At 57.7% G+C, this 81,458-nt stretch carries 75 protein-coding genes (1 of these 75 only partly in view); 49 read left to right on the top strand and 26 right to left on the bottom strand.

Annotated features, from left to right (window positions below):
* Positions 1 to 331: 331 nt before the first annotated feature.
* Positions 332 to 1,045: a CatB-related O-acetyltransferase gene (locus KGB06_RS27605; protein ID WP_223521382.1), complete on the top strand. Its 714-nt coding sequence runs from the start codon at positions 332 to 334 to the stop codon at positions 1,043 to 1,045.
* A 91-nt stretch (positions 1,046 to 1,136) separates the two neighbouring features.
* On the opposite strand, the gene gyrB is transcribed toward KGB06_RS27605, so the two are convergent.
* The 4 genes from gyrB to dnaA are packed head-to-tail and all read right to left on the bottom strand — an operon-like array spanning position 1,137 to position 7,350.
* Positions 1,137 to 3,554 carry a DNA topoisomerase (ATP-hydrolyzing) subunit B gene (gyrB, locus tag KGB06_RS27600; protein ID WP_223521381.1) on the bottom strand — a complete coding sequence of 806 codons (2,418 nt, stop codon included), beginning with the start codon at positions 3,552 to 3,554 and terminating at the stop codon, positions 1,137 to 1,139.
* Between the two features lie 5 nt (positions 3,555 to 3,559).
* Positions 3,560 to 4,663 (bottom strand): DNA replication/repair protein RecF, encoded by a 1,104-nt coding sequence (gene recF / locus KGB06_RS27595; protein ID WP_008007898.1) that lies wholly within the window; start codon positions 4,661 to 4,663, stop codon positions 3,560 to 3,562.
* Between the two features lie 20 nt (positions 4,664 to 4,683).
* A complete protein-coding gene (gene dnaN, locus KGB06_RS27590) occupies positions 4,684 to 5,787 on the bottom strand; it encodes a DNA polymerase III subunit beta (protein ID WP_017341709.1) in 1,104 nt (367 codons plus the stop codon).
* A gap of 39 nt (positions 5,788 to 5,826) precedes the next feature.
* Positions 5,827 to 7,350: a chromosomal replication initiator protein DnaA gene (dnaA, locus tag KGB06_RS27585; protein ID WP_007948104.1), complete on the bottom strand. Its 1,524-nt coding sequence runs from the start codon at positions 7,348 to 7,350 to the stop codon at positions 5,827 to 5,829.
* A gap of 566 nt (positions 7,351 to 7,916) precedes the next feature.
* Between dnaA and rpmH the strand changes: the two genes are divergently transcribed.
* The 22 genes from rpmH to KGB06_RS27475 all read left to right on the top strand — a co-directional run bounded on the left by rpmH (position 7,917) and on the right by KGB06_RS27475 (position 29,160).
* Positions 7,917 to 8,051: a 50S ribosomal protein L34 gene (gene rpmH / locus KGB06_RS27580; RefSeq protein WP_003213577.1), complete on the top strand. Its 135-nt coding sequence runs from the start codon at positions 7,917 to 7,919 to the stop codon at positions 8,049 to 8,051.
* Positions 8,052 to 8,067: 16 nt separating this feature from the next.
* Positions 8,068 to 8,469, top strand: a complete 402-nt coding sequence (gene rnpA, locus KGB06_RS27575; protein ID WP_027926203.1) for a ribonuclease P protein component — start codon at positions 8,068 to 8,070, stop codon at positions 8,467 to 8,469.
* Positions 8,462 to 8,707 carry a membrane protein insertion efficiency factor YidD gene (gene yidD, locus KGB06_RS27570; RefSeq protein ID WP_052966011.1) on the top strand — a complete coding sequence of 82 codons (246 nt, stop codon included), beginning with the start codon at positions 8,462 to 8,464 and terminating at the stop codon, positions 8,705 to 8,707. Before rnpA ends, yidD begins: the two co-directional genes overlap by 8 nt.
* Before the next feature lie 2 nt (positions 8,708 to 8,709).
* Positions 8,710 to 10,395, top strand: coding sequence for a membrane protein insertase YidC (gene yidC / locus KGB06_RS27565; RefSeq protein WP_223521380.1), 1,686 nt, complete (start codon positions 8,710 to 8,712; stop codon positions 10,393 to 10,395).
* Between the two features lie 79 nt (positions 10,396 to 10,474).
* A complete protein-coding gene (gene mnmE, locus KGB06_RS27560; protein WP_223521379.1) occupies positions 10,475 to 11,845 on the top strand; it encodes a tRNA uridine-5-carboxymethylaminomethyl(34) synthesis GTPase MnmE in 1,371 nt (456 codons plus the stop codon).
* A gap of 551 nt (positions 11,846 to 12,396) precedes the next feature.
* Positions 12,397 to 14,289 carry a tRNA uridine-5-carboxymethylaminomethyl(34) synthesis enzyme MnmG gene (gene mnmG / locus KGB06_RS27555; protein ID WP_223521378.1) on the top strand — a complete coding sequence of 631 codons (1,893 nt, stop codon included), beginning with the start codon at positions 12,397 to 12,399 and terminating at the stop codon, positions 14,287 to 14,289.
* Positions 14,286 to 14,930 (top strand): 16S rRNA (guanine(527)-N(7))-methyltransferase RsmG, encoded by a 645-nt coding sequence (gene rsmG / locus KGB06_RS27550; RefSeq protein WP_223521377.1) that lies wholly within the window; start codon positions 14,286 to 14,288, stop codon positions 14,928 to 14,930. The genes mnmG and rsmG overlap by 4 nt, the downstream gene beginning before the upstream one ends.
* Before the next feature lie 18 nt (positions 14,931 to 14,948).
* Positions 14,949 to 15,746: a ParA family protein gene (locus KGB06_RS27545; RefSeq protein WP_007948095.1), complete on the top strand. Its 798-nt coding sequence runs from the start codon at positions 14,949 to 14,951 to the stop codon at positions 15,744 to 15,746.
* 9 nt (positions 15,747 to 15,755) lie between these two features.
* Positions 15,756 to 16,628: a ParB/RepB/Spo0J family partition protein gene (locus KGB06_RS27540; RefSeq protein WP_090177598.1), complete on the top strand. Its 873-nt coding sequence runs from the start codon at positions 15,756 to 15,758 to the stop codon at positions 16,626 to 16,628.
* Between the two features lie 148 nt (positions 16,629 to 16,776).
* A complete protein-coding gene (locus KGB06_RS27535; RefSeq protein WP_007948092.1) occupies positions 16,777 to 17,184 on the top strand; it encodes a F0F1 ATP synthase subunit I in 408 nt (135 codons plus the stop codon).
* A 16-nt stretch (positions 17,185 to 17,200) separates the two neighbouring features.
* Entirely contained in the window at positions 17,201 to 18,070 is an 870-nt protein-coding gene (atpB, locus tag KGB06_RS27530) for a F0F1 ATP synthase subunit A (protein ID WP_223521376.1), read from the top strand.
* Between the two features lie 133 nt (positions 18,071 to 18,203).
* The gene (atpE, locus tag KGB06_RS27525; protein WP_002555987.1) at positions 18,204 to 18,461 is read left to right on the top strand and encodes a F0F1 ATP synthase subunit C; all 258 of its coding nucleotides are present in this window, start codon (positions 18,204 to 18,206) and stop codon (positions 18,459 to 18,461) included.
* A 56-nt stretch (positions 18,462 to 18,517) separates the two neighbouring features.
* Entirely contained in the window at positions 18,518 to 18,988 is a 471-nt protein-coding gene (locus KGB06_RS27520) for a F0F1 ATP synthase subunit B (protein WP_223521375.1), read from the top strand.
* A gap of 12 nt (positions 18,989 to 19,000) precedes the next feature.
* Positions 19,001 to 19,537 (top strand): F0F1 ATP synthase subunit delta, encoded by a 537-nt coding sequence (locus tag KGB06_RS27515; RefSeq protein ID WP_054594854.1) that lies wholly within the window; start codon positions 19,001 to 19,003, stop codon positions 19,535 to 19,537.
* A 21-nt stretch (positions 19,538 to 19,558) separates the two neighbouring features.
* Positions 19,559 to 21,103: a F0F1 ATP synthase subunit alpha gene (gene atpA / locus KGB06_RS27510; RefSeq protein ID WP_007948088.1), complete on the top strand. Its 1,545-nt coding sequence runs from the start codon at positions 19,559 to 19,561 to the stop codon at positions 21,101 to 21,103.
* Between the two features lie 50 nt (positions 21,104 to 21,153).
* A complete protein-coding gene (atpG, locus tag KGB06_RS27505; RefSeq protein WP_046030892.1) occupies positions 21,154 to 22,014 on the top strand; it encodes a F0F1 ATP synthase subunit gamma in 861 nt (286 codons plus the stop codon).
* A gap of 27 nt (positions 22,015 to 22,041) precedes the next feature.
* Entirely contained in the window at positions 22,042 to 23,421 is a 1,380-nt protein-coding gene (gene atpD / locus KGB06_RS27500; RefSeq protein WP_007948086.1) for a F0F1 ATP synthase subunit beta, read from the top strand.
* A gap of 45 nt (positions 23,422 to 23,466) precedes the next feature.
* Positions 23,467 to 23,892, top strand: coding sequence for a F0F1 ATP synthase subunit epsilon (locus tag KGB06_RS27495; protein WP_223521370.1), 426 nt, complete (start codon positions 23,467 to 23,469; stop codon positions 23,890 to 23,892).
* Positions 23,893 to 24,009: 117 nt separating this feature from the next.
* Positions 24,010 to 25,377: a bifunctional UDP-N-acetylglucosamine diphosphorylase/glucosamine-1-phosphate N-acetyltransferase GlmU gene (gene glmU, locus KGB06_RS27490; RefSeq protein ID WP_223521368.1), complete on the top strand. Its 1,368-nt coding sequence runs from the start codon at positions 24,010 to 24,012 to the stop codon at positions 25,375 to 25,377.
* Positions 25,378 to 25,555: 178 nt separating this feature from the next.
* On the top strand, positions 25,556 to 26,332 hold the full coding sequence (locus tag KGB06_RS27485; RefSeq protein WP_223521366.1) for a DeoR family transcriptional regulator: 777 nt from the start codon (positions 25,556 to 25,558) through the stop codon (positions 26,330 to 26,332).
* A 1-nt stretch (position 26,333) separates the two neighbouring features.
* Positions 26,334 to 28,181: a glutamine--fructose-6-phosphate transaminase (isomerizing) gene (gene glmS, locus KGB06_RS27480; protein WP_223521364.1), complete on the top strand. Its 1,848-nt coding sequence runs from the start codon at positions 26,334 to 26,336 to the stop codon at positions 28,179 to 28,181.
* A 418-nt stretch (positions 28,182 to 28,599) separates the two neighbouring features.
* Complete coding sequence (locus KGB06_RS27475) at positions 28,600 to 29,160, top strand: magnesium transporter (protein ID WP_223521362.1); 561 nt, start codon at positions 28,600 to 28,602, stop codon at positions 29,158 to 29,160.
* Positions 29,161 to 29,192: 32 nt separating this feature from the next.
* On the opposite strand, the gene KGB06_RS27470 is transcribed toward KGB06_RS27475, so the two are convergent.
* From KGB06_RS27470 to KGB06_RS27450, 5 genes are read right to left on the bottom strand one after another with little or no spacing between them, the layout of a single operon-like run.
* Positions 29,193 to 29,510: a cytochrome C oxidase subunit IV family protein gene (locus tag KGB06_RS27470; protein ID WP_223521360.1), complete on the bottom strand. Its 318-nt coding sequence runs from the start codon at positions 29,508 to 29,510 to the stop codon at positions 29,193 to 29,195.
* A 13-nt stretch (positions 29,511 to 29,523) separates the two neighbouring features.
* Complete coding sequence (locus KGB06_RS27465) at positions 29,524 to 30,237, bottom strand: heme-copper oxidase subunit III family protein (protein WP_223521358.1); 714 nt, start codon at positions 30,235 to 30,237, stop codon at positions 29,524 to 29,526.
* Between the two features lie 6 nt (positions 30,238 to 30,243).
* Complete coding sequence (locus KGB06_RS27460; protein WP_223521356.1) at positions 30,244 to 30,936, bottom strand: cytochrome c oxidase subunit 3; 693 nt, start codon at positions 30,934 to 30,936, stop codon at positions 30,244 to 30,246.
* Positions 30,933 to 32,708: a cytochrome c oxidase subunit I gene (ctaD, locus tag KGB06_RS27455; RefSeq protein ID WP_223521385.1), complete on the bottom strand. Its 1,776-nt coding sequence runs from the start codon at positions 32,706 to 32,708 to the stop codon at positions 30,933 to 30,935. The genes KGB06_RS27460 and ctaD overlap by 4 nt, the downstream gene beginning before the upstream one ends.
* A gap of 49 nt (positions 32,709 to 32,757) precedes the next feature.
* On the bottom strand, positions 32,758 to 34,230 hold the full coding sequence (locus KGB06_RS27450; protein ID WP_223521354.1) for a c-type cytochrome: 1,473 nt from the start codon (positions 34,228 to 34,230) through the stop codon (positions 32,758 to 32,760).
* 473 nt (positions 34,231 to 34,703) lie between these two features.
* Between KGB06_RS27450 and KGB06_RS27445 the strand changes: the two genes are divergently transcribed.
* The 4 genes from KGB06_RS27445 (at position 34,704) to KGB06_RS27430 (ending at position 38,863) form a co-directional block, all read left to right on the top strand.
* Positions 34,704 to 35,039 carry a hypothetical protein gene (locus KGB06_RS27445; protein WP_223521353.1) on the top strand — a complete coding sequence of 112 codons (336 nt, stop codon included), beginning with the start codon at positions 34,704 to 34,706 and terminating at the stop codon, positions 35,037 to 35,039.
* Between the two features lie 71 nt (positions 35,040 to 35,110).
* Positions 35,111 to 36,013: a LysR family transcriptional regulator gene (locus KGB06_RS27440; protein WP_223521351.1), complete on the top strand. Its 903-nt coding sequence runs from the start codon at positions 35,111 to 35,113 to the stop codon at positions 36,011 to 36,013.
* Between the two features lie 130 nt (positions 36,014 to 36,143).
* Complete coding sequence (locus KGB06_RS27435; RefSeq protein WP_223521349.1) at positions 36,144 to 36,770, top strand: glutathione S-transferase family protein; 627 nt, start codon at positions 36,144 to 36,146, stop codon at positions 36,768 to 36,770.
* Positions 36,771 to 36,832: 62 nt separating this feature from the next.
* Entirely contained in the window at positions 36,833 to 38,863 is a 2,031-nt protein-coding gene (locus tag KGB06_RS27430) for a pyridoxamine 5'-phosphate oxidase family protein (RefSeq protein WP_223521348.1), read from the top strand.
* 122 nt (positions 38,864 to 38,985) lie between these two features.
* Here the strand turns inward: KGB06_RS27430 and KGB06_RS27425 are convergent, their stop codons facing one another.
* The 8 genes from KGB06_RS27425 to KGB06_RS27390 are packed head-to-tail and all read right to left on the bottom strand — an operon-like array spanning position 38,986 to position 47,974.
* Entirely contained in the window at positions 38,986 to 40,116 is a 1,131-nt protein-coding gene (locus tag KGB06_RS27425) for a glycosyltransferase family 4 protein (RefSeq protein ID WP_223521346.1), read from the bottom strand.
* Positions 40,117 to 41,247 carry a glycosyltransferase family 4 protein gene (locus KGB06_RS27420; protein WP_223521344.1) on the bottom strand — a complete coding sequence of 377 codons (1,131 nt, stop codon included), beginning with the start codon at positions 41,245 to 41,247 and terminating at the stop codon, positions 40,117 to 40,119.
* Positions 41,231 to 42,598, bottom strand: a complete 1,368-nt coding sequence (locus KGB06_RS27415; protein ID WP_223521342.1) for a glycosyltransferase family 4 protein — start codon at positions 42,596 to 42,598, stop codon at positions 41,231 to 41,233. Before KGB06_RS27415 ends, KGB06_RS27420 begins: the two co-directional genes overlap by 17 nt.
* Positions 42,595 to 43,848 carry an ABC transporter ATP-binding protein gene (locus KGB06_RS27410; RefSeq protein WP_223521340.1) on the bottom strand — a complete coding sequence of 418 codons (1,254 nt, stop codon included), beginning with the start codon at positions 43,846 to 43,848 and terminating at the stop codon, positions 42,595 to 42,597. Before KGB06_RS27410 ends, KGB06_RS27415 begins: the two co-directional genes overlap by 4 nt.
* Entirely contained in the window at positions 43,848 to 44,645 is a 798-nt protein-coding gene (locus tag KGB06_RS27405; protein ID WP_223521339.1) for an ABC transporter permease, read from the bottom strand. The genes KGB06_RS27410 and KGB06_RS27405 overlap by 1 nt, the downstream gene beginning before the upstream one ends.
* On the bottom strand, positions 44,646 to 46,088 hold the full coding sequence (locus tag KGB06_RS27400; RefSeq protein WP_223521338.1) for a mannose-1-phosphate guanylyltransferase/mannose-6-phosphate isomerase: 1,443 nt from the start codon (positions 46,086 to 46,088) through the stop codon (positions 44,646 to 44,648).
* A gap of 3 nt (positions 46,089 to 46,091) precedes the next feature.
* The gene (gmd, locus tag KGB06_RS27395) at positions 46,092 to 47,063 is read right to left on the bottom strand and encodes a GDP-mannose 4,6-dehydratase (RefSeq protein WP_223521337.1); all 972 of its coding nucleotides are present in this window, start codon (positions 47,061 to 47,063) and stop codon (positions 46,092 to 46,094) included.
* Positions 47,060 to 47,974 carry a GDP-mannose 4,6-dehydratase gene (locus tag KGB06_RS27390; protein WP_223521336.1) on the bottom strand — a complete coding sequence of 305 codons (915 nt, stop codon included), beginning with the start codon at positions 47,972 to 47,974 and terminating at the stop codon, positions 47,060 to 47,062. The genes gmd and KGB06_RS27390 overlap by 4 nt, the downstream gene beginning before the upstream one ends.
* Before the next feature lie 429 nt (positions 47,975 to 48,403).
* On the opposite strand from KGB06_RS27390, the gene KGB06_RS27385 reads away from it, so the two are divergent.
* The 7 genes from KGB06_RS27385 (at position 48,404) to KGB06_RS27355 (ending at position 57,607) form a co-directional block, all read left to right on the top strand.
* Positions 48,404 to 49,981 (top strand): glycosyltransferase, encoded by a 1,578-nt coding sequence (locus KGB06_RS27385; protein WP_223521335.1) that lies wholly within the window; start codon positions 48,404 to 48,406, stop codon positions 49,979 to 49,981.
* A complete protein-coding gene (locus KGB06_RS27380) occupies positions 49,975 to 51,270 on the top strand; it encodes a glycosyltransferase (RefSeq protein ID WP_223521334.1) in 1,296 nt (431 codons plus the stop codon). Before KGB06_RS27385 ends, KGB06_RS27380 begins: the two co-directional genes overlap by 7 nt.
* The gene (locus KGB06_RS27375) at positions 51,267 to 52,160 is read left to right on the top strand and encodes a class I SAM-dependent methyltransferase (protein ID WP_223521333.1); all 894 of its coding nucleotides are present in this window, start codon (positions 51,267 to 51,269) and stop codon (positions 52,158 to 52,160) included. The genes KGB06_RS27380 and KGB06_RS27375 overlap by 4 nt, the downstream gene beginning before the upstream one ends.
* Positions 52,157 to 53,314: an acyltransferase family protein gene (locus tag KGB06_RS27370; protein WP_223521332.1), complete on the top strand. Its 1,158-nt coding sequence runs from the start codon at positions 52,157 to 52,159 to the stop codon at positions 53,312 to 53,314. The genes KGB06_RS27375 and KGB06_RS27370 overlap by 4 nt, the downstream gene beginning before the upstream one ends.
* Positions 53,308 to 54,135, top strand: a complete 828-nt coding sequence (locus KGB06_RS27365; protein WP_223521330.1) for a class I SAM-dependent methyltransferase — start codon at positions 53,308 to 53,310, stop codon at positions 54,133 to 54,135. Before KGB06_RS27370 ends, KGB06_RS27365 begins: the two co-directional genes overlap by 7 nt.
* Before the next feature lie 168 nt (positions 54,136 to 54,303).
* The gene (locus tag KGB06_RS27360; protein WP_223521328.1) at positions 54,304 to 55,500 is read left to right on the top strand and encodes a DUF3142 domain-containing protein; all 1,197 of its coding nucleotides are present in this window, start codon (positions 54,304 to 54,306) and stop codon (positions 55,498 to 55,500) included.
* Positions 55,487 to 57,607 (top strand): hypothetical protein, encoded by a 2,121-nt coding sequence (locus KGB06_RS27355; protein WP_223521327.1) that lies wholly within the window; start codon positions 55,487 to 55,489, stop codon positions 57,605 to 57,607. The genes KGB06_RS27360 and KGB06_RS27355 overlap by 14 nt, the downstream gene beginning before the upstream one ends.
* 3 nt (positions 57,608 to 57,610) lie before the next feature.
* On the opposite strand, the gene KGB06_RS27350 is transcribed toward KGB06_RS27355, so the two are convergent.
* Positions 57,611 to 58,240 carry a LysE family translocator gene (locus tag KGB06_RS27350; protein ID WP_223521326.1) on the bottom strand — a complete coding sequence of 210 codons (630 nt, stop codon included), beginning with the start codon at positions 58,238 to 58,240 and terminating at the stop codon, positions 57,611 to 57,613.
* A 145-nt stretch (positions 58,241 to 58,385) separates the two neighbouring features.
* On the opposite strand from KGB06_RS27350, the gene KGB06_RS27345 reads away from it, so the two are divergent.
* Positions 58,386 to 58,859, top strand: coding sequence for an Lrp/AsnC family transcriptional regulator (locus tag KGB06_RS27345; RefSeq protein ID WP_027926238.1), 474 nt, complete (start codon positions 58,386 to 58,388; stop codon positions 58,857 to 58,859).
* A gap of 124 nt (positions 58,860 to 58,983) precedes the next feature.
* On the opposite strand, the gene lpdA is transcribed toward KGB06_RS27345, so the two are convergent.
* On the bottom strand, positions 58,984 to 60,384 hold the full coding sequence (gene lpdA, locus KGB06_RS27340; RefSeq protein WP_223521325.1) for a dihydrolipoyl dehydrogenase: 1,401 nt from the start codon (positions 60,382 to 60,384) through the stop codon (positions 58,984 to 58,986).
* 216 nt (positions 60,385 to 60,600) lie between these two features.
* On the opposite strand from lpdA, the gene hflK (KGB06_RS27335) reads away from it, so the two are divergent.
* The 8 genes from hflK (KGB06_RS27335) (at position 60,601) to cfaB (ending at position 69,895) form a co-directional block, all read left to right on the top strand.
* Positions 60,601 to 62,559, top strand: coding sequence for a protease modulator HflK (gene hflK / locus KGB06_RS27335; RefSeq protein WP_223521324.1), 1,959 nt, complete (start codon positions 60,601 to 60,603; stop codon positions 62,557 to 62,559).
* Complete coding sequence (gene hflC / locus KGB06_RS27330; RefSeq protein ID WP_223521323.1) at positions 62,556 to 63,596, top strand: protease modulator HflC; 1,041 nt, start codon at positions 62,556 to 62,558, stop codon at positions 63,594 to 63,596. Before hflK (KGB06_RS27335) ends, hflC begins: the two co-directional genes overlap by 4 nt.
* A complete protein-coding gene (gene hflK, locus KGB06_RS27325; RefSeq protein WP_223521322.1) occupies positions 63,593 to 64,651 on the top strand; it encodes a protease modulator HflK in 1,059 nt (352 codons plus the stop codon). Before hflC ends, hflK (KGB06_RS27325) begins: the two co-directional genes overlap by 4 nt.
* Positions 64,648 to 66,558 (top strand): cation-translocating P-type ATPase, encoded by a 1,911-nt coding sequence (locus KGB06_RS27320; protein ID WP_223521321.1) that lies wholly within the window; start codon positions 64,648 to 64,650, stop codon positions 66,556 to 66,558. Before hflK (KGB06_RS27325) ends, KGB06_RS27320 begins: the two co-directional genes overlap by 4 nt.
* Positions 66,559 to 66,676: 118 nt before the next feature.
* Positions 66,677 to 66,931 (top strand): hypothetical protein, encoded by a 255-nt coding sequence (locus KGB06_RS27315; protein ID WP_223521320.1) that lies wholly within the window; start codon positions 66,677 to 66,679, stop codon positions 66,929 to 66,931.
* A 68-nt stretch (positions 66,932 to 66,999) separates the two neighbouring features.
* On the top strand, positions 67,000 to 67,845 hold the full coding sequence (locus KGB06_RS27310; protein WP_223521318.1) for a DUF692 domain-containing protein: 846 nt from the start codon (positions 67,000 to 67,002) through the stop codon (positions 67,843 to 67,845).
* Positions 67,836 to 68,618 (top strand): DNA-binding domain-containing protein, encoded by a 783-nt coding sequence (locus KGB06_RS27305; RefSeq protein WP_223521316.1) that lies wholly within the window; start codon positions 67,836 to 67,838, stop codon positions 68,616 to 68,618. The genes KGB06_RS27310 and KGB06_RS27305 overlap by 10 nt, the downstream gene beginning before the upstream one ends.
* 89 nt (positions 68,619 to 68,707) lie before the next feature.
* Entirely contained in the window at positions 68,708 to 69,895 is a 1,188-nt protein-coding gene (cfaB, locus tag KGB06_RS27300) for a C17 cyclopropane fatty acid synthase CfaB (RefSeq protein ID WP_223521315.1), read from the top strand.
* Here cfaB and cls read toward each other — a convergent pair.
* Positions 69,892 to 71,331 carry a cardiolipin synthase gene (cls, locus tag KGB06_RS27295; protein WP_223521313.1) on the bottom strand — a complete coding sequence of 480 codons (1,440 nt, stop codon included), beginning with the start codon at positions 71,329 to 71,331 and terminating at the stop codon, positions 69,892 to 69,894. The genes cfaB and cls overlap by 4 nt on opposite strands.
* A gap of 132 nt (positions 71,332 to 71,463) precedes the next feature.
* Between cls and KGB06_RS27290 the strand changes: the two genes are divergently transcribed.
* On the top strand, positions 71,464 to 71,985 hold the full coding sequence (locus KGB06_RS27290) for a DUF3617 domain-containing protein (protein ID WP_223521311.1): 522 nt from the start codon (positions 71,464 to 71,466) through the stop codon (positions 71,983 to 71,985).
* Positions 71,986 to 72,045: 60 nt separating this feature from the next.
* On the opposite strand, the gene folE2 is transcribed toward KGB06_RS27290, so the two are convergent.
* The gene (gene folE2 / locus KGB06_RS27285) at positions 72,046 to 72,948 is read right to left on the bottom strand and encodes a GTP cyclohydrolase FolE2 (protein ID WP_223521309.1); all 903 of its coding nucleotides are present in this window, start codon (positions 72,946 to 72,948) and stop codon (positions 72,046 to 72,048) included.
* 100 nt (positions 72,949 to 73,048) lie between these two features.
* Here folE2 and zigA point away from each other — a divergent pair, with 100 nt between their 5' ends.
* Positions 73,049 to 74,257 carry a zinc metallochaperone GTPase ZigA gene (gene zigA, locus KGB06_RS27280; RefSeq protein ID WP_223521307.1) on the top strand — a complete coding sequence of 403 codons (1,209 nt, stop codon included), beginning with the start codon at positions 73,049 to 73,051 and terminating at the stop codon, positions 74,255 to 74,257.
* Positions 74,257 to 74,907, top strand: coding sequence for a DUF1826 domain-containing protein (locus KGB06_RS27275; protein ID WP_223521305.1), 651 nt, complete (start codon positions 74,257 to 74,259; stop codon positions 74,905 to 74,907). Before zigA ends, KGB06_RS27275 begins: the two co-directional genes overlap by 1 nt.
* Positions 74,908 to 74,911: 4 nt before the next feature.
* On the opposite strand, the gene KGB06_RS27270 is transcribed toward KGB06_RS27275, so the two are convergent.
* Positions 74,912 to 75,268, bottom strand: a complete 357-nt coding sequence (locus KGB06_RS27270; RefSeq protein ID WP_223521303.1) for an NADH:ubiquinone oxidoreductase — start codon at positions 75,266 to 75,268, stop codon at positions 74,912 to 74,914.
* Positions 75,269 to 75,295: 27 nt separating this feature from the next.
* Here KGB06_RS27270 and KGB06_RS27265 point away from each other — a divergent pair, with 27 nt between their 5' ends.
* Positions 75,296 to 76,261, top strand: coding sequence for a CobW family GTP-binding protein (locus KGB06_RS27265; protein ID WP_223521301.1), 966 nt, complete (start codon positions 75,296 to 75,298; stop codon positions 76,259 to 76,261).
* Here the strand turns inward: KGB06_RS27265 and KGB06_RS27260 are convergent.
* Positions 76,258 to 76,671 (bottom strand): DUF3301 domain-containing protein, encoded by a 414-nt coding sequence (locus tag KGB06_RS27260; RefSeq protein WP_046030812.1) that lies wholly within the window; start codon positions 76,669 to 76,671, stop codon positions 76,258 to 76,260. The genes KGB06_RS27265 and KGB06_RS27260 overlap by 4 nt on opposite strands.
* Before the next feature lie 120 nt (positions 76,672 to 76,791).
* On the opposite strand from KGB06_RS27260, the gene pdxY reads away from it, so the two are divergent.
* Positions 76,792 to 77,664, top strand: a complete 873-nt coding sequence (pdxY, locus tag KGB06_RS27255; protein WP_223521299.1) for a pyridoxal kinase PdxY — start codon at positions 76,792 to 76,794, stop codon at positions 77,662 to 77,664.
* A 115-nt stretch (positions 77,665 to 77,779) separates the two neighbouring features.
* Here the strand turns inward: pdxY and KGB06_RS27250 are convergent, their stop codons facing one another.
* Complete coding sequence (locus tag KGB06_RS27250; RefSeq protein ID WP_027926265.1) at positions 77,780 to 78,262, bottom strand: acyl-CoA thioesterase; 483 nt, start codon at positions 78,260 to 78,262, stop codon at positions 77,780 to 77,782.
* A 200-nt stretch (positions 78,263 to 78,462) separates the two neighbouring features.
* On the opposite strand from KGB06_RS27250, the gene KGB06_RS27245 reads away from it, so the two are divergent.
* Complete coding sequence (locus tag KGB06_RS27245; protein ID WP_223521297.1) at positions 78,463 to 80,226, top strand: cation:proton antiporter; 1,764 nt, start codon at positions 78,463 to 78,465, stop codon at positions 80,224 to 80,226.
* 21 nt (positions 80,227 to 80,247) lie between these two features.
* Here KGB06_RS27245 and KGB06_RS27240 read toward each other — a convergent pair whose 3' ends face one another.
* Positions 80,248 to 80,655, bottom strand: coding sequence for an SMI1/KNR4 family protein (locus KGB06_RS27240; protein WP_008073570.1), 408 nt, complete (start codon positions 80,653 to 80,655; stop codon positions 80,248 to 80,250).
* 139 nt (positions 80,656 to 80,794) lie between these two features.
* A protein-coding gene (locus KGB06_RS27235; RefSeq protein WP_223521295.1) for a Tim44 domain-containing protein crosses the window boundary here: on the bottom strand, positions 80,795 to 81,458 show its 3' portion. Its footprint extends 212 nt past the window's final position; only the last 664 of its 876 coding nucleotides appear in the window; its start codon lies beyond the right edge, outside the window; the stop codon is at positions 80,795 to 80,797.

Here is an 81,458-nt window from a genome sequence, read left to right as displayed (position 1 = left end):
GTGCGTCAGATGATGGCGCTGATGGGCTGAAAAGCCTTTTTTCGTCTGCTGTGAGCACAAAAGCAAACGCCCCGAACAAGTCGGGGCGTTTGCTGGAACCACCATCAGTGTGTTTTCACACAGTCTGGATATAGCCGGTTTTTTTATGCCCGTCGTTTGCGGTTTTCCTCACTATGGTCTACAGCGGGAGGCGGTAATACCGGACAACCTTCAATCGACTTGGTTGGTCAGAGTTGTAACATTTCATCTCCTCAGCCGATTCCTTTAGACTCCAGCCATTGGCTCATAGGGCGCTGCTTTTGCTCTATAACGGATGTCTAAATAAATTCTTATGAAAAAAATAATCGATACCCTTCGAAATCATTATTGGAAGAAATGGATTCGTAGGCATAAATGCAAAGTGGCGGGCGGTGTGTTGTCGTTGTACAAGAGATCGACGCTGACACTGGAAGAGGGGGTATCTCTCGGGTATGTGGTCATAGAATCAAAAAAACTGGGAATCGGTGCTCATACCTATATCAGAAGTGACTGTGTCCTTTCGGCAGTGTCCTCTATCGGGAGATTCTGCTCTATTGGCAGTGGATGTTTTATCGGACAGCAAAAGAGTTCACATCCGTCAGACTGGCTCAGTTCACATCCTTTTCAGTACACCGGTACAGGTCTGATTTTCGATCCCGAAGTTGCTGATGTAACGATTGGGCATGATGTCTGGATTGGGCACAGTGCGATGATCCTGGAAGGGGTCACCGTCGGCACGGGGGCTATTATCGCAACCCGCGCCTTGGTTGCCCATGATGTACCGCCCTACGCTATCGTTGCCGGGATCCCTGCAAAAGTCGTCAAGTATCGGCATGCACCTGAGCTAATTGAAGAATTGATCAGTAGTCAGTGGTGGAATCATGATGTCGAGTTGCTCAAGACGTTACCGTTGAATGATCCTCAGACCACGTTAGCGCTATTGGCAGATAGACCTGAAGAAAGTCGTGCTAACTACCAGCAGATTCAAATTACACGCAAAAAATGCAGCGTTCTGCCCTCGCTGTAAATCTATAGGGATAACGTTCCCGTCTTAAACACAGACAACAAAAAAGGCCAACGTTAAACGTTGGCCTTTTTTGTTTGGCAGGTTCTCTGGATCAGAAGTCCAGGTTCGAAACCGCCAGGGCATTGCTTTCGATGAAGTCACGGCGAGGTTCGACCGCATCACCCATCAGGGTGTTGAAGATCTGGTCTGCGCCAATGGCGTCTTCGATTGTCACTTTGAGCATCCGGCGCTGGCTTGGGTCCATGGTGGTTTCCCACAGCTGATCCGGGTTCATTTCGCCCAGACCTTTGTATCGCTGGATGGTGTGACGCTTGGTGCTTTCAGCCATCAGCCATTCAAGGGCTTCCTTGAACTCGGTGACCGGCTTCTTGCGCTCGCCACGCTGGATGTACGCGCCGTCGTCGAGCAGGGTGCTCAATTGAGCGCCCAGGGAAACGACCGTTTTATAGTCGTTGCTGCCGAAGAAGTCGCGGTTGAAGGTGACGTAGTTCGACAGGCCGTGGGAGATCAGCTCGACCTCTGGCAGCCAGACGTTACGTTCACGGTCTTCACGCAGGCTGGCTTTGTAGACCAGGCCGGATTTCTCGACGGTGCGCAGGCGAACTTCGTATTGAGCCAGCCAATCCTGCATCGCTGCATGATCGGACAGTTGATCCATGCTCACCGCTGGCAGGTAGATGAAGTGCTCGGTCAACTCCTGAGGGTACAGGCGCGACAGACGCTTGAGGGTCTTCATTACCAGGCGGAAGTCATTCACCAGGCGCTCTAGCGCTTCACCGGAGATGCCCGGTGCTTCTTCGTTCAGGTGCAGGCTTGCATCTTCCAGGGCCGACTGCGTCATGTACTCTTCCATGGCGTCGTCGTCTTTGATGTATTGCTCTTGCTTGCCTTTCTTGACCTTGTACAGCGGTGGCTGAGCGATGTAGATGTAGCCACGCTCAATCAGCTCCGGCAACTGACGGAAGAAGAAGGTCAGCAGCAGGGTACGGATGTGCGAACCGTCGACGTCAGCATCGGTCATGATGATGATGTTGTGATAGCGCAGCTTGTCGATGTTGTACTCATCACGGCCGATGCCACAACCCAGCGCGGTGATCAAGGTGCCCACTTCTTGCGAAGAGATCATCTTGTCGAAACGCGCCTTCTCGACGTTCAGGATCTTGCCCTTCAGCGGCAGGATGGCCTGGGTGCGGCGGTTACGTCCCTGCTTGGCGGAACCGCCAGCAGAGTCACCTTCCACGAGGTACAGTTCGGAAAGGGCAGGGTCTTTTTCCTGGCAGTCAGCCAGTTTTCCCGGCAGGCCAGCGATATCCAGCGCGCCTTTACGACGGGTCATCTCACGGGCTTTACGCGCAGCTTCACGCGCACGTGCCGCATCGATCATTTTGCCGACGACCAGTTTGGCTTCGTTCGGGTTTTCAAGCAGGAAGTCGGAGAAGTACTTGCCCATTTCCTGTTCGACCGCTGTCTTCACTTCGGAAGACACCAGCTTGTCTTTGGTCTGGGAGCTGAACTTCGGATCCGGTACTTTCACCGAAATGATCGCGGTCAGGCCTTCGCGGGCATCGTCACCGGTGGTCGCGACTTTGTGTTTCTTCGCCAGACCTTCAGCTTCGATGTAGGTGTTCAGGTTACGCGTCAGCGCGGAACGGAAACCCACCAGGTGAGTACCGCCATCGCGCTGTGGAATGTTGTTGGTGAAGCACAACAGGTTCTCGTTGAAGCTGTCGTTCCACTGCAGGGCGATTTCTACGCCGATGCCGTCTTCGCGCTGAATGTTGAAATGGAACACCTGGTTGACCGCAGTCTTGTTGGTGTTCAGGTATTCAACGAACGCACGCAGGCCGCCTTCGTACTTGAACAGCTCTTCCTTGCCGCTGCGCTCATCCTTGAGGACGATGCCGACACCGGAGTTGAGGAAGGACAGTTCACGAATCCGCTTGGCCAGGATGTCCCAGCTGAAGTGGATGTTCTTGAAGGTGTCTTCTGAAGGCTTGAAGTGAATCTGGGTGCCTGTGGTTTCGCTTTCGCCAACGATCTTCATCGGCTCTTTCGGAACACCGTGGATGTAAGTCTGTTCCCAGATTTTGCCACTGCGGCGAACGGTCAGGACCAGTTCTTTGGACAGAGCGTTCACCACCGACACACCTACACCGTGCAGACCGCCGGATACTTTGTAGGAGTTGTCGTCGAACTTACCGCCGGCGTGCAGCACGGTCATGATGACCTCGGCTGCCGAAACGCCTTCTTCTTTGTGCACGTCTACCGGGATGCCACGACCGTTGTCACGAACGGTGATGGACTCATCCGGGTGAATGATGATGCTGATGTCGTCGCAGTGGCCGGCGAGAGCTTCGTCGATCGAGTTATCGACCACTTCGAACACCATGTGGTGCAGACCGCTGCCATCGTCGGTGTCACCAATGTACATACCGGGACGTTTGCGTACGGCATCCAGGCCTTTCAGCACTTTAATGCTCGTTGAGTCGTACGTATTTTCTTCGCTCAATGCCTTCACTCCCGATGGTCGTGGGTCTGGGTGATACGGCCCTGTTCCACGTGGAACAGAGCGACTGGCGTTTCCGTCTGCCAGCCTTCCCTCAATAATTCGTGATCTACACAGGTGATAAAGACCTGGCAGCGTAAGTCTTCCAGCAAGCGGCAAAGCGCGCGGCGGTGATGCTCGTCAAGCTCGGACGGCAGGTCATCCACCAGATAAATACACTGGCCGCGTCGGGCCTGGCTAACCAAGTGCCCTTGGGCAATCCGCAATGCACAGACCACCAACTTCTGCTGACCCCGGGACAAAATGTCCGCGGCATTATGTGCGCCCAGTCTGAGGCGCAAATCAGCGCGTTGTGGTCCGGCCTGGGTGTGACCCATTTGCTGGTCCCGTTGAAGAGACCCAGCGAGTACGGCACTCAGTTCGCGGTCTTTGTCCCAGCCTCGGTAATAGCTGAGGGTCAAACCTTCAAGCTCAACCAATTCGCTCAAGGTCTGTTCAAAGACTGGTTTCAAGGCTTTGATGTAAGCGCGGCGGTATTCATCAATTTCTGCGCTGGCCTGGCACAGTTCCCTGTCCCAAACCGCTTGCGAAACGGCGTCAAGTGTACCATGCCGCAGCCAAGAGTTTCTCTGGCGCAGGGCCTTCTGCAAGCGCTGCCAGGTGGACATGAAACGCGGTTCCACGTGGAACACGCCCCAGTCGAGAAACTGCCGTCGAATCTTCGGCGCGCCTTCCAGCAAACGAAAACTGTCAGGGTTGATCAACTGAAGAGGCAGGATCTCAGCCAATTGCGCCGCACTACGAGCATTCTGACCGTCGATGCGGATCTGAAATTCACCCTGACGGTCGCGCGAGATACCCAGCGCGCTGTGCCCCCCCTCAGCCAGTTCGACCTGGCCAAACACGGTGCAGGCCAATTGCTCGTACTGAATCACCGGCAACAAACGGCTGCTACGAAACGACCGGGCAAGCCCCAGCAGATGGATGGCTTCCAGAACACTGGTTTTGCCGCTGCCGTTGGCGCCGTAAAGAATGTTGATTCGGGGGGAGGGGGAGAAGGTCACCGGGTGCAAATTGCGCACCGCGGTGACCGAGACGCGACTGAGCGACATCTAGCTTCTGCTGAACATGATTACAGGCGCATCGGCATGACAACGTAAGCCGAGTCGTCGTTGTCGGACTCTTGCACCAGCGCACTGCTGTTGGAGTCTGACAGGATCAGGCGAACTTGCTCAGTGGTCATCACGCCCAGCACGTCGAGCAGATAGCTCACGTTGAAGCCGATTTCCAGATTGCCACCGTTGTACTCAACGCCCACTTCTTCTTCCGCTTCTTCCTGCTCCGGGTTGTTCGCCTGGATTTTCAGCTGACCGTTGGCCAGTTGCAGACGGATACCACGGTACTTCTCGTTGGACAGAATTGCGGTACGGCTGAAGGCTTCACGCAGCGCCTGACGGTCGCCAAGTACCAGCTTGTCGCCACCTTTAGGCAGAACGCGCTCGTAATCCGGGAATTTACCGTCAACCAGTTTCGAGGTGAAGGTGAACTCGCCAGTGGTAGCACGGATGTGGTGCTGACCCAGGACGATGCTGACGATGCCGTCCGGCTCGGTCAGCAGACGTGCCAGTTCAAGGATGCCCTTGCGTGGAACGATGACCTGATGGCGATCCGGCTGACCGATATCGGCCTGCATCGAGCACATGGCCAGACGGTGACCGTCGGTGGCCACGGCACGAATGATTCCGGCCGAAACTTCCAGCAGCATACCGTTCAGATAGTAACGAACGTCCTGCTGCGCCATGGCGAAGCTGGTACGCTCGATCAGACGACGCAGTTTGCTTTGCTCCAGGCTGCAAGTCAGCGAGCCCGGACCTTCTTCCACGGTCGGGAAATCGTTGGCCGGCAGGGTCGACAGGGTGAAGCGGCTACGGCCAGCTTTCACTACCAGCTTCTGTTCGTCGACCTTGATGTCGATCAGCGCGTCGTTTGGCAGGCTCTTGCAGATGTCCATCAGCTTGCGCGCTGGCACAGTGATGGAACCTGGATCTGCCGGCTCTTCAAGTTGCACACGACCGACCAGCTCGACTTCCAGGTCGGTACCGGTCAGCGACAATTGCTGGCCTTCGACAACCAGCAGCACGTTGGAGAGCACCGGCAAGGTCTGTCGGCGTTCGACGACGCCTGCGACCAGTTGCAGGGGTTTCAACAGGGCTTCGCGTTGAATGGTGAAATGCATGGTCTAGTCCCTTGCCTTAATAAGCTGCGCTGGTGTGCATCAAGTGGTCAGTGTACGCAGCAGGTTCTTGTAGTCCTCGCGGATGTCCGCGTCGGATTCCTTAAGCTCGTTGATCTTGCGGCAGGCGTGCAAAACAGTGGTGTGGTCGCGGCCGCCAAACACATCGCCGATTTCCGGCAGGCTGTGGTTAGTCAACTCTTTGGACAACGCCATTGCAACCTGACGCGGACGTGCGACCGAGCGTGAGCGACGCTTGGACAGCAGGTCGGAGATCTTGATCTTGTAGTACTCGGCGACAGTGCGCTGAATGTTATCCACAGAGACCAATTTATCTTGCAGCGCCAACAAGTCTTTCAGGGATTCGCGAATCAGCTCTATGGTGATGTCGCGGCCCATGAAGTGCGAGTGGGCGATCACGCGTTTCAGTGCGCCTTCCAGCTCACGGACGTTGGAGCGAATGCGTTGGGCAATGAAGAACGCGGCATCATGAGGCAGATCGACTTTGGCCTGGTCGGCCTTTTTCATCAAGATCGCAACGCGGGTTTCCAGTTCCGGCGGCTCGACGGCAACCGTCAGGCCCCAGCCGAAGCGTGACTTGAGACGCTCTTCAAGGCCTTCGATTTCTTTCGGGTAGCGGTCACTGGTGAGAATGACCTGCTGGCCACCTTCAAGCAGGGCGTTGAAGGTGTGGAAAAACTCTTCCTGGGACCGTTCCTTGCGAGCGAAGAATTGAATGTCATCGATCAGCAACGCATCCACCGAACGGTAGAAACGCTTGAACTCGTTGATAGCATTCAGTTGCAGAGCCTTGACCATGTCGGCCACGAAGCGCTCGGAATGCAGGTACACGACCTTGGCATTCGGGTTCTTCTTTAATAGGTGGTTACCCACAGCGTGCATCAAGTGGGTCTTACCCAAACCAACGCCTCCATAAAGGAAGAGTGGGTTGTAGCCGTGCTTCGGATTGTCCGCCACCTGCCAGGCCGCCGCCCGGGCCAGTTGGTTGGACTTACCTTCGACAAAATTTTCAAAGGTAAAGGTGCGGTTCAGGTAACTGGTGTGCTTGAGCGCGCCTTCGACTTGCACGGTGCGCTGCTCGGAGCGCACCGGAGCTTGCTGCGAGCTGGCGCCGGCCATCGGGTCGAAGCTGTCGCGGGACGGCTCTTCATTGATCTCGGCCACTTTTTGCGTTGCACGTTTGGTCGGTGCGCTGGCAGTCGGCGCTGGCGCCGGAGCGCTAACGGGTGCTTGAGCAGCCTGTGCCTGAGACGCAGCGGCAGCCAACGGCGCATTCGGTGCAGCGCGCGGTGCCGAACTGCGTTTGCTGCCTATTAATAAGGACAGCACCGGCGCCATGCCGTTGCCGTGCTCATCCAGCAGTTCAAGAACGCGGCCCAGATACTTTTCGTTGACCCAGTCGAGAACAAAGCGATTCGGTGCGTAGACACGCAACTCGTCGCCTTCGGCTTCGACCTGTAGTGGACGGATCCAAGTGTTGAATTGTTGGGCAGGCAGCTCTTCGCGCAAAAGCTCTACGCACTGCTGCCAAAGTTCCACTGACACGGATATCCCCTAAGTTGAAAGCCGGTGAGGCAAAAACAAGCGGCCATTGTAGCGACCAGACGCCGACTTATCCACACGTAGGTGGATCACTGACCAAGAACAATCAACGCTTTATACGCAAAAAACACGACGAGCGGTCTGTGCATAAGCTCTGTGGATAACCGGGTCTAAGGTCGTTGCACAAGTAGGGGGGAAACTCGGTGGATAACCACCCTGTGGATAACAAGCCCTTTCACCCACAGGTTATCCGACAGCGCAGCACAGGCTGCCCCCTGTTTTCCACCGTAGTTGTCATTCTCTGTACAGCGCGGAATAGAAGGCTTGAAGTGAGTTATCCACAGATGATCGCCTGCCTAGCTTTTATAAGCTTTACAGAAAAGCTTTAAATAATTCCTTTCTTATTTCTATTTCTAACGACGGGTTATTCACGAGCAAAACCTCTGGAGATCTATTTATAAGGAAACGTTGGTTGGAAATTGACCTAGAGGCTTGCTTTCTCTAGAATCCCCGGTCTCTTAAAACGGGGGCCATTCCGGCCCGTTGTGGACGAACCAGGTAACACGACAATGAAACGTACTTTCCAACCAAGCACTATCAAACGCGCTCGTACCCACGGTTTCCGTGCTCGCATGGCTACCAAGAACGGTCGTGCCGTTCTGTCGCGTCGTCGCGCCAAAGGTCGTGCGCGTCTGGCAGTTTGATAAGCCGGCACTGGAGGTGAGTCAGGACTTCAGTCGGGAAAAGCGCCTGCTTACTCCCCGGCATTTCAAGGCAGTCTTTGACTCCCCTACCGGCAAGGTTCCGGGGAAAAATCTCCTGCTCCTTGCGCGCAACAACGATCTTGATCACCCCCGTCTCGGGTTGGTTATCGGGAAAAAGAGCGTAAAGCTCTCCGTCGAGCGCAATCGCCTCAAACGTCTGATGCGCGAATCGTTCCGTCTGCACCAGGATTCACTGGTCGGCTGGGACATTGTTATCGTCGCGCGCAAAGGTTTGGGTGACGTAGAAAACCCCGAATTGATTCAGCATTTCGGCAAACTCTGGAAGCGTCTGGCACGCAGTACGCCGGTACCAGCAGTCAAAACCGAAACTGTAGGGGTAGACAGTCCCGATGCGTAAACTGGCGCTCGTTCCGATCCAGTTTTATCGCTATGCCATTAGTCCTCTGATGGCCAGTCACTGTCGCTTCTACCCCAGTTGTTCCTGCTACGCGTATGAAGCCATAGAAAATCATGGCCTTCTGCGCGGTGGCTGGCTGACCTTTCGTCGTTTAGGTCGCTGTCATCCGTGGAATCCCGGTGGTTATGACCCGGTTCCATCTATCCCTACCTCCCGTTCTTCTTCGATGGCCGAGTAATCATGGATATCAAACGCACGATCCTGATCGTCGCCCTGGCAATCGTGTCCTACGTTATGGTTCTTAAATGGAACCAGGACTATGGTCAGGCTGCCCTGCCGACTCAGAATGTTGCTTCCAGTACTACCGCACCGGGCTTACCGGATACGGCTACTGGCAATAATGCTTCTGTCAGTGACGACATTCCACGCGCCGCAAGCGATACCAGTGCCACTGCACCTGCTGAAACACCAGTAGCTGCAAGCAAAGACCTCATCCAGATCAAAACGGATGTGCTCAACCTGGCCGTCGATCCACAGGGTGGTGATGTTGCCCAGCTGACGCTGCCGCTGTATCCACGTCGCCAGGACCATCCGGATATCCCGTTCCAGTTGTTCGATAACGGCAACGAGCGGACTTATCTGGCTCAAAGCGGTTTGATTGGCACTGATGGTCCGGATGCAAGTCCTGCCGGTCGTCCGGTTTGGTCCTCGGAGAAGAAGGTTTATCAACTGGCTGACGGTCAGGACCAATTGGTCGTAGACCTGAAGTTCAGCAAGGACGGCGTCAACTACATCAAGCGTTTCACTCTGAAACGTGGCCAGTACGATGTAGAAGTTTCTTACTTGATCGACAACGAAAGCGCCAAGCCTTGGTCGGGTGCGATGTTCGCCCAACTGAAGCGTGATGCCAGCTCCGATCCTTCTTCCAGCACTGCCACCGGCACCGCGACTTATCTGGGCGCAGCCCTGTGGACAAGTAACGAGCCGTACAAGAAAGTGTCGATGAAGGACATGGACAAGGCTCAGCTGAAAGAAACCGTAAACGGTGGTTGGGTTGCCTGGTTGCAACACTACTTCGTGACTGCGTGGATTCCGGCGAAGGGCGAAAACAATGTCGTCCAGACCCGTAAAGACAGCAAAGGCAACTACATCATTGGCTACACCGCCCCGGCAATCACTGTTGCGCCAGGTGCGAAAGCTGAAGTCAGCGCTGTTCTGTACGCCGGCCCGAAAAGCCAGGCAGTACTGAAAGAGTTGTCCCCAGGTCTGGAATTGACCGTCGACTACGGCATTCTGTGGTTCATTGCCCAGCCAATCTTCTGGCTGTTGCAACACATCCACGCGCTGGTCGGTAACTGGGGCTGGTCGATCATCTTCCTGACCATGCTGATCAAAGGGATTTTCTTCCCTCTGTCCGCCGCCAGCTACAAATCCATGGCGCGCATGCGTGCAGTGGCACCGAAACTGGCCGCGCTGAAAGAGCAACATGGCGATGACCGGCAGAAAATGTCGCAAGCCATGATGGAGCTGTACAAGAAAGAGAAGATCAATCCGCTGGGTGGTTGCTTGCCAATCCTCGTGCAGATGCCGGTATTCCTTTCGCTGTACTGGGTTCTGCTGGAAAGCGTTGAAATGCGCCAAGCGCCGTTCATGCTGTGGATCACCGACCTGTCGATCAAGGATCCGTTCTTCATTCTGCCGATCATCATGGGTGCAACCATGTTTATCCAGCAGCAGTTGAACCCGACACCTCCGGACCCGATGCAGGCCAAGGTGATGAAGCTGATGCCAATCATCTTCACCTTCTTCTTCCTGTGGTTCCCGGCTGGTCTGGTGCTGTACTGGGTAGTGAACAACTGCCTGTCCATCGCCCAACAGTGGTACATCACACGTAAAATCGAAGCGGCTGCCAAAGCAGCTGCCTGATTTACACTGTAGATAACCACTCAAAACGCCCCCTAGTGGGGCGTTTTGCTATCTGTCACTTTTGTCTGGATTCCGGTTTATGAGCGCTCCTCGTGAAACCATCGCAGCCGTTGCAACCGCTCAAGGTCGCGGCGGCGTGGGCATCGTTCGAATTTCCGGGCCGTTGGCGAGCCTTGCGGCCAAGGCCATCAGCGGTCGGGACCTGAAACCCCGGTTTGCCCATTACGGCCCGTTCCTCAGTGAAAACGATGAGGTGCTGGACGAAGGCATCGCGTTGTATTTCCCAGGACCGAACTCCTTCACCGGCGAAGACGTGCTTGAGCTGCAAGGTCATGGCGGGCCGATCGTTCTGGATATGTTGCTCAAACGTTGCCTGGAACTGGGCTGCCGTCTTGCCCGTCCTGGCGAATTCAGTGAGCGTGCCTTCCTCAACGATAAACTCGACCTGGCTCAGGCTGAAGCCATCGCCGACTTGATCGAAGCAAGTTCTGCACAAGCTGCGCGAAATGCACTGCGTTCTTTGCAAGGCGCCTTTTCCCAGCGTGTGCATAACCTCACCGAGCAACTGATAGGCCTGCGCATCTACGTCGAGGCGGCCATCGACTTTCCAGAGGAAGAAATCGACTTCCTTGCCGATGGTCATGTATTGGCCATGCTCGACAAAGTGCGCGATGAACTGTCCACAGTGCTTCGCGAAGCCGGGCAAGGCGCCTTGCTGCGTGACGGTATGACAGTGGTGATTGCCGGCCGGCCGAATGCCGGTAAATCCAGCCTGTTGAATGCCTTGGCTGGTCGAGAAGCCGCGATCGTGACCGAAATTGCCGGTACAACCCGGGACATTCTTCGCGAACATATCCACATTGATGGCATGCCGCTGCACGTGGTTGATACCGCTGGTCTGCGAGATACCGACGATCACGTGGAAAAAATCGGTGTAGAACGGGCGTTGAAAGCCATCGGCGAAGCAGATCGCGTGTTGCTGGTTGTCGACGCTACGGCTCCTGAAGCGTTGGACCCCTTCGCATTGTGGCCGGAATTCCTCGAAATCCGCCCCGATCCGGCGAAAGTTACGCTGATTCGTAACAAGGCTGATCTGACGGGCGAAGCCATTGCCCTGGAAGTCAGTGAGGATGGCCACGTCACCATCAGCCTGAGTGCCAAGTCTGCTGGCGAAGGCCTCGAGTTACTGCGCGACCACCTCAAGGCCTGCATGGGTTACGAGCAAACGTCAGAAAGCAGCTTCAGCGCACGCAGGCGCCACCTTGAGGCGCTGCGTCATGCCAGCGCATCCCTTGAGCATGGCCGCGCGCAATTGACCCTGGCAGGTGCCGGTGAGTTATTGGCCGAGGATTTGCGTCAGGCTCAGCACTCGCTAGGTGAAATCACCGGTGCATTCAGCTCGGATGACCTGTTGGGACGCATCTTTTCCAGCTTCTGTATCGGTAAATAACCCTTCAGTTGTCCACAGACAGGCCATTCGCGCCTGTCTGTTTCCTCTTTTTTGATAAATCTTCCCTCAGTGCCGAGCAGATAATTTCTGGTTGAGCGGTTTTCCTTCGACCAAAATTTACCCGATGAGCGCTTTTCTGTGGATTAAGCCCTGTGAATAACTGCCACTAAGGGCGGTTGATAACAGGGCCTCAAAACTGAAGATAACCGCCTCTGTGGATAACCACCCCTTTCATCCACAGGCTTAAACCGGTTATCCAAGGGCCTCGTTGGCACATGACCACAGGGTTTTGAATCTCTGTACATATTGATAATAAAGGGCTGTAGCAATCTATCCACAGAAAGGTGCCTCAGTAGAAATAAACATAAAAACAAAGATTTAATAAATTTCTCTCTTTTTAATTTCTATAACCCCGACTTCTCCACAGCTGGTTAAATTTTGTGCAAAGGGTTCTTTAGGAAGGACGAAGTCCCTATACTTGCCGACCAGGTCCAGAAACCTGAGCTCAAACTATTCCTGATTACCTAACTGAAGCAGGCACGAGGTGCGTGGTGGATTTCCCTTCCCGTTTTGAAGTGATCGTCATCGGCGGCGGTCATGCCGGTACCGAGGCAGCACTGGCCTCAGCACGTATGGGTGCAAAAACCCTGTTGCTGACGCATAACGTGGAAACCCTCGGAGCAATGAGTTGCAACCCCGCCATTGGTGGGATCGGTAAAAGTCATCTGGTAAAAGAAATCGACGCCCTTGGTGGCGCGATGGCCATGGCTACCGACAAAGGTGGTATTCAATTTCGCGTGTTGAACAGCCGCAAAGGTCCGGCCGTGCGTGCAACTCGCGCTCAGGCGGACCGGGTTCTCTACAAAGCCGCTGTCCGAGAAGCATTGGAAAACCAGCCGAACCTGTGGATATTTCAGCAGGCCGCTGACGACTTGATCGTCGAGCAGGAACAAGTGCGTGGTGTTGTCACCCAAATGGGCCTGCGTTTCTTCGCGGACTCCGTGGTGTTGACCACTGGCACCTTCCTCGGCGGACTTATCCACATCGGAATGCAGAATTACTCCGGCGGTCGTGCCGGTGATCCTCCTTCGATTGCCCTGGCTCACCGTCTGCGTGAATTGCCACTGCGTGTAGGTCGTCTGAAAACCGGTACGCCACCACGGATCGACGGTCGTTCTGTGGATTTCTCGGTCATGACCGAGCAAGCCGGCGATACACCGATCCCGGTGATGTCGTTCATGGGGTCCAAAGAGCAGCATCCGAAACAGGTGAGCTGCTGGATTACCCACACGAACGCCCGGACTCACGAAATTATTGCCTCCAACCTTGATCGTTCGCCGATGTATTCCGGCGTGATCGAAGGCATCGGCCCGCGTTATTGCCCGTCGATCGAAGACAAGATCCACCGCTTTGCCGACAAGGAAAGCCATCAGGTCTTTATCGAGCCGGAAGGTCTGACCACTCACGAGCTGTATCCGAACGGGATATCCACCTCCTTGCCGTTCGACGTGCAATTGCAGATCGTGCAATCGATCCGTGGCATGGAAAACGCGCACATCGTTCGTCCTGGTTATGCCATCGAGTATGACTACTTCGATCCGCGTGACCTGAAGTACAGCCTGGAAACCAAAGTCATCGGCGGCCTGTTTTTCGCCGGGCAAATCAATGGCACCACCGGTTACGAAGAAGCTGGCGCCCAAGGTTTGCTGGCCGGCGCCAACGCTGCACTGCGCGCACAAGGCAAAGATGCCTGGTGCCCGCGTCGCGACGAGGCGTACATCGGCGTGTTGGTCGACGACCTGATTACGCTAGGTACTCAAGAGCCGTACCGGATGTTTACCTCCCGTGCCGAGTACCGCCTGATCCTGCGCGAAGACAACGCGGACCTGCGCTTGACCGAAAAAGGTCGCGAACTGGGTCTGGTCGATGACGCGCGTTGGGCGGCGTTCTGCACGAAACGCGAAAGCATCGAACTGGAAGAACAGCGTCTGAAAAGTACCTGGGTGCGCCCTGGTACCGAGCAGGGCGATGCAATTTCCGAAAAGTTCGGCACACCGCTGACCCATGAATACAATTTGCTCAACCTCTTGAGCCGTCCGGAAATCGACTACGCTGGCCTGATCGCCGTGACTGGCGGGGGCGCAGAAGATCCACAGGTCGCCGAACAGGTTGAAATCAAGACCAAGTACGCCGGTTACATCGACCGTCAACAGGATGAAATCGCACGCCTGCGGGCCAGCGAAGATACAAAACTGCCTGTGGATATCGATTACACGAACATTTCCGGCCTCTCCAAAGAGATCCAGAGCAAGCTCGGCGCGACCCGTCCAGAAACTTTGGGCCAGGCGTCACGTATCCCGGGCGTAACCCCGGCAGCCATTTCGCTGTTGATGATTCATTTGAAAAAACGCGGCGCGGGCCGTCAGTTGGAGCAAAGCGCTTGAGTTCGTTGGTTACCTCGCAACACGCCGAAGAGTTATCCACAGGTGCTCGCCAGCTCGGTGTCACACTGACAGAAACCCAGCACGCGCAGCTGCTGGGTTATCTGGCTCTGTTGATCAAATGGAACAAGGCCTACAACCTGACCGCCGTGCGCGATCCGGACGAAATGGTCTCTCGCCACCTGCTCGATAGTTTGAGCGTCATGTCGTTCATCGAAAACGGTCGCTGGCTGGACGTTGGCAGCGGTGGCGGCATGCCGGGCATTCCGATGGCCATCCTGTTTCCAGAGTCCCAAGTGACTTGCCTGGACAGCAACGGCAAGAAAACCCGCTTCCTGACCCAGGTCAAACTCGAACTCAAACTGGATAACCTGCAAGTTATCCACAGTCGCGTCGAAGCCTTCCAGCCTGCACAGCCATTCAACGGGATCATTTCCCGGGCGTTCAGCAGTATGGAGAACTTCAGCAACTGGACTCGCCATCTCGGCGACGCCGATACACGCTGGCTGGCAATGAAGGGCGTTCATCCGGCCGATGAGCTGGTAGCATTGCCGGCAGACTTCCACCTCGATAGCGAACACGCCCTGGCCGTACCTGGTTGCCAAGGCCAACGCCATCTGCTGATACTGCGCCGCACGGCATGATTGGGAACACAAGCAAGAATGGCTAAGGTATTCGCGATTGCGAACCAAAAGGGTGGTGTGGGTAAAACCACCACCTGCATCAACCTCGCAGCTTCCCTGGTCGCTACCAAGCGTCGGGTACTGCTGATCGATCTCGATCCACAGGGCAACGCCACCATGGGTAGCGGTGTGGATAAACACGGTCTGGAAAACTCGGTCTACGACTTGCTGATCGGTGAATGCGACTTGGCCCAGGCCATGCATTTCTCCGAACACGGTGGTTACCAGTTGTTGCCGGCTAACCGTGACCTGACGGCGGCTGAAGTGGTTCTGCTGGAAATGCAGATGAAGGAAAGTCGCCTGCGCAGTGCATTGGCGCCGATCCGTGAAAACTACGATTACATTTTGATCGACTGCCCGCCGTCGTTGTCGATGCTGACGCTGAACGCACTGGTTGCCGCCGATGGGGTAATTATCCCCATGCAGTGCGAGTACTTTGCGTTGGAAGGTCTGAGCGACCTTGTGGATAACATCAAGCGCATCGCCGAACTGCTGAACCCGAACCTGAAAGTCGAAGGCCTGTTGCGGACCATGTACGACCCGCGTCTGAGCCTGATGAACGATGTGTCTGCACAGCTCAAGGAACACTTCGGCGAGCAGCTCTACGACACCGTGATTCCGCGCAACATTCGCCTGGCCGAAGCGCCTAGTTATGGGATGCCGGCATTGGCGTACGACAAGTCATCTCGGGGCGCCATTGCCTATCTGGCTTTGGCGGGCGAGATGGTTCGTCGTCAACGCAAAAACTCACGCACCGCCGCTGCTCAGGCAACTTAAGGAATCCCCATGGCCGTCAAGAAACGAGGTCTCGGACGTGGACTGGATGCACTGCTGAGTGGTCCGACTGTCAGCTCGCTGGAAGAACAAGCGGTGCAAGCCGACCAGCGTGAGCTGCAGCACCTTCCCCTGGACCTGATCCAGCGGGGCAAGTATCAACCCCGTCGGGATATGGATCCTCAAGCGCTGGAAGAATTGGCGCAGTCGATCAAGGCCCAGGGTGTGATGCAGCCGATCGTGGTCCGCCCGATCGGTAGCGGTCGCTTCGAGATCATCGCCGGTGAACGCCGCTGGCGTGCAAGCCAGCAGGCAGGCAAGGAAACCATCCCGGCGATGGTTCGCGATGTACCGGATGAAACGGCCATCGCTATGGCGCTGATCGAGAATATCCAGCGTGAAGACCTCAATCCGATCGAAGAAGCGGTGGCGTTGCAGCGTTTGCAGCAGGAATTCCAGCTCACTCAACAGCAAGTTGCCGAGGCCGTGGGCAAATCCCGCGTGACCGTGGCCAACCTGCTACGCTTGATCGCGTTGCCGGAAGTTATCAAAACCATGCTGTCGCACGGTGACCTGGAAATGGGTCATGCGCGAGCTTTGCTCGGTTTACCGGAGAATCAACAGGTAGAAGGGGCGCGACACGTTGTCGCACGGGGGCTGACTGTGCGCCAGACTGAAGCACTGGTTCGCCAGTGGTTGAGTGGCAAACAGGAACCTGCCGAACCGGTAAAACCGGACCCGGATATAGCCCGACTTGAGCAGCGCCTGGCCGAACGCCTAGGCTCTGCGGTGCAGATTCGCCACGGTAAGAAGGGGAAGGGGCAGTTGGTTATTGGTTACAACTCCCTCGACGAATTGCAGGGTGTGCTTGCACACATTCGTTGAAACATTTCCTCATGTAGCGTGAAGTCGGAAATCACTACCTGACAGTTGAATAGGGGCGGAACCGCCCCTATACTCTGCGCGCATTTTGTCGGCACAAATTATGCCAAGTTATTGAATTCTGGCAGCCGATCATTGGGGAGCAAAAACGATGGAGAGCCGCACGCCAAACCGCTTGCCGTTCCATCGCCTGGCAGTTTTTCCGGTCTTACTGGCTCAATTTGTCGTTTTGGTACTGGCCGCCTTGGCGCTCTGGTACTGGCATGGAGTCGTAGCCGGGTACTCAGGACTTTGCGGAGGCCTGATAGCCTTGCTTCCCAATGTTTATTTCGCTCACAGGGCATTTCGGTTTTCCGGCGCCCGAGCAGCTCAAGCCATCGTCCGGTCTTTTTATGCCGGCGAGGCGGGCAAACTGATTTTGACGGCAGTGCTCTTTGCATTGACGTTTGCAGGTGTGAAGCCATTGGCGCCGCTAGCTGTATTCGGCGTCTTCGTGTTGACCCAACTGGTCAGCTGGTTCGCGCCCCTGCTGATGAGAACAAGACTTTCGAGACCTTAGGGCGTTTGAGGCAACCATGGCAGAGACAACCGCTTCGGGCTATATCCAGCACCACTTGCAGAACCTGACCTTCGGTCAGCACCCAACTGGCGGGTGGGGTTTTGCCCACACCGCAGCAGAAGCCAAAGAAATGGGCTTCTGGGCTTTCCACGTCGATACTCTCGGCTGGTCGGTCGCGTTGGGTCTGATCTTCGTTCTTCTTTTCCGCATGGCGGCAAAGAAGGCGACTTCCGGTCAGCCTGGCGGCTTGCAGAACTTCGTTGAGGTTCTGATCGAGTTCGTCGACAGCAGCGTGAAAGATACCTTTCACGGCCGTAATCCATTGATCGCACCATTGGCGCTGACCATTTTTGTCTGGGTGTTCCTGATGAACGCCGTCGACCTGGTACCGGTTGACTGGATTCCAAAAGTGGCAGCCATCATTACTGGCGACCCGCATCTGGTCTTCCGTGCTGTTCCGACCACTGACCCGAACGCGACCCTGGGCATGTCCCTGTCGGTGTTCGCGTTGATCATTTTCTACAGCATCAAGGTCAAGGGCATCGGCGGCTTCATCGGCGAACTGACCCTGCACCCTTTCGGCAGCAAGAACGTCTTCGTTCAAGCCCTGCTGATCCCGGTGAACTTCCTGCTGGAGTTCGTGACGCTGGTTGCCAAGCCTATTTCCCTGGCACTGCGTCTGTTCGGCAACATGTACGCCGGCGAACTGGTCTTCATTCTGATCGCTGTGATGTTCGGCAGCGGTCTGCTCTGGCTTAGCGGCCTGGGCGTAGTTCTGCAGTGGGCGTGGGCTGTGTTCCACATCCTGATCATCACCCTGCAGGCGTTTATCTTCATGATGCTGACCATCGTTTACCTGTCGATGGCGCACGAAGAGAACCATTAAGACCAGTCTCGACTAGTCTGATGTCCCACTCGGTCAAACGGGTGGGTGCCCTAACAGGGCTATGAAACGATTTGTTTTACCGCTTTAAAATCTAAAAAACCTAAACCATACGACGTAAAAGTCGGGAGGAAAGATGGAAACTGTAGTTGGTCTAACCGCTATCGCTGTTGCACTGTTGATCGGCCTGGGCGCACTGGGTACCGCAATTGGTTTCGGCCTGTTGGGCGGCAAGTTCCTGGAAGGCGCAGCGCGTCAGCCAGAAATGGTTCCAATGCTGCAAGTTAAAATGTTCATCGTTGCCGGTCTGCTCGACGCCGTAACCATGATCGGTGTTGGTATCGCTCTGTTCTTCACCTTCGCGAACCCATTCGTTGGTCAACTCGCTGGCTAATTACTCGAACCTTCGAGTAGTTGGTGTGATGTGTAACGAACGAGCGAGGTGTTGGCGTGAACATTAATGCAACCCTGATTGGCCAGTCCGTTGCGTTCTTCATTTTTGTACTGTTTTGCATGAAGTTCGTGTGGCCTCCGGTCATCGCGGCTTTGCACGAACGTCAGAAGAAGATTGCGGATGGACTGGACGCTGCCGCCCGAGCAGCTCGCGACCTGGAATTGGCCCAAGATAAAGCGGGTCAACAACTGCGCGAAGCTAAAACTCAGGCAGCCGAAATCATTGAGCAAGCCAAGAAACGCGGTAACCAGATCGTTGAAGAGGCTGTTGAAAAAGCCCGTATCGACGCTGACCGTGTGAAGGTTCAGGCTCAGGCCGAGATCGAACAGGAACTGAACAGTGTCAAAGACGCGCTGCGTGCCCAACTGGGTAGCCTGGCAGTCTCCGGCGCCGAGAAGATCCTGGGTTCCACAATCGATCAAAACGCGCACGCGGAGCTGGTAAACAAACTGGCTGCTGAAATTTAAGCGAGGGCGATCATGGCAGAATTGACCACGTTGGCCCGACCTTACGCTAAGGCAGCCTTCGAGCACGCCCAGGCCCACCAGCAACTGGCCTCTTGGTCAGCCATGCTCGGCCTGGCTGCAGCAGTGTCGCAAGACGACACCATGCAGCGCGTGCTCAAGGCCCCGCGACTGACGAGCGCAGACAAGGCCGCCACGTTTATTGACGTGTGCGGCGACAAGTTTGATGCCAAGGCACAGAACTTCATCAACGTCGTTGCCGAAAACGACCGTCTCCCGCTGTTGCCGGAGATATCCGCTCTGTTCGACCTGTACAAGGCCGAACAAGAGAAGTCGGTAGACGTTGAAGTGACCAGTGCTTTTGCATTGAACCAAGAACAGCAAGACAAACTCGCCAAGGTTCTCAGTGCACGACTCAACCGGGAAGTGCGCCTGCAAGTCGAGGAAGACAAATCCCTTATTGGGGGCATTGTCATCCGCGCCGGCGACCTGGTTATCGATGGCTCGGTTCGCGGCAAACTCGCGAACCTTGCCGAAGCATTGAAATCTTGAGTTTGAAGGGGCAGCAGAGCAATGCAGCAACTCAATCCTTCCGAAATAAGTGAAATTATCAAGGGCCGCATCGACAAGCTCGATGTGACCTCCCAAGCCCGTAACGAAGGCACTGTCGTCAGCGTATCTGACGGTATCGTGCGGATTCACGGTCTGGCCGACGTAATGTACGGCGAGATGATCGAGTTTCCGGGCGGCGTCTTCGGTATGGCTCTCAACCTGGAGCAAGACTCTGTAGGTGCCGTTGTATTGGGCGCATACCAGTCTCTGGCTGAAGGCATGAGCGCCAAGTGCACTGGCCGCATCCTCGAAGTTCCGGTTGGTAAGGAACTGCTGGGTCGCGTAGTCGACGCACTGGGTAACCCGATTGATGGCAAAGGTCCGCTGAACAACACCTTGACCGATGCGGTCGAGAAAGTTGCTCCAGGCGTGATCTGGCGTAAGTCGGTAGACCAGCCTGTACAGACTGGCTACAAGGCTGTCGATGCCATGATCCCTGTCGGCCGTGGCCAGCGTGAGCTGATCATCGGTGACCGTCAGATCGGTAAAACCGCTCTGGCGATCGACGCGATCATCAACCAGAAAAACAGCGGAATCTTCTGCGTCTATGTAGCTATCGGTCAGAAACAATCGACCATCGCTAACATTGTTCGCAAGCTGGAAGAAAACGGCGCACTGGCTAACACGATCATCGTGGCAGCGAGCGCTTCGGAATCTGCAGCACTGCAATACCTGGCACCTTACGCCGGTTGCACCATGGGTGAATTCTTCCGCGACCGCGGTGAAGACGCGCTGATCGTTTATGACGATCTGTCCAAGCAAGCAGTGGCTTATCGCCAGATTTCCCTGCTGCTGCGCCGTCCACCAGGCCGTGAAGCTTACCCAGGCGACGTGTTCTATCTCCACTCCCGTCTGCTGGAGCGCGCATCCCGCGTTTCGGAAGAGTATGTAGAGAAGTTCACCAACGGCGCAGTGACCGGCAAAACCGGTTCCCTGACCGCGCTGCCGATCATCGAAACCCAGGCTGGCGACGTTTCCGCGTTCGTTCCGACCAACGTGATTTCCATCACTGACGGTCAGATCTTCCTGGAGTCGGCCATTTTCAACTCCGGGATCCGTCCTGCAGTGAACGCCGGTGTTTCGGTATCCCGTGTGGGTGGTGCCGCTCAGACCAAGATCATCAAGAAGCTCTCCGGTGGTATCCGTACCGCTCTGGCTCAGTACCGTGAACTGGCGGCATTCGCCCAGTTTGCATCTGACCTGGACGAAGCGACCCGTAAGCAACTTGACCATGGTCAGCGCGTTACCGAGCTGATGAAGCAGAAGCAATACGCACCAATGTCGATTGCTGACATGGCGCTGTCGCTGTATGCCGCTGAGCGTGGGTTCCTGACTGACGTCGCAATCGCCAAGATCGGTAGCTTTGAACAAGCGCTGATTTCCTTCTTCAACCGCGATCACGCCGATTTGATGGCGAAGATCAACGTGAAGGGTGACTTCAATGACGAAATCGATGCTGGCATGAAAGCCGGTATTGAGAAGTTCAAGGCCACCCAAACCTGGTAAGCCGCAGCGGGAGCCGCAAGGCTCCCGCTTGCTAACCTGATAGGTGTTACATGGCAGGCGCAAAAGAGATTCGCAGTAAGATTGCGAGCATCAAAAGCACGCAAAAGATTACCAGCGCCATGGAAAAAGTGGCGGTCAGTAAAATGCGCAGGGCACAAATGCGCATGGCTGCTAGCCGTCCTTACGCGGAGCGCATCCGCCAGGTTATTGGTCATTTGGCCAACGCCAACCCGGAATATCGCCACCCGTTCATGATCGAGCGTGAAGTAAAGCGCGTCGGTTACGTTGTGGTGAGCTCTGACCGTGGTTTGTGTGGTGGTTTGAACACCAACCTGTTCAAGGCCCTGGTCAAGGACATGGCGGTAAACCGCGAAAACGGCGTCGAGATTGATCTGTGTGTAGTGGGTAGCAAGGGTGCGGCTTTCTTCCGCAACTTCGGCGGCAACGTCGTAGCAGCTATTAGCCACCTGGGTGAAGAGCCGTCGATCAATGATCTGATCGGCAGCGTCAAGGTGATGCTGGATGCCTACCTGGACGGCCGTATTGACCGCCTGTCCGTGGTGTCCAACAAGTTCATCAACACCATGACGCAATCGCCTACCGTGGAGCAGTTGATTCCACTGGTGGCAACCCCGGATCAAGGACTCAAGCACCACTGGGACTATCTCTACGAACCGGACGCCAAAGAGCTGCTTGACGGCTTGATGGTTCGTTACGTGGAGTCGCAGGTCTACCAGTCGGTGGTCGAGAACAACGCGGCTGAACAAGCTGCGCGGATGATCGCGATGAAGAACGCTACCGACAACGCCGGTGATTTGATCAGTGATTTGCAGCTGATCTACAACAAGGCGCGTCAGGCTGCGATCACCCAAGAGATCTCGGAAATCGTCGGCGGCGCTGCCGCGGTTTAACGGTTCAAATATTCAGAGGATCCAGCTATGAGTAGCGGACGTATCGTTCAAATCATCGGCGCCGTTATCGACGTGGAATTCCCACGCGACAGCGTACCGAGCATCTACAACGCGCTGACTGTACAAAGCGCGGCCGCAACCACTCTGGAAGTTCAGCAACAGCTGGGCGACGGCGTGGTTCGTACCATTGCGATGGGCTCTACCGAGGGCTTGAAGCGTGGTCTGGACGTCATCGACTCCGGTTCCGCCATCTCCGTACCGGTCGGTAAAGCGACGCTGGGCCGGATCATGGACGTACTGGGCAACCCGATCGACGAAGCTGGCCCGATCGACACCGAAGAGCGCTGGGGCATTCACCGTCCTGCGCCAACCTTCGCTGAACAAGCGGGCGGCAACGACCTGCTGGAAACCGGCATCAAGGCTATTGACCTGGTTTGCCCGTTCACCAAGGGTGGTAAAGTCGGTCTGTTCGGTGGCGCCGGTGTAGGCAAAACCGTAAACATGATGGAACTGATCCGTAACATCGCCATCGAGCACAGCGGTTATTCCGTGTTCGCCGGTGTGGGTGAGCGTACTCGTGAGGGTAACGACTTCTACCACGAGATGAAGGATTCCAACGTTCTGGACAAAGTGGCACTGGTTTACGGTCAGATGAACGAGCCGCCGGGTAACCGTCTGCGCGTAGCACTGACCGGCCTGACCATGGCCGAGAAGTTCCGTGACGAAGGTAACGACGTTCTGCTGTTCGTCGACAACATCTATCGTTACACCCTGGCCGGTACAGAAGTATCCGCACTGCTGGGCCGTATGCCTTCCGCAGTAGGTTACCAGCCGACCCTGGCCGAAGAGATGGGTACTCTGCAAGAGCGTATCACTTCGACCAAGAATGGTTCGATCACCTCGATCCAAGCGGTATACGTACCTGCGGATGACTTGACCGACCCGTCGCCAGCGACCACTTTCGCCCACTTGGACGCCACCGTCGTTCTGTCCCGTGACATCGCTTCCCTGGGTATCTACCCGGCAATCGATCCACTCGACTCGACTTCGCGCCAGTTGGACCCGAACGTAATCGGCCAGGACCACTACGACACTGCTCGCGGTGTACAGTATGTTCTGCAGCGTTACAAAGAACTGAAGGACATCATTGCGATCCTCGGTATGGACGAGCTGTCGGAAGAAGACAAGCAGTTGGTAAACCGTGCTCGTAAGATCCAGCGTTTCTTGTCGCAGCCGTTCTTCGTGGCTGAAGTCTTCACCGGTTCTTCGGGTAAATACGTTTCCCTGAAAGACACCATTGCTGGCTTCAAAGGCATCCTCAACGGTGACTACGACCACCTGCCAGAACAAGCGTTCTACATGGTCGGCGGCATCGAAGAAGCGATCGAGAAAGCCAAGAAACTGTAATCCCGGCGCCCGGAAACGGGCGCTAATTTAGGTTGAGGCAATCAGATGGCTATGACAGTCCATTGCGATATCGTCAGCGCGGAAGGAGAAATCTTTTCCGGTCTGGTCGAGATGGTGATTGCGCACGGTGCACTGGGTGATCTTGGTATCGCACTGGGTCACGCGCCGTTGATCACTAATCTAAAGCCGGGCCCGATCCGCCTGGTCAAGCAGGGCGGGGAAGAGGAGGTGTATTACATCTCCGGTGGTTTCCTCGAAGTTCAGCCGAACATGGTCAAGGTTCTTGCCGACACCGTGCAACGTGCTGCCGACCTGGATGAAGCCTCCGCTCAGGAAGCCGTTAAGGCTGCCGAGAAGGCCTTGCATGAACGCGGCGCAGAATTCGATTACGGTTCTGCTGCCGCACGTCTGGCCGAGGCGTCAGCTCAGCTGCGCACCGTCCAGCAGATCCGCAAAAAGTTCGGCGGTTAATCCGTCATCGACTTGTTGTGCGATTGATTAAAAAGGGTAGCCTCGGCTACCCTTTTTTCTTTTCCAACTTTCATAACCTGGTCGCAGCCGCTGACCACCCAGGATTGGTAGCCAGTCATGTCTCTTGAAATCGTTATCCTCGCTGCTGGCCAAGGCACCCGCATGCGCTCGGCGTTGCCAAAAGTTCTGCACCCGATCGCCGGCAACTCGATGCTTGGCCATGTTATCCACAGCGCCCGACAACTTGATCCACAGCGCATCCATGTGGTGATTGGCCATGGCGCCGAAGCAGTACGTGAGCGTCTGGCGGCGGATGATCTGAATTTCGTCCTGCAGGACAAACAACTGGGTACCGGTCATGCGGTGGCTCAGGCCGTGCCGTTCATTGAGGCCGATACCGTACTGATTCTCTACGGTGACGTGCCGCTTATTGAAGTCGAAACCCTGCAACGCCTGCTCAAGAAAGTGGCACCGCAGCAACTGGGCTTGCTGACCGTTGAACTGGACGACCCGACCGGTTACGGCCGCATCGTTCGCGATGCCGCTGGCAAGGTCACGGCCATCGTTGAGCAAAAAGACGCCAACGAAGGCGAGCGTGCGATAACTGAAGGCAACACCGGCATTCTCGCCCTGCCTTTCGCACAACTGGGTGGCTGGATGAGCCGTCTCTCCAACAACAATGCCCAGGGCGAGTACTACCTGACCGACGTGATCGCCATGGCGGTCAGTGATGGGCTGGTGGTGGCCACCGAGCAACCTCATGACGCCATGGAAGTGCAGGGCGCCAACGACCGCAAGCAACTTTCCGAACTTGAGCGTCACTATCAATTGCGCGCCGGCCGCCGGTTGATGGCTCAAGGCGTGACCCTGCGTGACCCGGCTCGTTTCGATGTGCGTGGTGAAGTCACTGTCGGCCGCGACGTGCTGATTGATATCAACGTGATCCTCGAAGGCAAAGTAGTCATCGAAGACGACGTGGTGATCGGCCCGAACTGTGTGATCAAGGACAGCACCCTGCGCAAAGGCGTAGTGATCAAGGCCAACAGCCATATCGAAGGTGCAATTCTGGGCGAGGGCAGCGATGCCGGTCCGTTCGCGCGTCTGCGTCCGGGCACCGTACTTGAGGCTCGCGCACATGTGGGTAACTTTGTTGAATTGAAGAACGCTCACTTGGGCGAAGGCGCGAAGGCCGGTCATCTGTCATACCTTGGGGACGCCGAGATCGGTGCGCGCACCAACATTGGCGCGGGCACCATCACCTGCAACTACGACGGCGTTAACAAGTGGAAAACCGTGTTGGGTGAAGATGTGTTCATCGGTTCCAACAACTCGTTGGTGGCGCCTGTGGATATCTCTGCCGGTGCAACCACGGCGGCCGGTTCGACCATTACCCAGAATGTGGATAACTCACAGTTGGCGATAGGCCGGGCGCGGCAGAAGAATATCGACGGCTGGAAGCGGCCGGAAAAGGTCAAGAAGAGCTGAGTTATCCACAGCGCTTCAAAATCAAAAAATCGCAGTTTGCGGCAGGTACTGAACGACCCGCCGTAAGCTACGATTTTTTTAGTTATGCACAGGCCTTTTTATCGCATCACGCTTGACGAAATTTCGGCGATAGGTTTTGATTGCTTCCGTTATCTTTCGAATCGAAACTTACCAACCCATGTCGAAGCGCAATACACCCCAACGCCGGCACAATATCCTCACCTTGCTCAATGAGCAGGGCGAAGTCAGTGTGGATGAGCTGGCAAAGCGTTTCGAAACTTCGGAAGTTACGATTCGAAAAGATCTGGCGGCTCTCGAGAGTAACGGCCTGCTGCTGCGCCGTTACGGCGGAGCGATCACCATGCCTCAGGAACTGGTCGCTGACATCGGCCAACCCGTCTCCAAGTACAAACAAGCCATTGCCCGCGCCGCCGTCGCACGTATTCGTGAGCATGCGCGGATCATCATCGACAGCGGCAGCACCACGGCCGCGATGATTCCGGAACTCGGTCAGCAGCCAGGGCTGGTGGTGATGACCAACTCGCTGCACGTTGCCAATGCGTTGAGTGAGCTGGAACACGAGCCGGTGCTGTTGATGACCGGCGGTACCTGGGACCCGCATTCCGAGTCCTTTCAGGGGCAGGTCGCCGAGCAGGTTCTACGCTCTTACGACTTTGACCAACTTTTTATCGGTGCCGATGGCATCGATCTGGTCCGCGGTACTACCACTTTCAACGAATTGCTGGGGCTGAGCCGGGTCATGGCAGAAGTCGCCCGCGAAGTAGTCGTGATGGTGGAGGCCGACAAGATCGGCCGAAAAATCCCCAACCTGGAGCTGCCATGGAGCAGTGTCCATACCCTTATTACCGATGATCGCCTTTCGCTTGCGGCACGCGATCAGATTCAGGCCCGCGGAATCAATTTGATTTGCGCGGCTGTCAGTCAGGAGAAATAGTATGTGTGGAATTGTCGGCGCAGTTGCAGAACGTAACATCACCGCCATCCTGCTCGAAGGCCTCAAACGCCTGGAATACCGTGGCTATGACAGCGCCGGTGTGGCGGTTTTCACCAACGATGAAAAGCTCGAACGTATGCGTCGTCCGGGCAAGGTCAGCGAGCTGGAACTGGCACTTGAAGCCGAACCACTGGTCGGTCGTCTCGGCATCGCCCATACCCGCTGGGCGACACACGGCGCACCGTGTGAGCGCAACGCCCACCCGCATTTCTCCGGCGACCTGGCCGTGGTGCACAACGGCATCATTGAAAACCACGAAGCCTTGCGTGAGCAGCTGAAAGCCTTGGGTTATGTGTTCACCTCGGACACCGACACCGAAGTCATCGCTCACTTGCTGAACCACAAACTCAAGGATTTGCCCGACCTGACCGCGGCCCTCAAAGCGACTGTTAAAGAACTGCACGGCGCTTATGGCCTGGCGGTGATCAGTGCACAGCAACCGGATCGCCTGGTCGCGGCTCGCAGCGGCAGCCCGCTGGTGATTGGTCTGGGCCTGGGTGAAAACTTCCTCGCTTCCGACCAACTGGCCCTGCGCCAGGTCACTGACCGTTTTATGTATCTGGAAGAAGGCGATATCGCTGAAATTCGCCGTGACAGCGTGCATATCTGGGACGTTGATGGTAACGCCGTCGAGCGCGAAACCGTGCAGTATCGCGACGGTGCCGAAGCGGCGGACAAGGGCGAGTTCCGCCACTTCATGCTGAAAGAAATCCACGAGCAACCGTCTGTTGTTCAGCGCACCCTTGAAGGTCGCCTGAGCCCGAACGGCGTGCTGGTACAAGCGTTCGGTCCACAGGCTGCCGAGCTGTTCGCCAAAGTGCGCAACGTGCAGATCGTTGCCTGCGGTACCAGCTATCACGCCGGTATGGTTGCCCGTTACTGGCTCGAAGAGCTGGCCGGCATCCCGTGCCAGGTCGAAGTCGCCAGCGAATTCCGCTACCGCAAAGTCGTGGTGCAGCCAGACACCCTGTTCGTGACCATCTCCCAGTCCGGTGAAACCGCCGACACCTTGGCCGCACTGCGCAACGCCAAGGAGCTTTCAAGAGAAGAAGGGGGCTACCTCGCCAGCCTGGCGATCTGCAACGTCGGCATCAGTTCGCTGGTGCGTGAGTCCGATCTGACCCTGCTGACCCAGGCCGGTCGCGAAATTGGCGTGGCGTCGACCAAAGCCTTCACCACTCAACTGGTGGGCCTGCTGCTACTGACCCTGTCCCTGGGTCAAGTTCGAGGCACATTAGCCAAAGGCGTCGAAGCGACTCTGGTTGAAGAACTGCGTCGTCTGCCAACTCGCTTGGGCGAAGCCTTGGCCATGGACAGCACCGTCGAGAAAATCGCCGAACTGTTCGCCGAGAAGAACCACACGCTGTTCCTCGGCCGTGGTGCGCAATTCCCGGTAGCAATGGAAGGGGCCCTGAAACTCAAGGAAATCTCCTACATCCACGCTGAAGCCTACCCGGCTGGCGAGCTGAAACACGGCCCGTTGGCGCTTGTGGATAACGACATGCCCGTGGTGACCGTGGCACCGAACAACGAGTTGCTGGAGAAGCTGAAATCCAACCTCCAGGAAGTCCGCGCCCGTGGCGGCCAATTGATCGTCTTCGCAGACGAGCAGGCAGGCATGACCAATGGTGAAGGCACGCACGTTGTGCACATGCCGCATATCCACGACATCCTGTCGCCGATCCTCTACACCATCCCGCTGCAGTTGCTGTCGTACTACGTTGCTGTATTGAAAGGCACGGACGTTGACCAGCCGCGTAACCTGGCGAAGTCGGTGACGGTGGAATAAGTTATCCACAGGTGATCGAAATATTGTCTGCAATAAACAAAGGTTGTCCCAAGCGAATAAGCCTTGTCACAACGAAATAAAGATTGTCACGGTTGCTTCCCTACGTCGGGGAAGCAACCGCAATCATTATTGAGGTCCACAATCTGTAGTCAGGTTGTGACACTACTCCGATGCAACCTACGCTGCGACGCAACAGCATGGGGTTCCCCTCTCTTCCAGCGTTTCCCTCCCATGGCACCTGATACAGAATTCGTCGGAGCCCCTGAGCCCCTGATGCAACCTTTGGATCTTGGCGCTTCCTTTTGCGCATGCTAGCGGCTGCTATACTTCTTTCGGGTTGCATGAAGTGACTGCAAATCTCAGTTAAAGGCTGCAGGACAGAGGAGGTCTACGGCAAACGCGAAATGGGAGGTGTGGCATGAATCGACACTATTACATCAGTGACAATCTTGACGATCTCGAAGCCGTTGAAAATGAATTGGAGGCCAGTGGCATCAATTCCGAACAGATTCATGTGCTTAGTGAAAAAATTGCTGATGTTGAACAACATCACCTCCACGAGGTGAACTCGTTAATGGAACAAGATGCTGTTCACTCTGGTGAGATTGGTGCGGTGGTCGGTGTGCCACTCGCAGCGCTGGTCTTGGGTGTCGCCTATTGGCTGGGCTGGACCGAATCCGCCGCAGGCTGGATGCCTTTTATCTTCCTTGCCATTGTTATTTTGGGCTTCTGCATCTGGGAAGGCGGTTTTTTTGGGTTCCAGGTGCCGAACACTCACTTCCGCAGTTTTAAACAGGTGGTAGAGGAAGGAAAACATATCTTCTTCGTGGATGTTGATCCGAATCAAGAATCGGTATTGGACCGGGTAATCGAACATCATCCAACGCTGAAGATCGCCGGCACGGGAACGGCAGCCCCTCACTGGACAGTAGCCTGGCAGCACAAATGGCATCAGTTCAAGCGAGTAATATCGGGTTAGCCCCTGGAGACTCAAGGCCATCCGGAAGCTGTTTATTGGCCGAAGAAAATGACTCGGCTGAGGAAAACATAGTCCGCCTCGGTGGCCATCAGTCCCACGAGTACCAGCAAACACAAAGGTGGCACCAATATGGCGTAGACCATGGCCAACCGCTCCCAGGCCATATGCATGAAGATGGAGACAATTAAACCTGCCTTCAACAACATGAAAGTAATAATCAGGGACCACCGAAGGTAACCATGGAAGTGGAAATAGTCGACAAGGTACGACAGCGTGCTGAGGACGAATAACAGCCCCCAGATTTTAAGGTACAAACTGATTGGATGTTGCTGACCCTGAGCATGTGCCATCACCGGTGCTCCTCTACCATAAATAGAAGAAAGCAAAAATAAACACCCACACCAAATCCACGAAGTGCCAATAAAGCCCGGCTATCTCGACGTTCTGATAGTTTCCGGAGCGCTCATAATCTCCCCGCGATACTTTCAGAGCCACAATGCTCAGGTAGATGGCGCCGATTGACACATGCAGTCCGTGGAAACCGGTAATCATGAAAAAGCTGGCACCAAATTGCGCCGCCCCCATGGGGTTCCCCCAGGGACGCACTCCTTCTGCGATGAGTTTGCTCCATTCAAATGCCTGCATGCTGACGAAGGTCACACCCAAGGCGGCGGTCGCCAGCATCAGGGCAGTGGTTTTCGCGCGATCACGGCGATAGGCGAAATTAACGGCCATGGCCATGGTGCCGCTGCTACTGATCAGCACAAAGGTCATGATGGCGATCAGAATAAGTGGGATTTCTCTACCGCCGATCGTCAATGCGAACACTTCACTGGGGTTCGGCCAGGCCGTGGTGATGGTCATGCGTACCGACATGTAGCCGGTTAAAAAACAGCTGAATATAAAAGTATCGCTGAGCAGGAATATCCACATCATCGCCTTGCCCCAGGGGACCTGCTTGAAGGCCTCTTTATCCGAGGACCAGTCGCTGGCGATGCCCTGCCATCCTGGTGCAGGCGTTGAGTCTGGTGGATTGGATGAACTGGATTCGACTGGGGCTTGTGGGTGCGATGCCATGGCTTTTCACCTCAGGCCGCAGAATCTGGCGATGGCTTCATAGGTTTGTGGCGTGCTGGCCAGTAAAGCGAATAGCACGAACCAAAGACCGAGTAAGTAGTGCCAATAGGTGGCACAGAGCTCTACGCTGACGCTGAGTTGCGGCAACGGCACGCGATGCAGAAATTTAGCAACGATTATGCCCCAGGCTATCAACCCGCCCAGCAGGTGGAGCCCATGCAGCCCGGTCAACAGGTAGAAGAAACTGTTGGCCGGATTGCTGGCGACAAAATAGCCCCAGGCGACAAACTGCTGCCAGACCCAGAGTTGTCCCGTCAGAAAGGCAATGGCAAACACGCCCCCCAACGCAAAACCAATGACCGTTGCGCCCAGTTGCGCCTGTCGGGCGGCCATACGCGACCACTGCAGTGCAATGCAACTGAACACCAAAAAAGCCGAATTCAGCCATAACTGCCAGAGATTGGCTAACGGCGCCAAGGGCTCTGTCAGGGGCAGCCAGTCGGCCATTTGTGAGCGGGCAATAAAGGCGATCAGGAAGAGAAAGAATAACGAACTCACCACGACCAGAAATAAGCGCAGGCCCACTCTTGCGGTTTGATTTCTATCGGCCCCCTCAGCGGACTGAACATCCCCAGGATCGCGACTCCAGCTGCCGCCGGGGTCAGCGCCATCGGCGTTTCTCAATAGCAACCTGCTCATGTTTTAACGTCCGCTATCTTGGTTCCGGCACTCAGTTGCCGCATGTGCTCCAGCTCCTCGGCGGAGACCGTTTGCGGAACGAAATCCTGTTCTATCCCCGGCACACTGTAGTCATAGGCCCAGCGATGCACGACCGGCAGCTTTGCTCCCCAGTTACCGTGGATCGGCGGGGTATTCGGCGTTTGCCATTCCAGACTGGCCGCGCCCCAGGGATTACTGCCTGCGGGCTTGCCCTTAAATGCACTCCAGGCCAGGTTGAACACAAACAGCAGCTGGGAAACGCCAACGGTCAATGCGACCACCGTAATGAAGGCATTCAAATCTTGCGCCGACTGCGGGATGAACGCGTAGTTTTCATAGGCGTAGTAACGGCGTGGCATGCCCTGGAATCCCAGGTAGTGCATGGGGAAGAAGATGGCGTAGGTGCCCAGAAAGGTAATCCAGAAATGCAGCTTGCCCAGGGTGTCGTTAAACATGCGCCCGGTTACTTTCGGGAACCAGTGATAAATGCCGCCGAACACCACCAGTACCGGTGCAACCCCCATGACCATATGAAAATGGGCTACGACGAAATAGGTGTCCGAGAGTGGAATATCCACGATCACATTGCCGAGAAACAACCCGGTCAGACCGCCGACCAGGAAGGTGACAATAAAGGCCAGGGCAAACAGCATCGGCACGGTCAGATGGATATCGCCCCGCCACAGGGTCAGCACCCAGTTGTAGACTTTCAGTGCGGTTGGCACCGCGATGATCAAGGTGGTGACGGCGAAGAAAAAGCCAAAGTACGGGTTCATTCCGCTGACATACATATGGTGCGCCCAGACTACAAAGCTGAGTACACCGATCGCAATAATGGCCCACACCATCATTCGGTAGCCGAAGATATTTTTACGCGCATGCGTGCTGATCAAGTCGGAGACCAAACCAAACGCAGGGAGAGCAACGATGTAGACCTCCGGGTGGCCGAAGAACCAGAACAGGTGCTGGAATAATATTGGGCTGCCACCCTGGTGATCGAGCTGCTGCCCCAGCGAGATCATCGCCGGCATAAAGAAGCTGGTGCCCAACAGCTTGTCAAACAGCATCATGACCGCACTGACAAATAACGCCGGGAAAGCCAACAAGGCCATAATCGAGGCCATGAAAATTCCCCATACGGAGAGCGGCATGCGAAACAATGTCATGCCGTGCGTGCGCGCCTGCAACACCGTGGTTACGTAGTTCAACCCGCCCATGGTGGCTGCGACAATAAAAATCGCCAGTGAGACGAGCATCAGGACGATGCCCCACTCGACCCCTGGTGTTCCCTGAGAAATGGACTGTGGCGGATAGAGCGTCCAGCCCGCCCCGGTGGGGCCGCCCGGGACAAAGAAACTGGAGAGCAACACCACTACCGCTAGCAGGTAGAACCAGTAACTCAGCATGTTGACATAGGGGAAGACCATGTCGCGGGCGCCCACCATCAGCGGGATCAGATAGTTGCCGAAGCCACCCAGAAACAAGGCCGTCAGCAAGTAAATGACCATGATCATGCCGTGCATGGTCATCGCCTGATAGTAAGCACTGGCATCCATGAACGCCAAACTACCGGGAAAGCCTATCTGCATGCGCATCAAGTCGGACAACACCACGGCGATAAGACCCACGAACAGAGCCGTCAAGGAATATTGAACAGCTATGACCTTGTGGTCCTGACTCCAGATATATTTGGTCAGGAAGCTTTTAGGCTCGTGCAGTGCTTCTGTTTCGGCTTGCTCCGCATAGGCCATCACGTCATCCTCCTGTCGAAGTTTCGGTGCATTCCTGGCTGCTTTACGGCTACTTCCCTGGCTCCGCCTTGCTCGCATCGGCGTCGGTATTCGCTTTGGATTTGATAAAAGCGATCAGTGCGTTCAACTCCTGATCACTCGGAGCAAAGGCCGGCATGACGGGTGCATAGCCTTTGACGATTTTGGCGCTGGGATTAAGAATCGAATCCTTTATATAGCCCTCATCGACCTTGATACTCGTACCGTCGGCTAGGGTTTCTGTCTTGCCATACACGCCCTGCCAGCTGGGGCCGACACCCTTGCTGCCATCGACACTGTGGCAGGCCAGACAGCCGAGCGACCCGGCCAGCCGCTGCCCCTGCGTCGCCAAGTCGTCACCTGGGCCCGACGCGTCGCTGGCAGAAGGTTCATTGTCTTGCCGCGCAGCACCCAGCGATTTGATCAGGGCGACGAGAGCACCCAGTTCATCGTCATTGAGAGTATAGGCCACCATTATCGGCGGGTAGCCCTGTACCAGTCGGGCCTTCGGATCGAGGATCGACTCTTTCAGGTAGGCCTCATCGACCAGCACACTGGTGCCATCGGCAAGCTGTTCAGTGCGGCCGTACAATCCCTTCCATCCCGGGCCGAGACTGTTATTGCCATCCTGACTATGGCAGGCACCGCAGCCGTATTTTTCGACCAACAGGCGACCTTTTTCCAGCATGCTGTCCCGACTGGGTTTGGCAGCTGTCGTTAATGTCTGGGCAAAAGTCGGTTGGCTGTTCAGCCATTGATCGAAGGCGCCTTGCTCTTCCACGATCATATGGCCGCGCATGTTGTAATGACCTACGCCACAATATTCAGCGCAAAGGGTTTCATATTTTCCGGTTTTAGTCGGCGTAAACCAAAAGTACGACACCATCCCTGGCACCATGTCCATCTTGCTGCGAATTTGCGGTACATAAAAATCGTGCAGAACATCTTTAGAGCGCAATAAAACTTTCACCGGCCGATTGAGCGGAAGGCGAACTTCATTATTTAATACAAGCACATCGTCTTGCCCTACAGGATCCTTGGGATCAAGGCCGAGGGGATTGGCAGGAGCAATAAACTTAATATCCGATCTGCCCAGCTTTCCGTCTTGACCGGGAAAACGAAAGGCCCACTGCCACTGCTGGGCGACCACTTCAAGTTCGTAAGCATTTTTCGGCACCCGGATGAAATCGTTGTAAACAACCAGACCTGGCGCCAACATCCCGGCAATACCCACTGAGGTAACGATAATTAACCATACTTCCAACTTTTTATTTTCTGGCTGGTAAGCCGCCCTGGAACCCTCCTTGTGACGATACCGCATCACGGCTACCGCCATAAATACCGTGATGGCGATGAAAAATATTCCGCTAATGATCAGGGTGATGAAGAGGGTGGTGTCTATTGACCCCCAGTTGGAAGCTGCCGGTGTCGCCTGCCACGGCGCTAGTATATGAAACAGCACTGATGCAATAACGATTAGTATCAAGACAATTGCTATTGCCATTTTCTCTTCATCCTATTCCTGTTGCTCAGTGGTGATGCAAAAGCATCGCCACTGACGTCCAAGCAGGGCAGACAAGTACCATCCATTGCGACGGTAAAATCAGCCAGAAGTATAGTGCATGGACGGAACAGGCGCTTTTTCTGAGAAACGGCTGACCAATATTCCAATTCGAACATTACGTTAATTGTTTAAAGCTATTCGCTACATGCAACTATAGATATTCAGCATCACGTCTCTCGGGACTAGATGGGCATAGATCAGTCAACATGATTGGAAAAACGCTGAAAAACATCCCATCACATGAGTTTTTCCGATGAAGCAGATGACCTTCTGCCGACGCGGTTACAGCAAGCGAGGCCCGGTCGCCAGCTATACTCACTTCCGATGACGGATGGCAGAACTGGCCAGAAGCGGATGTCATTGAGAAGAGAACAGAACTACAGAGTCCAGCAGTCCACAATGGAGGTTTCGTCATGAGTGCCCTGACGATCGACGGGTGGTGCAAAACCAGCCGCGACCAAAAATCCACCCCCGTGGGTGAAATCCATTTTTACGTCGATGTCCCCCTCCGTCAGCGCCTGGAGCAAGCTGAAGAACGCCTGCAGAAGTCACATGAGCGTGAAGTCATGGTCGATGTCGACATGGCTACATTGGATTTGATCGTGCCAGAGGGATATGGCCCCTTGTCCGACTGCCAAATGCGCGTCTACTTGCACCTCGAGCGCGGTCAGTACCATTTGGTCGGGCATCGAGCGAGCGATGGAAGCTTGATCTATACCAACGCGGTTTTGATTGATCAGCAGCTTTAGAAACCACTTCGTGATATTAAAAATCGCAGCCTACAGCTGCGATTTTTTTATCTGAATAAAGGACATGCCCCATGGACCGATTCCAGGAAATGCAGGTCTTCGCCGCCGTGGCCCAGGAACAAGGTTTCTCGGCGGCGGCGCGGCGTTTGGGGATGTCGGCGGCCAGTGTCACCCGGGCGGTGGCAGCGCTGGAGAAACGCATTGGCACTCTGTTGCTGACGCGTACTACCCGCAGCGTGCATTTGAGCGAGGCGGGGCAGCGTTATTTGGAGGATTGTCGGAGGATTCTTGCCGAACTGCAGGAAGCGGAGGATTCGGCCGCCGGCAGTCATGCCCAGCCCCGCGGGCAACTGACGATCACCGCGCCGGTGTTGTTCGGTGAGTTGTTTGTCACACCGGTGATGGTCGGTTATCTCTCTCAATTTCCTGAAGTCAGCATCAATGCCTTACTGGTTGACCGGGTTGTGAGCATGGTCGAGGAGGGCATTGATGTGGCGGTGCGCATCGGTGAGTTGCCTGACAGCAATCAACATGCGATTCGAGTGGGTGAGGTGCGGCGGGTGGTTTGTGCTTCCCCGACGTTTTTGGCGGCCCGTGGCAGGCCACGGCACCCAAACGAGCTCACTGCTGCCCCGATCGTTGCAACGTCGTCCATTGGGCAGCAAAGAACCTGGCCATTCCTTGAAGGGGGCGAGCCGCTGAATGTACGTCCGGAACCGCGTCTGGTGGTCACCGCCAATCAGGCGGCCATCATGGCGGCATGCATGGGTTTGGGATTCACTCGGGTCCTGTCTTATCAAGTGGCCAGCAACGTTGCCGCCGGTGAATTGGAAATCGTGCTGGCTGACTTCGAGCTACCTGCGTTACCCATTCATGTGGTCTACCAGGGTGGCCGCAAGGCGCCGGTGCGAGTCCGCAGTTTTGTCGATTTCGCCGTGACAACATTAAGAGAACATCCGTCGCTGCGCGGTTAATGGGTTATTGCGCTGAATGAAATAATGGATTGCGTTTACTGGTTATTCTGTTGTTTTGGTTGTGGGTGGAAGATGGCGTCCATCGGTGCTGATCCTTCCTGAACGGCGCCACCACCCAGCGGAGTCGACCATGCAAGCGATCAAACTCTACAACTTCCCTCGTTCCGGCCATGCTCACCGTGTGGAGCTGATGCTGTCGCTGCTGCAACTGCCGACCGAGCTGATCTTTGTCGATTTGGCTAAGGGCGAGCACAAGCAACCGGACTTTCTGGCACTCAATTCGTTCGGTCAGGTGCCCGTCATTGATGATCAAGGCGTGGTGCTGGCCGACTCCAATGCGATCCTGGTTTATCTGGCTCAGAAATATGGAAACGGTCGCTGGCTGCCGGCTGATCCAGTCGGAGCAGCCAAGGTTCAGCGGTGGTTGTCCGTTGCCGCCGGGCCAATTGCCTTTGGCCCGGCCAGGGCGCGGGTGATCACGGTGTTTGGTGGGCCTTACAACGCTGAAGAGGTCATCGCTTATTCCCATACCGTGCTCAAAGTGATCAATCAAGAACTGGCTGCAACGCCGTACCTGGCGGGCGCCGAGCCAACCATCGCCGATGTGGCCGCCTACAGCTACATCGCCCATGCGCCGGAAGGCAATGTCTCGTTGGACGACTACGCCAACATCCGCGCCTGGCTGGCGCGGGTTGAAGCCTTGCCTGGTTTTGTCGGCATGCCGCGTACCGTGGCCGGTTTGCAAAAAACTGCCTGATGCTCACGGCCCGACCTGCTCGGGCTGTTCACTGTGCGCAATAGGCGTAGGGGAAAACCGTTATGGAACATTCACCTTGGCACACCGGCGAGAAACAGCTGCAAGCTCATGTGGGTGTTGCCGAGCGAATGGAGGCGTTCGGTCGCAGGGTGATTCGCAGTCAGATGCCGGATCAGCACCGCACGTTCTATCAACAACTGCCGTTCATGCTGTACGGCGCCGTAGATGCCGATGGCAACCCTTGGGCCAGCATTCTTGAAGGGCCGCCGGGCTTCGCTCATTCTCCCGACCCTTCACTGTTGCAGTTCGACTGTTTGCCGAGTGCCGATGACCCCGCGCAACTGCAAGACGGTGCCGCCATCGGTCTGCTCGGTATCGAACTGCACACCCGACGTCGCAACCGCCTCAATGGTCGAGTCGACGCGGTGACGGCCGGCGGATTCGGCGTGACGGTGGAGCAATCATTCGGCAACTGCCCCCAATACATTCAATTGCGCCAGTTTCGCTCGGTGCCATTGGCGGACCCCGCGAGCCGCGTTGCACAGCACCTGAATGAACTGGATGACGCGGCCAGAGCCATGATCGTCGAGACGGATACGTTCTTTGTCGCCAGCTACGTGGACGTCGATGGTCAGCGTTCGGTGGATGTTTCTCACCGGGGCGGGCAGGCCGGTTTCGTACAGGTAGAGGGCAATCGCCTGACCATTCCGGACTTCGCCGGCAACCTGCATTTCAACACGCTGGGCAATCTGCTGATCAATCCTCGCGCTGGTTTGTTGTTCATCGATTTCAATTCAGGTGACCTGCTGCACCTCTGTGGGCGCACCGAGATCATCCTCGACGGCCCGCAAATCGAAGCCTTTCAAGGCGCCGAGCGGCTGTGGACCTTCGAGGTCGAGCGCGTGGTGCGTCGGCCTGCGGCGCTGGCCTTGCGCTGGCGCTTCGACGGCATGTCGCCCACCAGCCTGCTGACCGGCACTTGGACGCAGGCCTCCGCGCGTTTGCAAGCCAAGGCCTTGGGTGATTGCTGGCGGCCGCTGCGGGTAGTGCGTATCGAATCGGAAAGCCAAAACATCCGTTCGATTTATCTGGAGCCCACCGATGGCGCCGGGTTGCCGGTGTTTCAGGCCGGGCAGCATTTGCCCCTGCGATTCAACATTGCCGGTGATGTGCATATCCGCACGTATAGCCTGTCGAGCGCGCCGTCTGATGATTTTTTCCGTATCAGCGTGAAGCGTGACGGGTTGGTGTCATCGCATCTGCATGAGCGGATTCGTGTCGGTGATGTTCTGGAGGCCCGTGCGCCTCAAGGGCATTTCACGGTGGCACCTCATGAGCGGCGCCCGCTGGTGTTGCTGGCCGCGGGCGTGGGCATTACGCCGCTGCTGTCGATGGTGCGCGAAGTGGTTTATCAAGGCCTGCGCACGCGAAGCATCCGCCCGACCTGGTTCTTCCAGAGTTCGCGAGCCTTGGCCGATCAACCGTTTCGCTCGGAACTGAACCGCTTGCTCGACGGGCTCGGCGACGCGGTGCGCGTCCTGCGTTTGCTCAGTCAGCCGGAGCCCGATGCGCGTGAAGGCGAAGAGTTTGACCTGACCGGGCGGATCGACGCCGACCTGCTCAAGACCATGCTCGAGGTGGAAGACTACGATCAGCTGGATTTTGTCCTCTGCGGTCCAGGCAGTTTTACCCAGGCGATGTACGACAGCCTGCGTGAGATGGACATCCGTGATTCGAGGATTCACGCCGAGACCTTTGGCCCGTCAACGTTGCGCCGGATACCCGACCCGGATGCCGTGGTCATCGAGCAACCACCGGCCGCCACGACATCGGTGGCGGTCGTGTTCGAGCGCTCGGCCAAAGAAGCGCGCTGGAAGCCCGATAGCGGGAGTTTGCTGGAGTTGGCCGAAAGCCGTGGTTTGCGCCCGGAGTTCAGTTGCCGCGGCGGATCCTGCGGGACCTGCAAAACCCGTCTGATCAGCGGTGCGGTGAGTTATCCACAGGTACCGGCAGAAGTGCCCGGCGCAGGAGAAGTGCTGATTTGTTGTGCGGTGCCGGCGCAGGGTTCGCAGCCGTTGGTGCTGGATCTGTGACGCAGGACTTGTGGGTGAACCCATGTGGGAGCGAGCCTGCTCGCGAAGGCTTTCTGACATTCAACTTTTATGTCGACTGACACACCGCTTTCGCGAGCAGGCTCGCTCCCACAAAGAAGCAGTTATGCGTAGGACAGGTATTTTTCTTCCAGCAGTTCTTCGTACAACTCTGTCCACTTGCGGCCCATTTCGTCCGCCGTGAATAATTTCCGATAACGCGCCTCAGCCTTCACGCCCATTTGCGCCGCGCGCGTCGGGTTTTCCCACAGCGTGCGCATTGCTTCACGGAAGGCCTGTGGATTACTTGGAGGAACCACCAGCCCGGTTTCGTTGTGAATGTTGATGTAACTGGTGCCGGTGCCGATCTCGCTGGAGATCATCGGTTTGCCATACATCGCGCCTTCCAGCAGCGAAATACCGAACGCTTCTGAGCGCAGGTGCGACGGGAACACGATGGCGTAGCTCAGTTGCAGCAGCGCCACTTTGTCTTCGTCGCCCAGGCGTCCGAGGAAGTGAATATTGCGCAAACCCAAAGCTGCCGCCTGGGCGTGAAGTTCCGCTTCCAGTGGGCCGGCACCGACAATCACCGTGGGGTAATCCAGGTCCTTCAAGGCGTCGAGCAGGATGTGCAAACCTTTGTAGTAACGCATCACCCCTACAAACAGAAAAAACTTATCCCCAAGCTTCTGCCGCCAGTGGGCCATGCGCTCGCTGTCGGGCTGTGGATAACCTGCCTTGTTCAGGCCGTAGGGAATCACGCGGGTCTTGTCCTGAAACTGCTGAAGCACATCGCTGGTGTGCAAGTAGTTGGGGGATGCTGCGACGATCCGGTCGGCGCTGGCCAGAAAGCGGTTCATCAGCGGCCGGTAGAGTTTGAGCAGGTGTTTCTGGCGAATGATGTCCGAGTGGTAGGTCACCACGCTCGGTTTATTCACGCCGCTGGCGAAATGCACCAGGTCCATGAAGGGCCATGGAAAGTGATAATTGACCACGTCGGCTTCGGCCGCCAACTCGCGAAACTGTTTGAAGACGCTCCAGGAGAACCCCGTGGAGGCGAACTGAATGTCGAGTCTGGCCCGATGAACTTCGTGATGGCCAAGCTGAACCACCGGCGGGGCAGGATCGGCACTGAGTGTCAGCACCTGGCCTTCAACGCCGTGCTGGGCTCCGCTTTCGCACAACTGGAAAATAACTTGCTCGATCCCGCCGACCGAGTCAGGCAGGTACGTCTTGAAAAAATGAAGAACTCGCATTCAACCTCCCATAGCCTGGCGGTAGGCGCGGGCCGTAACCTGCGCACAGCGTTCCCAGGTAAAAAGCCTTGCTTGATGTAATCCGGCTTCTCGGCATACCTGCCAATGCGCTTGATCATCGATCAGACGGCTCATTGCATCGCGTAAGCCGTCGGGTTCGTCCGTTTCAACATAGTTGCCCGCAACGCCTGCCACTTCGGGCATGGCCGAACGTCGAGTCAGAATGACCGGCGTGCCGCTGGCCATGGCCTCCAGCACCGGCAGGCCAAAGCCTTCATAGAGCGACGGAAAAATCAGCGCCCGAGCGCCGGCCAACAGTTGTGCCACTTGTTCGTCGGGCAGATAGCCCAGCAAACAGACGTGACCGCAGGCCAAAGCCTGATGCAGTTCTTCACTGAACTGCTCGCGCTGCCAGCCGGCCATGCCGACGATCAGTAGTGGAAAACGCTGACGGACCGATTCAGGCAGTCGGGCGTGGGCGCGCAGGGCCAAGGTCAGATTCTTGCGCGGCTCCAGGGTGCCGACGCAGAGGAAGTATTCCCGCGGCTCGACGCCATGGGCCTTGAGGACGGCGTCGATGGCCTCAGGAGCCCGTGGGTGGAAACGCGCGGCTACGCCCAGTGGAGCAACGACAAAGCGTTCGGCCGGTAGCCCGAAATGCGCCTGAGCTTCATCAGCAATGTACTGCGAGTCGGTGAGAATCAGGCTCGCCTGGCGCACGCCGTCGGCCAGCCGCCGTTCGATTTCTCGCAAGCGCGCGGGCGGCTGTGTGTCGGGGTAGTGCAGATGTGTCAGGTCATGCAGGGTGATGACCGTCGGGCCGTCGAACGACAGCGGCCACAAGCTCGGTTCGTGGTAGAGGTCGATGGATTGCGCGCGACCTTGATCGAAGCGTTTCTGCTCCAGCCAGCGCCGGGCCTGATAGGCCCCCGGAATTTGCCGCAGCAGCGGCGTCAGTCGGGAATAACCGGGCATGGCCGCTTCAGGCAGCACGGAGCTCCAACCCCAGCCATGAAACAGCGCCAGTTCAACATCGGGCTCACTCGCAAGAGCGTTCGCCAGTTCGGCGACGTAGTGGCCGATGCCGGTACGCGGCGCCTGGAGGATCCGGGCATTAAGGGCAATTCGCATATTGCCTCTCTGGCATGACCGGCGCTTGTTCAAGATTGCGCAGGGTTCGTTCGGCCAATTGCGCACTGGCTTCACGCCAGACGATCCAGCGCCAGTCGGCTACGTCGCGGGTCGCCGGGAACTGACCGCTACGCTCGAAACGGACGACCAGGTCAGCCAGGCTTTGTGGCTCGGCCAGATCGAAGTACGCCATGAACTCGCCGCCGATTTCGCGAAAGACCGGAATATCGCTACCCATGGCCGGCAATCCACGCTGCATGGCTTCCACCAGTGGCAGGCCGAAGCCTTCGACATAGGACGGAAACACCAGTGAGCTGGCGTGGCTATAGGCATGTTCGAGGCTGGTATCGCTCAGGTCGTTGAACATGAACAGACGCTGGTTCAGTTGCGGGTGATTGCGTACCCGGGCGAGCAGTGCGTCGCACTTCCAGCCGATTCGACCGGCAATGCACAGCCGGGCGTTGGAGCCCGCCGCCCAAGCGAGCTCAAAGGCGTCCAGCAGGTAGTCGTGGTTCTTGCGCGGCTCGATGGTACTGACCATCAAAAACACCGGTTCCGGCGTCTGAAACAGTCGTGCAAGGCTCGGTTCCACAGCAGCGGTGGCTTCGCTCAGGTCGAGCTCGGAACCGAGGTGGAAATAATCGAACCACAACTCATTGGCCTTGGCAGAACCCAGACGGTGCTGCAATTCCTCGCGGACCTGATCGCGCACCGTGGCAGAAATCGCCACGTAGCCATCGGCGGTTTTCGTGATCCAGTCGAACCATTCGTTGAAAACCTGCACCAACCGGTTGTCGTAGAACTGCGGGTGAGTAAGGGGAATGAGGTCGTAGATGACTGCAACGATGCCCACGCCTTCACGTTTGAGCTGTTCGGCAAACGGGAAAAAATCGGTATGCCAGGACGAGTCCAGCAGTACCAATTGATCCCCCGGCTGGTGCTGCAACGGCGTGCAGCGTTTGGGCAGCTGATATTGGTTGATGCCTTCGATCACCCGCAGCGGAATGCTGAAGCAGGTGACCGCCGTTACCCGGTAGGCCACGTGCAGCAAACGCTTGATCACTCGCGAGTTGCTGCGATTGTGCAGGCGTTGATGCAGTTGCCAGAAACGGTGAGCCAATCGCCCCAGTCGTCCACCAAAGATCATCATGTGATCGAAAAACGGGATGTTCAGTGCGCCGAGCTTCAGCACTCGATAGAGTTTGCCTTTGAGCATCACGACCGGAATGCACTCAACCCCGTCCACACTTTCCGGCAGCTGATTGATGACGTTGCGCACCACGCGCTGAATGCCCGAATTGACCTTGGGGTGTTGAAACACGTGGGTGCATTCCACCAGCAGACGCGTCATGGCGTGCTCTCCGAGGTGATCGGCGTGTTCGCGCGAGTGATGGTGGTTTTCGCTCCCAGCCACGAGCAACCGACAAAGTCTTCGTGCCGGTTATTAATCACATGGAATACCAACCCGTAGTCGCGCCACTCGAAATTGCGGTCCAGGTGCGAATCCAGCCGAGACAGGCTCAGCGCCACGGAATAGTTGCCCTTGCCCAGGCCCATGACGAAAGCAAAGCGGTAGGTCACGCGCTCGCCGGCCTGCAGGTCGGTCAGAGCCTTGTCTTGACGATGGGTATTGATGCCGTACATGGCTTGGCCCAGGCGATCCTTGATCATGAAACCCAGCACCAGCCGTTCGATGTCCTGGCGGACTTCAACCTTTACCTCCAGCACCACTGGCTGACCGACTTCGGCGGCGTCGATGGATCGGTCGTTTTCGTCCAGCAGGCGCACGCTGAGAATCCCGGCTTCACCGGTACCGGAAATGGTGCTGACTTGACCACCAGAGAGCGCTTCCTGACGCACGGTCTGGCCTTCACGCTCGGCGAGCAGGGCGTTGTAGTAATCCATGACGGCTTCAGGTGTGCCGTGCATGGCCATGCGACCCTTTTCAAGGAGGATCGCCGAGTCGCAGATCGACTGAATGGCGGAGCGATCATGGGACACGATCAGCAGGGTGGTGCCGGCTTTGCGAAAGCTGCGGATACGATCGAAACTTTTGTGTTGAAAGTAGGCGTCGCCCACTGAGAGCGCTTCGTCGACGATCAGGATATCCGGGCGTCGGGCGGTGGCCACGCTGAATGCCAGGCGCATCTGCATGCCACTGGAATAGGTGCGCACCGGGTGATCGATGGCGTCGCCGATTTCCGCGAAACGTTCGATCTCGGGCATCAACGCTTCAATTTCTTCGACGTGCATGCCCAGCAGTTGCCCGGCCATGATCGCGTTCTGCCGGCCGGTGAAGTCTGCGTGAAAGCCCATGCCCAGTTCCAGCAGGGCGGCGACGCGGCCTTCGAGCTGGATGTTGCCGCAGGTGGGTTGGGTAGTACCGGTGATCATTTTCAGCAGGGTGCTTTTGCCGGCACCATTGACCCCGACGATGCCCACCGCTTCACCGGGGGCGATCTCGAATGCCACGTCTTGCAGCACCCAGTGGGGATGATGGCGAATCGGTGAAAACGGAATCAGCCATTCGGCCAGCCGACTCCACCGCGTTGGGTATTGTTTGTAGGCCTTGCCCAGGCCGGTGACGCGTATGTGCCCCATCAGAGTTCATCCACCATTTCACCGACCCGCTGACGGAACAACCGCAGCCCGATCACGCAGAACACCACGCCGCTGACGAAGATGGGCAGTAGCGAACTCCAGACCGGCCATTGGCCGTAAAGAAACACGTTCTGATAGCTGGTGATCAGGTTGGTCAGGGGGTTGAGTTGCAGCAGACGTTGTACCCATTCCGGCAGGATGCTCATCGGGTACACAATCGGCGTCAGCCAGAACCAGAATTGCATACAGATAGCGAAGAATTGTCCGACATCGCGGAAGAACACGTTCATTACGCCAAGAATCATCCCTAATCCGGCACAAAACATGATTTGCAACGCCAACAGCGGCAGCAAGGCCAACAAGGCCATGCCCGGAAAACGTCCGGTGATCAGCAGAAAGCCGAGGAACAAGCCGATGATGATCGCGAAGTTGATACCGGCATTGAACAGCACGATCACCGGCAGGCAGATCCGCGGGAAGCTGATTTTTTTCAGCAGGTTGGCGTTATCCAGAAACATGTTCTGGCTGCGCAAAGTGATTTCGGCGAACAGCCCCCAGGTCAGCAGGCCAGCACAGAGGTAGACGCTGTAGGCCATGCCGTCATCCACGCCCGGTAAACGAGCACGCATGATGTGGGAAAAGATCACGGTGTAGACGACGATCATCGACAGCGGGTTGAGCACGGTCCACAGGGCACCGAACAACGAATTGCGATATCGCGACTGAAACTCTCGCTGGACGCTACCGAGGATAAAACCCCGATAGCCCCACAGCGAGCGGTACAGAGAAAGCAGCATTCAAACCGTCCTGCCGTAATGGTCTTCGAAGCGGACGATATCGTCCTCCCCCAGGTATTCGCCGCTTTGCACTTCGATGATCACCAGGTCGATCACGCCGGGGTTTTCCAGGCGATGTTTGTGACCGGCGGCAATGAACGTTGATTCGTTCTTGGCCACCAGGTGGGTGCCGGTACCGTTGTTGGTCACCTTGGCCATGCCTTCGACCACCACCCAATGTTCATTGCGATGGTGGTGCATTTGCAGCGACAACTTACCACCGGGTTTGACCACGATGCGTTTGATTTTGAAGCGCGGGCCTTCTTCGAGCACGGTGTAGGTGCCCCAAGGTCGGCTGACCGTACGGTGCAGGCGATAGGCTTCGTGCTCTTTGTCCTTGAGCTGCTTGGCCACTCGGCGCACGTCCTGGGCGCGATCAGCGTGGGCCACCAACACTGCATCGGCGGTGTCGATGATGATCAGGTTATCCACACCCACAGCCGCCACCAGACGGTCTTCGCTCTGGATAAAGTTGTTGTGACTGTCGATGAACACCGCGTCGCCGCTGGCGCGGTTGTTTTGTGCATCAGCCGGCACCAGCGCGGCTACCGCGCCCCACGAGCCGATGTCGCTCCAGTCGAAAGCGGCGGGCACCACAACCACCTTGTCGGAGCGCTCCATCAGGGCGTAGTCGATGGAAATGTCAGTCATTTCCGAGAACAACTCCGGGGACAACTCCTGTTGCAGGAACCCGACGGTTTCCACCGGGTTACTGGCCGCCATGCAGGTTTTCGCCTGCTCGAGTAACTCGGGGGCGTGTATTTCCAACTCGGCCAGTACGGCGGCGATCGAGAAGCAGAACATCCCGGAATTCCACAGGAAGTTGCCACTTTCCAGGTAATGCGTCGCGGTTTGCAGGTCGGGTTTTTCGACGAAGCGCTGCACCTTGGCCGCCCCTTTATGGTCCAGCGCTGCGCCGGTTTCGATATAGCCAAATCCGGTTTCCGGAGCGGTCGGCACCACGCCAAACGTCACCAGAAAACCATCTTTGGCCAGATTCACGGCGTGTTCCACGGCGGTCTTCAAGGTATCTACGTTGAGAATCAAATGGTCGGCCGGCATCACCACCATGATCGCTTCGTCGCCGTGCAGGGCTTTCAGCGACAGCGCAGCCGCCGCAATCGCCGGGGCTGTATTGCGACCGGTCGGCTCAAGCAGAAAATGCCCGCGATGGCGACCGAGGTGCGCCTCCTGATAGTGATCCTTGCTCTGGAAGTAGTAGTCGCGATTGGTCACCGTGACGATATCGCCCCAGCCATCGAGCAAACCGGCGGCACGGCGGTAGGTTTTGCCCAACAGCGACTGACCATCGGGCAAGGTCATGAAGGGTTTGGGATGGCCCTCACGGGACACCGGCCACAAGCGAGTACCGGCACCGCCGGAGAGAATCACGGGAATCAGCATGGCCTACTCCTTGGCGACGCGTTTCATGTCCGCATCCATCATCATGCGGATCAAGGTATCCAGATCGGTCTTTGGCTTCCAGCCCAGTACGCGCTGGGCTTTGGCCGGGTTGCCCAGCAATACTTCCACTTCGGCCGGGCGGAAAAACGCCGGGTCGATTTTCACAAAATCGCGATAGTTCAGGTCGACGTGGTCGAAGGCGATCCGGCACATTTCGCGCACGGTGGTGGTTACGCCGGTGGCGACCACGAAGTCATCGGGCTTGTCTTGTTGCAGCATCAGCCACATCGCTTCGACGTAGTCGCCGGCAAATCCCCAGTCGCGCTTGGCGTCGATGTTGCCCAGACGCAGTTCCTGCTGTTTGCCCTGCTTGATGCGGGCGGCGGCGTCGGTGACTTTGCGGGTCACGAACTCAATGCCGCGCAGGGGGGATTCGTGGTTGAACAGGATCCCGCTGCTGGCGTGCAGGTTGAAACTTTCGCGGTAATTCACAGTGATCCAGTGGCCATACAGCTTGGCCACGCCGTACGGGCTGCGAGGGTAGAACGGGGTGTTTTCGTCCTGCTGCTCGGCCTGGATCAGGCCAAACATTTCGCTGGTGGATGCTTGATAAAAACGCGTATGCGGACTGAATTGACGAATGGCTTCGAGCAGGTGAGTCACGCCCAGGCCGTCAACGATGCCGGTGGTGACCGGTTGGTCCCAGGAGGCGGCGACGAAGCTTTGCGCGGCCAGGTTATAGACCTCGTCCGGGGCCGACTTGATGACCGCGCGCTGCACGGAGCAGGCATCGGCCATGTCGCCGTCCAGGTAAACAATGTCGCCCTCGACGCCCATCTCACGCAGGCGCCAGCGCGAATCGCTGCTGCGTCGCGCCACTAACCCGTGGACTTTATAACCCTTGTCGAGCAGCAGTTTGGCCAGATACGCGCCGTCCTGGCCGGTGATCCCTGTGATCAGTGCACTTTTTGTCATTCTTGTCGTACTCGCTTCTCCCAGTCGGACAGGATCGCCCGCAGGGATTGTTGTGTTGTGATTTCAGGCGCCCATCCTGTGGCCTGTGCAAGCTTGGCAGAGCTACCACAAACGCGACGCTGATCTGCGCGGCGAAGGCGTGTGGGGTCTTGAATCAATTGCATGTCGACCTGGGCGAGGTCCCCCAGTTGTTGGATCAAACTGCGAATGCTCTGCTCGTGCCCCGAGCAGATGTTGTAGACCTGTCCCGTCACGCCCTTTTCCAGCAGCGCCAGGTAGGCCGAAATTACGTCGTTTACATCCAGGAAGTCGCGTGTGACATCGACGTCACCGACTTCCAGTTGCGGCGCTTGCAAGCCTTGTTTGATTCGGCTGATCTGCCGGGCGGCGCTGGCGATGACGAAGCTGTCGCTCTGGCCGGTGCCAATGTGGTTGAACGGGCGGGCGACCATGACTGGCCAGCCTTCGCTCAAGCCCCATTGCAGGCTCAGGAATTCCGCCGACAGTTTGCTCACGGCATAGGGATTGCGCGGGCAGGGTGGCTGGAGCTCGGTTATCGGCAAATCGGTTTCACTGACCTGGCCGTAAACGTCGCCAGAGCTGACGTATAGAAAAGTACCGTTGAAGCCTCGGGCCTTCAGGGCTTGAAGCAGGTTCAGAGTGCCGAGCAAGTTAATGCTGAGCGTGCGCGCCGGATCGCGGAAGGCTTCAGGAACGAAGGTCTGGCCTGCCAGGTGAATGACCGCGTCGGGCATCTCGGGCCACAGGCTTTCGAGACTGCCTGGCTCAGCGAGATCGTAACGTGAAGGGGCAGGCAGAAGCGCCCAATCCGAGGCATCAGCGTTCAGGCGAGATTGGATGTGTTGTCCGACGAATCCACTGAGACCCGTCACGAACAGACGCTTTTTCAAACAGCAGCCCCTTGGTCATTCATTTCGTCCATTCCCCACAGATTTTAAGGAGAGGTCTGACAGACCAGTTGGATTACCGGGTCGAAAGACAGGCGAAATATTTTTGTTGTAGTTGTTTGGTAGCCAATCTGTGCCAATTGCTCGGCAATTTCAACAGGTCCAACCGTGACCAGTCAGTTCTCATTAGAGTCACCCGCTTTATTCTCGCCGGGCGGTTCACGAATCCTCAATGGATGTGTTTAGAATGCCCCTCGTCACGATAACCGGTGTTTGTTTGGGATCTTCCGAGACTCCGCGAATCCGACCATTAAAACAAGAACGTAGACGGGCAAGAAGACGATGGGCGATGACTGGCGAACGCTGGCTCGATCCATGGCTTTGCCGTCATAGAGTGGGGCTGCCGGGATGGCGGTTTCCTCGTGGGATGCCATGAATTTTATTCTTTACTCGGACGTCAACGACGGCTCCATCAGCCAGAGCCTCGGTCGTCCCGAATACAGTTACTACTTCGTGCTCAAGGCGTATCGCCCGGTGCTCGAAAGCCTTGGGCGCGTGCATGTGGTGTCCTCCGCCGCCGAGGTCGATCCCCTCTACAAACAGCTGCTGGCCGCTGGCGAAGACAGTCTGTTCCTGTCATTTACGCCGCCGCAGAAAACCCCGAACGACCTTGAGTGCCCGACGATCTGCGTGGTGGCCTGGGAGTTCGACTCGATTCCCGATGAGCAGTGGGACAACGACCCGCGCCAGGACTGGACGCAAATGCTGGCGCGTCAGGGCCGGGTGATCACGCTCTCCACTCATACCGCCCGGGCGATTCGCAAGGCCATGGGGGACGACTTCCCGGTGCTGGTGTTGCCCACGCCGTTGTGGGAAAACTTCGCGGACATTCGCCGTCAGCACACCAGTGTCCCGGTGAACGTCGGTTCGACGCTGGAGATCAAGGGCTGCATTTTCGATACGCGTACGCTGGGGCTCAGCGCCGATGCACTGATTCCCGTGGTGCCGACCGCCGAGGAACTGGCCGCGCGCGAAGCCGAGCTGGAGGCGTTGAAGCCACCGCCGCTGACACTGAAACGCCGCTTCGTGATTGCCCGGCATTACCTGCACATGTGGCGCCGGAACATGGGCAAAACGCTGCCGATTCCGGTGCATCGCACGCACTTTCTGAGCCAGTGGTACTGGGAAGGCATTCGCGATTTGCTCTCGGATGCGGCACATGCTCGAGTGGCCGAATACCTGCCAGCCATCGCCGGCCCGCAGACGATTGTCGTGCCAGAGCCTGAACCGCGCCAATGGCCAGACACCACCTCGTTGGTAGAAACCCGGGTCGACGGCGTGGTCTACGTCACCGTGTTCAACCCGCGTGACGGTCGCAAGAACTGGCATCAACTGATCACCGCATTCTGCTGGGCCTTGCGCGAAACGGCTGATGCCACCCTGGTGCTGAAGATTACCCAAAGCGATCTGTCGTCCTATTACGACGAGCTGATGACCTTGCTCGCGCAGCTCTCGCCATTCGCCTGTCGGGTGGTGGTGATGCACGGTTACCTGGACGATCCGCAATACGCCCGGCTTTATGAAGCCGCCAGTTACTACGTCAATGCCTCGCGCTGCGAAGGCCTGTGCCTGCCGTTGATGGAGTTCATGGCCAGTGGTAAACCGGTGATCGCTCCAGATCACACGGCCATGGAGGATTACATCGATGAGCGCGTCGCGTTTGTGGTCAAGTCCAGCGAAGAGCTGACCATCTGGCCGCAGGACACGCGGATCATTTACCGAACGCTGCGTTATCGCCCGGACTGGGGTTCGCTGAAAACCGCTTACGAAAACAGCTACCGGATGGCCAAGGCGCAACCGGTGGAATATCAGCGCATGTCCCTTGCCGCCGTCGAACGTATGCACGATTACTGCGCTTTCGCTCCGGTGCAGAAGCGCCTGGCGGATTTTTTCGGGCTGGCGCCACAGGTGTTGCCGGCAGTGAACGTGACGGATAACGCCGCATGCTGATCATCATTCATTCGGAAACCAACCAGCACACCATTGCTCAGAATCTGGGGCGTTCGGAGTACAGCTATTACTTCGTGCTCAAGGAGTACCGGCCGGTGCTGGAACGATTGGGGCGAGTAGTAGAGGTCAGCGACCCACAGACCGAAGTCGATGCCTTGTACCTCGATTGCCTGGCCCGTGGTGAAGACTGCGTGTTCCTTTCGTTCTCGCCGCCGCATCGCACACCGATCAATTTCGCCTGTCCAACGCTGCCGGTGTTCGCGTGGGAATTCAGCACCATCCCCAACGAACCCTTTGCCGGTGATCCGCTCAATGACTGGCGCACCGTGTTGCGGGCATCGGGTGCGGCGATTACTCATTCCAGCTACACCGTTGATGCAGTGCGCGAGGCGATGGATGCCGACTATCCGATCGTCGCGGTGCCTGCCCCGGTGTGGGACCGGTTTTCCGAGCGCGGTGCGCAATTGCAGCGTCAGCCTCTGGCCCACCAGGTGCGTTTGAAGATCAAAGGGTTGCTGGCAGACAGCCGCGAACTCGACTTGCGAGCCTTTGGGCCTGCGTCATCGCGCGAAGGTGTGGGCATCGATTTCGCGGCCCCACCGAGTGAACACGAGTTGGTCCTCGACGGTGTGATTTACACCTCGGTGTTCAACCCCGGCGACGGACGCAAGAACTGGGAAGACATGCTCAGTGCCTTTTGCGTGACGTTTCGCGAGGTTGAGGACGCAACGCTGGTGCTCAAACTGACGCACCACGATGCCGAAGAAGCGCTGACCGACATCCTTCACCACTTGTACAAAAACCAGTCTTACCGCTGCCGGGTCGTGCTGATTTACGGCTACCTCGCGGATGCGGATTACGAGCGTCTGGTGCAGGCCACCAGCTACGTGGTCAACACGTCCTACGGCGAAGGCCAATGCCTGCCACTGATGGAGTTCATGTCCTGTGGCAAACCGGCGGTGGCGCCACGGACCACGGCAATGATCGATTACCTGGATGCCGACAATGCGTTCCTGATCGACTCCACCGATGAGCTCACGGCCTGGCCCCATGACCCGCGCCGGGCGTTTCGTACCCTGCGTTACGTGACCAATTGGGCGTCGTTGTGCCGGGCTTACCAATCAAGCTATGACGTGGCCAAGGGTGACCCCGACCGTTACGCGCAGATGTCCGTGCATGCCGTGGCCAGCCTCAAGAAATTCTGCAGCCAGGCCACCGCCGAGCAGCGGCTTAAGGTGTTTTTTGAGCACCTGTTCGAGCACCGTGCCGTGGAAACCCCTGAAGCATGATTCGCGCATTGGTCAGACGTTTCTTTCCTGAAGCGAAGCCTGCGCCCGCGCCGTTACCGGTTACGCCCACCCGTGTGTCGCCAAGAGAAGTGGGCTTGCACGATGCAATGCATGACGGCTGGTTTTCGGGCGACAGCGGCGAAATGCTCAAAGGTTTTGCCATTACTGCCGACGACACCTTACTGGATGTCGGCTGTGGCGAAGGGGTCGCGACCCTGTTTGCGGTGCGTCAAGGTGCGTCGGTGATCTTCACCGACAGTGAGCACGACAAGGTCCGCGATCTGGCGCGGCAAGTGGACGCGCAGTCGGATAAAGCCAATCTCGGTCTGGTCAGCAACAGCCTGCCACTGCCGCTTGCCGATGGTTGCGCGAGCAAAGTGGTGTGCATGGAAGTGCTAGAGCACATCGATCAACCCGAGCCGTTCATGGCCGAGTTGGTGCGTATGGGCCGGCCAGGTGCGCTGTATCTGCTCAGCGTTCCTGCGCCGGTGGGCGAGCATTTGCAGAAGGGCATCGCCCCGGCGAGCTACTTCCAATCACCCAATCATGTACAGATTTTTACCCCTGAACGCTTCGCCGCACTGGTCGAGGACGCGGGGTTGGTGATCGAGCATCGCCAGGCCACCGGGTTTTTCTGGGTGATGGGCATGATCTTCTTCTGGGCCAGTGAGCGTGCCGCCGGGCGCGATCTGGGCGGCGCAGTGCGTGACCGCATCCAGGCACCGTACCCGCCGCTGATGGAAAGCTGGGCGAAAACCTGGCAGGACTTGCTGGCGCAACCCAACGGTTTGGCGATCAAGCAGATGCTCGATCAGTTCATGCCCAAGAGCCAAGTGATCATCGCGCGTAAACCGGTTGATGCCGATGCAGCGTCCAGGAGGACGGCATGAGTAATGACAAACGGATCATGGACATCGAGTTGTTGCGCGGCATTGCGGTACTCGGCGTGCTGTTTCATCACCTGCAAGACAGCCTCTTTGCAGCCTCGGTGCCTTTGCTGCAAACCATCACCGCGTTCGGTCAGCCATGGTGGGGCGTTGACCTGTTTTTCGCGATCTCCGGATTTGTCATCGCACGCAGTTTGATCCCGGCGTTGCAAGGTTGCAGTACCCGTCAGGAGTACTGGCAGCAGACGCGCAATTTTTGGCTGCGCCGGGCCTTTCGATTGTTGCCATCGGCCTGGTTGTGGCTGGCGCTGATGTTGCTGGCTTGCCTCTTTCTAAACCGCTCCGGCGCGTTCGGTACGCTGCACGCCAACGTGCAGGCGACACTGGCCGGTGTGGCGCAATACGCCAACTTCCGCTTCGCCGACAGCTTCTATCACTACGAATACGGCACCAGTTTTGTGTACTGGAGCCTGTCACTGGAAGAGCAGTTCTACCTGCTGTTCCCCTTGCTGATTCTGGTCTGCCGCAAGCATCTGGTCTGGGCCTTGCTGGCGCTGGTCGCGGTGCAATTGTTCACGTTGCGCACACCGATCCTGATGGTGGTTCGCACCGATGCACTGGCCCTCGGCGTGCTGTTGGCGATGTGGAGTGCGCAACCTTCGTTCCTGCGCTGGGAACCGACGTTTTTGCGTCGCCCATGGGCCGGTGTTTCGGCGTTGATTGTGCTATCACTGGCGCTCAGTTTCATGGCGACTGATCGCTTTACGTTCACCCAATACCGCATCGGTGTGATTGCCGTGTTGTGCGCGGTGCTGGTCTGGGTGGCGTCCTATAACCGTGATTACCTGATGCCTCGGGGCCTGCTGAAGAATCTGATGACCTGGGTCGGCAGCCGGTCCTACGGGATTTACCTGATCCACATCCCCGCTTATTTACTGGTGCGCGAATTCACTTTTCGTTTACAGGCTGGCGGGTTGCCCAATCCGGCGGGTCATCCAATCCTGACGTTGCTGATGGCTGGCGGCCTGATTGTGCTGCTGAGCGAACTCAACTACCGCTACATCGAAATGCCCATGCGCAACCGCGGCGCCTCGCTGGTCAAGCGCCTGAGCACATCCCGAACAGCCGTCCCATCCTCTGGAGCTACCTCATGCTGAGCCTTTTGAAGAAACTCACGGCGGGCACGCCCGCTCCCGCGACGCCTGCGGCAGACAAGGTCGAGAAAGTCGACCCGTACATGCTCGGCCTGCACGACGCGATGCTCAGTGGCTGGTTCAATCAGCAAACCGGCGAGCTGTTCACCGGTTTCCCGGTGAGCGCCGATGACACGCTGCTGGATGTGGGCTGTGGTGACGGCGGTAACGTGCATTTCTGCGGCATGCGCGGGGCGAAGATCATCATCGCCGACATCGACGCCGCCAAGGTCGAATCCACCCGTCAGCGCCTCAGTGACACCCCGGCCCGCGACGTCGAATGTCACGTCACCGACTGCAATCCGCTGCCGATTGCCGATGCCACGGCCACCCGCGTGGTGTCCACCGAAGTCATCGAGCATGTGGACGACCCGGCGCAGTTCCTCGCCGAGCTGGTGCGTGTCGGCAAACCGGGCGCGCTGTATTTGCTCAGCGTTCCGCACCCGAGCTCCGAAGACCTGCAAAAGGACATCGCCGCGCCGGAGTATTTCCAGAAACCGAACCACATTCGCATCATCAGCGAAGAGCAGTTCAAGGCGATGGTCAGCGACGCTGGCCTGGAAGTGCTCAGCCACAGTCAGTACGGCTTTTACTGGTCGATGTGGATGCTGCTGTTCTGGGAAGCCAAGGTTGACTTCAGCAATGCCGACCACCCGTTGCTCAACCACTGGGCCGATACCTGGCAAGCGGTTTTGAGTTCGCCTCGTGGCGCGCAGATCAAGCAGGCACTGGATGCGGTCGTGGCGAAAAGTCAGGTGATCATTGCCCGCAAGCCGATGGCATAGACCTCTAAGTAGCAGCTGCCGAAGGCTGCGTCCGGCTGCGCAGCAGTCGTAAAATCAGGCGCTGCGGTTTTTCAGATAGACCGTACATTCAGGATTTACGACTGCTACGCAGCCGGACGCAGCCTTCGGCAGCTGCTACAAAGGTCCGCTTTGGCTCAAAGGTTTCTCATGATGTTTTTCACGCGTTTGATCGCCTTGTTGGCGGCGCTGGTACTGCTCAACGGTTGCGAGCAACAAGACGCGCCACCGCTCGATCAGCAGCTCTACGTCTGGCAACGGCAATGGACGCCGGCCCATGACGTTGCCCTGCGCGACAGTCGTGCGGACTTTTCGACGCTACGGGTGCTGGCCTTGCAGGCGTTTCCTCAGGCCGGTTGGCGTCGGGCGCGAATCGATCCGGGGCTGCTCAAACGCGATGGGCGGCCGCTGATTGCGGTGATTCGTCTGGATGGTCAGCTCAAGTCGTTGGACCAGGACGAAGTAACGGCGCAGATTCAACAGGTGCTCAGCGACTGGCAAGAGCAGGGGCTGACGTTGTCCGGCGTGGAAATTGACCACGATGCGGGCAACGCCCGACTACCGGCCTATCGAACTTTTCTGGCGCAGCTGCGTGCAGTTTTACCGGCGACTTTGTCGCTAAGTATTACGGCGTTACCGGCGTGGCTGGACAGTCCCGAGTTGCCGGCTCTTCTATTGACTGTCGATAGCAGCGTGTTGCAGGTGCACGCGGTGAGCGATCCACGGCGCGGGCTGTTCGACCCGGATCAGGCGCGAAAGTGGGCCAGAAACTGGAGTCGCCTCACGACGAAACCGTTCTATCTGGCGCTGCCGGCCTATGGTGTGGCCCTGTTGCCAAGCGCCAGTGGCGCACCGGTTGTGGAAAGCGAGGTGCCGGTGGGGCGGGGCGGCGAGCGCCGGGAACTGCTGGCTGATCCGCGGCAACTGAGCACACTTGCCGCTGAGTTGCGCGCCGATCCGCCGGCTCATCTGGCCGGCCTGATCTGGTTTCGCCTGCCGTTGGCGGGCGACCGCCGGGCCTGGAGCCTGACAACCCTGGGCGCGGTGGCTCGCGGTGACACGCTCGACAATCGCTTGAGTGTGAAACTTAGTGCGCAAGACGGCCTCTATGACATCAGCATCAGCAACCACGGCAACCTCGACACTGCTTGGCCTGAACGCGTGACCCTGGCCGTCGAGGGCTGTGATGGCGCCGATGCGCTGGCCGGTTATGCGTTGCAACAGAGCCCGGATCTGCTTACCTTCACCCGCCTTAGCGACGGCCGGATAGCGGCCGGTGGACAGCGAGCGGTCGGTTGGGCGCGCTGCACAAAAATTGATCAAGGAGGTTCGAATGTTCACCCGTAACTGGCCCCGCCATCTGCTCTGTTTGAGCCTCAGCTTGCCGCTGGGTTCGGCGCTGGCCTGCGGCCCGGACTTCCCGATGCGCCTGCTGGACAACCGAGGCCAGTCGCTGGCAGAGCTCCCCGAAGGTAACTTCCAGTTTGAGATCAATCGTCTCGGGCAGGCGATCACGGGGCTCAAACATGTTGCGCAATCTCCCAACAGCATGGAGGCGGCTGACTACATAGAACAGCGAGACACCGCCGAGCAGGCAGGACTAACGGCGGAACAGCAAGCGCTGGTGAAACAACTGCGCAGCCTGACGGATGCGCATCAGGTCGAAGAACAAGGCACGAGCCTGCCGGCCGAGCTCAGGCTGTATCTGGCGGGCGCTGTGGCGTTCAGTGCGGGCAATCATGGATTGGCCGCCGACTACTTCCGGAAAGTGCTGGCGTTGCCGGCCGATCAACGTGCCTTGCGCAGCACCTGGGCGGCGTACTCGCTGGGCCGGGCGCTGTTTGCCATGAGCACCGAGGCGCAAGCGTCGCCCGATCTGCTGGCGCAGGCGCGAACGGCGTTCGAGCAGACCCGTCAGCTGAGCATCGACGGCTTCAGCGACCCACTGGAGCTGGGTGTCGCCAGCCTCGGCGAAGAAGCTCGCGTGGCCCGTACCGCCGGCGACTGGGACAGCGCCATCGAACTCTACGCCGCGCAAAACCTCCACGGTTCAGCAGTCGGTTACACCTCGTTGAAGCTGTTGATGGCGGATCTGTTGGCGATGCCGGACGATCAATTGAGCGCGCTGCTCAAGGATAAACCGGTGCAACAACTGGCGACCGCGTCCTTGATCAGCCGCCTGGGCTGGTCATTCGGTGAACAACCAGCGAACGAATTGAAACTGATCAAACTGCTGCAAAGCAGCACGCGCGGCAGCCTGGATAACGCGGATCGATTGGCCGCGATGAACTATCAACAAGGTGATTACGCCAGCGCCAAGGCCTTCCTCGAGCACGCCGGTGACGGCGGCCTGGCGTGGTGGTTGCGAGCGAAACTGGCGTTGCGCGAGGGCGATAAAAACGCAGCGGCTGCGGCGTATGCCAAGGCGGCTCAGGCGTTCCCGCAGAATGAATCGTGGGGTGATCGCCGGACGCCGGACTTTGATTACGAGACGCTTCAACCCAAGTGCCGGGTCGAGGGTGAAAGTGCGATTCTGGCGCTGCAACGCGGGGATTATCTGCAAGCATTCGATCAGCTGTATCGTAGTCAGGGTATCTACTGGCTCGATGCCGCGACGGTGGCCGAACGGGTGCTGACCGTCGATGAACTCAAGCATTACGTCGACACGCAGGTGCCTGCGCCACCTCCGTTGAGCCAAGAGGATCGTGACAACTACGTACCGCTTCCGGTGGCAGCAAAATTGCGCAATCTGCTCGGACGCCGATTGCTGCGCGAAGAGCGATACGACGAAGCGCTGGCGTATTTCGACAATGCCGATCTACAGAAAAAAGCCCGGTTGTATGCGCAGCAACGTCAGCTGGCGGACGCCGCGTGGTGGCCGACCAAACGCGCCGCTGCCCTGTTCAATGCAGCCTGGACGGCGCGCGAGTGGGGGATGGACATTCTCGGCTACGAAATGGCTCCCGACTACGCCACGTTTGGCGGCAATTACAGCCTCGAAAACACTGATCTGAAAGTCGGACCATTAGTCGCCGAAGGTGAAGTTCAGCGCCAGCAAGCCAGTGCCGCCAAACCCGATGAGCGCTATCACTATCGCTTTGTGGCCACGGCATTGGCCAATCGCGCCGCCGATAACTTGCCTCACACCAGCCAGGCCTTTGCGGCGGTGCTGTGCGCAGCGGCGGGCTGGAACAGCAGCCTTGAAGAGCAAAGTGCTCTGTACCAACGCTATGTGAAGGAAGGACCTTATGTGGATTGGGCGGTGAATTTCGGTCACCAATGCCCTTATCCCGACTTCGAAAATGCCAGCAAACGTTACGTGACCCAGGCAACTGACGCGACGCGTTCGGTACTGCGGCCCTACAAGCGGCCATTGCAATACGGCGCTGTCATCGCCGTGACGGCAGTGGCGTTGCTGCTGATCAACCGTCGCCGCCGTCGTCGGGTGCAGTAAGGCTTACGCCTGTTGCACGAAGGTCAGCCGCACCGCGAAGCCGATCAACAGGCTGCCAAACAGCCATTGCTGGAGCCGCTGGGCTGAAGGACTGCGTTGCAGCCAACGGCCCAGCGCCGCGCCGACCAGCGCATAGGCGCTGTCGAAGATGAAGCCGACACTGACCAGCACCATGCCGAGGATCGCGAACTGCGTGAGCACTGATCCTGCGTGTGGATCGATGAACTGTGGCAGCAGCACCGAGCAGAACAGCAGCGCCTTGGGATTGAGCAGATTGGTGAACAAGCCGCGCTGGATCGCCACTGTCCAGCGTGGCTTTGCTGCTGTGGCGTCAGTGCCGTCCAGGTTCGGCAGCATCGTGGTGCGTAGGCATTGAATACCGATCCACAACAGGTACGCGGCACCGGCCAGACGCACCACATCGAAGGTCCACGGCGCGGCCTTGAACAACGCCGCCAACCCCAGCGCGGCCAATGCAACGTGACAACCTCGGGCAATGCCCAGGCCTATCGCGGTTGCCAATGCCGCCGCTTTACCCTGACGGGCCCCGGTTTGCAGCAGCAGGATCATGTCCGGTCCGGGCAGCAAATAAACTACCGCCAGTGCCATGAAAAACAGCCAGAGTCCTGCCATGTTGCGCCCCTTTCGTTGTCGATTCGGTAGGGCCAGTCTAGGGCGCAAGGGCAGGGCAGGTGGTTGCGTAGTCAGCTTCTAAAGTATGGAAAATTGGCATAACCTGCTGCTTCAACATGATCTAGCCATCAGGATCTGCCAAAACATGAAACTGGACGCCTACGACCGCAAGATCCTCGCGGCCCTGCAACGGGACGGTCGATTGAGCAATGTGCAATTGGCCGATGAAATCGGTCTGTCCGCCTCGCCCTGTTTGCGTCGGGTGCGGATGCTGGAGGAGGCCGGGGTGATTCGCGGCTATCAGGCTAATCTGGATCGCGACGAGGTGGGGCTTGGGCTGACGGTGTTTGTCGGGGTCAAGGTCGAACGGCACAACGACGAGCAAGCTGAAGCCTTTCGCGTGGCCGTGACGGCACTGCCGGAAGTGATTTCGGCGTTTCTGGTGTCTGGGGAATCGGATTTTCTACTGCAAGTGGTGGTGCCGGATTTGCGCGGGTATGACCGCTTTCTTACCGAGCGGCTGCTGAAGTTGCCAGGTGTGAGCGATATTCGCAGTAATTTTGCGATTCACACGGTGAAGACGCCGGGGGCGTTGCCGTTGGGGCATTTGCCGCTTTAGACCGAGTCGGCCCCATCGCGAGCAAGCTCGGCTCCCACACTGGTTTTGTGAACGCCACAAATCACCTGTGGGAGCCGAGCTTGCTCGCGATGGCGGTAGACCGGAAAACGAAAAACTCAAAGCCTTACATCTGCGTCGCCATCCCCTCCACATTCATCGCCGCCTGGCGCAACGCCTCGGACCGTGTCGGGTGTGGATGGCAAGTCAGCGCAATGTCCTCGGCCGAGGCGCTGAACTCCATTGCCACGCAATACTCGCCAATCATTTCACTGACGCTCGGACCCACCAGGTGGACGCCGAGAATTTCATCCGTGCGTTCATCGGCCAGCACTTTGGCGAAGCCTTCGGTCTCGTGGTTGATCTTGGCCCGACTGTTGGCGGTGAATGGGAATTTGCCGACCTTGTACGCGCGACCTTCGGCCTTGAGCTGCTCTTCGGTCTTGCCGACGCTGGCCAGCTCCGGTTTGGTGTAGACCACACTGGGAATCAGGTTGTAATTCACTTCACCGGCCTTGCCGACGATCTGTTCCACGCAGGCCGTGGCTTCGTCTTCTGCCTTGTGGGCGAGCATCGGCCCGGACGTGACGTCGCCGATCACCCACACGCCCGCCGCTTCGGTGCGGTGCCCTTTATTGGCGAGCATGCCGCGCTTGTCCGTGGCGAGGCCGACGTTTTCCAGCCCAAGGCCTTGGGTGTAAGGCCGGCGACCGATCGACACCAGCACGTAATCGGCCTCCAGCAACTCGGCGGTGCCGCCCGCCGCCGGTTCAATGCTGAGCTGAACACCGCTCGCCGATGCAGTGGCGCGGGTGACTTTCGAACTCAACTTGAAGGTGATGCCTTGTTTACTCAATGAACGCTGTAGTGTTTTGCCGGCCTCAACGTCCACACCTGGGCAGATGCGGTCGAGAAATTCGACTACCGTGACTTGAGCACCCAGGCGCCGCCACACAGAGCCCAGCTCCAGGCCAATGACGCCGGCGCCGATCACCACCAGATGCTTTGGTACTTCGGTCAGCGACAGCGCGCCGGTGGAGTCGAGGATGCGTTGGTTATCGATGTCGACGCCCGGCAGGGGAGTGGGCTCGGAGCCGGTGGCGATGATGATGTCTTTGGCGCTCAGCTCGGTCTTGCCGCCGCCACTGTCGGTGACCGTGACTTTGCCTGGCCCGTCGATGTAGCCCCAGCCCTTGATCCAGTCGACTTTGTTTTTGCGAAACAGAAACTCGATGCCCTTGGTCAGCCCGGTAACGCTTTCATCCTTTTGTTTCATCATCTGAGCGAGGTTGAGGATGGGTTTGACCTCGATGCCCAGGTTGGCGAATTCCGAACCCATGGCCGCGTCGTAGAGTTCGGACGCGTGTAACAGCGCCTTGGACGGCATGCAGCCGACGTTCAGACAGGTGCCACCGAGGGTCGCGCGACCTTCGACGCATGCTGCTTTCAAACCCAGCTGGCCTGCACGGATCGCTGCGTTATAACCGCCGGGGCCACCGCCCAGAATCACGACGTCGTAGCTGCTCATGGATGGACTCCTGAAGTGAAGGGATCGGGCTGGTTAAAAGTAGTAGCTGGCTAAAATTACGAACGTAATATGTGCGCTTCGCGTTGTTTCGGTCAAGGCTTCAGCCAAGCGAAAGGTTCAGCGTTTTTAGATAGAGGGATTTAGAACAGAAATTTCACCGCTTTCGTTATACCGTAACGAAATGCGGTGTCCGCGTTGAATAAACACTGGGGTGGTATGCAAGTCGATCTCGAAGTCGATGGCGCGCAAGTAGCAGGGTTGCCGCGCTTTCAGCAGGCGGTCTTTCAGGGGCGACGATTGCGTCAGTTCGCCATTGGCCTGAGTGCTTTGGCAGCGCTCGGTCTGGTATTGGCGTTATTTGTCGGATTGTTTGCGCCACAGTCGCTGTGGGGCGCATTGCTGGTAAATCAGAGCGCCGCTTTGCTGGTGCTGGTTGCCGGTCTGCAATCAGCCTGGTGGGTTACGCGGTGGCGTGCACAGACAATGAACCCGACGCCACCTGTGGTGGCCGTTGACGAAATTGTTGCGCCTGAAGGTTGGTATGAGCGATTGCTGGATGGGCTCAGTCGGCGCTCGGTACGCATGCTTGGCCAGATCGGCGCGCCAACGCTCTGGCTCGGCGGTTGGGCGCTGTTGACCTTGTTCAGCATCAGTCAATTCTGGAACCTCGCGTTACCGCCCGCAGCGCTGGGGTTATCGGCCAGTGTCGGGGCTGCTCTGGCGTTGCTGCTGGCGTTCGGTTTGCTGGTTGCTGAGCGGCAACTGGCTCAGGAAAACGTCGCCCAATGGCCAGAGGCCGGTGCACTGGCGCAACTGACTCGGGTGGCAATCATTTGCCTGGTGCTAGGCGCATTGTGTCTGTTGTTCGCCAGTGAAACATCGGTGTGGCCAGTGCGATTGGCGGTGCTGATCGGTTTACTGCCGGGGTTGGTCGCAGTCGAGTTGCTGCTGCGTGCGGTGTTGTCGCTGTTCAGTCCACAGCGCGAACAACTCGAACCTGCATTGCTGGCGCGCAGTTTTGTCGCTGACATGCTGCGCTGGCCACCGCAACCGCTGCTCGCCTTGCAGCACGAATTGCACAATCGGTTCGGCATCGACTTGCGGCAAATCTGGGCGTTCACTTACATGCGCCGGGCGTTTTTGCCGGTGCTGGCGGTGGTTGCCGTCGTCGGCTGGTCACTCACCGGCATTCACGAAATACCGTTGCAGGGGCGGGGTATCTACGAGCGTTTCGGCAAACCGGTGGAGGTGTTTGGTCCTGGTTTGCACGCCGGCTTACCTTGGCCTTTGGGTCGAGTGCTGAAGGTTGAAAACGGCGTGGTCCACGAGTTGGCCACCAGCGTTGGCGAAGCGTCGGCACCGGTTGTACCCGAGCCCGCGGAAGGCCCAGCGCCTGCGATTGCCAATCGGTTATGGGACGCCAGCCATGTGAACGACAAATCTCAGGTCATCGCCAGCAGCCGTGCCGACAAGCAGAGCTTCCAGATCGTCAACATGGACGTGCGTTTCGTCTATCGCATCGGCCTGACCGATCAAGCGGCGTTGGCGGCGACCTACAACAGTGCCGATGTACCGACGCTGATTCGCAGCACCGCCAGCCGGATTCTGGTGCATGACTTTGCCTCGCGAACCCTTGACGGTTTGCTCGGCGAGGACCGGGTAGGGCTCGCTGAAGAGATCGGTCGTGCCGTGCAGGCTGACCTGCAGAAACTGGACAGCGGTGTGGAAATTCTCGCCACTGTGGTAGAGGCGATTCATCCACCGGCCGGCGCTGCCAATGCTTATCACGGTGTGCAGGCCGCGCAGATCGGTGCTCAAGCATTGATCTCACGGGAACGCGGTGCCGCCGCCGAGGCGACCAATTTGGCGCAACTGCAAGCGAGTATTGCGCGCGATCAAGCGACCGCCAGTGCCCATGAAATCAACGCCACGGCACAGGCAGCGGACCTGAAATTCAGCGCGGAGCAGAAAGCCTACACCAGCGCCGGTCAGGCTTTTGTGCTGGAGCAATACCTCAGCCAACTGAGCCAGGGCCTGGCCAACGCCAAGCTGCTGATTCTTGATCATCGTCTGGGTGGCAGCAGCAATGCGCCGACCATCGACCTCCGTACTTTCACGCTGCCGGCTGATCCTGCGTCGCCGCGTACGAGCGCCCAGCCAGGAGCTACCCATTGAGCCAGTCGCACACACACGATCACGATGACCACACCGGCCACGATCACGGCCATGGCGGACATCACCACGGTCACCACCATCACCACCACGGCGATCCACAAGAAGCCGGCCCGTTTCCCTGGCGGCGCATGGGCTGGGCGGCGCTGCTCGTGGCGTTTGCCATCGCTGCCGCAAGCCTTGTTCAAGTGCGTTCGGGGGAAGCCACCGTGATCACGCGCTTTGGCAATCCATCGCGGGTTTTGCTGGAGCCGGGTCTTGGCTGGCGTTGGCCGGCCCCGTTTGAAGCGGCCATTCCTGTCGACTTGCGGCTGCGCACCACCTCCAGTGGGTTGCAGGATGTCGGCACTCGCGACGGTTTGCGCATCATCGTTCAGGCTTACGTGGCGTGGCAGGTGCAGGGCGATCCGGAGAACGTGCAGCGCTTTATGCGCGCGGTGCAGAATCAGCCGGATGAAGCGGCGCGGCAGATCCGCACCTTTGTCGGCTCTGCGCTGGAAACCACGGCTGCCAGTTTTGACTTGGCGAACCTGGTTAACACCGACGCCAACCAAGTTCACATTGCCGACTTTGAGGCGCAACTTCGTCATCAGATCGATCAGCAGTTGCTTACTACCTATGGCGTGCGTGTGCTGCAAGTCGGCATCGAGCGTCTGACTCTGCCGTCGGTAACCTTGACCGCCACTGTGGATCGCATGCGGGCCGAGCGTGAAACAATCGCCACCGAACGCACTGCAATTGGCAAGCGCGAAGCCGCGCAAATTCGTTCCGCCGCTGAGCGGGATGCGCGAATCGTGCAAGCCGATGCAACGGTGAAAGCCGCTGATATCGAAGCTCAATCGCGTGTCGAGGCCGCGCAAATTTACGGCCGTGCGTATGCCGGCTCTCCGCAGCTGTACAACTTACTGCGCTCACTCGACACCTTGGGCACCATCGTTTCGCCGGGCACCAAACTGATATTGCGCACGGATGCTGCGCCATTCCGGGTGTTGGTTGACGGACCGCCGACTCTCGAAAACAAGTCCGGGTCGCAGCCATGAGTTTAGTTCCACGTGGAACACATGAGTTAAGTAGCCCTTGGATTCAGGCTGGGCGCCTGGCTTTTCTCGCGCTTTACGCGGTGACTGTGCTCGCCGCGTTAGCCTGGGCGTTCTCCAATGTGCGACAAATTGATCCACAGAATCGCGCGGTGGTCCTGCATTTCGGTGCGCTGGATCGCATCCAGAACGCCGGTTTGTTGTTGGCATGGCCGCGACCTTTTGAGCAGGTGGTTTTACTGCCGGCGGCAGATCGCATTATCGAACGTCGAGTGGAAAACCTTCTGCGCAGTGATGTTGCCTTGCAGGCTGATCGCGCTGCCACGTTTGCCACGCCGCTCAGTGATGCACTCGCCGGTTCCGGCTATTTGCTGACGGGTGATGCCGGCGTGGTGCAACTCGATGTGCGGGTGTTCTACAAAGTCACCGAGCCGTATGCCTTTGTGCTGCAAGGTGAACATGTGCTGCCAGCGCTGGATCGGCTAGTCACCCGCAGCGCTGTGGCCCTGACCGCGGCGCGAGATCTGGACACCATTCTGGTGGCGCGTCCGGAACTGATCGGCGCCGACAATCAGGCGGCTGAACGACGTGAACGTCTACGCGGTGATCTGGTGCAAGGCATCAATCAACGATTGGCCGAGCTGACAGCAACAGGGCAGGGGTTGGGTATTGAAGTCGCGCGAGTCGACGTGCAATCGAGTCTCCCCGGCCCTGCGGTGAACGCTTTCAACGCAGTATTGACCGCGAGTCAGCAGGCCGACAAAGCCGTGGCGAACGCGCGCACCGAAGCCGAGAAGGCGACCCAAGCCGCCAACGAACAAGCGGATCGAACGCTGCAAGTGGCCCATGCCCAAGCTAGTGAACGGTTGGCAAAAGCGTCTGCCGACACCGCCACCGTACTGAGCCTGGCCACGGCGCAACAGCAGGGCACCGACCCGCAAATGCTGCTGCGTATTTACCGTGAGCGGATGCCGAAAATTCTCGGTCAAGCCGGCTCCGTGACCACCGTCAATCCGAAAGATGATTCCCGCCTGATCATTCAGGGAGCTGCACAATGACCGCGCAAACCGCCGCCGCACCGAGCATGTTGTCCTCGGCCGAACAACGTAGCGCCGCTCGCCAACTGACGCTGGCCATGCTCGCCCTGGGTCTGCTCGGGCTCGGTCTGATCTGGCGCTGGTTGTCGCCGGAGCAGACCGGCGTTAGCCAATTGCTGCTCGGGTTTGCATCGCTGTTGGTGGCCGTGCCGGTGATGCGTTCGGCGTGGTATAGCCTGCGTTACCCGAGCTTGCACGGGATCACCGACCAGTTAATCGCGCTCGCCATGCTCGGCGCCTGGGCCACGGGTGATCTGCTGACCGCCGCGTTGTTGCCGATCATCATGATTTTCGGCCATGTGCTGGAAGAGCGCAGCGTGATCGGTTCTCAGGAAGCGATTCATGCTCTTGGCAAACTCACCCGCAGTCATGCGCGCAAGGTTCAGGCCGATGGCTCGGTCCTCGAAGTCGACAACAGCACCCTCAAGGCCGGTGACCTGGTAGAAGTGCGTGCCGGTGATCGCGTACCGGCGGATGGCCGGGTGTTGTCCGGTCAGGCGAGCCTCGATACCGCTTCGATTACCGGTGAGTCGGTGCCGATGGAAGCCGGCGTTGGCATGCCGGTGTTCGGAGGCGCGATCAACCTCGATGGCCTGCTTCGCATTGAAGTGACCCGCACCGGTAATGAATCGACCCTGGGCAAAGTCATCGCGCTGATGCAAAGCGCCGAACGCTCCAAGCCACCGATTACTCGCTTGCTGGAGCGTTATGCCGGCAGCTACATGGTGCTGGTGTTGTTGCTGGCCGCAGTGACTTGGTTTGTCACCAACGACGCCCAAGCAATGCTCGCGGTGCTGGTCGCGGCGTGTCCTTGTGCGCTGGTGTTGTCGGCGCCGGCGACGGCCATTGCCGGGGTGGCGGTGGCGGCGCGGCACGGCATTTTGATCCGCAGTTCGGCGTTTCTTGAAGAGCTGGCAGACCTGACGTCGTTGGTGGTGGATAAAACCGGCACGCTGACGTTTGGCACCTTGCGCTTGCAGTCCATCGAAGGTCCGCTGGTAGACCGCAGTCACGTCTTGAAACTGGCCGCCAGCCTTGGTTCGGCCAGCAGTCATCCGGTCAGTCGAGCACTCGCCGGGCTGGTCACGCAGGAGGATTTTCTGCTGCTGTCGGACATCCACGAGCGCCAGGGTTTGGGCGTGGTGGCCATGACCGAGCAGGGCGAGGCCGCACTCGGTCGCCCGGAATTGTTCGCGCAATTGGGCATTGCTACGTCGGCGGTTCCTGAACATGACGGCCCGATAGCAGGATTGGCGCTTAACGGTGAGTTTCTCGCCTGGCTATTGCTGGCCGACAGCGTCAAACCCGAGGCACGATTTGCTTTGAGTGAGCTGCGAGAGCTTGGCCTGGGTCGGCAATTGCTGCTCACCGGGGATCGGCAGAGCGTCGCGCATACGCTGGCGCGCGATGTCGGAATCAGCGATGTCGAAGCGCAGGCGTTGCCTGAGGACAAGCTCAATCGCGTGCTTAAAGAAATTGGCAGCGGCTTCCGACCGATGGTGGTCGGGGACGGGATCAACGACTCACTGGCGCTCAAGGCCGGTGTCGTGGGTGTCGCAATGGGCGCGGGCGGGGCAGACATCGCATTGGCCTCGGCCGACATCGTGTTGATCGGCAGCGACCTGCGTCGGCTCGGCACCTGTGTGCGCTTGAGTCGCCAATGCCGCCAGACCTTGCAGGTCAATGTGATCATTGGTTTGGGCTGGACACTGGCGATTGTTGCCTTTGCCGCTTTTGGCTGGCTCGGTGCGGCAGGGGCGATGATTGCAGCGTTGCTGCATAACTTGAGCACGTTGCTGGTGCTGGGCAACGCCGGACGTTTGCTGCGATTTCAGGAGCCTTTGCTCAAGCTCAAGGAAGACAACTGAGAGAATCGAAAACTTTTTGCAGGCCTCTGTAACGCCTTTGGGGCAGTGCTCTCTAGTGCTGTGTCGGGACTGAACAACATTCCAGCCGACAACCCTGACGATAACCGAGGATACAAAAATGAATTTCAAATCCGCTACTTCTGGTGCCGCTCTCGCTTTCGCCGCTGCCACCCTGTTTGCCGGTGTTGCCACTCAGGCTCAGGCCGCCGACGCAGCTCAGGTTCACTGCTACGGCGTGACCTCGTGCAAAGGCATGAACGATTGCAAAACCGCAGAAAACGCCTGTAAGGGGCAGGGGGTTTGCAAAGGTCACGGTTTCAAGGCGATGACTCAGACCGAATGCATGAACGCCGGTGGCAAGGTCGGCGCATAACCGACCACCGCTTGGCGCCGCGGTGGTTTCCCCCTTGCCACTGCGGCCATTTTGCGAGGAGTCCGCAAATGTCTGCATCCCTTCCGTGTCTGGGCTACGGCCTGGGTTTACGCAGTGCTTACTACCAACAAATTCTTGATCAGTCGCCGGCCGTGGACTGGTTCGAAATCGTCTCCGAAAATTTTATGGTGCAGGGCGGCAAAGCCCTTTACTACCTTGACGCCATCGCCGAGCGTTATCCGCTGGTGATGCATGGCGTGTCGTTGTCCATCGGTGGGCCTCATGCGCTGGATTCGGGCTATCTGCAACAACTCAGACTGTTGGCTGATCGAGTAAAACCGGCGTGGATTTCCGATCACTTGTGCTGGAGCCGCGGCAACGCCCATCAGCTTCATGATTTGCTGCCATTACCGTACACCGAAGAAAGCCTTCATTACGTCGCGGACCGAGTGCGTCAGGTGCAAGACTTTTTGCAGCGTCCACTGGTGTTGGAGAATGTCTCCAGCTATGTGCGTAGCGCTGGCGATGATTTCAGCGAGTGGGAATTTCTTGAAGCACTGAGTCGGCTGAGCGATTGCGAGTTGTTGCTGGACGTGAATAACGTCTATGTCAGCTCACGCAATCATGGCTTCGATCCGTGGACATTCATTCAAGGATTGCCAGCGAACAAGATTCGCCAACTTCACTTGGCGGGCCACAGCGATTACGGCGATTACGTCATCGACACCCATGACCATCCCGTCAGCGATCCGGTCTGGGCGCTTTACCAACGAACCCTCGACTACCTCGGCCCGGTCGCCACGTTGCTGGAGCGCGATGACCATTTCCCGCCTTTTGAAGAATTGCTCACTGAACTGCAAACAGCCCGGGAGCTGGGCGAGGGCGTGTTGGCCCGGAGACAGAAATGCGCCTGAACGATTGGCAACTGGCCTTTGAATGTTACCTGTTGGGAGAGTCTTCGACGGCTGATATCGCGCTCGGTTCAAGCCTGATCGGCGGCCCGACGCTGGGTGTCAGCACCGGGCTGGCGATTTATCACAATGCTTATCAAGCGCGGCTTCAGGAAGTGTTGCGCGGCGACTATCCGGCGATCCTGAACTGGCTGGGTGACGACGAGTTCGAACAGCTCGCCGCAGCTTATTTGCGTCAGAATCCCTCGGCTCATTACAGCCTTCGTTGGCTCGGCAATGGGTTCGAGGCGTTCATTCGCCAACATTTGGTGCCTGAGCAAAGTGCGCCATTGGCCGAACTGGCGGCGTTTGAATGGGCTTTCACGCTGGCATTCGATGCGCATCCAGGAACGCCGTTGACGATGCAGGACATGGTGATTTTGGCACCGCAAGACTGGCCGACGCTGCAAGTCAGCCCCAGTCCATCACTGCAATGGCAGGAGTGTGCCTTCAACAGTGTGGCGATTTGGCGATCGGTAAAGGATGAAACTACGTTTCCCGGCAGTACGGCGCTCGACGATCCCCACGTGGTGGTGATTTGTCGAAATGATCTTGTTTGCCAGTATCGGAGCCTGGAGCCTCTAGAGGCCAACGCTCTAAAAGGCATGTTTGAGCGGGACTGGAATTTTGCTGAACTGTGCTCTGAATTGACAGTCATCTATGGAGAGGGCGCACCACTTCAAGCTGTAACCTGGCTTAAGCAGTGGATTCACGATGGCTGGTTGCAGATTCGCTGATTATAGAAAACGGCTAGTAATTGGATAGCCAGCTAATTTTCAGAGATGGTCTACCCTCACATCAGACGTCTGAAACAAGGGGATTGTCCATGCTCGCGCACCTTCCACCGGCCTTACAGAATCTGCAGTTACCGTTACGCCTGCGACTCTGGGACGGCCATGAATTCAATCTGGGACCGACGCCCAGCGTCACGATTGTGGTCAAGGATCCACAAATGGTTACCCAGTTCACCCATCCAAGCCTGGACGCGCTCGGAGCGGCGTTTGTCGAGGGCAAACTTGAGCTGGAAGGTTCCATCAGCGACGTCATCCGCGTCTGCGATGAATGGAGCCAGGCGATGTTGGACGAGAACGACGACGATCAACCCGTTCGTACCGCCCACGACAAGGAAACCGACGCGAAGGCCATTTCCTACCATTACGACCTTTCCAACGCGTTCTATCAGCTGTGGCTCGACAGCGACATGGCGTATTCCTGCGCGTATTTCGAGACCGGTAGTGAAACTCTGGAGCAGGCCCAGCAGGCCAAATTCCGCCACTTGTGTCGCAAGTTGCGGTTACAGCCTGGCGAATACTTACTGGATGTCGGTTGCGGCTGGGGCGGGCTGGCGCGGTATGCAGCGCGGGAGTTCGGCGCGAAGGTGTTTGGCATTACGCTCAGCAAAGCGCAACTCGATCTGGCACGCGAACGCGTGAAAGAGGAAGGTCTGGAAGATCTGGTCGAATTGCAACTGCTCGACTACCGCGACCTGCCTCAGGACGGGCGCTTCGACAAAGTGGTCAGTGTCGGCATGTTCGAACACGTGGGCCACGCCAATTTGGCGGAGTACTGCAAAACCTTGTTCGGCGCGGTGAAAGAGGGCGGTCTGGTAATGAACCACGGGATCACCGCCAAACACATTGACGGCCGGCCGGTGGGGCGCGGTGCCGGCTACTTCATTGGGCAATATGTGTTCCCCAACGGCGAGCTGCCGCACCTCTCGATGATCGCTGCTGAAATCAGTGACGTGGGGCTGGAGATCGTCGATGTCGAAAGCCTGCGCCTGCATTACGCGCGTACCCTGGATCACTGGAGCGAACGCCTGGAAGACAATCTGGAAGCGGCGTCCAGGCAAGTCCCGGAGCAAACCTTGCGGATCTGGCGGCTGTACCTGGCGGGATGCGCTTATGCATTTGCCAGGGGCTGGATCAACTTGCACCAGATCCTCGCGGTTAAAGCCCATCCTGATGGCAGCCATGAGCTGCCATGGACGCGCGACGACATCTACAACCCTTAAAGAATCGGTGAAATAAGCCGGGCGACCCGCATGCCGAATTGCTGCACGCGGCGGGTCTCCCGGCCTTCGTCTTTGGCGATTTCATGCGCCTGAGCGAAGTCATCGTTGAGCATCTGTTCCACCTGCGCGGCAAACACGCTGTCGACCGTCAACAACATCACTTCGAAGTTGAGCCGGAACGATCGGTTGTCCATGTTGGCACTGCCGATGGCGCTGATTTCACTGTCGATCAACACCACTTTCTGGTGCAGGAAACCGGGTTGATAACGGAATACTCGAACACCGGCGCTTACGGCTTCGAAGGCGTACAGGCTGGAGGCGGCGTAGACGATGCGGTGGTCTGGACGAGAAGGCAGCAACAGTCGCACATCTACACCCCGCAACACTGCCAACCTGAGTGCCGCAAATACCGCTTCGTCGGGGATGAAATAGGGGGTGGTGATCCACACTCGCTCAGTCGCGGCATGGATGGCTTCGACGAAGAACAACGAACAGGTTTCGTAGGAATCCGCCGGGCCGCTCGCCAAAAATTGGCAAAGCACGCCGTCGTCGGGATACACGTCCGGCAGGATCAATGGCGGCAATGACCGCGCAGCCCAAAACCAGTCTTCGGCAAACGACTCCTGCATACAGGCCACCACCGGACCGCGTACTCGAACATGTGTGTCTCGCCACGGCGCCAGCGGTGGTTTCTCGCCCATGTATTCGTCGCCCACGTTATGTCCGCCCACGAAGCCCAGCACTCCATCGACCACTACGATCTTGCGATGGTTGCGGAAGTTGACCTGGAAGCGGTTGAGCCAGCCACTGCGGGTGGCGAACGCTTTGACTTCAACGCCGGCATCGCGTAACGGTTGCACGTAACTTTTGGGCAGGGCGTGGCTGCCAATGCGGTCGTAAAGCAGGTAAACCGCGACGCCTTCGGCGGCTTTTTTCAGCAGCAGATTGTGCAGGCGTTGGCCCAGACGATCATCGTGGATGATGAAAAACTGAATCAACACCGCTACCTTAGCGTTGCTGATGGCTTCGAAAATCGAATCAAACGTGGCATGGCCATTGATCAATAAGTGCACTTCGTTGTTCGCCAGGCACGGCATTCGGCCAAGCTTGGGCATCGCCCGCAACGACGCGTAAGCATTGGACGCACGAGCGGTCAGTGCCTCCTCGAACCATGGACGCCAGTTGAGTTCGGAGACGGCTTTGCGCATCTCTTCGTTGGCCTGGCGCCGAGCCTTGATGTAACCATCAAAGGTACTGCTGCCGAAGATCAGATACGGAATGAGTGTGAGGTAGGGCATAAACACCAACGAAAGCGCCCAGGCGATCGATCCCTGAGCGGTACGTACGTTGAGCACGGCGTGAATGGCCGCGATTGTGCCCAGCGAGTGAAGCAGTGCAATGGTGTAGCCGAAAATGTGTGGTCCGAAGTAATCCATGGGGGCAGCCCTGCTCCTGAAGATTCAGTGCTTAACAGACCATGTTCCGTGCAAAATGTCGCTATTTAATTGGCCCATGAACCGAAACCGAAGGTTGGCGTCTAACGGCCACTACTGATCAGGAGTTACTCGATGAACGTTCGTCTGCTGGGTTTGGCCATGGCTATTGGTTTGTCACTTCCTGTGGCGGCTCATGCACAGAAACTGCAACCCGGATTGTGGGAATTGACCACAAGCAACATGAAGGTCGATGACCAGAACCTGCCGGACTTACAACTGATCCTCGGTCAGTTGCAGAGCCAGATGACCCCGGAACAGCGCGCGCAACTGGAGAAGCAGGGCATTACCATGGGCGGCAAAGGAATTCGGGCATGCCTGACGCCGGAGCAGGTGCAGACCGACGACATTCCACTGACGGACCCGCAATCGGGCTGCAAGCAGGAAGTCACCGACCGCACCGGCAACCAGTGGAAATTCCGTTTCAGCTGTCCCAAAGCGCAAGGCGCCGGTGTGGCCACGTTCCTCAGTGACCGTGAGTTCACGACCAAGGTCAACGGCACCTTCAACGCCACCGGCATCCAGCAAAAGGGCAGTCTCGAAAGCCGCGCTGTGTGGCTGGGGCAGGATTGCGGAACGGTCAAGCCAAGAGCCTAAGACCTTCCTTCGCCGTAAACCCGCTTCCTGCATGATCGTGTGGGGGCGGGTTTGATTCAGCTACTGACACGCCTCCTCCCAGTTCCACCGGCTTTCGGCGACGGCATCGTGAGCGTGAAGGCTCTCAGCGTGGACCACGCGAATGTGGAAGGCGCTGATATCGGGGGAGCGTTTCAAGGCAACGTTCAGACGTCGCGCAGCGTCTTCGCAGAACATCAGGTTCTGACCATTGGCCAAAGCGAATGCCTGTTCATCGGCGCGCTTTACCGCTGTTTGTACGGCGGTGCCGAGTGCTGCTTCGGCCTCGTTGATGAGTGCAATCAGCGGCAGGTCATCCCGATGATTGTCCAGCCGCAAGCACAAATGCGCGGTGCTGCGTTGACTATGGGGCGTCGCTATGATGCCTTTTGTGGAACCGAGCCATGCCAAAACGTCCGCGTGTTGCAGTGACGTGGCGGCAAAGTCATCGATGAATTTCTGCTGAATCAACTGCCGTGACAGTGCCGCTGAGCATGGGCATGTCGAGGAATAAGCAACGTTGATTTTCAGTTCCACGTGGAACATCGCGTTTTTCAGACGCGCTTCGATGCTCACTGGATAGGTTTTCCAGCCGGCCAATGGGCTGATTAACGCCGGCCGTTTGAGCAGTAAGTCGCCGTGGATTTTTAAGTACGCGCTGGTGGAAAGTCCCTGGTGAGTATCGAGAAAACGTTGCAAGACTCGTCGCAATAGAGTGGGACTCAGGTTTTCCTGCTCGAGCATTTCCAGCGCCAGATACAACCGTGACATATGAATCCCGCGTGCCTCTCCTTCATCGAGGCTCACTCCAGCGTCAGCCCTTGCACTCATTCGCTGACCATCGAATAAAACAGGAAGAGCAATGCCGCACATGCCCACCCAGTCGAGTGGCAGTGCTTGGCGAGAGGCTTGCGCAGCAATATCCGGCAGAGTCAGCGCGTTCATGGGCAGATCCATCGTAAAGAGGTGGCTTGATTGTATTGTTATACTATAACATCAAATCAGGCCCGACTCTGCGACCGGGCATCCCTGTGAGGAATACCTGATGCCCAATCGTCTCCCGGTGACCGTCCTGTCGGGCTTTCTCGGTGCCGGAAAAAGCACGCTGCTTAACTACGTATTGCGTAACCGCGACAACCTGCGGGTCGCCGTCATCGTCAACGATATGAGTGAGATCAACATCGATGGCAATGAAGTCCAGCGTGATGTCAGCCTGAACCGCGCAGAAGAAAAGCTCATCGAAATGAGCAACGGCTGCATTTGCTGCACCTTGCGCGAAGACCTGCTCGACGAAGTCAGCAAACTCGCCAGGGATGGTCGCTTTGATTACTTGTTGATCGAATCCACCGGCATCTCCGAACCGCTGCCCGTGGCGGAAACCTTCACCTTCCGTGATGAAAAAGGGCAAAGCCTGGCCGACATCGCGCGGCTCGACACCATGGTCACCGTGGTGGATGGCGTGAACTTCCTGCTCGACTATCAGGCTGCCGAAAGTCTCGGCTCACGCGGTGAAACGCTGGGCGAGGAGGACGACCGCTCGATCACTGACCTGTTGATTGAGCAGGTCGAATTCGCCGACGTCATCCTGATCAGCAAGATCGACTTGATCAGCAGCTGCGAGCGCCAGGAGCTGATCGCGATTCTTCAACGCCTCAACGCGAAGGCAGACATCATCCCGATGGTCATGGGTGAAGTACCCCTGGAAAAAATCCTGAACACCGGTCGCTTCGACTTTGAAAAGGCCGCTCAGGCGCCAGGCTGGTTGCAGGAACTACGTGGTGAGCACGTGCCGGAAACCGAGGAATACGGCATCGCCTCGACTGCTTACCGAGCCCGTCGCCCCTTTCATCCACAGCGCTTTTTCAGCTTTATCGACCGCCCATGGGTGAATGGAAAACTACTGCGCTCCAAAGGTTTTTTCTGGCTGGCCAGCAAACCCATGGACGCCGGCAGCTGGTCCCAGGCTGGAGGTTTGATGCGCCATGGTTTCGCTGGGCGCTGGTGGCGTTTCGTGCCGAAAACCCAGTGGCCGCAGGACGAAGAAAGCACGGCCGGGATCATGGAGAACTGGACCACCGCCACCGGAGACTGCCGCCAGGAGTTGGTGTTCATCGGCCAGAACATAGACTTCGCACAGCTCTGCGCCGAACTCGACGATTGTCTGCTGACGGATGCCGAAATGGCCTTGGGTGTCGAAGGTTGGCGATTGCTGGCAGACCCGTTTGGCCCATGGCACGAAGAGGCTGCCGCCTGATGTTGGCGCCGAGTCTGAAGCGGCGTCCCGCGGTTCATCCCGTTCAAGGCGAAACGCCGCAAACGCTGGCCCGAATCCTCGATGACGACGTAAACCTCGCCATTTGGCAGCGCCAACTCCCGGTGCATATCGTAGATTTTGGTCAGTTGCTGCTGTCCCTGAACGCACCGCTAGCCGAGTCGTTGGTCCTGGAGTTGCCGAGCGATGACGCCGAACCCAATCTGCAGGGGCTGGCCTCAGGCTTCAGCGATCTACAAGGGTATGAGGGGTTCATTGCCGACGTGTCGTGGTTGGTCAGCGCGTTTGCCTGTTTGTTGGGCGCCAAGCGCATCGGCCTGCGTCTACGGGTACTGGACAAGGCCATGTGCCCGCGTTTTCACGTCGATCACGTGCCGGTGCGGTTGATCACGACGTATTCTGGCATCGGCAGTCAGTGGCTGCGAGAGGGCGTTATGGAGCGTCGCCAACTGGGCAGGCCTGAGGCCGAACCTGTACAAGATTCGCTGATCGAGCAAATCGCCAGCGGGGAAGTGGCGCTGTTCAAAGGCGAGAAATGGCATGGTAACGAAGGTTTCGGCCTGATCCACCGCTCGCCGCAACCGGCACCGGGCGAGCGTCGTTTGATCCTGACCCTCGATTGGCTCGGCTAACGCCTCAAGGCTTGAGCCAGTTGCCTTGGCTCTGTGTTTCGCAAAACGGCTTCAAATAGGCAGCATCGGTGGCCACGCCGTAATAGTGAATATCCTGCCGGTAAGGCATATTGGCAACTTGAGCGTTGCTGCACACCCCGAATGCGCCGGTTGGGCATTGGTCGACGTACTGCACGTCGACTGTTTGCCCGGCCAGATTGGGCTGGCAAAAGCCGTCGGTAAAGAGTTTTTCCGGGATGTTTCTGTTCTGCTGGCAGACTTTCACGTCCAATCGCGCGGATGTGGTATGTACCACACAAGCTTGGGCAAGTACCTCGCTGGAACACAGCGCCAGCAGTAACGACAATCCCATCAACCGCATCTTTTACCTCCTCAGAAAATGCCGACCATGTTGCAGAACATTCCCACTCACGTCATTGCGGGCCCTTTGGGCGCAGGCAAAACCAGCCTGATCAAGCACCTGTTGACGCAGCGGCCGGTCGGCGAGCGCTGGGCGGTGCTGATCAACGAATTCGGTCAGATTGGCCTCGACGCTGCGCTGCTGACCTCGGATACCGATGGTATCGCACTAGGCGAAGTGGCCGGCGGCTGTTTGTGTTGCGTCAATGGGGCACCGTTTCAGATCGGGCTCGGGCGGTTACTGCGCAAGGCAAAGCCGGATCGGTTGTTCATAGAACCCTCTGGCCTTGGACATCCGGTCCGGTTGCTTGAACAGTTGAGGGAGGCTCCGTGGGGCGGTGTACTGTCGGTACAACCCTGCGTACTGGTGCTGGACGCCCAGGCGCTCGCTGCCGGCAAACCGCTGCCTGAGGCGCAACAGGAAGCGTTGAACAGCGGCGGCCTGTTGGTGTTGAACAAGGCGGAAGGCCTCGACTTCGATGATCGCCAGCGAATCGCCGCGCGGTTACCTCCTGGTCCTCTGTATTGGACGCAGCAAGCTCGGTTGCCGTTGAGCAACTTGCCCGGGCTTCATGCACGGGCTGTAGCGGGTGTGGATAACTTCGTCGCGCCCAAGGGGCTGGCGCAGATGCCCGCCATCTGGACCGATCCCGCGCTGCCGATTTGCTTGAGTCAGGAGCAGGAGGGGGGCTGGAGCATCGGCTGGCGTTGGCATCCGAGCCAGACGTTCGATGCGGCGCTCATTGGCCAATGGCTTGAAAGCCTTTCCTGGCGGCGGGCGAAGCTGGTTATCCACAGCGTCGACGGTTGGGTTTCGGCCAATGCGTTGGATAACTCGGAACTGGAATGGAAGCCCAGCGAATGGCGCCAGGATTCGCGGATAGAGCTGATTTTCAGTGAGCCGCAGGATGTTGAATCACTGCAAAGCGTTCTGGCCGACTGTCGGTCGGGTTAAGGGCGCCACTTGGTGTGTTCTTGCCGCCACTGGCTCAACTCGATCACCTCGGCGCGCGGCTTCGCTACATCGACTACGACAGGCGTGTCGTCAAACGGCATCGGGTAGGGCGCCAGTTCGATCTGCGCGCTGTGGGCGCCGAATTGCGTGATGGTGCCGTTGTGGCGGGTTTCACCGGTCACGGTGAATTCAAAGTTGTACACGCGGGCCAGGCGCCGCCGGCCGTTGGCGTCTTTGATGAACGCGATCTTTTTCAGGGCGACGTTGCCGTCCAGCAACTCGATGCCGAGCTTGGCACAATGCTGTTTGACCCGCTCCAGCGCGCGCTCGCGTAAGCCGTGGTTGTGCCACAGCCACGCGCCACCGGTGGCGAGCAGCATCAGCACGAAGATATTTCCGAGGGTCAGCATCAACAGATTGCTCCAACTAGATGGTGTCAGCTTAACTGCGTCGCCGGTCTGTCGTACAGGCTGCGTTTCGTCGCATACTGAGCGGCTTGAATTTCAATGATTTTACGGAAAACTCACCGCATGAAACGCACGCCCCATCTGCTCGCCATTCAGTCCCACGTGGTGTTCGGCCACGCTGGCAACAGCGCCGCGGTTTTCCCGATGCAGCGGGTCGGGGTGAATGTCTGGCCGCTCAACACCGTGCAGTTCTCCAACCACACCCAGTACGGCCAGTGGACGGGTGAAGTGCTGGCACCCCACCAGATCCCTGAGTTGGTCGAAGGCATTGCCGCGATTGGCGAGCTGGGCAACTGCGATGCGGTGCTGTCCGGCTACCTCGGTAGTGCTGCTCAGGGCCGGGCGATCCTGACCGGCGTGGCGCGCATCAAGTCGATGAATCCCAAGGCACTGTATTTGTGCGACCCGGTGATGGGCCATCCGGAGAAAGGCTGTAGCGTACCGGCCGAAGTCAGCGACTTCCTGCTGGAAGAAGCGGCGTCGGTGGCTGACTTCATGTGCCCGAACCAGTTGGAACTGGACAGCTTCTCGGGACGCAAACCGCAGTCACTGTTCGATTGCCTGGCCATGGCGCGAGCGCTGTTGGCGCGTGGGCCGAAGGCGGTATTGGTCAAGCATTTGGACTATCCCGGTAAACCGGCGGATGGCTTCGAGATGTTGCTGGTGACTGCCGAGGGCAGCTGGCATCTGCGTCGCCCGCTGCTGGCGTTTCCGCGTCAGCCGGTGGGCGTGGGCGACCTGACGTCCGGGCTGTTCCTGGCGCGGGTGTTGTTGGGCGACAGTCTGGTCGCTGCGTTCGAGTTTACAGCGTCTGCGGTGCATGAAGTGCTGCTGGAGACTCAAGCTTGCGCCAGCTATGAGCTGGAACTGGTGCGGGCGCAGGATCGGATTGCTCATCCGCGGGTACGGTTTGAGGCGACGGCGATCAGTCTCTGATCCGTGTTGAACCCATTCGCGAGCAGGCTCGCTCCCACCCTTGAACTGTGTCGCTCACAAATTCACTGTGGGAGCGAGCCTGCTCGCGATGGCTATCTAAAACGGGTCACAGATCTCAGGCATCACCCTTGATTTCCTGATACCGCTTTTCCAGCTCCTGACGAATCTGCCGACGCTGCTGTGCCTGGATGAAGCGGCGTTTTTCTTCGCTGTTATGCGGTTGCAGCGGCGGGACGACAGCGGGTTTGCGGTTGTCATCCACCGCGACCATGGTGAAAAAGCAGCTATTGGTGTGGCGCACCGAGCGCTCGCGGATGTTCTCGGTCACGACCTTGATGCCCACCTCCATGGAGGTGTTGCCGGTGTAGTTGACCGAAGCCAGAAAGGTCACCAATTCGCCGACATGAATCGGCTCGCGGAAAATAACCTGGTCCACCGACAGAGTCACCACGTAGCGACCGGCATAACGGCTGGCGCATGCATACGCGACTTCGTCGAGGTATTTGAGCAAGGTGCCGCCGTGGACATTGCCAGAGAAGTTGGCCATGTCAGGGGTCATCAATACCGTCATCGACAGTTGTGCGTTTCCGGGTTCCATAGCGTTCTCACGGTTCAAGGCGCAATTTCAGGGGCGCACCTCTGCGGGTGCCTTGTCAGCTTTTTCAAACCAACAGTTATCGGGACGCCGGGCAGGTGGCTGCCGTCACGCCTGGGCCGATCTGTTTCCATATATTGCACCGCCTTTGCGACGGAAGTCGTGGTGTTAACCTCCAAAAGTCCCCTGAGGAGCTCCGCGCCATGCATGACATCAGTTTCATTCAGGATTTGGCGGTGATCATGTTGATCGCGGGCATGGTGACTGTGTTGTTCCATCGCTTCAAACAGCCGGTGGTGCTGGGCTACATCGTCGCCGGTTTCATCATCGGTCCGCACACGCCGCCGTTCAGCCTGATTCACGATGAAGACACCATCAAGACCCTCGCGGAACTAGGGGTTATTTTCCTGATGTTCTGCCTCGGCCTGGAATTTAGCCTGCGCAAGCTGTTCAAGGTCGGCGCCACGGCGTTTATCGCGGCGTTCCTGGAAATCGTGCTGATGATCTGGATCGGTTTCGAGATCGGTCGCTGGTTCGGCTGGAACACCATGGACTCGCTGTTCCTCGGCGCGATCCTGGCGATTTCCTCGACCACCATCATCGTCAAGGCACTCAACGACCTGAAGATGAAGAACGAGCGCTTCGCGCAATTGATCTTCGGTGTGCTGATCGTCGAGGACATCCTCGGTATCGGCATCATCGCGTTGCTGTCGAGCATTGCGGTCAGCGGCACGGTCAGCTCCGGCGAAGTGTTTTCCACGGTCGGCAAGCTCTCGCTTTTCATGATTGTCGCGCTGGTCATCGGGATTTTGCTGGTGCCACGGCTGCTGGCGTACGTGGCCAAATTCGAAAGCAACGAGATGCTGCTGATCACCGTGCTCGGCCTGTGTTTCGGTTTCTGTCTGCTGGTGGTGAAGCTGGAGTACAGCATGGTGCTCGGCGCGTTCTTGATTGGCGCGATCATGGCTGAATCGCGACAGCTGTTGAAAATAGAGCGTTTGATTGAACCGGTTCGTGACTTGTTCAGTGCAATCTTCTTCGTCGCCATCGGCCTGATGCTGGATCCGATGATCCTGCTGCAATATGCCTGGCCGATTGCGGTCATTACCGTGGCTGTGGTGCTTGGGAAGATGTTGTCCTGCGGTCTTGGCGCCTTTATCGCCGGGAATGATGGGCGCACCTCACTGCGTGTGGGGATGGGGCTTTCACAGATTGGCGAGTTTTCTTTCATCATCGCCGCACTGGGCATGACGCTGCAGGTCACCAGCAACTTCCTCTATCCGGTCGCCGTGGCTGTTTCGGTGATTACCACGCTGCTGACACCGTACCTGATCCGCGCGGCCGATCCGCTATCGATCAAGCTTGCTGGCGTGATGCCGCAACGGCTGGGCAGGGTTTTGGGGATGTATGGCGAGTGGCTGCGCAGCATTCAGCCGCAAGGCGAGAGCGCGCTGCTGGCGTCGATGATTCGGCGGATTTTGTTGCAGGTGGGGGTCAATCTGGCGTTGGTGATTGCGATTTTTTTCTCGGGCGCGTATTTCGCCGAGCGCATGTCTGCCTGGCTGGAAGATTGGATCAGCGACCCGAGTTGGCAGAAAGCTTTGATTTGGGGTGGGGCACTGCTGTTGTCGCTACCGTTCCTGATCGCCGCCTATCGCAAGCTCAAGGCGCTGTCGCTGCTGTTGGCAGAGATGGGGGTGAAGCCGGAGATGGCAGGCCGTCACACGCAGCGAGTGCGTCGGGTGATCGCCGAAGTGATTCCGATCCTCTCGCTGCTGGTGATTTTCCTGCTACTGGCAGCCCTGTCGGCCAGTATTCTGCCGACTAACAAGTTGCTGGTATTGATCATCGTGGTCGCTGCCGCCGTCGCGGCATTGCTCTGGCGCTGGTTCATCCGCGTACATACGCGGATGCAGGTGGCCTTGCTCGAAACCCTGGAAAACCACAAGCAATCGTCCGGGCATTAACCACGCGGAGCAGCAGGCGTTTCAGCTTTCCAGCCAGACATCCCGCGCCCAGTGCCACACGGATTCCCAGGTTTCTTCGGCGAGCAGTTCTTCCTCGGCCAACCACAACACCACGGTGCCGTCTTCTTCGACCAGGTAGTAGTTGTCACCGTCCTGGCAGATCGGGATCATGCTGCGATCGACGCCAGCGTCCCAGGCGTTGGCGGCAACGTCCGGCAGGTAGGTGTGGGATTGCGGGTCGGTGACGGTCACCGGCTCCAGGCTGCCGTAGACCACGTCGCTGACGGTCAGCAAAAATTCTCTGAAGACGAACGGGATGTCGATGAACAGTTGTTCTTCGATTTCCACGATCTGATCTTCGTCAGGCAGTTCCAAGGGGACCGGTACCGGTTCGTTGGCTTCACGCAGTTGTTCAATGATTTCTTCCACGTCCGGGATCCTCTTGCTTGATGGCGCGGTTTAGTTGGGGCGGTTTATACAGTAGCTCGCTATAGATGCAACCGCGAAATAGAAAACCCCAGCCGAGGCTGGGGTTTTTTTTACTACAGCATACTTAACGCAAGGGGGATCAGCCGTTCTGGCGGATACCGGCCACCAGCCACGGCTGGTTTTCGCCCTGTGGACGTTCCATGTTCCAGCTTTCGCTGAACACTTCGCCCTGGTCGAAGCGCGAGGTCTTCGACACACCGCTGAAGGTCAGGGTGGCGATGGTCTTGTCGGCACGGTCATCCACGCCGTCCAGTTGAACATTGAGGTTATCAATGTAGGTCGACTGGAAACCTTCGCCCAGGTCAGCGCGTTCGCGTTTGAGGAACTCGAGTAGCTGCGGGGTCACGAACTCGGCGATCTTGTCCATTTCGTTAGCGTCCCAGTGTTGCTGCAGGGACTGGAAGTGGTTGCGGGCCGCTTCAATGAAGTTCTTTTCATTGAACCAGGCCGGAGCATTGATTACCGGACGAGCGGCAACCGGTGCAGCCGAACCGCCGAAGATCGAACCGCCAGCAGGCTTGTTCTCGAACACTTCACGCTGCATCGGCGCGTGGCCAGCCGGAGCCATGTGCTCCTGCTGCTTGCGACGACGAGCGGCGATGAAGCGGAAGACCAGGAAGGCAATGACCGCCATGATCAGGATGTCGAAGATCTGCATGCCCTCGAAGCCGCCGCCCATGAACATGGAAGCCAGCAGGCCACCGGCAGCGATGCCGGCCAGAGGGCCGAGCCAGCGCGAAGCA

Origin of the sequence: Pseudomonas sp. GL-B-19, assembly GCF_019956415.1 — a bacterium.
Taxonomy (GTDB): Bacteria; Pseudomonadota; Gammaproteobacteria; order Pseudomonadales; family Pseudomonadaceae; genus Aquipseudomonas.
Note: the sequence above shows the minus strand (reverse complement) of the source record. Positions and strands in the feature narration are given on the sequence as shown.

What these genes read in the sequence shown, in the direction of transcription:
- KGB06_RS27375 (WP_223521333.1), top strand. Translation starts at nt 51,267, where the DNA reads ATGATTCGCGCATTGGTCAGACGTTTCTTTCCTGAAGCGAAGCCTGCG.
- KGB06_RS27315 (WP_223521320.1), top strand. Translation starts at nt 66,677, where the DNA reads ATGAATTTCAAATCCGCTACTTCTGGTGCCGCTCTCGCTTTCGCCGCT.
- rpmH (WP_003213577.1), top strand. Translation starts at nt 7,917, where the DNA reads ATGAAACGTACTTTCCAACCAAGCACTATCAAACGCGCTCGTACCCAC.
- KGB06_RS27405 (WP_223521339.1), bottom strand. Translation starts at nt 44,645, where the DNA reads ATGCTGCTTTCTCTGTACCGCTCGCTGTGGGGCTATCGGGGTTTTATC.
- KGB06_RS27465 (WP_223521358.1), bottom strand. Translation starts at nt 30,237, where the DNA reads ATGGCATCGCACCCACAAGCCCCAGTCGAATCCAGTTCATCCAATCCA.
- KGB06_RS27360 (WP_223521328.1), top strand. Translation starts at nt 54,304, where the DNA reads ATGATGTTTTTCACGCGTTTGATCGCCTTGTTGGCGGCGCTGGTACTG.
- yidD (WP_052966011.1), top strand. Translation starts at nt 8,462, where the DNA reads ATGCGTAAACTGGCGCTCGTTCCGATCCAGTTTTATCGCTATGCCATT.
- KGB06_RS27540 (WP_090177598.1), top strand. Translation starts at nt 15,756, where the DNA reads ATGGCCGTCAAGAAACGAGGTCTCGGACGTGGACTGGATGCACTGCTG.
- KGB06_RS27365 (WP_223521330.1), top strand. Translation starts at nt 53,308, where the DNA reads ATGCTGAGCCTTTTGAAGAAACTCACGGCGGGCACGCCCGCTCCCGCG.
- lpdA (WP_223521325.1), bottom strand. Translation starts at nt 60,384, where the DNA reads ATGAGCAGCTACGACGTCGTGATTCTGGGCGGTGGCCCCGGCGGTTAT.
- KGB06_RS27430 (WP_223521348.1), top strand. Translation starts at nt 36,833, where the DNA reads ATGGAACATTCACCTTGGCACACCGGCGAGAAACAGCTGCAAGCTCAT.
- zigA (WP_223521307.1), top strand. Translation starts at nt 73,049, where the DNA reads ATGCCCAATCGTCTCCCGGTGACCGTCCTGTCGGGCTTTCTCGGTGCC.
- recF (WP_008007898.1), bottom strand. Translation starts at nt 4,663, where the DNA reads ATGTCGCTCAGTCGCGTCTCGGTCACCGCGGTGCGCAATTTGCACCCG.
- KGB06_RS27275 (WP_223521305.1), top strand. Translation starts at nt 74,257, where the DNA reads ATGTTGGCGCCGAGTCTGAAGCGGCGTCCCGCGGTTCATCCCGTTCAA.
- KGB06_RS27380 (WP_223521334.1), top strand. Translation starts at nt 49,975, where the DNA reads ATGCTGATCATCATTCATTCGGAAACCAACCAGCACACCATTGCTCAG.
- KGB06_RS27435 (WP_223521349.1), top strand. Translation starts at nt 36,144, where the DNA reads ATGCAAGCGATCAAACTCTACAACTTCCCTCGTTCCGGCCATGCTCAC.
- cls (WP_223521313.1), bottom strand. Translation starts at nt 71,331, where the DNA reads ATGGATTACTTCGGACCACACATTTTCGGCTACACCATTGCACTGCTT.
- KGB06_RS27400 (WP_223521338.1), bottom strand. Translation starts at nt 46,088, where the DNA reads ATGCTGATTCCCGTGATTCTCTCCGGCGGTGCCGGTACTCGCTTGTGG.
- KGB06_RS27460 (WP_223521356.1), bottom strand. Translation starts at nt 30,936, where the DNA reads ATGAGCAGGTTGCTATTGAGAAACGCCGATGGCGCTGACCCCGGCGGC.
- KGB06_RS27425 (WP_223521346.1), bottom strand. Translation starts at nt 40,116, where the DNA reads ATGCGAGTTCTTCATTTTTTCAAGACGTACCTGCCTGACTCGGTCGGC.
- KGB06_RS27305 (WP_223521316.1), top strand. Translation starts at nt 67,836, where the DNA reads ATGCGCCTGAACGATTGGCAACTGGCCTTTGAATGTTACCTGTTGGGA.
- mnmE (WP_223521379.1), top strand. Translation starts at nt 10,475, where the DNA reads ATGAGCGCTCCTCGTGAAACCATCGCAGCCGTTGCAACCGCTCAAGGT.
- KGB06_RS27355 (WP_223521327.1), top strand. Translation starts at nt 55,487, where the DNA reads ATGTTCACCCGTAACTGGCCCCGCCATCTGCTCTGTTTGAGCCTCAGC.
- KGB06_RS27345 (WP_027926238.1), top strand. Translation starts at nt 58,386, where the DNA reads ATGAAACTGGACGCCTACGACCGCAAGATCCTCGCGGCCCTGCAACGG.
- gmd (WP_223521337.1), bottom strand. Translation starts at nt 47,063, where the DNA reads ATGACAAAAAGTGCACTGATCACAGGGATCACCGGCCAGGACGGCGCG.
- dnaN (WP_017341709.1), bottom strand. Translation starts at nt 5,787, where the DNA reads ATGCATTTCACCATTCAACGCGAAGCCCTGTTGAAACCCCTGCAACTG.
- pdxY (WP_223521299.1), top strand. Translation starts at nt 76,792, where the DNA reads ATGAAACGCACGCCCCATCTGCTCGCCATTCAGTCCCACGTGGTGTTC.
- hflK (WP_223521324.1), top strand. Translation starts at nt 60,601, where the DNA reads ATGCAAGTCGATCTCGAAGTCGATGGCGCGCAAGTAGCAGGGTTGCCG.
- KGB06_RS27250 (WP_027926265.1), bottom strand. Translation starts at nt 78,262, where the DNA reads ATGGAACCCGGAAACGCACAACTGTCGATGACGGTATTGATGACCCCT.
- KGB06_RS27245 (WP_223521297.1), top strand. Translation starts at nt 78,463, where the DNA reads ATGCATGACATCAGTTTCATTCAGGATTTGGCGGTGATCATGTTGATC.
- KGB06_RS27440 (WP_223521351.1), top strand. Translation starts at nt 35,111, where the DNA reads ATGGACCGATTCCAGGAAATGCAGGTCTTCGCCGCCGTGGCCCAGGAA.
- KGB06_RS27410 (WP_223521340.1), bottom strand. Translation starts at nt 43,848, where the DNA reads ATGGGGCACATACGCGTCACCGGCCTGGGCAAGGCCTACAAACAATAC.
- KGB06_RS27310 (WP_223521318.1), top strand. Translation starts at nt 67,000, where the DNA reads ATGTCTGCATCCCTTCCGTGTCTGGGCTACGGCCTGGGTTTACGCAGT.
- KGB06_RS27260 (WP_046030812.1), bottom strand. Translation starts at nt 76,671, where the DNA reads ATGCTGACCCTCGGAAATATCTTCGTGCTGATGCTGCTCGCCACCGGT.
- KGB06_RS27470 (WP_223521360.1), bottom strand. Translation starts at nt 29,510, where the DNA reads ATGGCACATGCTCAGGGTCAGCAACATCCAATCAGTTTGTACCTTAAA.
- KGB06_RS27475 (WP_223521362.1), top strand. Translation starts at nt 28,600, where the DNA reads ATGAATCGACACTATTACATCAGTGACAATCTTGACGATCTCGAAGCC.
- cfaB (WP_223521315.1), top strand. Translation starts at nt 68,708, where the DNA reads ATGCTCGCGCACCTTCCACCGGCCTTACAGAATCTGCAGTTACCGTTA.
- KGB06_RS27445 (WP_223521353.1), top strand. Translation starts at nt 34,704, where the DNA reads ATGAGTGCCCTGACGATCGACGGGTGGTGCAAAACCAGCCGCGACCAA.
- KGB06_RS27485 (WP_223521366.1), top strand. Translation starts at nt 25,556, where the DNA reads ATGTCGAAGCGCAATACACCCCAACGCCGGCACAATATCCTCACCTTG.
- glmS (WP_223521364.1), top strand. Translation starts at nt 26,334, where the DNA reads ATGTGTGGAATTGTCGGCGCAGTTGCAGAACGTAACATCACCGCCATC.
- KGB06_RS27350 (WP_223521326.1), bottom strand. Translation starts at nt 58,240, where the DNA reads ATGGCAGGACTCTGGCTGTTTTTCATGGCACTGGCGGTAGTTTATTTG.
- folE2 (WP_223521309.1), bottom strand. Translation starts at nt 72,948, where the DNA reads ATGAACGCGCTGACTCTGCCGGATATTGCTGCGCAAGCCTCTCGCCAA.
- ctaD (WP_223521385.1), bottom strand. Translation starts at nt 32,708, where the DNA reads ATGGCCTATGCGGAGCAAGCCGAAACAGAAGCACTGCACGAGCCTAAA.
- KGB06_RS27535 (WP_007948092.1), top strand. Translation starts at nt 16,777, where the DNA reads ATGGAGAGCCGCACGCCAAACCGCTTGCCGTTCCATCGCCTGGCAGTT.
- yidC (WP_223521380.1), top strand. Translation starts at nt 8,710, where the DNA reads ATGGATATCAAACGCACGATCCTGATCGTCGCCCTGGCAATCGTGTCC.
- KGB06_RS27495 (WP_223521370.1), top strand. Translation starts at nt 23,467, where the DNA reads ATGGCTATGACAGTCCATTGCGATATCGTCAGCGCGGAAGGAGAAATC.
- KGB06_RS27265 (WP_223521301.1), top strand. Translation starts at nt 75,296, where the DNA reads ATGTTGCAGAACATTCCCACTCACGTCATTGCGGGCCCTTTGGGCGCA.
- KGB06_RS27320 (WP_223521321.1), top strand. Translation starts at nt 64,648, where the DNA reads ATGACCGCGCAAACCGCCGCCGCACCGAGCATGTTGTCCTCGGCCGAA.
- KGB06_RS27545 (WP_007948095.1), top strand. Translation starts at nt 14,949, where the DNA reads ATGGCTAAGGTATTCGCGATTGCGAACCAAAAGGGTGGTGTGGGTAAA.
- KGB06_RS27370 (WP_223521332.1), top strand. Translation starts at nt 52,157, where the DNA reads ATGAGTAATGACAAACGGATCATGGACATCGAGTTGTTGCGCGGCATT.
- KGB06_RS27385 (WP_223521335.1), top strand. Translation starts at nt 48,404, where the DNA reads ATGAATTTTATTCTTTACTCGGACGTCAACGACGGCTCCATCAGCCAG.
- hflK (WP_223521322.1), top strand. Translation starts at nt 63,593, where the DNA reads ATGAGTTTAGTTCCACGTGGAACACATGAGTTAAGTAGCCCTTGGATT.
- atpA (WP_007948088.1), top strand. Translation starts at nt 19,559, where the DNA reads ATGCAGCAACTCAATCCTTCCGAAATAAGTGAAATTATCAAGGGCCGC.
- KGB06_RS27605 (WP_223521382.1), top strand. Translation starts at nt 332, where the DNA reads ATGAAAAAAATAATCGATACCCTTCGAAATCATTATTGGAAGAAATGG.
- KGB06_RS27290 (WP_223521311.1), top strand. Translation starts at nt 71,464, where the DNA reads ATGAACGTTCGTCTGCTGGGTTTGGCCATGGCTATTGGTTTGTCACTT.
- KGB06_RS27450 (WP_223521354.1), bottom strand. Translation starts at nt 34,230, where the DNA reads ATGGCAATAGCAATTGTCTTGATACTAATCGTTATTGCATCAGTGCTG.
- atpE (WP_002555987.1), top strand. Translation starts at nt 18,204, where the DNA reads ATGGAAACTGTAGTTGGTCTAACCGCTATCGCTGTTGCACTGTTGATC.
- atpG (WP_046030892.1), top strand. Translation starts at nt 21,154, where the DNA reads ATGGCAGGCGCAAAAGAGATTCGCAGTAAGATTGCGAGCATCAAAAGC.
- KGB06_RS27270 (WP_223521303.1), bottom strand. Translation starts at nt 75,268, where the DNA reads ATGCGGTTGATGGGATTGTCGTTACTGCTGGCGCTGTGTTCCAGCGAG.
- KGB06_RS27515 (WP_054594854.1), top strand. Translation starts at nt 19,001, where the DNA reads ATGGCAGAATTGACCACGTTGGCCCGACCTTACGCTAAGGCAGCCTTC.
- glmU (WP_223521368.1), top strand. Translation starts at nt 24,010, where the DNA reads ATGTCTCTTGAAATCGTTATCCTCGCTGCTGGCCAAGGCACCCGCATG.
- atpD (WP_007948086.1), top strand. Translation starts at nt 22,042, where the DNA reads ATGAGTAGCGGACGTATCGTTCAAATCATCGGCGCCGTTATCGACGTG.
- KGB06_RS27415 (WP_223521342.1), bottom strand. Translation starts at nt 42,598, where the DNA reads ATGACGCGTCTGCTGGTGGAATGCACCCACGTGTTTCAACACCCCAAG.
- KGB06_RS27420 (WP_223521344.1), bottom strand. Translation starts at nt 41,247, where the DNA reads ATGCGAATTGCCCTTAATGCCCGGATCCTCCAGGCGCCGCGTACCGGC.
- atpB (WP_223521376.1), top strand. Translation starts at nt 17,201, where the DNA reads ATGGCAGAGACAACCGCTTCGGGCTATATCCAGCACCACTTGCAGAAC.